Below are 113,819 nucleotides of genomic sequence, written 5' to 3'. Positions count from 1 at the left end.
GATCGGCGGGCCGGAGATTGGCGCCGCGTTGGCCGCCGATGCGCGGATCGCGGTGGTTTCAGCGACAGGCTCGACGCGGATGGGCCGGGCGGTCGGCCCGGTCGTGGCGGCGCGGTTCGGCAAGACGATCCTTGAGCTGGGCGGCAACAATGCCGGCGTTGTTTGTCCGTCTGCGGATCTTGACCTGGCAGTGCGGGCGATTGCCTTCTCGGCGCTGGGAACGGCGGGCCAGCGCTGCACGACGATGCGTCGGCTGTTCGTTCATGCCTCGATTGCGGACGCGCTGGTGCCTCGCCTCAAGTCGGCCTGGGCCTCGGCCAAGGTCGGCAATCCGCTGACGCCGGGCGTGCTGGTTGGCCCGCTGATCGACTCCGCTGCGGGCGAGGCGATGACGGCCGCGCTGGCCGAAGCAAAAGCCGCGGACGGCGAGGTGTTTGGCGGTGAAGCGGTAGAGGCCAATGGCGGGGTCTACCGCCGCCCGGCACTGGTGGTCATGCCGGGGCAGGTGGGGCCAGTCCTGCGCGAGACGTTTGCGCCGATCCTCTACGTGATGACGTACACGGAGCTTTCCGAAGCCATCGCGCTGAACAATGCCGTGGCAGCGGGGCTTTCCTCCTCGATCTTCACGACCGACCTGCGCGAGGCGGAGCGGTTCGTGGCGGCGTCCGGCTCGGACTGCGGGATCGCGAACGTCAATATCGGCACCTCCGGCGCCGAGATCGGCGGCGCGTTCGGCGGCGAAAAGGAAACCGGCGGCGGACGCGAGTCCGGTTCGGATTCCTGGAAGGCCTACATGCGCCGGGCGACCAATACGATCAACTATTCCAGCGCGCTGCCGCTGGCGCAGGGCATCCGTTTTGATACGGACTGACCTGCGGATCTAAAGCGTCTCGAGGAAGGCCGCCGCGCTGGCCCGGTAGGCCTGCTGCTTGTCGTCCGGCATGCGCGCCCAGGCGGCGTACATCTGGCGCATCCGGGGATTGTCCTTCAGGCGGGCTTCGTTGCGGGCGAGGAAGTCCCAGTACAATGAATTGAACGGGCAGGCGCCTTCGCCATATTTGCGGTTCACGTCATAGGCGCAGTTGCCGCAATGGTCGGACATGCGATTGATATAGGCGCCGCTGGCGGCATAGGGCTTCGAGCCGAGCTGGCCACCGTCCGCATACTGACTCATGCCGAGCGTGTTCGGCAGCTCGACCCATTCGAACGCATCGGCATAGACCGCAAGGTACCATTCGTGGACCTCGTGCGGATCGATGCCCGCGAGCAGCGCGAAGTTCCCGGTGACCATCAGCCGCTGGATATGGTGCGCGTAGGCTTCGCGCTTCGTCTGGCCAATGGCGGCGCGCATAGAGGCCATGTCCGTCTCGCCGGTCCAGTAGAGGGCGGGCAGGGGCCGGGTGGCCTGCAAGGCGTTCTGCTCGCGGTAAGCCGGCATTTTCAGCCAGTAGAGTCCGCGCACATATTCGCGCCATCCGATGATCTGGCGGATGAACCCTTCGGCGGCGTTCAGCGGGGCATGCCCTGAATAGTAGGCCGCCTCCACCTGGCGGCAGGCGTGCAGGGGATCGAGCAGGCCGGCATTGATGTAGAGCGACAGGACGGAGTGGTAGAGGAAGGGTTCGCCTTCCAGCATCGCGTCCTGGAAGTCGCCGAAGCGGGGCAGGGCCTCTGCGATGAAATCCTGCAGCGCCGCCTCGGCGCCTTCTGCCGTGACGGCGAACCAGAAGGGTTCAAGGTCTCCGAAATGCTCGCCGAAGCGGGTCGCGACGAGATCGAGCACGCCGCGTGTGATCGCGTCTGGCGCTGCCGGGCGCGGGCGGGGCATGAACAGGTCGGCTTTCGCGGGCTTGCGGTTCTCGGCGTCGTAATTCCATTGGCCGCCAGCGGGGGCGTCGCCGTTCATCAGGAGGCCGGTCGCCTTGCGCATCTCGCGGTAGAAATATTCCATCCGCAATTGCTTGCGGCCTGCGGCCCATTGCCGGAAGCGGGCCTGCGAGCAGAGGAAGCGGGTGTCCTCGAAGATGTCGACCGAACGGCCGAGCGCCGCCTGCCAGGTGTCCATGTCGGCACGCACCCGCCATTCGCCGGGCTCCAGCACGCAGATGCGTTCGGGACCGTGCTGCGCGGCGGCGCGCTCGACCTCGCCCCGGAACGAGCCGCGATTTGGGTCGTCATCCAGGCGGACATAGTCCACCGTCCAGCCGTCTTCGCGCAGCGCCGCGCAGAAATGGCGCATGGCCGAGAGGATGAAGGCGATCTTTTTCTTGTGATGGCGCACATAGGTGGTCTCTTCGGCCACCTCGACCATAAGGATCCGGTCGCGCGCGCGGTCGCCCGCCAAGAGGGCAGGGTTGCGCATGGACAGCTGGTCGCCCAGCACGAGGATGAGGTTCCGGATGGTCATCCGCAGGAACTAGGCCACGCGCCGGGCTTGTCGAGCGACCTCCTGTGGGTGGCGCTTAGAATCCGGCCTGATGCACCGTGACCGGATTAAACTCAGCGTCTATCATCACAGCAATTCTCGAGTTTAGCGGTGTGGCATCTAGTTCGATCCCGCACTTCATGGTGCCGCCTTCTACTTTCACTATTGCGGAAACGACTCATTTCGATTGCTATCCTGGATGAAGACATCGAAAATCGAGGCGTCGATGACCTATGTGTTTGTGTCGTATTTTCGCGAAGACGTTTCCAAAATTCGGCCGCTTTTGGACGCGTTGGATAAGCTTTCCATTGCCTACTGGATTGATGAGGTAGGGATGGAACTTGGCGAACAGTGGCGTGAAAAGGTCAAACGCAAAATTGATCAAGCAGGCGCGTTTCTTCTATGTGTTTCAGACCAATTCTATCTGCGTCCGACGTCCTATGTTCACGCCGAATTGGCGATTGCCATTGAACGCGCCAAAACACTCGCGCCTTCGGTACCTTGGCTGTTACCCATATGCCTTGATCAAACTAAACTGCCGGAAGTTTCAATAGATGAAACACGCAGTTTGACGGATCTCCATAGCATTCGTTTGGCAGATGGGGACTACAATGCGATTGAGCACACAGCATTGCGGTTAAATGCCATTTTGACCAACCCGTCGCTATCGCTGGCCAACATTGTAGTAACCTCACTAAAAATTGCTTTTCGTCCGACTATCATAGCAGGTGCGGAGCCTTTTCGAATTGAAAGCCTACTTTACTACCACGACCTGCATCCGTCCGGTGGAGACATTCTTCTCGCAGACGGTTCGTGGATGCCGTTTCCTGAGTACTGGAAGGCATATTCAGATTGGTTTTTCGACGATCTTCGACGCCGCGAGAACAAGCAAGGAGGTCGAGTTGATCGGCCCCACGAGCCCAAAGTCGTTGTGTCAAATAGTTCCTTGAGATTTCAAGTGCGCCCGGGCCGGATCCACCTCACTGCTGCAAGCTTTGAACATGAGCAGGTGATTGGGCAGTACGGCCAGAAGCAGGGAACTACCGTCTCCAAATGGCATTCAAACACGATTTCGTTTGATGTCGGCGCACGCGAAACAAAAATATTGTTGCTACGAGATACGCCAGCTTCTGGCTTTTTGTGGCGCAATCGTCCGACCAAATCTGATTACTACTTCACGGAAATTGGGTAGGGTTGGCTTCACTGGCGATCGCACAGCGAATGTGCTCGATCTTGAGTGAGGTCTGCGCACTGTTTGTCGCGTGCAATTTAATTCCGTAGGCGGAGGGTTCGGCCGGGGGAGTCTTCGACCGGGGTGGTCGGGGAGGCGGCCGGGGTTTCGGCGGGCGTGTTCAGGGCGGCGACGGCGGTCGGTTGCGGCGTGTCGGCGAGTGCGTCCCAGCTGCGGGCGGGCTGGATCAGCGCGCGCAGGAGCGCGACGTTCTGGTCGACGACCTGGTCCGGGGCGCTGGCTTCGCTCAGCGTCTTCATCTCGTCAAAGCGGCCCTGCAGGCCGAGGACGAGGGCGAGGTTCTCGGTGACGCGGGCGCCGGCGTCGGGATTGGCGGCGGCGGCGCGCAGCTTCGCTTCGGCGCCGGCAAGGTCGCCGGACAGGACGAGCGAGAGGCCGTAATTGGTCAGCGTGGTGGTGCGGTAGGGCTCGATCTCGAGCGCCTTCTGGTAGGCGGTCTGGGCGAGGCGGTGCTGGCCCTGACGGTCGTAGGTGGTGCCGAGGGCGGCCCAGGTTTCGGCGCGGGCCGGTGCGACCTCGACGGCGCGGTTGAAGGCGCGACCGGCACTGGGGATGTCGCCCTTGGCCATCTGGATTCGGCCCATCAGCATCAGCGCGTCCGCATCGTCCGGATGTACGATCAGCGCCTTGGCGAGCACGTCGATGGCGCGGTCATGGCTGCCGATCTCGCGCAGGGCGCGGGCGAATTCGAGGCTGACTTCGAGGTCTTCCTCGTTCTTGAGGTTTTCCTTGGCCCAGAAGTTGGCGCGGGTCAGCGGGTCGGCGCGATTGGCAGCGGCGCGTTCCTCGGCAGAGGCTGGCTGCATGGCCGCTTTCATGGCGCGTTCGGCATCCTTGTCGGCCTTCGGCGCCGTGGCGCAGGCGGACGTGGAGGCGGCGATGGCAAAGGCCAGGAGGGCCAGGGACGTTTTGGCGCTGGACATCTGGGGGCTCCATGTCTGGATCGGTCGCATCATCCCGGATATTGAACGGGCGGGGTCAAGGTTCGGTTAACGCCGCCGGGGCCGGCCTTAACCACCGCAAGCCGTCAGGAAAAAGCCATGCACAAGAGCTTCACGACCAAGCCGAAGCACGCCGCGCGTGTTTACCTCTACACTGCCCGCAGCTTTGCGGACCTGAAGGACGATCCGTTCCCGGGTGCGCGGGCGATCGCGGCGGCGCAGGGCTTTACCGGGGCGGCGGGGCAGACGGTGCTGGTGCCGGGCGAGGACGGTCGGGTCGCCGAGGTCGTGTTCGGGCTCGGCGCGGGCAAGGACGCGCTGGCGGTGGCGGCGCTGTCGGGTAAGTTGCCGCAGGGCGATTACGAGATTGCCGAGGACAGCGGCCAGCCGTTCGCGAACATCGCCTCGGCTTGGGCGGACGGGGCGTACCGTTTCGAGCGCTACAAGAAGGACAAGTCTTCGCCGCCGCGCCTGAAGGTGCCGGGCGGCAAGGAGGGCGAGCAGCTCGCCCGCGAGGCGGACGCGGCGGCGCACCTGCGCGACCTCGTCAACACGCCGGCGGCTGACATGACGCCGGCCGGGCTGGAAGCCGAGATGGCCGGGCTGGCGAAGGCGCATGGGGCGACGCTGAAGGCGGTCGTCGGCGATGACCTGCTGACCGAGAATTACCCGATGGTGCATGCGGTCGGCCGGGCGGCGGGGGTGGCGCCGCGGTTCCTGGAGCTGACCTGGGGCGATTCCTCGCATCCGAAGGTCGCGCTGGTGGGCAAGGGCATCACGTTCGACTCCGGCGGCCTGAACATCAAGGGCGGCGACGGCATGCGGATCATGAAGAAGGACATGGGCGGGGCGGCGCATGCGATCGCGCTGGCGGAGCTGGTGATGGGCGCGAAGCTGCCGGTGCACCTGAAGCTTTATGTGTCGGCGGCGGAGAATGCGATTTCGGGCAATTCCTTCCGGCCGGGGGATATCCTGTCCAGCCGCAAGGGGCTGACGGTGGAGATCGACAATACCGATGCCGAGGGGCGGCTGGTGCTTGGCGATGCGCTGGCGCGGGCGTGTGAGGAAGATCCGGACCTGCTGATGGATTTTGCCACGCTGACCGGCGCGGCGCGCGTGGCGCTGGGGGCGGACCTTGCCCCTCTGTATACGGATGATGAAGCGTTGGCGGCGGATGTGCTGGCGGCGTCGGCGCGGACGGGTGATCCGGTCTGGCGAATGCCGCTGTGGGACCCCTACCTTGCCGACCTGAAAAGTCCGGTTGCAGACCTGGTGAACTCCGGCGGCAGCTTTGGCGGCTCGATCACGGCGGCGGTGTTCCTGAAACAGTTCGTCACCGCGAAAAGCTGGGCGCATTTCGACATCTGGGCCTGGCGCAAGGCGAAGTATGGCCGCCCGGATGGCGGCGCGCCGTGCGGGCTGCGCGCGGTGTGGTCCATGCTGGAAGCGCGGTACGGGTGAGGGGTGTTGGGGTAGACGGCGTCGCCCCCTCCGTCAGTCCGCTGCGCGGCCTGCCACCTCCCCCGTAAACGGGGGAGGATGACGCAGCATCCGGAAGCACCCTTATCCTCCCCAGCGGTGCGGGGGAGGCGCTTTCGGCGGCAAGGCGCGCTGACGTCAGGACGTGTTGGCGAGGCGGGGCCAGGCGGCTTGCGTGGCCGCGTCGAGGTCGGCGAACAGGGACTTGATGCGCTCGGTGCGGGCGGCCTTGAGGCCGGGCGGCGGCGCGGTCCTGAGCGGCCGCGCCGCGGGCCGGGTGCGGGCGAGGCGGCGCAGCAGGCGCTGGGCGCAGCGGTCCGGATCGGCGCAGGCATTGCGCAGGGCGGCCAGGCGCATGACGAAACGCTGGTTGAAGGTGTCAGGGCTTACCGGCGGCGCCGGGCGGGCTGGCGGCGCGTCGCCGAAGATGGAAATGCGCGGCTGCGGGCCGCGGGGCCGCGACATGCGGACAGGTTCGGTGAGACGGAAGGCGGGCACGCGGGTGGCGCGCGGCTGAGGCGCGGCCGGGGGCATGGGCGGGTGTGTGCCGGGGCGCGGATGGGCGGCGCGGCGGGCCAGCGGCTTCATGCGGGCGGCGAGCAGCCAGATGGCGCGGCGGACCAGCGCCTCGCACGGTTTGATCACGGTACGGAGGAACGTGCGCAGGAGCGCGGGTGTCAACGCGGCCGCGGGGAGGTCGCGCAGCTGGTTGAACACGAAGGCGACGAGGCCGGCCGACAGCTCGCGCGCTTCGCCGATCAGGGCGGCGGCGGGATCAGGGAAGGTGGGGCGGGGCTCGGTCATGCAGGCAGTATAACCCGGCCCGGAGGGGGTCTGCATAAGTTTGCCGGATTATCTTGCAAGTGCTTGAAATCACGAGGGCTGAACCCCCGAATTTTGTTGCATAAGCCGGGGGTCAGTCGACCCGTTCGATCCCGCCATCGGCCTCGGCGAGGCGCATCGCTTCACGGACGCGGCCGCGCACCAGAAGGGTGTCGATATTCTTCGGATCGGCGGCCATGGCGGCTTCGACATCGCGCATCGCGAGGTCGTACTTCTTCTTGTTGAGGTTCACTTCGGCGCGCAGCTGGTAGGCCGGGCCGTGGCTGGGGGAATTGGCGATCGCGAGGTCGAGGTCGGACATCGCCTTGTCCCAGTCTTCGAGCATCATGTAGGCGCTGGCGCGGTCGAGCAGCAGGTCGAGCGTGCCGGGCGCGAATTTCAGGGCGTCGGAAAACGTGGTGACGGCGATGTCCGGCATGCCGGCCATGATCCAGGCCTGGCCCGCCTGCGAGAGGTAGACGGCGCGCTGTTCGGCGGTGCCGCCATCGGTGGAGGAGGCGAGCGATTGCAAGCGGTCGGCGCCGGTCTCGTAATTGCCGAGGGCGATCAGGGCGAGGGCGGTACACTGGCGGGCGCCGGGGCGGTTGCCCTCGAAGGTCCAGGCGAGGCCGTCCTCGTAGGCGTTTTCCGGATCGGTCTCGATCTTGGCGACGCAGGCCTCAAGGCGCTCCTGCTCCTTGACGGCGAGCTGGGCGCCGGTGGATTGCAGCATCAGCACGGTGCCGGCAGCGAGGGCGATCAGGGACATGGGCAGGCGACTCCGAAACGGCTATCCAAGCGCTTTAGGCTATGGCGTACCGGCTTAGGCAAATGACATCCCGGCAATCTCTGCTTTTTGTTTTCGGACTTGGCTATAGCGCCCTGCAGCTGGCCGGCCGGCTGCGGGCGGCGGGCTGGGCCGTGGCGGGGACCGTGCGGACGGCGGAGAAGGCGGCGCGGCTGCAGGCCGCCGGCATTGCGGCGCAGGGCTGGGACGGGACCGGGCCGGTGGAGGTGCCGGCGCGCGCGCACTGGCTGGTGACGCTGCCGCCGGGGGCGGAGGGGTGCCCGGCGGCGCTGGCGGCGGGGCTGCAGGCGGAGACGGCGGCTTCGGTGACCTATCTCTCGACGACCGGCGTTTACGGCGATCTCGATGGCGGCTGGGCCTTCGAATGGAGCGAGGTGGCGCCGGGATCGCGCCGCGCAGAGGCGCGGGTGACGGCGGAAGCGCAATGGCTGACGGTGAGCGAGGGGCGCGCGCGGATCGTGCGGCTGCCGGGGATCTACGGGCCGGGGCGCTCGGCCTTCGACCGGTTGCGGGACGGCACGGCGCAGCGGGTGGTGAAGCCGGGTCAGGTGTTCTCGCGGGTCCATGTGGACGACATCGCGGGCGGGCTGGCGGCGCTGCTGGCGAAGCCGGATGCGCGCGGCGTGTTCCACCTCTGCGACGACCTGCCGGCGCCGCCGCAGGATGTGACGGCAGAGGCGGCGCGTCTGCTGGGTGTGCCGGTTCCGCCGGAGGTGGATTTCGAAGCGGCGGGGCTCAGCGAGATGGGGCGCAGCTTCTATGCCGAGTGCAAGCGCGTCTCGAATGCGCGGGCGAAGGCGGCGCTCGGATGGCGGCCGGCGTATGCGACCTACCGCGAAGGGCTGGCGGCGATCCTGGCGGCGGAGACGGGCCCGGCCGGCACGCAATCTCCTTGATTATTCTTGCTTCCGCCGGATTCGCGCCCCGTTGGCGCCGCCCGGTTCCTGTGTAAGAGTTGAAGCAGAACCGGGAGGAGTCAGGTCAATGTCATTCATGGTACGCGGCCAATGGGGGGGCCTGCGCACGCTGGCCACAGCAGCACTTTTTGCACTGGCGGCCTGTGGGGGTTCCAACAATGTGAAGGACCCGGGTGACAACAGCGACGCGCAGGTGATGGTCGAGCGCTCGCCCGCCGACGAAGTCGCCGCCCGCAAGCGGGAAGAGGCGCGCCAGCGCGCTGCCGATGCTGCCAACCAGGAATTCTCCTACTTCCGCTACCGGATCGACACCTCCACCGAACAGCCGCTGGCCTGTTTCGTGTTCTCCGCCGCGCTTGATCCGAAAACGGACTATTCTCCCTATGTCGAGTTCAAGCCGGCCTTCCGGGCGGCCTATTCGGTGGAAGGGCGCGAGCTGTGCGTCGGCGGTCTGAGCTTCGGCACGACGCGCACGGCGACGATCCTCGCGGGCTTGCCGGCGGCAGACGGGCGGACGCTGAAACGCGCCGAGACGGTGCCGGTGGACTTTGCTGACCGGCCGCCGTTCGTCGGCTTCAAGGGCACGGGCGTGATCCTGCCGCGCGAGAATGCGGATGGCCTGCCGATCGAGACGGTGAACGTCGACAAGGTGCGCGTGGTGGTCAGCCGCATCAATGACCGCGCGCTGGTATTCAAGAACATCAATGCTGGCACCACCACGGGGCAAGGCCAGTGGTCGTGGATGTGGGGACCGGATTCGCCGGAGGATGTCGGCGAGGAGCTGTTCACCGGCACGATGGAGATTGCCAATACGGCGAATGCGCCGGTGGTGACGGTGTTCCCGCTGCAGGACGTGGTCGGGCCGATGAAGCCGGGCGCGTATTTCGTCAGCGTGACGGATGCGGCGGAGCTTTCGGATGCGGAAGGTCCGGCGGCCTCGTCGGGCCGGTGGATCCTGCTGACTGATCTGGCGCTGACGGCGTATCGCGGCGAGAACGGGCTGGACGTGACCGTGCGCTCGCTGAAGGACGGCAAGACGGTGAAGGGCGCGACGGTGCAGCTGATCGCGGCCAACAACGCGGTGCTGGCCGAGGGCAAGCCGAACGACCAGGGGCGGATCACGTTCGATGCGCCGCTGATGAACGGGCAGGGCAACATGGCCCCGCGCCTGGTGCTGGCGACGGCAGCGGACGGTGAACTGGCGGCGCTCGATCTTGCGCGCGCGCCAGTCGACCTGTCGGAAGATGACGTTGGCGGGCGCCAGACGCCGGGCCCGGTGGACGCCTATGTCTATACCGATCGCGGCATCTATCGGCCGGGCGAAAGCGTCGAGCTGACGGCGATGCTGCGCGACCGCGCGGGCCGGCAGGTGACCGGGCGCAACGGGCACCTTGTGGTCTACCGTCCGAACGGGCTGGTCGCCTCGAAGGTGCGGTTCACCGATCCGGCGCCGGGCGCCGTGCTGTCGACCTTCGCGCTGCCGAAGGGGGCTTCGCGCGGCGAGTGGCGCGCGACAATCGAGATTGACGGGATCACGGCGACGGCGGGCGAAGCGCGCTTCGCGGTCGAGGATTTCGTGCCGCAGCGGATTGCGGTGGATGTGAAGGCGGATGAGACGAAGCCGCTGAAGGCGGGCGGGGTGCGCGATGTCGAGATCGACTCGCGGTTCCTGTATGGCGCGCCGGGCGCGGGCCTGACGGTGAAAGCCGAGGCACGGCTGGAGGCCGATCCCGCGCCGTTCGCGGCGTTCAAGGGCTTCACCTATGGACGGCATGACCAGACCTTCGAGGAACAGATCCTCGAGTTCGATGACACGACGACGGACGGCGCCGGCAAGGCGGTGATCCGCCTGTCGCCGGGCACGGCGGGGTCGAATTCCGGCCTGCCGCTGCGCCTCAATACGGTGGTCAGCGTGCTGGAGCCGGGCGGGCGCGCGGTCGCCGAGAGCGTGCGCGTGCCTTACCGGCCTGAGGCGCTGTATGTCGGCGTGAAGCCGGCCTTCGAGTCGAGTGTCGAGGAAGGCGGCGAGGCGAAGTTCGAAGTCGTCTCGGTGAATGCGGACGGCGTGGCGGTGGCGCAACGGCTGAGCTGGAAAGTGCTGGCGATCGACTACCACTATGACTGGTACAAGGACGGCGACCAGTGGACCTGGCGACGGTCGCGCACGGTGACGAAGGTCAACGAGGGCGTGGTCAACACGCCGGCGGGCGGCACGGCCGAGATCAAGGCGCCGGGGCTCGAATGGGGCAGCCATGAGCTGATCGTCGAAGGCCAGGGCGCCAATGCGAGCGCCGGGGCGAGCAGCAGCTTCTATGTGGGCTGGGGCGGCTGGACCAGCGAGGACGGCACCGAAGCGCCGGACCGCGTGAAAGTGGTCGCCGCCGAGAAATCGCCGAAAGCCGGCCAGAATGCCGAGCTGACCATCGTGCCGCCGTATGACGGGCAGGCGCAGGTGGTGGTGGCGACCGACCGTGTGCTGACGGTGCAGAATGTGGCGGTCTCCGCCAAGGGCACCAAGATCACGCTGCCGGTGACAGCCGACTGGGGCGAGGGCGCCTATGTGATGGTGACGGTGTATTCGGGCCGCGACCCTGTGCTGCGGGCCAAGCCGCGCCGCGCGGTGGGCGTGGCGCATGTGCCGGTGGACATGGACTCGCGCACCTTCAAGGTGACGCTGGACGCACCGGCGATAGCCCGTCCGCGTACGGAGCAATCGGTCGAGGTGAAGGTGGAAGGCGGGCCGAAGGAGAAGGTCTACCTGACGCTGGCCGCCGTGGACGAAGGCATCCTGCAGCTGACGAAGTTCAAGTCGCCCGATCCGGTGGCCCATTATTTCGGCCGCAAGGCGCTGGGCGTGGAACTGCATGACGATTACGGCCGCCTGCTGGACCCGAACATGGGCCTGCCGGCGGAAGTGCGCGTCGGCGGTGACCAGCTGGGCGGCGAGGGCCTGACGGTGGTGCCGACGAAATCGGTGGTGATCTTCTCGGGCCTCGTGGAAGTCGGCCGCAACGGGCGGGCGAAGATCCCGCTGGCGCTGCCGGAGTTCAACGGCGAGCTGCGCCTGATGGCGGTGGCCTGGTCGGCGACCGGCCTTGGCCATGCCGAGCAGAAGATGAAGGTGCGGGACAAGGCGCCGGCGGACCTGGTGATGCCGCGCTTCCTGGCGCCGGGCGACGAGGCGGTGATCACCGCGTCGATCGACAACGTCGAGCTTGCGGCCGGCCAGTTCACGGCGAAAGTGTCGGGCGGCCAGCAGGTGACGGTGGCGGAAGCGGCGCTGATGCGCACGCTGGGCAAGGCGCAGCGCGCCGATGTGCCGGTGCGTGTGTCGGCGAAGGCGGAAGGCATTTCGCCGCTGCGCCTCGAAGTGACGGGCCCCGAGAAATATTCGGTGACCCGCAGCTACGAGATCCAGACGCGCTCGCCCTACCTGCCGGAATCGCGGGCCACGACGAAACTGATGCGCCCGGGCGAGACGTTCAGCGTCGCGCGCGACGTGCTCCGCGGGTACGTGCCGGGCTCGGTGGATGTGGCGGTCGGCTTCTCGCCGATCCCCGTCGATCCGGCGACGCTGTATGCTTCGCTCGACCGCTATCCCTATGGCTGCACCGAACAGCTGACGAGCCGCGCGCTGCCGCTGATCTATTCCGAGCAGCTGGTGGCGATGGGCGCGAAAGGCTCGCGCGACAATGCGCGGGACAAGGTGCAGGTGGCGCTCAACACCATCCTCAACCGTCAGGGGGCGGACGGTGCGTTCGGCCTGTGGCGTGAGGGCGACGGCTATGCCACGCCGTGGCTTGGCGCTTATGCGACCGACTTCGTCTACCGCGCCAAGCAGGCCGGCTATTCGGTGCCGGACGAGGCGCTGAGCCGGGCTTACGGCGCACTGCGCAGCGTGGCCACGGGCGATGCCTGGCGGGTGTATGGCTACGACACGGATGTGTACGAGGGCCAGTATTCGACCGACACGCAGCAGCAGATGATGTACCGGTCGTCCGCCTACGCCCTTTATGTGCTGGCAAAAGCCGGGCAGGCGGACATCTCTCGCCTGCGCTACCTGCATGACCGCGAGCTGGACAATATCGCCAGCCCGCTCGCCCGCGCGCATATCGGGGCCGGCCTCGCCTATCTGGGCGACCGGGCCCGGGCGGCCTCGGCGTTCAAGTCGGCGGAAGCCAAGCTCGGCTACAAGAATGACGGCGACTATTACCAGACGCCGCTGCGCGACCTCGCCGCGATGCTGGCGCTCGCCTCGGAAGCCGAACTACCTGATGTGGTGGACCGGCTGGCGACGAAGCTCAGCAAGGACGTGCCGGAAGCCTCCAGCCTGACGACGCAGGAGAAGTCCTACATGCTGCAGGCCGTCAACGCCCTGACCAAGGGCGAGGCCGGCGTGCAGGTCAGTGTGACCGGCCTTGGCAATGGCAATGACAACCAGCGTCAGTACATGCTGACCGAAGCGCAGGCTTCGGGCGGGGTGAGCTTCAAGCTGAATGCGAAGGCGCCGGTGTTCCGCACTGTGCTGGTGACCGGGGCGCCGTCGTCGCCGCCGCCGGCGGTGTCGTCGAAGCTGAAGGCCGAGAAGCAGTTCTACACGCTGCAGGGCTCGCCGGTGAAACTCGACCAGGTGCGGCAGGGCGACAAGTTCGTGGTCGGCCTGACGGTGACGCCGGACGAGCGCCGCCTGAACCCGGTGATCGTGGCGGACCTGTTGCCGGCCGGTTTCGAGATCGAGACGGTGCTGCGTCCGGCGGACGCCCGCGTGGTGGAGTATGACTGGTCGACCGGTGAGGACCGCGTCCGGGCGGGCGCGTTCGACTTCCTCGGCACGATTGCGCAGGCGCAGACGTCGCAGGCGCAGGACGACCGGTTCGTGGCGGCCATCAACGTCTATGATGACGCGGTGACGCTGGCCTACGTGGTGCGGGCGGTGACGCCGGGCACGTTCGCGCTGCCGGGGGTCGTGGCGGAGGACATGTACCGGCCGGAAGTGTTCGGCCGCTCGGCGCCGGGCCGCGTGACGATCCTCGCCGCGCAGGGTACGGCCGGCGGCAAGTAAGGGGGCGGCGTTGCAGTTCCCGGCCGCGTTTCTGGCCAAGTACGGGGCCAAGTTTGGGGCCAGGCTCAGATCCTTCGCGGGGTCTGACGCCTGGCCCCGGCGGCTTGTGGCGGGGCTGGTGGGCCTCGTGGCAGCGATGCTGTTGCTGGACGCGCTGTTTCCGCCGCCGCTGACGCGGGCGCACGTCAACTCGGTGCTGGTGACCGACCGGCACGGCAAGCCGCTGCGGGCATTTGCGGCGCCGGACGGGCGCTGGCGGTTTGCGGTGAGGCTGGAGGACGTGGACCCGGCTTTTCTCGACGCGCTGGTGCGGGTGGAGGACAAGCGGTTCTGGCGCCATCACGGGACGGACTGGTCCGGCATGGCGCGCGCGGTGATCGACAGCGCGGCGGCGGGGCGGATCGTGTCGGGCGGCTCGACCATCACGATGCAGACCGCGCGGATGCTGGAGCCGCGGCCGCGCAATATCGGCTCGAAGCTGGTGGAGCTGTGGCGGGCGAACCAGCTGGAGCGGCGGTTCAGCAAGGAGGAGATTCTTGAGCTCTACCTGACGCTGACGCCGTATGGCGGCAACCTGGAAGGGGTGCGGGCGGCGAGCTGGAGCTATTTCGGGCATGAGGCGGATCATCTGTCGTCGGATGAAATTGCGCTACTGATCGCGCTGCCGCAGTCGCCTGAGGTGCGCCGTCCGGACCGGCGGCCGGCGCAGGCGAAGAAGGCGCGCGACTGGGTGGCGGCGAAGCTGAGCACCTATGGCGTATTTGCGCCCGAAGAGGCCGAGGAGGTGGCGGCGCTGCCGGTGCCGGCGCGGCGGCTGGATTTTCCGGACCGGGCCTGGCACGGCGCGGATGCGGTGCTGGCGAGCGGGCGGCGCGAGGACGTGCGCTCGACGCTGGACGCCGGCCTGCAGGCGGAGCTTGAGCGGATCGCGCTGACGCGCGCCGAGGCGGAAGGCCCCGACGTGCAGGTCTCGGCGATCGTGGTGCATGTGCCGACGCGGGCAGTGCGCGCGCTGGTCGGCTCGGCCTCGCGTGACCGCGCGGGCGGGTGGATCGACCTGACCAACCGCTCGCGCTCGCCGGGCTCGACGCTGAAGCCGTTCATCTATGGCATGGCTTTCGACGACGGCATCGCCTCGGCGGATACGCGCGTGGAAGACCTGCCGCACCAGTTTGCGGGTTACCAGCCGGAGAATTTCGACCGGATGTTCCGGGGCGATGTGCGCGTGTCCGACGCGCTCCAGCATTCGCTGAATATACCGGCCGTGCTGATGCTCGACCGGATCGGGACGGAGCGGTTTTCGGCGCAGCTGGCGATGGCCGGTGCGCGGCCGCGTTATAGCGGCGCCTCCGGGCACAGCGCCGGCCTCGCGCTGGCCCTCGGCGGGGCGGGGCTGACCGAGCGGGAACTGGCGCTGCTCTATGCGGCGCTGGGCGATGGCGGCGTGGCCAAGCCGCTGGTGTTCCGCGCCGACGAGGAGCGCGCCAACTATGAGGCGCCGGGCCGGCGGCTGATGGGCGAGGCGAGCGCGGCGGAGATCATCCGTATCCTGCAGGGTTCGCCGGCGCCTGCGGGCCGCATGCCGGGCCGCCTGACACAGGGCGCGCCGCAGATCGCGTTCAAGACCGGCACGTCCTACGGCTTCCGGGATGCCTGGGCGGCGGCCGTGTCGGGCGACCATGTGATCGTGGTCTGGATCGGCCGTGCCGACGGCGCACCGCGCACCGGCGTGACCGGGCGGGACGGCGCGCTGCCGGTGCTGTTCGAGATGGCGGACAGGGTGTCGCACCATCTGCGCGATGACGGGGAGTCGCGGGCGCGCCTGACGACCGAGCCGATTAAAAAATCGAAAGGTGCGCAGCGCCAGCTGACCGCCGAGCGTCCGCCGGAAATCCTGTTCCCGCCGGAGGGCGCGCAGCTCTGGGCGGGTCCGGTCAACGGGCAGCCGGGGCGGCCGTTCGTGCTGGCCGGGCGCGGGCAGGGCGCGCTGAGCTGGTATGTGGACGGGACGCCGACCGAGCGCGACGACGCGGGCGCGCCGATCTGGCAGCCGCGCCAGCCGGGTTTCTACCAGGTTACCGCCGTCGACGCAGAGGGGCGTTCGGCCCGCGTAAGAGTCCGGGTACTGACTGAAAATCCGGCATAGCGCGTCGCATTTTGGTCACATGGCCGTGAGAATTGCGATTTCGCTGTCCATACAGTCTTCATTCACCCGGACTCCGCAACTATTTCCCAATCCGGGCATGATAGCCTCCCGTCCCTGAATGTGAGTTCCGAGTAGCCATGCAGCGTCCCGCCTTTGTCATTGCCATCACCGCCGGCGTCCTGGCCACCGGCCTTGCGTTCTTCTCGAGCGCCGGCGCGGAAGACCGCCGGTTCGACGACCCGCCGGCGCGCGTGGCGACGGCCGTGTTCGCGGGCGGGTGCTTCTGGTGCGTGGAAGCCGACTTCGACAAGGTCGACGGCGTGATCGAGACGATCTCGGGTTATACCGGCGGTCATGTCGACAACCCGACCTACAAGCAGGTCACGCGCGGCGACACCGGACATTACGAGGCCGTGAAGGTTACCTACGATCCGGCGAAGGTCTCTTACGACGAGCTGGCGCAGTATTTCGTGCGCCATATCGATCCGACCGACGCGAAAGGCCAGTTCTGCGACAAGGGCACGAGCTATCGCTCGGCGATCTTCGTGTCGGGACAAGGCGAGCGCGACTCGGCCGAGACCGTGCTGGATGATGCCGGCAAGGTGCTGAAGCGGGACGTGGTGACCGAGGTGCTGCCTGCCGGCGCGTTCTGGCCGGCCGAGGACTACCATCAGGATTACCACATCCGCAGCGCCGTGAAGTATGACTTCTATCGCAGCGCCTGTGGCCGCGATGCCCGGGTCGAGCAACTCTGGGGCAAGGCGCCGAAAGGCTCCTGAGGCCTAGTCCTTTGCCGGGCAGGGTGGCTCGGGAAATTCCTTCTGGTTCGCATAGAGCGCTTCCCACTCCGCGGTGCGGGCGGGGGGATTGTAGCCGGTTGCGATATAGAGCTGGAGCACGCGCGTGATCGGGCAGCCATTGCCGCGCGCGCCGAGGTCAATGCGGATCTGGCCGGCGGGCTCGAAACTTTCGAAATCACTGCGCAGCTTCGGACGCATGCCGGGATGCAGCGAGGCGACCAGGACGCGGCCGGTGTTCGTCTCGTCGAGCGGCTGGCGTTCGGAGAAGCTCTTGGGTCCCGGATAGCGCCGCCATGAGATCAGCGGAACGGTGCGGTCGCGGCCGTAGAAGTCGAGGCCGTGCCAGGCTTCGCGCTCGTCGACCAGCACGGCGGTGGCGCCGGTGCGTTCGGCTTCGGCGAACAGCTGTTCGGCGGCCATGTCCCAGCCGCGGGTGCGCTTGAGGGCATTGTCGATTCCGAGCGCGCGCGTCTGGGCGGGCGAAAGCTGCGGGACGACGAGGAAGATCACGGCCACGAGCGCGTTTACGGCGAGGCTTGCCCAGAGGACGGCCGGGCGGCGGGCAAACCAGCTGGCCAGCAGCAGGCCGGCGCCGGGATAGGCGGTGGCGGCCCAGTTGGCGTGGGCGCGCGACAGGACTGCCTGGCCGAGGATAAAGACTAGCACGGGCAATACGAAACAGAGGAGCCAGCGGCCGGGCGCCGCGTCGCTGCCGCCGTTCAGGCGCCAGCCCGCGAGGCCGGCGAGCAGGGCGAGGAAACTGACCGGGCCGAACACCCCCATCTGGTCGGCGAGGAAAGTCAGAGCGTTTTCAGGGTGGAAGAGGTCGCCGCCGAGATTGGCGTTGTCGACCGTGTGGCCGACGGTCTGGAAATCGTTGGCGGCGTTCCAGGCGAAGTGCGGCGCGACGACCACGGCCATCACGGCGAGGGCGGCGGCGCCGGCCCGGGAGAGCATGGCCCGGCGCATCGGCGCATCGACCGCGCAGGCGAGGGCGAGGCCGATGAGGAAATAGAGCATCGCGTATTTCGACAGGATGCCGAGGCCGAGGGCGAGGCCGAGGGGGGCGGCGGCCGCGAGGCCCGCGCCGCTGCGCAGGCGCCAGGCAAAATACAGGCCCGCACACCAGAAGGGCATCAGCACGCCGTCGGTCGACAGGACGCTCGAGGCGAGCGTGACGGCGGGCATCAGCGCGTACAGGAGTGCGGCGTAAACCCCTGTCTTTGCTGAAAACATCGCCCGTCCGGCGAGGAAGACGAAGCCGGCGGCAACTGTATGCAGGAAAGGCGCGGCGAGGCGCACCGACCATTCCGAATCGCCGAACAGCGCGGTCATCACATGGATGACCCAGGCGATCATCGGCGGCTTGGAATAGTAGCCCCAGGCGAGGTGCTGCGACCAGCGCCAGTACTGCGCTTCGTCCGCATACAGATCAAGCGGTGAGGTCAGCACGGCCGCAGCCCGCACCGCCAGGAGCAGGGCGAGTGACCCCAGCACCAGCCGGGCTTCGGGACTTCTTGGCAGGCGAAGTGCGGCTGGCATGATCGATTCGGGTTGAATTCCCCCTTATGGCGGATGCGCGCGGAAAATTACAACTCAGTTTGCGGCCCAACTGGCCAGTTCCTGCTCACAGGCGTGTCATTTTTGCATCGCAACGAAAAAACAACACGTCGTTTTGCACCCGCAGCAGAACCTTCAATTGTCTGTCACTTAACTGTCATGTAGCGGGGCTAAGGCCGAGCGGAAACCGGGGCGGCACGAGGGCGCACCGGTAGGGTCTACAACTTCGGGGAAGACACCATGATCAAGAACTTTTTCGTGCGCACCGCGTCCATTGCTGCCATCGCAGCGCTGGCACCTGTTGCGGCTGTCCATGCACAAGTCACCACGTCGTCTGCACGCGGTGTCGTCACCGACTCGGCCGGACAGGCCGTTGCCGGCGCAACCGTCACGATCGTCCACGAGCCGACCGGCACCGTGACGACCGCCACGACCGGCCTGAACGGCCAGTACACCGCGCAAAACCTGCGCATCGGCGGCCCGTTCAGCGTCACCGTCACCGGTGAAGGCGTCTCCGCCAGCCGCGTCGAGAACGTCTACACGAGCCTCGGCGACACGTCGGTTGTCAACATTGTCACCGCCGCGGCCGACGACACGGCACGCCTCGACACCGTCGTCGTGACCGGCGCCGCCCAGATCGCGCAAGTCGCGACCGGCCCGTCCTCCACCTTCAACCTCGCGACCCTTGAAAACTCGCCAGCGATCAACCGCGACGTCAAGGACATCATCCGCCTCGACCCGCGCGTCTACATCGACCCGAACGCTGGCGGCGCCGCCGGTTCGGACGGTATCCAGTGCGCCGGTGCGAGCACCCGCTACAACTCGCTGACCGTTGACGGCGTCCGCCTCAACGACAACTTCGGCCTGAACACCAACGGCTACCCGACCGAGCGCATCCCGTTCTCGTACGACGCCATCGAGCAGGTGTCGGTCGAACTGGCTCCGTTCGACGTGCTGTACGGTTCGTTCACCGCCTGTAACATCAACGCCGTCACCAAGGGCGGCACGAACGAGATCCACGGCGGTCTGTTCTACGACTATTCGAGCGACGCCCTGACCGGCGATAGCACGGACGGCATCGAGCGTGACCTCGGCGACTTCGACGAGAAACGCTACGGCATCCACGTCGGCGCCCCGATCATCAAGGACAAGCTGTTCATCTTCGGTGCCTACGAGAAATACGAAGGCGCCAACATCTTCGGCCAGACCTCGGAAGATGTCGGCATCTCGCAGGCGCTGTATGACAGCATCATCGCGACGGCCGTGAACCAGTATGGCTATGTCTCGGGCGGCCTGCCGACCTCGGCCGCGGTGGAAGACGAGAAGATCTTCGCGAAGATCGACTGGAACATCACCGACACCCAGCGCGCCGAGTTCACCTACACGCAGAACGAAGGCAACAACTTCTTCCCGTCGGACTCCAGCTCCTCGCAGATCGCTGACGGCAACCACTACTACCAGCGCACCTCGCAGCTGGAATCTTACACGGCGGCCCTGTTCTCTGACTGGACCCCGAACTTCAACACCGAGCTGCGCGCTTCGAAACTGCAGCTCGACAACAGCCAGGTTCCGGTTGCCGGTTACGACGCCTTCGGCGAAGTGCAGATCCGCGTCACGCGCGACCTGTTCCCGGGCACCACGACGATCTACCTCGGCGCTGACGACAGCCGTCACTCGAACAAGCTGAACTACGACCTGATGAACTACAAGGCCGCTGCCAACTGGCAGGTCGGTGACCACCTGCTGACCGCCGGTGTCGAGCGTGAAGAGTTCGAAGTGTTCAACCTGTTCGTCCAGCAGTCGCTGGGTGAATGGCGCTTCGCAAGCCAGGCGGCATTCGCAGCCGGCGACTACAACTTCTTCAACTACACCAACTCGGCCGGCACCAACGACCCCAACGACGCCGCTGCTTCGTTCGGCTACGAAATCACCACCGGTTACCTGCAGGACAACTGGCAGATCACCGACAATTTCGACATCACTGCCGGTATCCGTTACGACTACTATACCACCAGCGATTCCCCGGCCTACAACGCGGCTTTCGAGACGCGCTACGGCTTCCGCAACGATGAGACGCTGGACGGCGAAGGCATCATCCAGCCGCGCATCGGCTTCAACCTGGAAGTCAATCCGGACGTGAAGTTCCACGGCGGCGTGGGCCTGTTCTCTGGCGGCAACCCGAACGTCTGGCTGTCGAACAACTACTCCAACAACGGCGTCATCCTGGCCGACTACGTCATCACGTCGGGCAACGTGAACACGGATGTCTACCCGACCGGTGGCAGCCCGTTCTTCGACGTGCCGCAGACGGCCATCGACTTTGTCACCAACGCTTCGGGCGTCGGCAACGTCAACGCGCTCGACCCGGACTTCAAGATCCCGTCCGAGTGGAAGGTCGCCTTCGGCGGCGTGTTCAACGTCGACACCGGCCTGCCGCTGCTTGGCGATGACCTGCGCGTCCAGGCTGACATGCTGCTGTCGAAAACCAACGAATCCGCGATTGTCGTTCCGCTGGGCTATGTCCAGTCGGGCGTCGGCCCGGATGGCCGTCCGATCTACCGCGGCACCAGCAACACCAACGACTTCATGCTGACCAACGCCGAAAACAAAGGCAGCGCGAAAGTCTACTCGATCGCCGTGTCGAAAGACTATGACAACGGCTTCGACTGGTCGCTGGGCTATGCCTACACGGACGCCGTGGATACCAACCCGATGACCTCGTCGGTCGCGTTCTCGAACTTCTCGAACTTCGCTACCTTCGACGCCGTCAACATCCCGACCGCGACGACCGACTACGAAGTCGCTCACCGCTTCACCCTGAAACTGGACTACGAGCACGACTTCATCGGCGATTACACGTCGCGGATCTCGCTGTTCGGATCGGCCAACGAAGGCGCGCCTTACAGCTACACCTTCGCCCGCAACACGCTGTTCGAACCGAACTCGTTCGCCAACAGCCGCCAGCTGGCCTACATCCCGACCGGCGTGAACGACCCGCTGATCGCTGCGGCTTCCAACGCTGCCGCTGTCGCTGCGCTGAACGACTTCATCGCCAGCCACGACATCCTCAACGACTACCGTGGCCAGATCGCGCCGCGCAACATCGCTGCGGATGACTGGTGGACGACGTTCGACCTGCGCCTGTCGCAAGACCTTCCGGGCCTTCGCAAGGAAGACCACACGCAGGTCTACATGGTCATCGAGAACCTCGGTAACCTGATCAACGACGAGTGGGGCATCTCGCGCGAGCACGGCTTCCCGGGCAACGCAGAGCTCTACACGGCCACGATCAACGGCTCGAACCAGTACGTGATCAGCGCCTTCAACTCGGCCGTCGACAACGACGCCATCGTGGTTGACCCGTCGCTGTGGAAAATCCGCTTCGGCATCAAGTACAAGTTCTAAGCGGCAATTCCGCTCGGACACACCATATGAAGGGCGGCCTTTCGGGGCCGCCCTTTTCCTTTGGGTGAAGCTATGGCAAGGCGCAGCGCAACATGACCGGACCAAATCCCTTCCTCGCGCCCGAATGGGCGCCGCAGGCCGCCCTCTGGGCGGGCTGGCCGCGCCTTGCCGAAGAGTGGGGCGGCGACCTCACGGCGGCGCGCGCCGACATTGCGGCTTTCGTTCACGCGGCGGCGGCGCATGTGAAGGTGAAGCTGGCCATCGGCTCGGACGAGGCGATGGCCTCGGCGCTGGCGGCGACCGGCGCGGCGGCGGAGCGGGTAAGCCTGCCGACCGGCGACATCTGGCTGCGCGATACCGGCCCGATCATCACGGGGGCAGGGGCAAACCGGCAGGCGCAGGTGTTCCGGTTCAATGGCTGGGGCGGCAAGTACCTGATGGACGGCGACTCCGACACGGCGGCCGCGCTGGCGCTGCACGAGGGCCTCGGCGCGCATGTGCATGATTTCGTGCTGGAAGGCGGCGGCATCGATGTGGACGGCGAGGGCCGGCTGCTGACGACGCGCCAGTGCCTGCTGAACCCGAACCGCAATCCGAAGCTCAACGCCGACCAGATCGAGGGCCACCTGCGCGCGGCGCTGGGGGTGGAGGAGATCATCTGGCTCGGCGACGGGCTGGCGAACGATCATACCGACGGGCATGTCGACAATATCGCGCGGTTCATCGGACCGGGGCATGTATTGTGCCAGCACCCTGCGGACGAGGATGATCCGAACACGGACGTGCTGCGCGAGATCGAGCGCACGCTGGCGGCAGCAGGCCTGATGGTGTCGACCATCCCGTCGCCGGGGCGCGTGCATTTCGGAGACGGCGTGCCGGTGCCGGCGAGCCACATGAACTTCACGATCACCAATGGCGCCGTGCTGGTGCCGGTTTACGAGGACCGGTTCAGCGCGGTGGCGCTGGCCGAGCTCAAAGCGCTGTTCCCGGCGCGCGAGGTGATCGGTCTTTCCGCACGCGGCATCCTTGCCGGCGGCGGCAGTTTCCATTGCATGACCCGCGAAATCCCCGCCTGAAGGAGGCCTTTCCATGCCCCGCACGCTGACCCTCGCCGCCATCCAGTTCGCACCGTCCGATGACGTGCAGGACAATATCGACCGCGTTGCCGGCTTCGTCCGCGAAGCCGCGGCGAAGGGCGCAGACGTCGTGCTGCCGCCGGAACTCTTCTGCGGCGTGTATTTCTGCAAAACGCAGGAAGAGGAACACTTCGCCCGGGCAATGGAATGGCAGGAGCATCCGGCGGTTCGTCAGTTGGCTGAGCTTGCGGCCGAGCTGGGCGTGGTGATCCCGGTCTCGATCTACGAGAAGGACGGGCCGCACTATTTCAATTCGGTGGTGATGATCGATGCGGACGGCACGCCGCTCGGCGTCTATCGCAAGAGCCACATTCCGGATGGCCCCGGCTATCAGGAGAAGTATTACTTCCGGCCCGGCGACACTGGCTTCCGGACCTGGAGCACGCTGAAGGGGCGCATCGGCGTCGGCATCTGCTGGGACCAGTGGTTCCCGGAGGCGGCCCGCGCGATGGCCATGATGGGCGCCGACGCGCTGCTCTATCCGACCGCGATTGGCGCCGAGCCGCAGGATGCCGGCCTCGACACGGCCGCGCGCTGGCGCCGGGGCATGCAGGGGCATGCCGTCGCGAACGTCATCCCGGTCGTTGCCGCCAACCGGATTGGCGACGAAGGCGGTCAGGTGTTCTACGGCACGAGCTTCATCACCGATGAGACGGGCGAGATCGCTGCGGAGTTCGGGCGCAGCGAGCAGGGCGTGCTGGTGGCATCCTTTGATCTCGATCAGATCGATCAGGCGCGGGCGGCGTGGGGCTTCTTCCGCGACCGGCGGAGCGACCTCTACGACATCCTGATCTAGCGCCGGGCGCGCTCGTCACTCCCGTGGGTGTCATTGGCCGCTATCCGGCCGTGATCATTCGTCCGTGCAAAGAAGATACCGGCGGACGGCAGAAGCTTGAAGGGGCGATGTGGCCGGCGGCGTTCGGAGACGCGCTGGTCAGCGATGCGCACCATGCCGCGGCCCGCTTGCTTGACCGCGTAAAGCTCGACATCGGCCTGTTTCAGCATGGCAGCAAGGTCGCCGTGATCGGCGCGGAAGGCCACGCCGACGCTGGCATCAATGCGCAGCGTCACGTTCTCGAATGCAACCGGCTGGCGGTTTTCCTGCAGGTAGTCGCCGGCGAGCTGGATGATCTCCATGCGGCTGAGTGACTGGTAGCATAGGACCACGAATTCGTCGCCGCCAAGCCGGAAGACGTCGCCCTTGCCCTTGAACACGGCGCGCAGGCGCTCGCCGACCGCGGCGAGCACGGCGTCGCCGGCGGCGTGGCCGTGGCGGTCGTTGACCGGTTTGAAATCATCCAGGTCGATGGCAATGGCGGCGCCGTAGCGGCGGGAAGGTTCGCGGGCTTCAAGCTCCAGAACGGAGGTCAGCAGGCGACGATTGCCGAGACCGGTCAGCATGTCGTTGTTGGCCCAGAGTTCGGCCTGGCGCGCGCGCCCACCGAGGATGGCCGACAGGTGCGCGAGCGTGAACGCAAAGGAAAGCGGCACGACGAAATGATTGATCGGCAGGTAGGGCGTGATGTTGAACAGGCGCAGGTAGATCCACACCGTCGCAAGGAAGCAGGGCGTCCACGCGGCGAGCAGGTTGCGGGCGCCGGGCAGCCTGCGGAAGGTGAGCCAGCCGAGGCCCGCGATCAGGATGAGTGGGCCGAGACCTGTCGCGACGAGGTAGGCGAGGCGGGCGAGCCAGACGGGCAGGAGGGCGCTGAGGCCCGTGAGCGCGGCGACGCCGGCGAGGACGAGGAAGACGCCATTGATGCGCGGGGCGGCGCGGCGAAGGTCGAGGAAGCGGATGATGAACAGCGTGCCGAAGGCGATCAGCACGGCTTGCGCGGCGTAGACGAGGGCGTTCAGGTCCAGTCCAGCTGCGCCGCCGAAGATGGCGCGCATCAGGCCGGACGAGATGAGGATATAGGCCGCGGCCGAAAGGCTGAAGCAGAAATAGGCACGGTAGGCCGAGCGCGTCTGACCGAACGACATCGAGACGGCATAGAGCGCAAAGGCGAGCGCCGTGCCGGCGATCAGGCTCCAGATCAGGGCATCGCGGGTGATGGCGTGAGAGAAGTGGCTGGCCGAGACAATCCGCATCGGGAAGAACAGGACGGTATCGCTCCGGACACGGACGTAATAGTCGCGCGTCTCGCCGGGGCCGAGGAGCAGTTGGAAGGTGGGGTAGCCGGTCGCCACCGCGGCGCCGGAAATTGGGGCGGCGGCACCCGCGGTGCTGCGGGCGAGCAGGCCGCCGGGCAGGGGCTCGAACAGATCGACCTGTTCGAGATAGGGGAAGCTGATGACAAACATGCCGCTGCGCGGCGCGGGCGCAGAATTGGTGAGGCGGAAGCGGATCCAGACATCGCCGTCCGGCGATTTGACCTGTGGCACGGCGGCCGCAGGGCGGGTGAAGGCGAGCGGGGCGGCGCCGGAGACGACCGCCTCGGGCGGCAGGGCGCGGTCTGCGCCTGTCACGATCTCGGCGGGCAGGCTGAGGTCAGGCGCCCGGTCGAGCGCGGCGAGGTCCAGCGCCTGGGGGGCGGCGAGGGCTGTCGAGGCAAAGACCAGCCAGAGACCGGCGAGGCCCGCCGCAAGCCGCCAGCGGCGCGTCGGCGCAAGGTCCAAGGCTGTGGGCAGAAGGCGGCGCATGCCTTGGTATAGGGGATGGAAGTAAACTTCGGGTTGATCTGTCCGGCGGAAAAAAGCCAAGTCTGCTGACTCTGCAGCCTAAAGCACCCTTCCCGGCGACAGGTGGCTGGCGGCCGAGACGATGGCGTCCGCGTCGATCTGGAAGTGGCGGTAGAGGTCGCGGATCGTACCGGTCTGGCCGAAATGTTCGACGCCGAGGGGCGTGACGGCGTGGCCTTTGACGCCGCCGATCCAGGCGAGGGTAGCGGGGTGGCCATCGGTGACGGTGATCAGCTGGCAGTGCGGCGGCACGCCTTCCATCAGGCGCTCGATCTGGCTTTTCGCCTTGTGCTGGCCGCGCGCGCGGGCGCGGCGGGCGGCGGTCCATCCGGAATTCAGTCTGTCTGCGGAGGTTACGGCTAGCACGCCGATGTCGCGGCGGCCTTCGCCGATGCGGGCGGCAGCCTTGATCGCTTCCGGCGCGATGACGCCCTGGTAGGCAATGACGACTTCACAGTTCGGCCCGGGCTGGCGCAGCCAGTAGCCGCCGTCGATGACGCCTTGGCGGAAGGCGTCGTCGTCGCGCTTCCAGACGCGCACCTGTTCGAGCGGGCGGGTGGAGAGGCGCAGGTAGACCGAGCCGCCGGTCTCGTCGCGCAGCCAGGTGCGCTCGTCGGGGTCGCCTTCGCCGTCGCGCTGCAGGTAGTCGAACGACCAGTCCATGATGATCGAAAGCTCGTCTAGGAAGGCGGGCTCGAAGGAGACGAGGCCGTCCTGGCTCATGCCGATGAGCTGCGCGCCGATGGATTGGTGGGCGCCGCCTTCGGGGGCGAGCGTGACGCCGGAGGGCGTGCCCGCGATGATGAAGCGCGCGTCCTGGTAGCAGGCATAGTTCAGCGCATCGAGGCCGCGCGCAATGAAGGGATCGTAGACGGTGCCGATCGGGATGAGGCGCTCGCCGAAGAGGGAATGCGAGAGGCCGGCCGCGCCGAGCAGCAGGAAGAGGTTCATCTCGGCGATGCCGAGTTCGATGTGCTGGCCTTCGGGTGAGAAACTCCATTTCTGGGCGGAGGGAATTTTCTCGTCGCGGAATGTGTCGGCGACGTTTTCGCGGGCGAAGAGGCCGCGCCGGTTGACCCAGGGGCCGAGATTGGTGGAGACGGTGACGTCCGGCGAGGTCGTCAGTATGCGGCGGGACAGCTCGGTGTCGGTGCGGGCGAGCGCGTCGAGGATCTTTCCGAAGCCGGCCTGGCTCGATAGCATCTCGTCGTCGAGGAAGACCGGGCCGGGGGAGGGCACGGCGGGCGACGTGTAGCGGCGGGGGCCGGCCGCAAAGAAGGGAACATCCTTCAGGAAGTTCCTGATTTCGCCCGGGTTCTGCACGCCGGCGAGGGGCTCCCATTCGGCGCCTTCGGCAATGCCCATCATCTTCTGGAACTCGGCCATCTGGGCCTTGGTCATCAGGCCGGAATGGTTGTCCTTGTGGCCGGCGAGCGGCGTGCCCCAGCCCTTGATCGTGTAGGCGAGGAAGACGGTGGGCGTCTCGTCCGTCGCGCGGTCGAAAGCGTCGCAGAGGGTGGCGAGGCATTGTCCGCCGAGATTATTCATCAGGGTGCTGAGTTCTGCGTCGCTGCGCTTCTCGATCAGCGCGGTGACGGGGCCCTGGTCGCCGATATCGTCGAGCAGGCGTTTGCGCCAGGCGGCGCCGCCAAGATAGGTGAGCGCAGAGTAGAGCGAGTTCGGGCAGGCCTCGATCCAGTCCTTCAGCCGCTGGCCGCCGGGTTCCTCGAAGGCGGCGCGCTGCAGGGCGCCGAAGCGCAGCACTTCGACGCGCCAGCCAAACGCCTTGAAGATGGCTTCGACGCGCGCCCAGAGGCCTTCATGGACGACGCCGTCGAGGCTCTGGCGGTTATAGTCGATGATCCACCAGGTATTGCGAAGCCCGTGCTTCCAGCCTTCCTGCAGGCACTCATAGACGTTGCCTTCATCAAGCTCTGCGTCGCCGACAAGCGCGACCATCCGGCCGGCGGGGCGCCTGGAGGAGCCAAGATCCGTCCACGGACGAGCGATCAGGTAGTCCTGGATAAGCGAGGCGAAGGCGGTCTCCGCGACGCCAAGGCCGACCGAGCCGGTAGAGAAATCGACGTCGTCGATGTCCTTGGTGCGCGAGGGATAGGACTGCGCGCCGCCATAGGCGCGGAAGTTTTCAAGCTTCTCGCGCGTCTGGTTGCCCATCAGGTAGTGCATCGCGTGGAACACCGGCGCGGCATGCGGCTTGACGGCGACGCGGTCTTCCGGGCGCAGGACATGGAAATAAAGCGCGGTCAGGATCGACACCATCGACGCACAGCTCGCCTGGTGGCCGCCGACCTTGACGTCGTCGTCTTCCTTGTCGCGCAGGTGATTGGCGTTGTGCACGGTCCAGGCCGCCAGCCAGAGCAGGCGCTGTTCCAGTGTCTTCAATGTATCAAGGGGAAGGGTCATGCCCCGAGGTAAAGCAGGGCGCGGGCCAAGTCCATGGGGCCGGAATCAGTTCAGCCGCGGCGGGCCTTGTCGAACAGGTTGGTGAGCGTCGTGCCCGGCATCGCGTGCATCGTCTGCACCCAGGACGGCAGGCCCTGCAGGATGTCGGCTGTGTCCGACCAGCGGCGCACATTGGCATCGGCGGCGCGTTGGAAAGCTTCGCGCATGTAGTTCTCGTCCGAACCGTCGAAGCCGTCCGACAGGGTGATCGAGGACAGGCTCATCATGCCCTTCTGCATGGTCAGCAGATTGTCCAGCGAAGCCGCCGTGATCGTCGTGTAGGCCCGCCAGGAGCTCAGCCAGAAATCCATCATTTCGCGCTTTCCCATCCGTTGAGCCTCCGACGCTAACCCTCGATTGTGCGCTGCACAACAAGTTTTATGCCACCCGGCGCAGGCCGGCCGCGGTGTCGCCCCGATTGCGCCCCGCCGGAATGCGCCTAGATTCGCGCGAGCCATGAGTGAAACGATGCCCTTTACCTTCGAACCCTCGCCTGCACGCGGGCGCGTCCTGGTGTTTGATTCCGGGGTGGGCGGGCTGACAGTGGCCGGCGAAATCCGCGCGCTGGGACCGCGCCTGTCCGTTCACTACGCCGCCGATACCGGGTTTTTCCCATATGGGGACAAGTCGGACGAGGCCCTGAGGGCGCGGCTGCCGAGGGTGGCGAAGGCGCTGGTCGAGGCGGTCGAACCGGATGTGTTCGTGATTGCCTGCAATACGGCGAGCACGCTGGCGCTGGCGGAAGTGCGCGCGGCGCTGGACATCCCGGTGGTCGGCACGGTGCCGGCGATCAAGCCGGCGGCGCGGCTGACGGAGACCGGCACGATCGGCCTGCTGGCGACGCCGGGCACGATCCGGCGGGCCTACACGGCGCGGCTGATCGAGGAATTTGCCGCCGGCAAACGGGTGATCCTGCATGGCAGCCTCGAGCTGGTGAGGCTGGCCGAGGCGCATGCGCGGGGGGAGGATGTGCCGCCCGAGGCCTATGCGGCGGCGCAGGCGCCGTTGTTCGAGGCCGAGGGCGGCGAGGCGATCGACACGATCGTGCTGGCCTGCACGCACTTCCCGCTGGTGCGCGGCCAGTTGATCGCGACGGCGCCGCGGCCCGTTTCCTATATCGATTCAGGCGCCGCGATTGCGCGCCAGACGATCCGTGTACTGCCGGAGAATACTCATTCCGGCGGGCAGGGAGGCACAGCCAGCCTCACCAGCCCGCCGGATGAGACGGATGGCATCACGCGCGTCCTGAGACGCTACGGGTTTCCTGAGATTCAGTTCGTCGCTTTGGCGCCGAACGCGACGACTTCCGCACCAACCGAGCCGTAAAGCGTCGGCCAGGGCGCATCCTGCACAATGGCGGTGTCGGCTTCGCCGAAACCATTGAAGCGGGTCGCCATCGCGCGGCCATAGGCGCCGATGTTGCCGAATTCGATATAGTCGCCTTCGGTCAGGCCGGCGGGCAGCCAGACTTTCTCGGCGAGCATGTCGGTCGAGTCGCAGGTCGGGCCGTACACGGAGTATTCCACCATGCGGCCGAGCTTGCGGGCATCGCCGGCGATCGCGCGCACCGGGAAGTCCCAGCGTTCGTGCACCGCATCATATAGCGAGCCGTACGAGCCGTCGTTGATGTAGAGCGTGTTGCCCTTGGCAAGGTCGACGCGCACGAGAAGGCTCTCGGCTTCGGCGACCAGCGCGCGGCCCGGCTCGCACCAGAGTTCGGCGTTCTCGAGCACGAACATGTTCTCGAACGAGCGCATCACCATGGCGACATAGTCGTCCATTTCCGGCGGCGCCTTGTCGGCGTAGATCGCAGGGAAGCCGCCGCCGACATCGACGATGTCCACGGTCACGCCGGCATCGATGATGATGCGGCTGGCATCGGCCATGGCCTGGGCCCAGGCGGTGGGTTTCATCGCCTGGCTGCCGACATGGAAGGACACGCCGACTTCGTCCGCATGGCGGCGGGCGAGGCGGAGGATCTCAGCGGCTTCTTCCGGGCCGGCACCGAACTTGCCGGCGAGCGGCAGCGCCGAGCCTTCGCACGAGACAGCGATCCGCACGAGAATGGTCAGGTCTTTCGCGTGGCCGGTGGCTTCGACGATCTTGTTGAGCTCCGCCACCGTGTCGGTGACGAAGATGCGCACGCCGTAGTTTTCGTAGGCGCGCTTGATCGCGTGACGCGGTTTCACGGGGTGCAGGAACGCGATCCGCGCGCCGGGGAAGCGGCCGTGGATGAGCGCGATCTCTTTTTCCGAGGCGGCGTCAAAGCTGCGCACGCCGGCGTCCCAGAGGGCGTCGAGCACGTGCGGGGCCGGGTTGGCCTTGACGGCATAGAAGGGCTGGGCCGGGAATTTCTCGACGAACCAGCGCGCAGCCGCCGTCACGCGTTTCGGACGGAAGCAATAGACCGGCAGTTCCGGTTGTTCGGAACGCACAATATTATACGGGGTCGCGTAAGTGTGCATGACACCTAACCTCCAAAGGGCTTCAAACCAGCTTTGGGCGTTAGTACAGGGGGCCCCCCTTATCGGGTTAGCCCAGATGTCCGCCACATCAATTTCGAGGGGTCAAATAGGAGATAATTCCCGGAGTTGCAAGAAGAAATTTCGCCCCTGTCCGGACTGTCACAAAAGTATCGTTTTTCCTCTACAAGACCGTCATGCAACACGCGTATGGCGAAGGCCCGAATCCCCAGTTATTGCGGGCCAAACCAAGCGGAGACGACCCCATGTTCACGTCCTTTGTCAAAGCGGCCTTTCCGGCGGCGTTAATCATGGCGGCGGCCGCCTGCGGCCAGAGCGACCTGTCGAAACTGGAAGATGATTCGGCTGCTGCGCCCGTCGCTGCGGCCGCCGTCGACCAGAAGATCAAGATCGTCGGTTCCTCGACCGTTGCCCCGTTCTCGCGCACCATCGCCGAGCGTTTCGGCGCCACGACCTCCTTCGGCACGCCGATTGTCGAATCGACCGGCACGGGCGGCGGCTTCAAGGCATTCTGCGCGGGTGTCGGCCCGATGCAGCCGTCGATTTCCAACGCCTCGCGCCCGATCAAGGATTCCGAGCGCAACCTGTGCGTCGCGGCCGGCGTCACCAGCATCACCGAAATCCCGCTCGGCTATGACGGCATCGTCATCGGCAATGCCAAGGAAGGCCCGCAATTCGACCTGACCAAGCCGGAGCTCTATCTCGCGCTCGCCAAGGACATTCCGGACGGCGCCGGCGGCTTCAAGCCGAACCCCTACAAGACCTGGAACGAGGTTGCGCCGAACCTGCCCGCCAAGCCGATCCTCGTGCTCGGCCCGCCGCCGACCTCCGGCACGCGCGATGCCTTCGTCGAACTCGGCATGGAACTCGGCGCGCTGGAAGTGCCGGAACTCGCCGCGCTGAAGAAGTCGGATGAGGAAGCGTTCAAGGCCTACGCCCACACGATCCGCACGGACGGTGCCTGGGTCGATTTCGGTGAGAACGACACGGCCATCGTGCAGTCGCTCGTCAAGTCGCCGGACGCCATCGGCGTGCTCGGTTTCTCCTTCCTCGAGCAGAACGGCGACCGGGTGAAAGGCGCCCATCTCGGCGGCATCGAGCCGACCTTCGAGAACATCACCACCGGCCAGTACGGTCTCGCCCGCGTGATGTATTTCTACGTCAAGGACCAGAACATCCCGCTGGTGCCTGGCCTCGTCGAATTCGTCACCGAGTCGGTGAGCGACGGCGCTGCCGGCGAAGATGGCTACCTGATCGAGAAGGGCCTGATCCCTCTGCACCCGGATGAACTTGGCAAGGCGCAGGAAGCGGCTGCGACTTTGAAAGCGGCCGCAACCACCACGCCGTAACCGGCGCCAGAAGGCGAAGCCCGGGCGCTGTTGAGGCAGCTGCCCGGGCTTCTTCGTGTCTGGAGGTCAGGTCAGGCGACCGGCACGTCCGGTTTCGCCTTGCGGCGGCGGATACGGATCTTGTGCCAGAAACGGCGGCGCTGCGGTGGCGGCAGCGGCTGCAGGTTTTCGAGGAAGACTTCGGCGCAGGCCCGCCAGCTATAGGTTTCAGCGTGGGCGCGCGCCGCTTCACGGCTCAGCGACAGGCAGTCGAGGGCGCCCTTGGCGAGATCGCCGTCCAGCGGCGTGATCGTGCCGGCGCCGGATCCGGGGATGACATCGCGCGGGCCGGTGGCATCGAAAGCGGCGACCGGTGTGCCGGCGGCCATCGCTTCGAGCACGACAAGGCCGAACGTGTCGGTGAGGCTCGGGAAGACGAACACATCGGCGCTCGCATAGATGGTCGAGAGTTCGTCGCCGAACTTCGCACCCATGAAGACGGCGTCCTTGTACTCGGCCTTCAACTCTTCCAGCGACGGACCGTCGCCGACGATCACCTTGGTGCCCGGCAGGTTGAGCCCGACGAAGGCTTCGATATTTTTCTCGACCGCCACACGGCCGACATACAGGAAGATCGGGCGCGCGAGCCCCGCGAAGGGATCGCCGGGCTGGCCTTCCTCGACGCGCTTGAGCGGCGTGAAGGTTTCGGTGTCGACGCCCCGGCTCCAGGCGACAAGGTTCGAAAAGCCGTGACCTTCCAGCTCGGCCATCAGCGACGGCGTCGCGACCATGACCTTGCCGGAATACTTGTGGAACCAGCGCACGAAGGAATAGCCCCAGCTCACCGGTACCGGCAGGCGCGCGGAAACATATTCGGGAAAGCGCGTGTGATAGGCGGTCGAGAAAGGGTGTTTCTCGGTCAGGCAGACCGCGCGGGCGGCCATGCCGAGCGTGCCTTCGGTGGCGATGTGCACCGCGTCGGGCTCGAACTCGTGGAAGATGCTGCTGATGCGCGGACGGCCCCAGAGGCCCATCTTGATTTCGGGATAAGTCGGCAGCGGCATGGTCATGAAGCCGGCGCCCGGATGCACGATCTCCCAGACATGGCCCATCGCCTCGGTCTCGGCGATGATGCGCTTCATCGTGCGCACGACGCCATTGACCTGCGGGTCCCAGGCGTCGGTGACGAGCATAATTCGCATCAGGGCTCCATCCTGGCCGCGAGGCCGATCGCAACATGGCGGGCTTGAATTGGGCCGTAAAGGCCTAGCTACCCCAACCCCCGTCAAGGACCCACCCGTCCCGGCGGTATAAGCGCGCCCTTCCGGCCTGTGAAGCGCCCAGCGGCAGGCCGGCGCGTCTCAGCCTTTCCTTAAGCAATATCGTGCATTCTGCAGAATATGATACAGGCGCGCGCCCTCATGAAGCTTGACTGGTCTGCGCAAGGCCGCGCGCGGGTCTACGCGCTGATGGCCGTCGGCACGCTGGTCTGCATCGGGGTCGCGTTTGCGGTCGACAGCTATGACGTGGCCGCGGGCGGCTGGCGCTGGGGCGCCGACCCGGTGAACAATGTCGTGATACCGCTGGTGCTGGCGCCGCCGTTTTTCTTCCTGTTGCTCGACAAGATGCGCCAGCTGGCGATCGCCCACAAGGAACTGATGACGGTCGCGGCGACCGACAGCCTGACCTCGCTGCTCAACCGGCGCGCCTTCACCGAACTGGTCGATGGCTACCTCAAGCGGGTCGAGGAATCCGACCGCCGGGGCGGTGGCGCGCTGCTCGTGATTGACGTCGACCACTTCAAGGCGGTGAACGACCATTTCGGCCACCAGAAGGGCGACGAGGCCCTGAAGCTCATCGCGAAGACGATTCGCGAAACGGTACGCGATACCGACCTCGTCGGCCGGGTGGGCGGTGAGGAATTCTGCGTGTTCATGCCGGGCCAGGCGCCCGACAGCGCCGCCGATGTGGCCGAACGTATCCGCCAGGCGGTGGCGCGGGCGGACTTCACGCCGGACGGCGCGCGCCATGCCTTGTCGATCAGCGTAGGCGGGGTCGCCTTCGACCAGCCGTTCGCTTTCAGCGACCTCTATCGCAGCGCCGACGAGCGCCTGTATGCGGCCAAGCACAATGGGCGCAACCGGGTCGAGTTCCGCGTGCAGGCCCCCGGCGGCTTCCAGGCGACGCTGCACTAGCGCGCCCGGAAAACCAATCGCCGCCAAATTCCTCTCGCTCATCAAGGCGCGCGCGGGTATTCTTGCGCCAAGCCTGCGTCGCAGGCGCAAGACTTTGCCTCTTTCCTAGTGAGCCCGCCTGTTCCCATGCCTGATACACTTGCCTCGCTCCCGGTCGACTGGGATGCGCTCGACGCCCTGAAATTTGCTGATGAGGAGGCGCTCCTCGAGGGCTTGCTCAAAAAGGGCGTGCTGCCCGGACCCGTGCGCGAGGGCGCCGTGCGCCGGGGCCGCGAGCTGGTGACGCTGGCGCGGGCCAAAGGGCGGCGCAAGGGCATGATGGAGAGCTTCCTCGAGGAATTCGGCCTGACCAATTCCGAAGGTCTCGCGCTGATGTGCCTTGCCGAAGCGTTGCTGCGTGTGCCGGATGCGGCGACGCGCGATGACCTGATCGCGGAGAAGATCCGTTCCGGCAACTGGGGCGCCCATCAGGGACAATCTGACAGCTGGCTCGTCAACGCGTCCACCTGGGGCCTGATGCTGACCGGCCGTGTCATCGGCGCGCCGGAAAGCGCGAAGAAAGGGCCATCGGCCTTCGTCGGCGGCCTGATCCGCCAGAGCGGCGAGCCGGTGATCCGTGCGGCGATGATGCAGGCGATGCGCATCATGGGCGAACAGTTCGTCCTTGGGCGGACGGTTGAGGAAGCGCTGAAGCGCGGCCGGCGGATGGTGAAGTCGGGCGATGCGGCGCACTTCTCGTTCGACATGCTGGGCGAGGGTGCGCGCACCGCGTCAGACGCGGCGCGCTATTTCAAGGCCTACGAGAACGCCATCGCGGCCGTCGCGGCCGACAAGGACCCGGCGCTGCTGCCGGAACATGCCAATGGCGTGTCGGTCAAGCTCTCGGCGCTGCATCCGCGCTACCTTGCGGTCAAGGAAGCGCGCGTGATGGCCGAGATGTATCCGAAGGTGCTGAAGCTCTGCGAGCAGGCCAAGGCGGCGAATATCGGCCTCTGCCTCGACGCGGAAGAGGCGCACCGGCTGGTCATCAGCCTGAAGATCTTCGAGAAGCTGGCACGGGAGCCGTCGCTGGACGGCTGGACGGGACTGGGGCTTGCGGTGCAGGCCTACCAGAAGCGGGCGCTGGCGGTGATCGAGCGGCTTTCAACGCTGGCCGAGGTGACCGGGCGCCGGTTCATGGTGCGGCTCGTGAAGGGCGCCTATTGGGACTCCGAAATCAAGAACGCGCAGGTCGAAGGCTATTCGAACTTCCCGGTGTTCACCACCAAGCAGGGCACCGATGTGCACTACCTCGCCTGCGCGAAGGCGATGCTGGCCGCTTCGCCGGCGATCTATCCCTGCTTTGCGACGCACAATGCGCACACGCTGGCGGCGGTTGACCTGCTGGCGGGCGCAGCCGGCGTGTCTGCGTTCGAATTCCAGCGCCTGCACGGCATGGGCGAGCCGCTCTATGAGGCGGCCGATGCGGGCGGGCGCGTGCGCGTCTACGCCCCGGTCGGCGCGCATGAAGACCTGCTGCCTTACCTCGTCCGCCGTCTGCTGGAGAACGGCGCGAACACGAGCTTCGTGCATTCCTTCCTGGATGAGGCGGTGCCGCCCGAGCAGGTCGTGACTGACCCTGTGGCCAAGGTGGAAGTTGGCCCGCGCCGGCATCCGCGCATTCCCACGCCGCCGCGCCTTTATGGCAGTGGACGGAGGAATTCGATGGGGCACGATCTCAGCCAGGCCGGGGTGCGCGCCGGGTTTGCGGCAGCCGTGAAGGCGCTGGATGACGGTCCGGCGCTGGCCGCGGGCGCGCTCGTGTCGGGACAGGCCGTCAGCGGCGGAGGCGACATGGTGCGTGCGCCGGCCGATACGTCGCGCGTTATTGGCGCGGCGCTGGAAGCCGACGCCGCTACAATCGATCGTGCGCTTGATGCGGCCGTGGCGGCGCAGCCGGCCTGGGATGCGCTGGGCGGCGCAAAGCGCGCCGAATACCTGCATGCAATGGCCGATGCGATGGAGGCCGAAGCGCCGCGCCTGATCGCCATCATGTCGCGCGAAGCCGGCAAGACCTTGCCGGACGGCATTGCCGAAGTGCGCGAGGCGGTGGATTTCTGCCGCTACTATGCGCAGCAGGCGGCCTCTGACTTCGCAGCGCCCGTGCGCCTGCCGGGGCCGACGGGCGAAACCAACCATCTGTCCTTGCACGGACGAGGTGTGTTCTGCTGCATCAGTCCGTGGAATTTCCCGCTCGCCATCTTCACCGGCCAGATCGCTGCGGCGCTGGCGGCCGGCAATACGGTCGTGGCGAAGCCCGCCGAGCAGACGCCGCTGATTGCCTTCGAGGCGGTGCGCCTGTTCCACAAAGCCGGCCTGCCGGTGGACTCGCTGCACCTCCTGCCGGGGCGCGGCGAGACAGTCGGCGCGAAACTGACAGCGGACCTGCGCGTGTCAGGCGTCTGTTTCACCGGCGGCACGTCCACCGCGCGCCTGATCAACCGAACGCTCGCGCACCGCGACGGGCCGATCATTCCGCTGATCGCCGAGACCGGCGGGCTGAACGGCCTGTTCGTCGACACCACGGCGCTGCGCGAACAAGTGATCGACGACATGATCGTGTCAGCCTTCGGCTCGGCCGGCCAGCGCTGTTCGGCGCTGCGCATCGCCTTCCTGCCGAACGCCACCGCCGACACGCTGATCGAAGGCCTGAAGGGCGCGATGAACGAGTTGAAGATGGGCGATCCGGCCTTGCCCGACACCGATACCGGTCCGGTGATCGATGCCGAAGCGCGCGGGCTGCTCGAGAAGCATCTGGCGCGCATGGCGACGGAGGCGAAAGTCCTGCACCAGATCGACCCGGGCGCGATGGGCGCCGGCGGCTGCGGCTTCGGCCCGGCGCTGGTCGAGCTCAAGTCGCTCGACCAGATCACCGAGGAGACCTTCGGGCCGGTGCTGCATGTGCTGCGCTATGATCCCGACAATATTGCGGCCACCGGGGCAGCGCTGCACGCGAAAGGCTACGGGCTGACGCTGGGCATCCACTCGCGGCTGGAAAGCTTCCATGCCGCCGTGAAGGCCGCGATGCCGGCGGGCAATACCTATGTGAACCGCTCAATGATCGGGGCCGTGGTCGGCGTGCAGCCATTCGGGGGCGAGGGCCTTTCGGGCACCGGACCCAAGGCAGGCGGACCGCATTATCTCCATCGTTTTGCCACCGAGCGGGTGGTAAGTGTGAACATCACGGCGCAGGGCGGCGACGCCGAACTGCTCAGCCTCTGAAGGGAAATAACTCGCATGTTTCGACTGATTGCGGCCTCAACCCTGGCGGCGTTCCTGCTGGCCGCGTGTGCGCCCGAGGCGGAAGACGCCGCAACCGACGCCGCCGCAAGTGAAGCGGCGGTGACGCCCGAATCGGCCGGTGAGGCGGCTGCGCCGGCCGTGCCCGAGGGCTTCCAGCTGTCCACCACGCTGGAGAGCGAGAACTACACCGCCACCGCCGAGATCGATCCGGATATCCTCACGTTCGACCCGCCGCTCGCCTGGCGGCTGTGGACGGCGGCGCGTGACCAGATCGATGAATTCGCCGCCTCGGCTGATGCCGACCGCAAGAGTGCAGACGAGGACGCCGCCGTGACGGGCGAGCAACCCTGGTTCATGGGCTACACGCTCGACATCACCCATAAGGTAACTGGCGTATTTGATGACGTGATCTCGGTCAGCGACTATGTCGGCACCTTTACCGGCGGCGCGCATCCGAACTACTTCCTCGGCGGCGGCATCTATCGCCGGGGCGAGAGCGCGGCCTTGCCGCTGTCGGCCTTCATCGCCGACAAGGCGGCTTTCCATGAACTGGCGGTCAAGGCACTGGTGGCGGAGAAGCTGGAGCGCGGACACGCGGCGGAGGACGCTGCAGAAGTCGAGGCGAGCCTGCGCGAAACGCTGGCGCCGTCGCCCGAGATTCCGGACATCTACGAAGGCCGCTTCGTGTTCGAACCGTCAACGGAGACCGGCAAGGTGGGCGGCATCAGCCTGTTGTTCTCGCCCTACGACATTGGCGCCTATGCCGAGGGCTCCTTCTACGCAACCCTGCCGGCCGCTGATCTCGCGCCGATCCTGACGGACGACTGGCGCGGCCGCTTCGGTGGAGCGCCGGTGGTGGAAGAAGACGATCCGGGCTCGGACGACTAGGCCGGCGCCCGGCCGGTCAGCACTTGCGGAATTCCCAGGTGACGGCGCGGGCACCGTTGGTCAGCGAGATCGTTGCCGTCATCCGGCTGCCCTTGCGGGTGTAGGTCACCCGCTGCGGATAGTCGTGCGAGGCGTTCGAGAAGGTGATGGTGTTCTTGCCGCGGCTTTCCTCGGTGAACTCGGTCGGGCCGAAGCCGTTCGGATAGGCGTTGAACACGGCCGGGGCGCCGCCATCGATGCGGCTCTGCTCGAAATAGGCAAGCGTGCCGGTCTCGTCATACGTCATCGAGTAGCCGAACAGGTATCCGGCGTCCGGCTTGGTCCATACTTCCTTGTAAGACTGGTCCTGGGTGCGCCAGCAGCCGCTCATCCATTTCAGCCCTTCGTCGGCGTGGGCAGCGGGCGCGGTGGCGCAGCCGCCAGCGAAGGTGGCAGCGAAAGCAAGCGCGAGGACAGGGAGTTTCATGTGTTCACCAAGGATCAGCCGGTTCGGGTTGGAAAGAGGATAGCACGCCGGGGCCGAGCGTGAAGGGTCTGCGGCAGCCGGACGCGATCAGTCGGACGCGACCATGAAATGCGCCATCAGGGCCGTGACCGGCTCGGCGCGGTTCTCCTGCCAGGCTTCGGCGCGCACCGAAACGAGCCGGCGGCCCATCTTGAGCAGATAGGCGCGGGCGTAGAGATCCTTCGCATGACCCTGGCGCAGGTAATCGATGGTCAGGTTCACCGGGCGCGGCGGGCGGGGCATGTCGGACACCAGGAACACCTGCAGCATCGCCGTCAGCTCGAGGAAGGAGGCGATCGCCCCGCCATGCAGCGCGCGGATGGCGATGTTGCCGATCAGCTTTTCCTGGAATGGCAGGATGGCGGTCATCTCGTCGCCCAGCACTTCGCAGCGCATGCCGAGCGTGCGGGCAAAGGGCATCTTCTCGAGGATGGCGTCGATTTCATCCGCGCGCGGATTGGTCAGCTGCGGGTTCATGACTTGTCCTTGCTCCGGCCGCTGCCGAGGCGGGGCTTGTTGATGGCGAAGGTGCCGGCTGCCGTCGCGATCAGCTTGTCGCGGGTCTCGTGATAGGCCCAGGCGCGCGTGAAACAGACCGTGCGGGTGATGTGGTAGCACTCCGCTTCGCCGATGATTTCCCGGCGCGCTTCGGCCGGGCGCATGTAGTCGATGCGCAGGTCGATGGTGGCGACAAAGCGCATCTCGGTCATGGCGGCGGTGCAGGCCATGCCGCACAGGTTGTCGAGGAAGGTGGTGATCACCCCACCATGAATGACGCCGGTCTCGGGATCGCCCACCAGCTTCTCATGCCACGGCTGGCGGCCCCAGACATGGCCTCGCTCGATCTTGGAGACACTGAAATTGACCTCATTCCCCCACGGCACCACTTGGCTCATCACATGCGCGCTCTGCATCATCAGGGCCGCCATGTCAGGCACTTCCGGCTTATCATCGCTCATGCAGTGCGGCCCGCTTTCGTGTTTGACGCCCAATTGAAGCCGGATAACATCGCAGCGGACTCATGGAAACGGGTTCGCGCAAGGTAAGGAGAGACCATCATGGCCTTTGACGCGGCGGCAAAGCCGAAAACCTGCATCATCGGGGCAGGATGCTCCGGATTCACGATGGCCAAGCGCCTGAAGGATCTCGGCCTGCCGTATGACTGTTTCGAGAAGTCGGACAATATCGGCGGCAACTGGTACTACAACAACCCGAACGGGGTCTCGTCCTGCTACCAGTCGCTGCACATCGACACGTCGAAGTGGCGCCTGGCGTTTGAGGACTATCCGGTGCCGGAAGACTGGCCGGATTTCCCCCATCACGCCCAGCTGCTGCAATATTTCCACGACTATGTGGATCATTTCGGCCTGCGCGAGACGATCACTTTCAATACCGCGGTGGAAGATGTGACCGACCTGCCGGGCGGGCGCTACCGGGTGAAGCTGTCGACCGGGGAGCTGCGCGAGTATGACGCCGTGTGCGTCGCCAACGGCCATCACTGGGACGCGCGGATGCCGACCTATCCCGGCACGTTCAACGGCTACCAGGTCCACTCGCACCACTACCGCGACCCGTTCGACCCCTACGATTTCCGCGGCAAGCGCGTGATGATCGTCGGCGCTGGCAATTCGGCGATGGATATCTCCTCCGAGCTTTCCCAGCGCCCGCTGGCGGAGCGGCTGTTCATCTCGATGCGGCGCGGCGTCTGGGTGCTGCCGAAATACATGAACGGCAAGCCGGCCGACAAGGCCGCGCTGCCCGGCTGGATGCCGACGAAGCTTGGCCGCTCGCTGGCCAAGGCGACGATCCGCAAGACGATCGGCAACATGGAAGACTACGGCCTGCCGAAGCCGGACCATGACCCGCTGGACGGGCACCCTTCCGTATCCGGAGAATTCCTGACCCGGGTAGGGTGTGGCGACATCATCCCGAAACCGGGTATCGAACGGCTGGACGGCGACCTCGTGGTGTTCACCGATGGCACGCGCGAGAAGGTCGATGCGATCATCTGGGCGACCGGCTATTCGACCACGTTCCCGTTCTTCCGGCAGGACGAACTGACGCCGAAAGACAACGTGTTCCCGCTCTACAAACGGATGGTGAAGCCGGGCCGGGAGACGCTGTTCTTCCTCGGGCTCGCCCAGCCGCTGCCGACGCTGGTGAACTTTGCAGAGCAGCAGTCGAAACTAGTGGCTGCGGTTCTCACCGGCAAGTATGCCTTTCCGCCTGCGGACGAAATGGACCGTATCACCAAGGCCGATGAGGAACAGCATCTCGGTCACTTCTATGACAGCCCGCGCCACCGGATGCAGGTCGACTTCAACGTCTATTGCAAGGACCTGCTGAAGGAAATCGAGCGCGGCGCGAAGCGGGCGAAGGTCACGGCGTGAACTTGCGCCCCTGGGGACTCGTCCTTGCGTTCCTGTTCCTGGGGGCCTGCGCCTCGCAGCCCGCGCCGATCATCGTGTACGGACCGCCGGTGGATTATGGTCCGCCCGGCGACGTCCGCAATCCGCCGCAGGGGCCGTTCCAGCCGAATGCTTTCCTGAAGCTCTGCACGGGCATGGGGGTCTCGAATGCGCCGATGGCGGATGCCGAGCGCTGGATCCTGGACTACAAGCCGGTAATCGTGGTGGGGCAGGTCGTCGTCGTCACGGCGCCTGTCAATGATGTCTGCCTCGCGTCCGGCTTCGGCGACCGGAACGGACGCCTGCACGCCGGTATCGACCTGACGAGCCGCCCACCTGGCACCATTTATTCGGCGGCGCCCGGACGCATCATCGAAGCGCGCTTTTCCTCCGGCTACGGAAATCAGATCCTGCTCGATCACGGCCACGGCGTCTACACGCGCTATGCCCACCTCGACAGTTTCGATCCGACCATCGTGCTCGGGGAATCCATCGGGTACGGCCAGCCGGTGGGGCAGATGGGCGCCACCGGCAATGCCGAAGGCCCGCACCTGCATTTCGAGATCCTGACCGGCAACTACGACAATCCGAACGGGTCCAAGGGCCTTGCGCCCCATGATCCTTTCAGCTTCCCAGCCTATGATTTTCTGGGCTATTGAGGCGCCGGGAGGAATTTCTGATGGTTCGCCACGTCATGAGCGCCGCAATGCGCCGCCTGTTTCTTGCGGCGGCAGGTAGCCTTCTCCTGTCGGCCTGCGCGTGCTGGCCGGGCGCTGCGCCCGCGCTGCCGCCCGCGCCGTCGGCGGAGCAGGTGCAGACCTTCGGGCCGCTTACGAAGCTCGCGGGCAAGACCTGGCGCAGCGAACCGGCCGACGAGAGCCAGTCCGGCCCGGCCGACGTGTCGGCCTGGAGCTGGGACCTGGGCGGCACCGTGCTGGTCAACCGCCACGCGCTCGAAGACGGCTCGTATGGCGGCATCACCTATATCTATGAGAACAGCCAGACCGGCAGCCTCGAGTACGTCTACGTGACCAGCGCCGGTTTCCACACAACGGGTACGTTCGTGCTCGGCGATGATGGCAGCTGGACGGCGGAGGAAGAAGTGACGGGGCACGACACGATCACGCGCGTGCGCTCCACCGGACGCTTCACCGACCAGGGCGCAATGGCGATGACGTCGGAATATTTCGCCAATGGCGAATGGTCGCCCGGCCGCAATGTTGTCTACACGCCGGCCAAGGTCGACCTGCCGAAGATCGTGCCCAAGCCGGCGGAATGACCGGCCGTTTCTTCGACCCGTCCGAGATTGCGCGCGCTTACAGGGATCCCCTGTCCTGGGTCAGTTTCGGCGTCGACCTGTTGCCGGTGATTGCAGTGTTCGCGTTCGGCTGGGGCGCCGTGCCGCTGGTCGCGCTCTACTGGCTCGAAAACCTGGTCATCGGCGTGTTCACCATCCTGCGTATGCTGGGCACGGTCGCGGCGAATGCGGCCAACATTTTCGGCGCCTTGTTCATGGTGCCGTTCTTCACCGTCCACTATGGCGGCTTCTGCTACGGACACGGCGTGTTCCTTGCGGTCTTTGCCGGGAAGGATGATTTTCCGTCCCCGGACGGTCTGGTGCGCTGGGCGTTGACGACAGCGCCGGAGATGGGCTGGTTCGTGGCGGCCATCGCGGGTGTCAGCCTGCTCTACTACATCTTCGATTTCTTCGGCCGCGGTGAGTATCGCCGCACCAGCCTCGATGCGGAAATGGCGGCGCCGTATGGCCGCATCGTCACGCTGCACGTCGCCATCATCCTCGGCGCCGGGATCGCCTTCGGCCTCGGCCAACCGCTGCTCGGCGTGCTGCTGCTGATCGTCATACGCGTCGTGTTCGGCATTGTGTTCACCGTGCTCCGCCGCCGCCGCCGCGATGCGCTGATTGCGGCGAAGGCGAGCGTCGTCGATGACGATGCGTGAGAGCCGCTCACTTCGCGCGCATCTGCGACAGGCCGGTCGAGACCAGCCATGAGGACAGGATCAGGAAGCCGCCCACGGTGAACCACGAGAACAGGTCGCCCGGCTTGCCAAGCGCCAGCATCAGGCCTTCGCCGGTGCCCAGCGTGATCGCCAGCGCGCTCGCGAGACCCAGCGCGCCCGTGAAGCGGCGGCCCTCCAGCCATTGAACAGTGCCAAGCAGCCCGGCGAACAATGCCAGCAGGAGCTGTCCGAGATGTTCGCCGATGGCGACGCCGCCATAAGCGTTCAGCAGGTCGAACATCGGCGCCGCGGTTGGATCGCCCGCGGCGTGTGCGGCTGCGACACCGGGTATCACGAACACCCAGCGCGCAAGGCCGACCGCCTGCAGCGCGCCGGACAAGGCGCCCGCCAGGGCGGCGCCTACCGCCAGGCCCGGGGCTGAGGCCATCCGGTCGCGATTGATCGCAAGGGCTGCCGCGAGCGGCACGAACAGCAGCGCCGCCCAGAAGAAGGCATACCAGGTGAGGATGAGCGCCGGCCCGCCGGCCGTGAAGGCAGCCAGCACCTCGCCTGCCGGTTCCCGCAGGATCGCCGGATAGCCGAAGCTTGAGGCCAGCAGCACGTAAGGCACGTTGAAGGCGACGGCGAAGGTAACGCTGGCGAAGGCGAGGATGGGGCGCGGCATGGATCTTGTCTCCGAGTGGTGACAAACGTATTATCACTGCTTGGTGACATCTGCAATGCGCCATATCACCGGTCGGAGACAATTTTCGGAGCCGCGCATGAAAGCGACTGCAGGAGCGACAGGTTCAGGGCGCAGCCGGGACCGGGAAGGCACCGAGCGGGCCATCCTGGAGGCGGCCCAGCGGCTGGTCGCGCGCGAAGGGTATGCGGCCTTCGGCGTCAACGCGGTGGCGCGCGAGGCGGGCTGCGACAAGCAGCTGATCTACCGCTATTTCGGCGGCACGGACGGCCTGATCGCCGCCATCGGCGAAGCGGCGGCCGAGTGGGCCGAGCAGGCGCTGGCCGATGTGCGCGCCCCGCCGGGTGCGCCTTATGGCAAGGTGGTCGCCGCCTTCCTTGACGCGCTGCTCGACGCGCTGCGCGGCGACGCGCTGATGCGCCAGCTGATCGGCTGGGAGATGACCGGCACGGGCGAGGCGGTGCACAAGATGGCCGCTGCGCGTTCGGCAGCGATGACGCGCCGGATCATTCCCTTGCTGCGCGCGGCTGCGCCGCCGCCTGCCGGCACTGACGCACCGGCGATCAATGCGCTGCTGATCGGCGCGGTGCAGCAGGCTGCGATGTCGGGCGCCGCGCTCGGCGGCTTTTCGGGCCTGCCGCTGGCGTCTGCGGCGGATTGGGACCGGCTGAAGGCGGCCTTGCGGGCCATGGTCGAGGCGCTCTATCCCGAAAGGCCGCAGCCATGAATCCGATCCTTGTCCTCGATTATGCCGGCATCGCGCTGTTCGCGGCGACTGGCGCACTGGCGGCGTCACGCAAGGAACTGGACGTCATCGGCTTCCTGTTCTTTGCCGGCATGACGGCGGTCGGCGGCGGCACGGTGCGCGACCTGATCCTCGGCGTGCCGGTCTTCTGGGTGGCCAACCCTGCCTATCTCGTGGTCTGCGCAGCGACCGCCGTGGTCGTCTATTTCACCGCGCACCTGTTCGAGTCGCGCTACAAGCTCCTGCTCTGGCTCGATGCCGTCGGGCTGGCGGCCTATTGCGTGTTCGGTGCCTGGAAGGGTCTGGACGTCACCGGCTCGCCGGTCGTGGCGATCGTCATGGGTGTGTTGACGGCGACCTTTGGCGGCGTGCTGCGCGACCAGCTGGCGGGCGAGCCTTCGGTGCTGTTGCAGCGGGAAATCTATGTCACCTGCGCGCTCGTCGGGGCTGCCGCCTATGTCGGCCTCGATCTCGCCGGCCTGCCGATGATGTGGGCGGCGGTGCCGGCGGCCGTCGCGGCCTTCGCCATCCGGGGCGGCGCGCTGAAGTTCGGCTGGTCGTTTCCGCCGTACAAGGCCCGGCCGGGGCGAAAGCCGGAAGACATCCCCTGAGGGAACAAAGTTGACGCCACATGACGCCTCGTGCAGGGTGTGAGGCGGAGAGAGTACAGGGCAGTTTTCATGGCAGATATCGGCACGGACGCGCGCGCGAGTGGCAAGCGGGCCAACACCAAGGCAGCCAACCGGCGGGCGATCCTGTCAGCGGCGCGGCGCGTGTTCGCGCTCATCGGCTATGAAGCAACCACCGTGCGCGACATCATCCGCGAGACCGAACTCGCCTCCGGCACCTTCTACAATTACTTCAAGTCGAAGGAAGAAGTGTTCCAGGCGATTGCCGAGGACTCGACCCACCGGTTCCGGGCGCACCTGTCGGAGGTGCGCGCCCGCACGACCTCGCTGGAAGACTATATCGAGCATGCCTTCCGGGCCTATTTCAGCTTCATCGCCCGTGAAAACGAGGAAGCCATCAAGGCCGGCGCGCCGCACCTGGCGCTGATGGGGGTGCGGGTCGATACACCCGAAATGCTGGCAGTCGCCGAAGAGATCCGCACCGACCTGGAAGTCGCCCTGTCCGGCGGCGCTGCAGCCGGGCTCGACCTTGAATACCTCACCGCCGCCGCCATCGGCATTGCGCGCGAGATGGGCGACTACATGCTGCAACGCCGCCCGGTCGATGTCGAAGGCGCAACGCGGTTCGCGTCCAGCCTTGTGCTCGCGGGTTCGCGCGCGATGATCCAGCGTTAACCACGCGGCGCCGGCGGCAGCGTTCTCTCACCCGGCGATACCCCTTGGCGCCGCCGCCAAAGCGGACCATCATCGCCCGGCAAAACAGAAGGACGTCCCGCCATGAGCAACCTGCAGCGCGTCATTGCCAAGGTGTTTTCGAGCCTCCCGGGAAACCTCATCGTCAAGATGACCGGCGGCGAGCCGATCACCGTCGAGGGGCGCACGCTTGAGCCGCAATTGCAGATGATGGCCTGGAACGGGCGCGCCGCGCCGCCGCTGTCGTCGCTGCCGGCGGAGGTCGTCCAGCAGGCCGTGAAGACGCAGCTCGCCCTGCTGGCGGATGTGCCGAGCAACGGCGCCGATATCAGCGAACTGACGATCCCTGGCCCTGACGGAAATGAAATTCCGGCGCGCCTCTACCGTCCCGCCTCGCAGGACCCGCGCCATCCGCTGATCGTCTACTTCCACATGGGCGGCGGGGTGATCGGCGACATGGACACCTGCCATGCCTGGTGCGCGATGCTCGCGCAGGGCGCGCAGGCGCCTGTCCTGTCGGTCGACTATCGCCTGGCGCCGCAGCACATTTTCCCCGCCGGTCTCAAGGATTGCATCGCGGCCTACAAGTGGGGCGTTGCGAATGCGCAGAAGTTCGGCGCGCCGGCGGGCAAGGCGGCCGTGGGCGGCGACTCGATGGGCGGGAACTTCTCCGCCATCATCAGCCAGCTGATGAAGCGCGAGGGCGGCCCGATGCCAGCCTTGCAGCTGCTGATCTATCCCGCCATCGACATCTCGAAACACTACCCGTCGAAAACGGCCTTCGCGAATACCTTCTCGCTGAGTCAGGACACGATGGACTGGTTCATGCAGCAATACCTGCCGGAAAACTTCGACTACAAGGACCTGCTCGTCTCGCCCGGCCAGGAAAGCGACCTTACCGGCCTGCCACCGGCCGTGGTGGTGACGGCGGGCCATGACCCGCTGGTCGACGAGGGCGATGAGTATGCAGCGCGCCTGAAGGCCGCCGGCGTGCCGGTGATGCACAAGCGCTACGATTCCCTCGCGCATGCCTTCACGGCCTTCACCTTCATCTCGCCCGGCTCGCGCAAGGCGTGCCAGGAAACCGCCGAGATGGTGCACGACACGTTCGCGAAGGCCGCGCGCGTGCCGGCATGAAGGCGCTCGTCTGCCGGGCGCTGGAGCCCGACTATGGCGGGGTTGCCCTCGAAGACCGCGATGTTCCGGCGCCCGCTGCCGGAGAAGTCCGGGTGCGGATCAAGGCCGCGAGCCTGAACTTCCCCGACCTCCTGATGACCGAAGGCAAATACCAGCTGAAGCCGGACCTGCCCTTCGTGCTGGGCATGGAATTTGCCGGCATCGTGGATGCGGTCGGCGAAGGCGTCACGGCTCTGGCGCCCGGCGATGCAGTCGCCGGCGGCAACCGGGTCGGGGCCTTTTGCGAATACATCTGCGTGCCGCAATCTGCCGTGCGTCACAAACCGGAAGCGATCAGCTTCGCGGCGGCGGCGTCCTACGGCGCCGCCTATCTCACTGCCTACGTGGCGTTGGTGAGGCGGGGCAACCTGCAACCGGGCGAGACGCTGCTGGTGCACGGCGCGAGCGGCGGCGTCGGCCTCGCGGCGGTCGATGTCGGCAAGCTGCTCGGCGCAAAAGTCATCGCGACCTCCGGCTCCGAAGCGAAACGCGCGATCCTGAAGGACTACGGCGCCGATCTCGTGCTGCCGGACTCCGGTTTCCGCGAGGAGGTCAAGGCGTTCACCGGCGGGCGCGGCGCGGACGTCATCTACGATCCGGTCGGCGGCGACGTCTTCGATGAGAGCGTGCGCTGCATCGCGTTTGACGGCCGCCTGCTGATCATCGGTTTCACTTCTGGCCGCATACCGTCCGTCAACGTCAACATGCCGCTGATCAAGGGATTCTCCGTGGTTGGCGTGCGGGCCGGCGAGTATGGCCGGCAATTTCCGGACCGCGGAAAGGAAAACCTGGCGGCGATCTGGAAATTGGCGGAGGAAGGCAAGGTGCGCCCGCGCATCTACGCTGAAGTGCCGCTGGCCGACTGGCGCCGCGCCTTCGAAATGATGCGCGACCGCTCGATTGTCGGCAAGGTCGCGATTGTGATGTGATCAGAGCCGGTAGTTGATCGACTTCGACGCGTCGCAGAATTCCTCAAGCTCGCCCAGAGCAATCCGCTCCATCTGCGGCACCGCGACGTCCAGCGTTGCCCCATGCTCGATGCGCCGCTCGACCTCGGCAATGTCTTCGCGGTAGCGCACAAAGCGCGCGGCGGACGGCTCGGTCAGCGAAGCGCTGTCGAGCACGGTCTTCGAGATCGAGAGGACGAAGGCGGAGATGGCGAGGAAATCGACCCAGGCGCTGATCGTCACGCCCGGCACTGTCTTGGCGACCAGCGACAGCAGCACCAGCACGGCGCCGGAGAAATACAGGATGTCGGCTGCCGAGTGGAACGCGCGGCGGTTCTCGCGCAGCCGGTGGAGCTCGGCGGCCGCATACCGGTCCTGGTAGAGCAGGCGCAGTTCGCGGAACGCGGTAATGGCTTCGCTGACGATGTCCGGGTTCGACGGTCCCGGCCCGGGCTCGGGCACCGCCACGCACTTTTCCGGCACGAAGGCTTCGAAGATCGAGATGCCCATGTTGAGCTCGCTCTCGAGCTTGGCGATCTCGGTCGCGGTCAGCTTGCGCGCGCGCAGGTCCAGTTCGGCCTCGTCCCGCGCCGTCGCCGCAAGCGCATAGGCCTGAAACTTGATCGAGCGCAGCCGCTCACAGGCGAAGCGGTTGACGAGCCATTTGCTCTTCAGCTGGGCCACGAGCGAATAGATCTGCGCGGCAATGCCGACGGCGGCGGCGATTGCGGCCGTGAGGCTGACCACCTGGTTGCTGGCGCCCTTGAACAACAGCGCCTCTGCAATGGTGTAGATGGCGCTCCCGCCGATCAGGACCATCGAGACGAGGCCCAGCCGGTGGAACATCTTCTTGGCGCGCACCGAGATGACCTCGTGGCGCATGAAGGCCGTCTCGACGGCTTCGTTCTTCAGGAGCGGTGTGATGTTGGCAAAGCGCGCGAGCATCGCCGGGGTGGGAAAGATGTCCCGGTTCGCCTGCTGCATGCCTTGTCCCCGTTCAGCGTGATGCCGGCGCGCCCCGCGGCGCCGGCATCCACCTGACTACACGGTCCGTTTCGCCTTGTCCTGCGCGTTTGTGGCCTCGATGGCCGCGCGGGCTGCGGCCCATTGCTCGTCGCCCCAGGCCGTGAGCATGGAGAAGTTGCCGCCGGACGCGTTGTACATCGCGCCGTCGATGGCGATGGTCTGGCCGTTGATATACTCGGCGCCGGGCGCCATCAGCAGCACGGCCAGGTTGACCAGCTCGTGCATCTCGCCGACCCGGCCCATCGGATTGGCAACGCCCCGCTCCATGCGCTCCGCGCCATCGGCATCCGGCGACAGGCGCTTGGACATGCCTTCAGTCGGGAACGGTCCCGGCGCAATCGCATTGAAGCGCAGGTCATAACGGCCCCATTCGATGGCCAGCGACTGGGTCATCACGTTGACGGCGGCTTTCGACATGGCCGAGGGCACGACGAACGGGCCACCGTTCCACACCCAGGTGGTCAGGATCGAGCAGACGTTGCCGCGCGTCTTGCCCTTGATCCAGCGTTTGCCGATGTCCTGCGTCATGTAGAAGGTGCCACGGAACACGATGTTGGAAATGGCGTCGAAGCCGCGGATCGAGAGATCCTCGGTGCGGCTGATGAAGTTGCCCGCGGCATTGTTGATGAGGCCGGTCAGGGGCCCGTGCTTGGCCCAGATCTCGTCGTTCATATCGGTGATCGCTTCGGCCACGCGGATGTCGCAGGCGTGTGGCACCACCTTCCCGCCATGCTTGCCCATGAGTTCCTTGGCGGTTTCCTCGCAGACGCCGCCGCGCCGGCCGCAGATGTGCACTTCAGCGCCGAGCTTCAGGAAACCTTCGGCCATTTCCTTGCCGAGGCCTGTGCCGCCTCCGGTGACGAGGATGCGCTCATCCTTCATCAGCCCGTCCTTGAACATGAGTTTGGATGTATCCATGGCCGTATCCTCCGAATGTGTTGGGTCCAGTATAGGCCGCCCGGGCGACTTGTGGAGACTGACGCCGGGTCAGATCACGCCTTGGGGAAAGCCGACCGGATCAGCCGCCAGATTGCCCAGAGCGGCAGGACCACGACACCGCCCGCAAGGGCAGGCTTCCAGAAACTCTCCAGCGCCCAGCCAATGGCGGTCAGGGCGCGGTGGACGATGGCTGTGAAGGCGCCGCCGACATCGAACGTCGTGCCGTCCGGCGCATAGTTGAAGGCCAGCACGAAGAAGCCGACGAAGGTGCTGAGGAAGAGCAGGCGCAGCGCCTGGCCGATCGACAGGCTGAACGTGCGCTTGAGGAACGGCTTGCGGGCGGGCTTTGCCGCAGCTGCTGGCGCGGGCGCCGGCGGAGGCGCGGGGGCGGCCGGAGGCGATGCGGGGTCGTCCGGCGCTGCGGCCATGTCAGTCGTCCGAGCCGTCATCGTCCGGCACGTCTGCCGACACTTCACGCGACGGCGCTGGCTTCTCGGCCGCGCGCAGGCCGAGTTCCTTCTGGCGCTGTTCGGCGCGGCGCTTCATGCTGCCCGGATCGTCGACCTGCACCTGGTGCGGGTACGGAATCGAGATGCCTTCCTTGTCGAAGGTCTGCTTCACGGTTTTGTTGAGGTCGGCGCGGATCTGCAGGAAATCCGAGGTCGCGACCCAGGCGCGCAGCCGCAGCTGCACGCTGGATTCGGCGAGCGCGTGCACACCTGCCCAGGTCGTGGATTTCTGGAGGACATGCGGGTGGTCGTTGGCAATGCCCATCAGCACCGACAGCGCATGATCGATATCGTCATTGTACGAAATGTCGAAGAACAGGTCGAGGCGGCGCTGCGGCTCGGCCGTGAAGTTGATCAGCGGATCGCCCCATACCTTGTCATTGGTGATCGAGATGATCTTGTTGTCGATCTGGCGCAGTGAGGTGGTGAACGGTGTGATGTTGGTCACGGTGCCTTCGAGGTTCGCCACGCCGACATAGTCGCCGATGCGGAACGGGCGGAAGATCGCGAGCATCACGCCGGCTGCGACCGCTTTCAGCGTGTCCTGAAGCGCCAGGCCGATCGCGAGGCCAGCCGCACCGAGCACGGCCGCAAGCGAGGCCGCCGGAAAGCCGAGCTGCGACAGCGCCAGCACCAGCGCGATCGCGAAGATGATGTATTTCACCAGCGAGGCCGAGAAGGCGATCAGCGTGTCGTCCGCGCCGGAATGGGCGTGTGCCCGCGCACCGAAGCGGCGCAGGGAGCTCGCGATCTGGTTGGCAGCGACGACGGCGACGCCCATCACGACGATGGCGCCGAAAACGCCGGGCCCGTACTTGTCGATCAGTCCGCGCCAGTCATAGCCCGCCAGGCCGAGCGGCAAGGGCAGAAGTACGATGAAGGACAGGACGCGGCCGGCTGAGCCCGCCAGCGCCCAGGACGAGTTCTCGAACTCCTCCTTGTTCTTGGTCAGCCGGTGGCCGACGAACAGGATGATCTGGCGCACGAGCGCGGACACGATCCAGATTAGCGCGACCGCTGCGAGCACGAGGCCCCATTTCACGGCATTCGGCCAGATGGCGACGGCCCAGGCCGGCCAGGCGGACGTATCGATGGCAAGCAGGAGTTTTTCAGGCGAAGGAACAGTGAAAGTCGTCATGCACCCGGTTTAGAGCGCTTTGCCCCGCGCGTCACCCGCAGCAGCAGGATTGTCGCAGTTGCGACCACCGCCATGATGGCGATCCAGTGCAGGCCGGTGCGAAGCCAGTTGTTGAGCGCGATGCCTACGAGGCCCCAGCTGAGCGCCACGAAGAACCACGGTGTTCGGCTGATGCGCACCGCAAACACCAAGGCGGCGAGCCCGGCGCAGGCGATGGTCGTCCAGAACATCGGCCAGGGAAAATCGGTCGGGCCCAGCGTCGTCAGGCTTCGGAGGGTGAGCGGCGTTGAAACGGCGACGGCCGCGACGATCCATCCCGACAGGAGGCCGGACGCGAGGTCGGCGAGGCGCCAGGTGACCTTCGGTTCGGACGGCGGAATGTCGTCGAGCAGCGCTGCGGCGCGCCAGGAGGCGATCAGGATCGGGAACAGCAACAGGTAGTCGAGCGGTTGCAGCGCGATCAGCTGGGCGCTCACCATCCAGACGATATTGAGCGCGCCGGCAATGAGCAGCGGCCGGGCCACCTGTGCATACCAGGCCGCCGGGCGTAGCAGGCCGGCGACGCCGAACGCGCCGGAGGCGAGGAAGATCACACCCCAGATCGAGAAGAAGGCCGGCAACGGCTGTTCGGGCGCATCGATGTTCCGGCTCGCCTCGCCGATCGTCGTACCAAGCCCCGTCAGCGCAGCAAAGGCGGCAGACAGCGGTTGCAGGACAGCGAGGAGAATGAGCAGCCAGGGCAAGGCGCGGGTCATGGATGCTCTTCGGTCAGGTCAGGTGCAGGCGTCTGGCGTGGATTCGCACAGCGCGATCACCGAATCGATCCAGCCGGTATAGCCCTGCAGGTTGGTATAGCGCCCGCCATAGTCGCCGGCGCAGAACTGCCCCGTGGCCTTGTTCTGCTCGACCACCGACAGGATGCCGATGACGGTCTTGGAGCCGTCTTCCTCGGTCACATAGAGCGGGCCGCCGGAATCTCCGATGCACGGGCCGGCGCCGCCATGGCTCGACACGGCAATGGCGGCGGGGCCGACCGCCTTGATGTCCAGCGCTGTATAGAGCAGGTCGTTCGACAGCTGGCCGCCGAAACGGGTGAGGCCCCAGCCTGCCATCTCGGCCAGCGGATAGTTGACCGGCGCGAGCGGCCGGAGCGTGGCGCCGATGCGCGCCACGGGCACGTTGACGAGCGCGGCGGCCTGCTCGGGTGACAGGCGGATCAGGGCGATGTCGTTCGAATAGGCATTGTCCGTACCCAGATAACCGCCATGGCAGATCGTGGTGGTGGCGCTGGTCATGCGGGCGGCCGGGCTGCGCAGGTTTGCGGCATCGCCGATCATCCGGATTTCGTCATAGGGCTGGTCGACGCAGTGCGCTGCCGTGACGAACCAGTTGGCGCGGATGCGCACGGCGCTGCAATGGCCGCTCGTCACCAGCCCGGTCGGGTCGGCCCGGCGCGGCTCGATTTTCACGATGCCGGGGTAGGCGGCCAGCGTGGCCGCGAGGGCGTTCACGGCCTCGGCGCCGGCGACGGGTTCCTCAAGCTGCGTCGCGCCGGCCACGGAAGCGACGGTCGGGGTGGGCGCGGCGCCGACCGGCAGGCCGCATGCGGCCGCGTTCAGGACGGTGAGCGGATCGACGGCCGGCAGCGCTGCGGATGCGGTTTCCGCATCGGCCTCGTCAGGCGCGATATCCGGACCCGCATCGTCGCGGTCGACCGTCGGCGTTTCCAGCTCGCCGGGGTCGATCTCGACAGTGCTCGTTTCGACCTGGGTATCGGCCAGCACGGCGTCGCCGGACGCAGCGGCCGGCTCGGCGCTGGCAGGCTTGTCCGCGGCAATGTCTTCGCCGGCGCCCGGCAGCCTGACCTGGTCGCAGCCAGCCAGCAGGGCGGCGAACGCGGCGGCGGCCAGCAATTGAGCGGGTTTCATGGACGGCCTCCCTTCTGAAAGTCAGCCGCATTAACGCTGGCGCCCCATCCGGGGTCAAGGACGGCGTTGGAAACTGCCGCCGCAGGGTTGCCCCCACGTGAGCGCCGCCTATTCTGCGCCCAAACTCCCGGAGACCTGACACGATGCGCACCCTTCGCTCGGCCGCCGCTGCCCTCATTCTTGCCGCCCCCGCCCTGTTCGCCGCTGCCCAGGAAGGCGGTACAACCGAGGCCACCGAAGCGGCGCAGGCGGCTGGCTGGAAAGCCGCCTTCATCTGCTCGGGCACCTTCGTCGCCGGCCAGACCCTGGCGGAAATCGAGCGCAACGAACTCTCCGGCATCTATCCGGACTTCCAGCGCGAATACGACCGGCTGCCACCCGCCAACATCGACCTCGCCCGCCAGCTCGTCTCGGTTACCTATTCGCCCGATATGCCGCCCCGCATCTCCGCCTACCGGCCAGGCTTCGGCTGCACCCAGCTGCCCACCGGCGCGACGGACGCCGCGCTCGGCTTCCTGCCGCGCTTCGCCTCATGGCCCGCGCCGCCGGCACAGGACCGGGGCAGTGCGATCGGCTCGAATGTCAAGATCGAGCTGAAGATCGAGGAGGCCGAGCGGCTCGACGCCCCCGTCTCCGCCGCGTTTGACGAAATGAGTTACGGCGCCGGCACCCGCACCGCCTCGGTGGTGGTCGTGCGCGACGGGCAGGTCGTGGCCGAGCGCTATGATCGGGGCATCGACCACGAGACGCCGGTGCGCACCTGGTCGGCGGCCAAGTCGCTCACCGCCACGCTGATCGGGGCGGCGCGCCGCAAGGGTATGATCGACATCGACTACCCGGCCGTGATCGCCGCTTGGAACAGCGGCGCCGACCCGCGCCGCGCGATCACGCTGCGCAACCTCCTGCACATGGCCAGCGGCCTCGACAGCGGCGACAACGGATCGCGCACCGACAAGCTGTATTTCGGCGGCGCCCGCGTCATCGACACGGCTGCCGCGGCCTCGCTCGAGGCGAAGCCGGGCTCGCGCTTCAAGTATGCCAACAATGACACGCTGATCGCGATGCATGCCCTGCGCGAGGCGATGAAGGACGACAACCTCTTCCACCGCTTCCCGTATGAAAGCGTCCTGCACAAGATCGGCGCGATGCACACGACGATGGAGATCGACTGGAATGGCGACTTCATTTCGTCGAGCCAGGTCTGGGCCACGGCGCGCGATCTGGCGCGCATCGGCCAGCTCTACCTGCAGAACGGCATGTGGGGCACCGAGCGCCTGCTGCCGGAGGACTGGGTGAAATTCGTCAGCACACCCGCACCGGCCCAGCCGGGCGATGGCCGTGGATACGGCGCGCAGTTCTGGCTGATGAACAACGTGTCCGGCGTGCCCGCCGATACGTACTACGCCGCCGGCAACCGGGGCCAGTATGTCGTCATCATCCCGTCGCTGAATGCCGTCATCGTGCGCCAGGGTTTCGACGTGATCGGCGGCGCCCAGTTCGACATCGAACGTTTCACGGCTGACCTCGTCACGGCGCTGCAGGCGGCAGATGCCGTGCGGGCGAGCGAGCGCGCGTCGGCAGAGGCCGCCTCGGCTGCCGAGGCCGCCGACGCCGAAGCCCGCAAGGCGCCGCGCCGGGTTGTCGGCAAGCCGCCGACCTGATCGCCCGTATCAGGGTTTCGGCGGCGGGGTATGCGTGACCGTGATGCCCAGCAGGTCGACGATCTCGGCATTGCTCGGGGATTCGACCATGCCGGCATCCGGGCCAGCGCCGGTGAAGTCTTCCAGCTTGAGCGGCTTTTTCGGCGCCGCGACGAATTCGAACGTGCCCCCATCGGTGACGAACTTCGACAAGCTGCTGATCCAGGCATTCGCCTGCGGCACTTCCGAAGACACGGCGCCGCCCCCGAACAGCAACATGCCGGACGCAAAGGCGCGCAGGCCCTCCGGCGTTGATTCCGCAAAGTTTGCCATCGACGGATCGGCGCCGGGCAGCTTGGCGATTTCGATGATCAGGGATGAGATCGCGTTCAGGCCGCCAAGGTCGGTGATCGAATAGCGGGCGCCCGCAAACGCGGTCTGCTGCTCGAACAGATCGGCCATGGCGCCCTCCTTCGGCGTGACGCCGTCGGCTTCGAAGGCGGGCACCAGGCTGGCATAGGCGGGCAACACGAAGTCGAACCGCGTCACGCCGTCGAAGAGGTTGTCTGTGACGCCCTTGGATTCCAGCACCGAAGCGCCGGTCTTGCTGTCCCAGGTCAGCGCAAACGATCCGTCCCCGGAAAGCTTGCCCAGTCCCGTGCGCTCAAGCACGCCGATGATGTCGGCAATCGACGGCTCGCCTTCGGCTTGCGGCGCGTCGCCTCCAAGGGATTCTGCAAACTTCAGGAAGCCCGTGAAATCAACCGAGGCGTCCTCGTGCGAGGCGGTGATCCGCCCCGGGATGAACCAGGTGAACCCGTCCATCGCATAGTCGACGCGGCCGACATCGAACAGCGACTGGCCGCCGATAGCGAGGTTCATGTCGAGCAGCGTGCCGCCGCCGAGGTTCATCAGGTCGCGCTCTGTGATCGGCGGCAGTTGGCCTTTCTCGCCCCAGGCCAGCAGGTTTGCGAGTTCCAGTCCCGACCAGGAGGAATAGCCGTATCCGCCGGACATCTCGATCGTCTGCATTGCCAGCGGCGCGGCGCCCTCTACGGCCTCCGCGTCGACATCCGGCACCGGGATCGTGCCGGTGAACGTCGTGCCCGTAGTCACCAGGGCGGCGATGTTGCCCCGGTCATAGCCGTGCACGATGTTGCGCGCGTAAGCCGTGTCGACGCGGCCCTCGATTCCGTCTTCGGAAATCTGCTGGTTCACGACGGCATCCAGGAACACCATGTCTTCGAGCGACACGCTGCGCAGGAGCGCCGAGATGAGGCGGATTGCCTCGACGCCGTCATCGCCGTCTTCGTTGGGCGCAAACGTCCAGGGGTGCAGCGTCATCGCGCCGAAGATCACCCGGTCCACCTTCATGGTGGAGCCGTCATAGGCCACAAGTGCCACGTCGCTGTCCGGCAAGGCTTCCGCCGCCGCCGATTCGACCGCGTTCATGTAGTCCGACAGGTCGAACTCCACCCCGGACATCTCGATCCGGTCGAACAGTTTCAGCGTCTCGCCGAGGCGTTTGCCTGCAAGGCGGTCTTCGACGGCGCCGAGATCGGCGTTCCAGAGCAGCACTTCATTGGCCGTGAGGAAAGTGTACGGCGTCTCGCCAAGGATCTCCATGCGAACGTCCGAGAGCTTGTAGGCACCGCTGGCCTTGTCCGGGCCGGCGGCCGACCAGGTGATGGCCGCGCTGTCACCGGCGAAGGCCTTCAGCTTCTCCGCATCGAACGCCGCAGACGCAGCGGCGGGCCGTTCCAGCGCATCGGCGAACATCGCCTCGGTCGCCGCTTCCAGCGACAGGGGTTCGGCCGTGCCGCCGGTTGACGGCGTCGTGCAGCTGGCGGCGAGCAGGGCCGCCGAGCAGGCCGCGGCGCGGAATTTCAGGAATAGCGACATGACAGCGTCCCCCAGTTTGGATCCGTTCCGTTTAAGGCGGCGGAACCCTCTGGTTCAAGCTGTGAATTGGCAAATGTGAACAGGGCCTGACCGGCTCCCCGCTCCCCGGTCCTTCAGGCGGCCGGCTTGAGGTTGGTGATCCGGCGGGTCTCGGACCGGTCGAGCGATTTCATCAGGGCGGAGCCCTTCAGGTCGAAATCGAACGAGTCGGCATAGGTCCGCCCGTCCGGCGCCGGCTTGCAGGCGACCTTCAGCGTCAGCTTGTCGACCTTCGCCACCGGCAAGGGCTTGAAGGCCTTCGGCGCCGCCATCTCATAGGAGAGGATCGCGCCTGTCACCTTGTCGATCGTGGCGCTGGCTTTCAAGTACTTGTAGGCCTTCGCCACGTCGCCTTTCTGGGTGCCCGGCAGCGGCGTGAAGCTGTAGGTCGCGCTGGACGCGCTCTCGGCAATCCGGCGCGCGTCGGCGGGAATGTTCTCGGCAAAGCTGCTGCACCAGATGTCGCCGGCCGTGCGCTTGACGAGATTGTCCGCTTTCTTGGCCGACGCGCCCTTCAGCGAGTCGACCGAGGGGCTGAACTTCACCACGCGCTGGCCGTTCGGCCGGCTCTGGTCAACGGTCATCAGGAACTGGTCCACGCCGTCATTGAAATGCACATCGAACACATAGGCCGGTCCGGCCTTCGACACGGCCCTGGCCTTTTCCAGCACGGCGTCGGCCGAGGCGGGCAGGGAAACGGCGAGGGCGGCCAGGGCGATGAGGGCGAAGCGGCGCATGCGGGGTTCCGGCGATGAGGGTGTCTGGAAGGTACGTGTTCGCGGCGCCGCAAAAAGGGAAGAGGCAGGCCGCGCGTCTTGCGGTAGTTTAATCAAGTCCATGGCCGATACACTGCCGCCTTCCTTTCGTTTGCCGCCCGCCTTCGACGGGTGGTTCGCCGCCCGTGGCTGGTCGCCGCGGCCGCACCAGCTGGCGCTGACCGAAACGACGCTGGCGGGCGACAGCGCCCTCCTGATTGCGCCCACCGGCGGCGGCAAGACCCTTGCGGGATTTCTGGGCAGTCTAATCGAGCTGTCTGAACGCGGCGCAACCAATTCGGGCGTGCCTGCCCTCCACACCCTCTACATATCGCCGCTCAAGGCGCTGGCAGCGGATGTTCAACGGAATGTGATGACGCCGGTCAGCGAACTCGGCCTCGACATCCGCATCGAGACGCGCACCGGCGACACGCCCACCCATGTCCGCCAGCGCCAGCGCAAGACCCCGCCTGACATCCTGCTGACGACGCCCGAACAGCTCGCCCTACTGATCGCCTCCGACCATGCGGCCAGTTTCTTTGCCGACCTGCGCTGCGTCATCATCGACGAGATCCACGCGCTCGCGCCGTCGAAGCGAGGCGACCTCCTGTCGCTCGGCCTCGCCACCCTCGCGACCTGGGCGCCCCGCTGCCGCTTCGTGGGTCTCTCCGCCACGGTGCGCGAGCCGCAGGCGCTCGCCCGCTGGCTGGCGCCGTCGGCGCGTGTCATCACGGCCGAAGGCGGGGTCAAGGCGGATGTGGATACCCTGATCTCGCGGGAGCGCATTCCCTGGTCCGGCCATTCCGGCCGCTTCGCCGTCCGGGAAGTCTATGAAGCGATCGGGCGGGCGAAGATGTCGCTCGTCTTCGTCAACACGCGCAGCCAGGCCGAGCTCCTGTTCCAGGAACTCTGGTCCGCCAACGAGGACGGTTACGCCATCGCGCTGCATCACGGGTCGCTGGCCCGCGAGCAGCGCCAGCGGGTCGAGGCGGCGATGGCGGCCGGCCAGCTGAAGGCGGTCGTCTGCACCTCCACGCTCGATCTCGGCATCGACTGGGGCGAGGTCGACCTCGTCATCCAGATGGGTGCGCCGAAGGGGGCTGCCCGCCTGATCCAGCGGATCGGCCGCGCCAATCACCGGATGGACGAAGCCAGCAAGGCGATCCTTGTACCGACGAACCGGTTCGAAGTGCTGGAATGCCGCGCCGCTGAAGCAGCCGTCGAGGCAGGCGAGATCGACGGCGAGGGCGCGCGCCTCGGCGCGCTCGACATTCTCGCCCAGCACATCATGGGCCGCGCCTGCGGCGAGGGCTTTCGGCTGGACGAACTGCACGACGAGATCCGCCGCGCCGCGCCGTATGCGGAGCTCGACTGGGAGACCTATGAGCGGATTGTCGATTTCGTCGCCACCGGCGGCTACGCCCTGAAGACCTATGACCGCTTCCACCGCATCGTGCGGCGCAGCGATGGCCTCTGGGCGGCGCGCACGCCGCGCGACAAGCAGGCCCACCGGATGAATGTCGGCGCCATCGTCGAGGCGCCGATGCTATCCGTGCGGCTTGCGAGTTTCATGGGTAAGGCGGGCCAGCCGGGCAGCGAAAAGCGCGCCATGAGGGCAGGCCGCAAGCTCGGTGAGATGGAGGAATATTTCCTCAGTCTGCTGACACCGGGCGACACCTTCCTGTTCGCCGGCGAGGTGCTGCGCCTCGTCGACATCATCGGCACCGACGCGATGGTGGTGCGCGCCCAGTCCGACTCCCCGGCGATCCCGACCTACAATGGCGGCAAGTTTCCGCTGACGACCTTCCTCGCCGACCGCGTGCGCAAGATGATCCACGATCCGGAGCAGTGGCGCGGCCTGCCGGATCCCGTGCGCGAATGGTTCGAGATCCAGGCCCTGCGCTCGGCCATTCCGCCTGCGGATCACCTGCTGGTCGAAACCTTCCCGCGCGGCGACCGGCATTATCTCGTCTCCTATCCCTTCGAGGGCCGCCTTGCCCACCAGACGCTCGGCATGCTGGTGACGCGCCGTCTCGAACGCATGGGCGCACGACCCAGCGGCTTCGTCGCCAGCGAATACGCGATGGCGGTCTGGGGCCTGGAAGACATGCGCGGTCTCGACATGGACGCCGTGTTCCATCCCGACATGCTCGGCGACGAGCTGGAGGAGTGGCTGGCCGAGAGCGCCCTGATGAAGCGCACCTTCGGTCATTGCGCGATCATTTCCGGCCTGATCCACCGCAACCTTCCGGGCACGGAGAAGAACTCCCGGCAGGTGATGTTCTCCACCGACCTGATCTACGATGTGCTGCGCAGCCACGAGGCCGACCACATCTTGCTGCAGGCGGCCCGGCAGGATGCAGCCACCGGCCTGCTGGACGTGCGCCGCCTGGCCGACATGCTGGTGCGCGTCGAGGGGCGCATCGTCCACCAGCGGCTCGACCGGATCAGCCCGTTCGCCGTGCCGGTCATGCTGGAAGTCGGCCGCGAGCCCGTCTTCGGCGCCTCTGCCATGGAAGCGGTGCTGCGCGAGGCGGAGGAAGACCTCGTGCGCGACGCGATGGGCTGAACGGATTGACCGGCGCCCCGCATGCCGCCATCAGATTCCGATGACCGCTGCTGCCGCCCGGCCCTCCGAAACCTTCCTGCACCTCGCCGGCGAGCTCTTGAGCCCCCTGGCCGAAGGCGGCCTCTGGTGGCAGGCGCAGCGCCTGCTCGTCGTCTCCGACCTGCACCTGGAGAAGGGCTCGAACTACGCCTCGTCCGGCCAGATGCTGCCGCCTTACGATACCGGGGCGACCCTGGCGCGGGTGGAGTCCCTGTGCGCGGCGCTGCGGCCGGACATCGTCATCTCCCTCGGCGACAGTTTCCACGACCGCCGCTCGGAGGCGCGCCTGCCCGCACCCTACGCTGAACGCATCCGGGCGCTGACCGCCGCGCATGACTGGGTCTGGGTCGAAGGCAACCACGATCCCGACCCGCCCGCACATCTCGGCGGGCGCGCCGCGAAAGTGCTGCGTCTCGGCCCGCTCGTGTTCCGCCACGAGCCGGAAGGCGAGGCCGGCGAAGTCTCCGGCCACCTTCACCCGGTGGCCAAGGTCGCAGGCCGCGGCCGCACCGTGCGCCGGCGCTGCTTTGCCTCGGATGGTGCCCGTCTCGTGATGCCCGCGATGGGCGCCTTCGCAGGCGGCCTCAATGTGCTCGACGCCGCCTTCCGGCCCGTCTTCCCGGAAGGCTGCATGGCCTTCGCGATGGGCGGCGAGCGCGTCTACGGCGTGCCCCACCGTAACCTTCTGCCCGACGGCGGCCAGGGCGGCGGCGGAGTCTGGCGCCGCTAGACCGCTGTGCGCATTCCCGATTTCCGAGATTTTGCCTGCATGTTATTTCTGGCGGCGGGGGCACGGAGACGCATTGTGAAACCCACCCGGAAAATTGCCCTCGCTGTCCTCCTGGCCGGTTGCCTGTCGCTCGGCGGCTGCGCAACCCTCGCCCAGGACCTGATCGCCGGCCTCGCCGCCGACTCCTCCTGCCGCAGCCACGATACAGGCCCGGACGGCCGGTCCTACTACGACTCCGCCTGCCTCTCCGATATCGACCAGTGGCAGGACGACAACCCGATGTAATCCTGCGAGCCCGTGTCACATCGCGGCGCGGCGTCCTTAAGCCTATCAATGGCCCAAGGACAGGATGCCGGCTCGAAGCCCCGGCCCGCTGGCGCCCGTGAAACCGAAGCTGCTGACCACGTTGCAGACCTACACCTGGCCGCTCTTCGCAGCGGACGTGTTTGCCGGTGTGACGGTCGCGATGGTAGCCCTCCCGCTCAGCCTTGCGATTGCGATTGCGTCAGGCGCGAGTCCGGCGACCGGACTGGTGACCTCCATCGTTGCGGGATTCCTGATTTCCCTGCTCGGGGGCAGCCGCGTGCAGATCGGCGGGCCGACCGGCGCGTTCATCGTCGTGGTCTACGGCGTCATCGCCCATCACGGCTATGACGGCCTCGTGCTGGCAACCCTGATGGCCGGAATCATCCTGCTGGTTGCCGGCTTCTTTCGCGCCGGCAACCTCATCCAGTTCATCCCTGAAGCCGTCGTCAACGGATTCACGATCGGCATTGCCGTGATCATCGCGACCAGCCAGCTGAAGGACCTGTTCGGTCTTGATATCGCGAACCTGCCCGCTGACTTCCTGCACAAGCTGCCGGCCCTGTGGGACGCGCGCGGCACATTGAACCTGGCGGCGCTGGGCATCGGGGTCGCGACGATTGTGCTGATCGTCCTGTTCCGGCGGCTCGCGCCCAGGTGGCCCGGCCTGATCGTGGCGGTCAGCCTCACATCGGCGGCCGTGGCCGTTCTGGCGCTGCCGGCGGAAACGATCACCGACCGGTTCGGCGCATTGCCGGCCCACTTGCCCCTGCCGCAAGTCCCGGTCTTCACGCTTGAACGCCTGATCGACCTGTTGCCATCAGCGCTCGTCATCGCCTTCCTCGCCGGCGTCGAATCGCTGCTGTCGGCGATGGTGGCTGACCGGATGATCGAAGGCCACCATCGTCCGAATGCGGAGCTGATTGCGCAGGGCGCTGCGAATATCGGCTCGGGTCTCATGGGCGGCCTGCCGGCCACCGGCGCCATCGCGCGCACTGCGACCAACGTGAAGGCCGGAGGACGCACCCCGGTCGCCGGCCTCATCCATGCTGTCACCATCCTCGCGATGATGATGCTCGCCGCGCCGCTGGTCGGCGCGCTGGCGTTGCCTGCACTCGCCGGCCTGCTGATGCTGACCGCCTGGAACATGAGCGAACCCCAGAAGTGGCGCGCCTACGCCGCCCTGCGGACCGAAGACCGCGTCTTGCTGGTGCTGACGCTGGTGCTGACCGTTATGGCTGACCTGACGGTTGCCATCGGGGTCGGTGTCGGACTTGGCCTGGCGCTGCGTCTGCGCCGCCGGGCTGTCCCGCCGGCAGACTGGGAAACGCCGGAGCGTTGACGCTAGGCTATAATTCCTAGTATAGGAATATTTCCACAACATCTTGGGCCGGCCGCATGCAGCACAAGGATATCTGGCGGGGGCTAGACCTGCTCGCCGCGCATCACGGGCTCTCGGCGTCCGGGCTCGCCCGGCGGGCCGGGCTCGATCCCACAAGCTTCAATCCGTCGAAGCGCGAAGGTCCGGACGGGCGGCCCCGCTGGCCGACCACCGAGAGCCTCGCGCGCGTGCTCGATGCTGTCGGCGCCGGATTCGACGATTTCGCCGCACTCGTCGAAGGCCGCCGCGGCGGCTCGGCGCCGCTGATCGGTTTCGCGCAGGCCGGCCAGGATGGCTTCTTCGACGATGCCGGCTTCCCGGTCGGCGCGGGCTGGGAGGAGGTGCGCTTCCCCGGCCTTGGCACCGAGACAGTCTATGCCCTGCAGATTTCCGGCGACTCGATGGAGCCGGCCTACCGCGCGGGCGACCGGATCATCGTGGCGCCCGGCGCCGAGGTGAAAGCCGGCGACCGCGTTGTCGCCAAGACGGCCGAAGGCGAAGTCATGGCCAAGGTGCTCGCACGGCGCAACACGCGCCTCATCGAGCTTGCGTCGCTGAACCCCGACTATCCGGCCCGCGAATTCAAGCCCTCCGAGATTGCCTGGATCGCGCGCATCCTCTGGGCCAGCCAGTAACCCCCAACGCCAAGGTTCCTCCGATGGCAGACGATCCCGATACCGGCCTCGACCCCGCCGACTGGCCGGCCTTTCGCACTGAGGCGCATGCCTTGCTGGATGCCGCGCTCGACAAGATGCAGCAAGCCCGGGAGGGCCGCGTGTGGACGCCGCTGCCGGACACGATCAAGGCCGCGTTCAACCAGCCGCTCCCGGAAACCGGCCTGCCGCCGGAAGCCCTGTCCGCAGCGCTTGCGGCGCTCTTGCCCTATGGCGCAGGCAATACCCATCCGCGCTTTTTCGGCTGGGTCCACGGGGCCGGCACGCCGCAGAACATCCTCGCGGAGATCGCCTCGTCCGCCATCAATGCCAATGCCGGCGGGCGCGACCACGGCGCCATCTATGTCGAGCGCCAGGTGATCCGCTGGTGCCGCGACCTGTTCGGCTTTCCGGAGACGGCCAGCGGCCTGATCGTCTCGGGCACTTCACTGGCAACCATCGTCGCGCTGAAAGTGGCGCGCGATGCCCGGCTGTCCTTCGCCAGTCGCAAGGCGGGTGTCGGCACCTCGCGGCTGGTCGGCTATGCCTCGGCCGAGGCGCATGCCTGCAATCCGCGCGCCTTCGACATCCTCGGCCTCGGCGCAGACGCCTTGCGCCGCATCCCGGTCAACGCCGCCTTCGAGATGGACCCCGAATCGCTGCGCCGCGCCATCGCGGCGGATCTCGCCGGCGGGCTCCAGCCATTCGTCATCATCGCCACCGCAGGCACGGTGAATACCGGCGCAACCGATCCGTTGGCGGAGCTTGCGGCCATCGCCGCCGAGACCGGGCTCTGGCTGCATGTCGACGGGGCGTTCGGCGCGCTCGGCCGCCTTGCGCCGTCGCTCGCACCCCGCTTCGACGCCATCTCGCGCGCCGATTCCGTCGCCTTCGACTTCCACAAATGGATGCACGTCAACTACGACGCCGGCTGCGTCCTGGTGCGCGACGAGGCCCTCCACCGGCACGCCTTCTCTGACCGCCCGGACTATCTCAAAGGCCATACGCGGGGCCTCGCCGCCGGCAATCCCTGGCCGGTGGAATACGGCCCCGAACTGTCGCGCGGCTTCCGCGCGCTGAAGGTCTGGTCGCAGATCGCCGGTTTCGGCACCCGGCGCCTCGGCGAGGTGATCGAGACCAACTGCCGTCAGGCCGCCTGGCTGGCCGGGCAGGTTGCAGCCGATCCGCGGTTCGAGCTGATGGCGCCGGTCACGCTGAACATCTGCTGCTTCCGCTACCGTGAGGCGGGCCTGTCCGAGGCCGCGCTCGACGCGCTCAACGACGAGATCGTCATCCGCCTGCAGGAAACCGGCCTCGCCGCGCCCTCGACGACGCGGCTGCACGGGCGCCTCGCCATTCGCGTCAACCTGACGAATCACCGGACCCGGCTGGACGACCTCAACCGCCTGCTGGAAAACGTCGCCGCCCTTGGCGCTGATGGCGAGACCCGCCGGATGGCCGGGATTTGCTAGGCTTGCCCGGCAGAGTTTGCGCCGTCCCTTGCGGCCCGACTCGGCGCCGTGCCACAAGATGGCATGGATTGGGGAAAGCTCAGATCGTTCCACGCCGCCGCTGAAGCGGGCAGCCTGACGCTCGCCGGCGAGCGCCTCGGCATTTCGCAATCGGCCGTCTCGCGTCAGATCGCCTCGCTGGAAGAGCAGCTCGGCGTCTCCCTGTTCCAGCGCCATGCCCGCGGCCTCGTGCTGACCGACAGCGGCCACACGCTCTACCGGTCGACCATCGACATGGCCGCCGCGGCCCTGTCGGCCAACACCGCCTTGAAAGACCAGCAGGAAACCCCGCAGGGCGAACTCATCGTCTCGGCGCCGGTCGCCTTCGGATCGGTCTGGCTGGTGCCGCGCCTCGGCGGCTTCGTCCGGCGCCACCCGGACCTCCACCTCGACCTGCGCCTCGACGACCAGCACGAGTACGACCTGCTGAAGCTCGAGGCCGAATGCGCGATCCGTCTGTGGGCGGCGGAGAAGGCCGACCTGATCCAGCGCAAGCTCGGATCGGTCTTCACCAACCTCTATGCCTCGCCCGAATACCTGAAGGCGCACGGGGTGCCCCGCACCCCGCAGGATCTCGATAACCACCGCATCATCGCCTATGGCGACGAGACGACGCCGCTGCAGGAAATGAGCTTTGCCTGCCGGGTAGGGCGCGATGACGCACCCCCGCGTCCGGCCACCCTCAAGGTGAATAACGTTTTCGCGATGATGCGCGCCGTGGATGCGGGGCTCGGCATCGCCGACCTGCCGGACTACATGGCCAATGCCCTGCCGCGCCTGGTCCGTGTCCTGCCTGAGATCACAGGCCCCACTTTCGACCTTTATTTCATATATCCCAGTGACTTGCGCCGTTCCAAACGGGTTGCGGCCTTCCGCGATTTCCTGACGACGGAGACCGAACCGCTGCGCAAGATGTCCATGCGTTAACGTTTGTGACAATTCGGTAAGTCATGCAAAATAGCATGCGTGGCCTGCCGTGCCGCATGTTGCATTGCAGCGTAAAACCCCTATCTAGGGTTCATGCCAAGGGTCCTGGGCATAACCCGATCATTCCTCCGATTGGGCGTTTCCTCCCCCCTAACAGGACCCCACTTCAGCCCGGCGCGTCGCAAGATGCAGCCGGGCTTTTCTTTTCCCGGGGCAGGCCTCAGCGCCGGAAGCTGTTCACCACCCGCCAGGCCACATAGCCGATCAGGGCGGCCGTGAAGAGGCCGGAGAGGTAGAAGGTCGCCCCGGCGATCAACTCGGACACGCTCGACCAGTCGAGGCCGGGCAGGTGTACGAAGGGCGGCATCCAGTCAAAGTTGGGCTCGGCCGAAACCACCCCCGCCTGCGGGCTCAGCGTGGTCGACCACTGGAAAGTCAGCTGGAAGAACCCGAACAGACCGAGAGCGCCGAGCAGCAGGCTCATCGCATTCTCGTCCTGCTTGTTGATCCGCGCCTCGCGGTCGCGCGTCTGGCTTTCCATGTTCGAGATCAGCCGCTCGATATACTCGTTGCGTCGCCCGATGCCGCGCAGCTGGGTCATCTTGTCGAACACTTCGCTTTCGGTGTCGTACCGGAACACGTTCATGTACCGGTCGCGGTAATAGGCGGCGTAGTCGCCGGTGCGGAAGGCGTAGAACGCTTCGGCCGCTTCCTTCAGCCGGCCCCGGTTTCCGAGGTCTTCGACCTTGCCGATGACGTCGAAGGCGGAAGCCTCATATTCCCGTGTCATGAACTCATTGTGCATCGAGACCACGTGGATCATGAACGCATACGGGCAGGTGCCGATGAAATCGTTCGCCGCCTCGAGGCTGCGGGCCTTTTCCACATAGGTGATCAGCGCGCGCGGATTGGCGAAGCGCACAAACTTGCGCTCGGCGGCCTGGTCTTCGTTGGCCGGATAGATCGGATCGGTCGAGTCGAGGATCTCGGACGGATCCTGGTTCATGAAGTCGATGATGTTCTGGTTGAAGCCGGCGACGAACAGGTATTGCAGGCAATCCTGCCGCCGCCGGTCGTCCATTGCCGGGATCGTCTTGCGGGCGGCCTCGATCTGCGCGTCGGTGAACTGGTCATAGTCCGGCCGGTTGATCACCCAGTCCCAGTATTCGCCGCCCATGCGCACTTCCGGCACATCCACCTTCGTCTTCGGGTTCAGGCCCTCCAGCTTCTGCTGGTAAGGCAGGTAGCAATTGTTCTGCACCATCAGAGTGCGGGGCACAGGCTGCCCGGTGGCCGGATCGGGTTCCGGCAGCAGGCGGCGGAAGAAGGTCTCGTCCTCGAAGAAGAACATCAGGCGCGATGCCGGCATCTCCAGTCCGGGCACTTCGATGAAGGGCGCAAACGAGATCAGGTTGTCGAAGGTCGGCGCCAGCGCCTGGCCGGCCTTGCCCCCGTGGCGCGCCGCTTTCAGCGCCGTGAACAGGTCGCCCGCGTCGGCGTCGAAGGCGCGCTGCACATAGCGCCAGAAGCTGGTCTCCGGTCCGGTGTCGCCCTTCACGCGGATCCGGTCCAGTGGCGCAATGCCCGTCACCTCATCCGTCGGGCGGATCGGCGGGCTGCCGTCCGGCCGGGCAGGCGCGGCAAATTCCTTCGGCGCCGCCAGCTTCTGGATCAGCGACAGGAAATAGAAGTCGCCGGGCGTATGATCATAGTTGTACCGGAAGGACAGGTGATAGCTGACCGCACCATTGGCATGCGTGTACCAGAACCGCCGTACACGGATCAGGCGCGACTTGCCGAGCCCCGGCGGCGTGGCAATGAAGCGGCGCCCCTCCGTCGCCCATTCGATTTCCGCTGGTGCGATGATCTCGATGAACTCGCCGGCTTGCGGACAGGTCGTGTCCAGCAGGAAGTCGTCCACCGCGCCCAGCCGTTCCCGGTCCGCGATGTCATTGAACAGCGGCTCCACCGCCTCGCGCAACCGCTTGCTGCCCCGGTAGCCCGGCTGAAACTTGCGCAGCGCAGCCGGCGTCAGGCGCTCGCCCAGCGCGGCCGTGATCTTGCGGTCGGAAATATAGAGCGACAGGGTGAAATAGAGCGAGCGGTCTTCGCATTCCTCGAACCCGTCGCGGTCGCTGCCCGTGTCTGCCATGCGCTCGTCCCCCGTCATCCCCGCCGGCGTCACGCCGGCGCCGCTCGGTCCCGCCGCACGCGGGCGGCCTCTGCAAAGATCTGCTCAAACCCTTTCAGCCCCACGCGCTCGCCGCGCTGGCAGGCCGCACTCAAGCGCGCCAGCTGCGCCGCCGCAACCGGCGAGGTTTCGGGATCGGCGCCTTTCAGCACCGTCACCCCGAAGAAGCGGCGCATGTGCGCATGCATCAGGCAGGCATCGAGACTTTCGCCCTCGGCGCCAAGCACGCCCAGCAGCAGTTCGGCGTCCGACGCCTGCTGCGCCGACAACGGCGGCTGGCGATACGCCACGTCCACGATCCGGGCGCCCCGGTTCTGCCAGATCTTCAGCCGGTCCACCTGGTCGAGGCCGGAATGCGCGCTGTCCAGCGCATAGTCAGCCGCGTCCATCTGCACCGGGTCATTCATCTCGATGAAGATCAGCGGCGCCGGCGCCGCGCCCGGCCAGGCAAACGCCTCCACCGCCTCGGCGCGCACCAGCCCCATCAGCCGCGAGAAATACCCGCGCTGGCGCTGCGCCGCGTCGACGAAGATATAGCTCAGCGACACCGTCGGCTGCTGCCCGTCACCCGCGAAGGCAATGAAGTTCGCCGCGCCCAGCACCGGTCCCGTTTCGCCGGCCGTCAGCAGGATCACGATTTCGCGGTAGGCGCCGTACAGCGCTGAAAGGCGCGCATAGGCTTCGCCCTCGTTGAGGTCGAGGCACGCCTTGAAGCCGCCCAGGCTTTCCTTTTCGTCCGGCAGCACGAAGGCCGCATCATAGGCTGCGAAGAACCGATCAAGGCGGGGATCATCACTGCGGGTGAACACATGCGCAAACACCCCGTCGCCAAGGTCTTGCGTGCGGTCGCGTCCGGGCAGGGCAGTTGCTGTCATCGGCGCGATCTCGTGACAGGAGACGCGCCTCTGTCAACCGGGATTGTCGCGCCTGCCGCCCCGCCGTCAGGCCGAGGCGCGCAGCATCCAGGCCGTCTTCTCGGCGATCTGGGCCCGCTGGGTGAACAGGTCCACCGAGACCGGGTCGTTGTTCTTCTCGCCGATCTTGATGCCGGCCTTCGCCGCCTTGCTGACCGCCTCGTGCCCGGCCGCAAGGTTCTTCACCATGTCCGAGGCCTCCGGCACGCCCTTGTCCGGCTTGATCGTGGCATGTTCCAGCATTTCGCCCGACGAGCCCGGCGCGAAATGGCCCAGCGCCCGGATGCGCTCGGCAATCAGGTCCAGCGCCAGCCAGAGTTCGTTATACTGCGTCATGAACATGCCGTGCAGCTCGTTGAAGCGCGGCCCGGTCACGTTCCAGTGGTAGCCGTGCGTCTTGTTATACAGCGCATAGGTTTCGCCCAGCAGAACCTTCAGCGCGTCTGCCGACGATTTGCGGGCGGCGTCGCTCAGTCCGATATCGATGGCCATGGTCTTTCTCCTGTCGGCAACAATTGTGTTGCAGCCGATATGGTCATGCCTTTCCGGCATTCCAATTCATACTATCCGAAAGTGCTATAGACCGGGCCTATGTCAGGCTGGCACAGAAGCGCTGGATGCGGACCAGCGCCTCCTTCAGGATGGCGTCCGAGGTGGCATAGGAAATCCGGAACGTATCCGGCAGGCCGAACGCCTCGCCGAATACCAGCGCCACCTTCTCGCTCTCCAGCAGTTCGCTGGCGAACGTCTTGTCATTGTCGATCACCACGCCGCCCGGCGTCTTCTTGCCGATCAGCCCGGCGCAGGACGGATAGACATAGAACGCGCCTTCCGGTTTCGGGCAGATGATGCCGGCGGCCTTGTTGAGGCCCTCGACCATCAGGTTGCGGCGCGCCTGGTAGGCGGCGCGGAAACCCGGAAGGAAGTCCTGCGTGCCGTTCAGCGCCTCCACGCTTGCCCACTGGCTGACAGAGCAGGGGTTCGACGTCGACTGGTCCATCACCTTGCGCATCGCGCCGATCAGCTTCTCGGGGCCCGCCGCATAGCCGATCCGCCAGCCGGTCATCGCATAGGCCTTCGAGACGCCGTTCATCGTCAGTGTACGGTCATACAGCGACGGCTCCACCTGCGCGATCGTCGAATACTCGAACCCGTCATAGACAAGGTGCTCGTACATGTCGTCGGTCAGCACCCAGACCTGCGGATGGCGCACCAGCACGTCCGCCAGCGCCTTCAGCTCGGCGCGCGTATAGGCAGCGCCCGTAGGGTTCGACGGCGAGTTCAGCACCAGCCATTTCGTCTTCGGCGTGATCGCCGCTTCCAGCTGCTCCGCCGTCAGCTTGTATTGCGAGTTCGGCCCGCAGCTCACCGTGACCGGCGTGCCGCCCGCCAGCAGAACCATCTCCGGATAGCTCACCCAGTAGGGCGCCGGGATCACCACTTCGTCGCCGGCATTCAGCGTCGCCATGAAGGCATTGAACAGCACGGCCTTGCCGCCCGGCGACACGTTCACCTGCGCGGGCGTATAGCTGAGGCCGTTCTCGCGCTTGAACTTGCCGCAGATCGCTTCCTTCAGCTCCGGAATGCCGTCCGAGGGCGTGTACTTCGTCTTGCCCTCGCGGATCGCGCGGATCGCCGCTTCCTTGATGTTCTCCGGCGTGTCGAAATCCGGCTCGCCGGCGCCGAGGCCGATCACGTCGAGGCCCTGACGCTTCATCTCGTTCGCCTTCGTCGTCACCGCGATCGTGGCGGACGGCTTCACGCGGGAGATGGCATCGGAAAGCTTCAGGTCGGCGGCCATGGCGGGACGTTTCCTTTCTCGGGGGCGGGCGGCGCACGCATACCGGGGCGCCCCCCGATCCGCAAGGCATCCGGGCGCCCGCGCGGCGAATGGGTCTGGTTTACCCCCGATTGCGGCGGTTAGGTAAAATTTGATCGAAAAATTCGCCCATCCGTAAAATAAAGCGGCCAATATATTCACACGGGCAGCGAACTTCAGGCCGCGAGGCTGGCCCGGAGGTTAGGAAATGAGTGATGTCATGTGGAAAGCGCGGGTCGAGTCCGCGCTCTCGGGTGTTGGACGTGACGTGAATGAATTGGCCCGCCAGGCGAAGGCATACCTCGCCGGGCTGGATACGACCGAGCGCCTGGTCCTGCTGGGCCTCGTCGCCATCGGCCTGTTCTATTTCGTGCTCGTTTATTTCCAGCGCCGTGAGGACGAGGAAAAGGCGGGCGGCCACTTCATGGGCCTGATGTTCGTGCTGGTCGCCCTGGCGGCCGGGGCAGGCTGGACGATCTCAGGCCTTTCAGCATAGCGCCCTTCCGGTGCCCGCCCGGCGGGGCTATCTGTGGGCGCATGGACAAGAATCAGGCCGGCGCCGCCCCGATCAGCGGCGTCGATGTCATCAGGGACAATCTCACCCGGCTGCCGTCGAAGCCGGGCGTCTACCGCATGTTCGGCGACCTCGACGAGGTCCTGTATGTCGGCAAGGCGCGCGACCTGAAGGCCCGCGTGTCGAATTATACCCGCATGGGCGGCCACACCCAGCGCATCGCCCGGATGATCTCGCAGACAAGGCGGATGGAATTCGTCGTCACCGAAAGCGAGACCGAAGCGCTCCTCCTGGAAGCCAGCCTCGTCAAATCGCTGAAGCCCCGCTTCAACGTCCTGCTGCGCGATGACAAGTCGTTCCCCTACATCCTGATCCGCCGCAATCACGAAGCCCCGCAGATCAAGAAGTATCGCGGCTCCAAGCAGGACGAAGGCGACTATTTCGGCCCCTTCGCCAGCGCCGGCGCCGTCATGCGCACGCTCGACACCTTGCAGAAGGCCTTCCTGCTGCGCACCTGCGAGGACAGCGTCTACTCCGCCCGCACGCGGCCCTGCATGCTGCACCAGATCAAGCGCTGCGCCGCGCCCTGCGTCGGGCTCATTTCGCCGGCGGACTATTCCGAGCTCGCCGACGAAGCCGCCGACTTCCTGCGCGGCAAGGGCGCCGGTCTGCAGAAACGCCTCGCCGCGGAAATGGACGCTGCGTCCGAAGCGATGGATTTCGAAAAGGCGGCCCAGCTGCGTGACCGCATCCGCGCGCTTGCGCACGTCCTCTCGACGCAGGACGTCAACCCCGATGGCATCGAGGAAGCCGACGTCTTCGCCATTGCGATGGACGGCGGTGTCTCCTGCGTGCAGGTCTTCTTCATCCGCGCCGGCCAGAACTGGGGCGCCACCGTCCACTTCCCGCGCCATGAGCGTGATCAGACGGCGGACGAAATCCTCGCGGCCTTCCTCGTCCAGTTCTACGACAAGCGCCCGCCGCCGCGCCTGATCCTCGTCAACGAGAAGCCGGAGCAGGCGGACCTGATCGCCGAAGCGCTGGAACTGAAAGCCGGCCGCAAGATCGAGCTACGCCGCCCGGAGCGCGGCGCCAAGCGCGACCTGCTCACGCAGGCTGAGCGCAACGCCGCCGAGGCGCTCACCCGTAAGCTCGCCGAATCCGCCAGCCAGGAACGCCTGCTGCTCGAAGTCCAGAAAGTCTTCGAACTGCCTGAAGTGCCCAGCCGGATCGAGATCTACGACAACTCCCACATCCAGGGCACCAACGCCGTCGGCGGCATGGTCGTTGCCGGCCCCGAAGGCTTCCGCAAGTCCGCCTACCGCAAGTTCAACATCAAGGACGCGGACCTCGTGCCAGGCGACGATTTCGGCATGATGCGCGAAGTCATGCGCCGCCGATTCTCGCGCGCCTTGAAGGAACGCGAGGCGGGCGACACCGACAGCTGGCCAGACCTCGTCCTCATCGATGGCGGCCTCGGCCAACTCAACGCCACGATCGAGGCGCTCGCCGAAATCGGTCTGTCCCCGGATGATGTCACCCTCGTCTCGATTGCCAAGGGCGTCGACCGCAATGCCGGCCGCGAACAATTCTTCCGGCCGGGCAGGGCGCCGTTCAAGCTGCCGGAAACCGCCCCCGTCCTCTACTACCTCCAGCGCCTGCGCGACGAAGCCCACCGCTGGGCCATCGGCGCCCACCGCGCCAAACGTTCGGCCGACATCATCAAGTCCCCGCTTGACGAGATCGAAGGCATCGGCCCGACGCGCAAGAAGGCGCTGCTCCACCATTTCGGCTCCGCCCGCGGCGTCTCCCGCGCCAAGGTCGCCGACCTGATGCAGGTCGACGGCGTCAACGAAGCCCTCGCCATCCGCATCCACGGCCACTTCAACGGCGGGTGAGGGCAAGGGCCACCCCACCGCCCCGAAGGCTCATCCTGAGCGGAGTCGAAGGATAGAGCCGGGCATGATACGGGCTCGGCTTGGCCCATCCTTCGACTCTCAACCTGAGCCTGCCGAAGGACGGTCAGGATGAGCGGCAGCTTTCGGGGCAGCCAGTCTTAACCCTTTCAGGGCTTACAACCCCCGCCCTTATCCCCTATATTGTTTCTGTCTTCGGACTATGGCGATAAACGCGCGTGCAATAAGCGGCTCGGACCCGGGGGCGGTACCCGGCAGCTCCACCAAAAGACGGCTCAGCGGCCGTTTCCTGATGGGGCTGAAATAGTGTCGACGGACGTGTAAAGACGAGGCTTTCGCTCGCTTGAGCTGCGTTAGAAGCTCAAAAGCAAATAGTTGCAAACGACAACTTTGCTGAGGGCGAACTGCTCGCCGCGTAAGCGGTGCTCGGTTTTTCCGACTTAACTCCTAGGGTTTCAGACCCCTAGGCGGGGCCCGGGGGCGCCTGGCAACAGAAGCCCCCATTTATCCTCCAAAAATCCTTGCGGCGCGGTCAGATCCGTTCCTAATCCCAGCGGGGATGTTCAATGTCCCGATGTCTTGAACAAGGTGGGGCCGATGGCCAACAGCACGCTGACAATCTTCGTCAAGGAAGCCCTCGAGAAAGGTGAGGCGCGCAGCGGCATTCGAGCTGCGCTGGTCTCCGCCGGTTGGCGCGAAAGTGAGGTCGAGGATGCGCTTGCCACATTCGCTGATATGGTTTTTCCAGTCGCGGTCCCGAAACCCCTGGCATACCTCTCGGCCCGTGAAGCCTTCTTCTACCTTCTCTTCTTCATCCTGCTCGGCGTGGTCTCATACAATCTCGGCTCGCTGCTCTTCGCGCTGGTCGACTCCGCCATCAAGGACGACATCGAGAACAGGAATTACAGCTATTTCCCCCTCGACCAGCACATACGCGGCGCCATTTCCGGCTTGGTCGTCGGCACACCAATCTTCCTGTGGCTTGCGCGCATCCTGCTAAAGGCCCGCAAAGAAAATCCTGCGCTCCAGCGCTCGCGCATCCGAAAATGGCTCATCTATGTAAGCCTCGTCATTGCGGGCATGGTTCTCGTCGGCGACGCCATTTCGGTCGTTTACAATTTCCTCAGCGGCGAGCTGACCCTGCGGTTCGTATTGAAGGCTATCATCGTTGCCGCGATCGCAGGCGCCATCTTCGGCTATTTCATCCACAATGCCGAACGCGACGAAGCTAATGGCATTTGATCGTCATGCCATCTTCGCCAGCGCCCTCGTCGCGATCGTCGTCGCCGCGATTGTCGGAGGCCTCACGATAACCGGTGGCCCCGGCGAGGCGCGCCTTCGCAAGGAAGACAATGCCCGCCTCGCTGCACTGTCAGAAACCGTCATCGCTCTTGCCTGCTACGCGCAGGCCAAGGGTGACATTCCGGAAGACCTGAGCTTGGTAGAGGCCGAATTCGAAGACATCGTTTCGGACGCCCGCCTGGCCTCAAAGTGCCAGCGCGCCGAGATTCAGCTAGACCCGGTGACCGACAGCCATTTCGTACTCCGCCGTGAGAGGGGCAAGGTCACTCACATCTGCGCCGAGTTTGCTACCGCCTCAAACGCCGAGACTGAGGTCGGCTATTACTACAGAAACAATACCAGTGGCATCGCGGACCTGTCGGAAATCCGGGTGTCGGCCGGCGAGCATTGTTTCAAACTCGTGCTTACGGCCAACTTGAGCAACGACGAGATTCTGGACGCACCCTGATCAACCGAGCCTAAAGCAATATCGTCCCTTTCCCGTCCTTCTCCATCGCGCGGATGTAGGAGGGATATTCCCGCATCTGTTTCAGGAACCGGTGGCCGTTCGGGAAGCGCTCCGCGTCCATGCCGGCGCGGTGGGCGGCGAGTTCCATCGAATAGCCCATCACGATGTCGGCCGCGGTCAGGCTGTCGCCGGCAAACCATTTCGACTGGCCGAGCGCCTTTTCGATCTCGCCCATCAGCGCGTTGAGGCGCGGCGCAAAGAAGCCCGCATCAAGCGCGCCAACCAGCGACTTCGCTACCGGCCGCACCAGGAACGGCGCCCGCGTCGTCAGCGCCATCATCACGAACTTGTTCGTCAGCAGCGGCTGCAGGCTGCCCTGCGCCGTGTGGAACCAGAAGAGATACTTTGCCCGCATCGCGCTGCCGGGGGCAGGGCGCAGCCGTCCCGCCGGGTCGTTCTGGTCGAGGATATAGTCGACGATCGCATTCGTCTCCGCCAGCGTCACGTCCCCGTCCGTGATGACGGGGGCGGTGCCGAGCGGGGAGACGGCCTTGTAGGCCGCCGGCGCCAGCCGCGTCTGCGGGTCGCGGTCATACAGCTTGATCTCGTACGGCACCCCCAGTTCCTCCAGCAGCCAGAGGATGCGGATGGACTGGGATTTCTCGAGGTGGTGCAGCGTGATCATGGTCGTGCCTTCCCGGGCCTTGTCTGGAGTGTAAGCTAGGTCGCCGCGCCGCAGCGGCCAGAGCGTGCGGCCCGTGTCAGTCCAGTCCCAGCACCTCCTGCAGGAACAGTGTCTCGGCCTCGCGCTGGGCTTCGCGGTTGCCCTTCTTGCGGAAGCCATGGCCTTCGTCGGCGGCCATCATGAACCAGGTCTTCACCCCGTTCGCCTTCACCGCCGCCAGCATCTGCTCGGCCTCGGTATAGGGCACGCGCGGGTCATTGTATCCCTGGATCACGAACAGAGGCTTCGTGATCTTGCCGGCGTTTGCCAGCGGCGAGATCTCCGCAAAGAAGTCGGCCACGGCCGGGTCGCGCTCGTCGCCATATTCCTCGCGCCGCAGGTCTACACGGTAGCCTTCGGTATTCTCCAGGAAGGTCCGGAAGTCCGAGATGCCGACGATGTCGACCCCCGCCGCCAGACGGTCGGCATAGTCGATCATCGAGGCGAGCACCATATAGCCGCCATACGAGCCGCCATGCACCACGACCTTCGCCGCGTCGAGGTCCGGCTGCGCACCGATCCAGTCGAGCAGCGCGCCAATATCCTCAACGGACTTCTTGCGGTTCAAGCCATTGTCCATCGCCACATAGGTCTTTCCGTACCCGGACGATCCGCGCACATTCGGCACGATGACCGTCAGGCCGAGTTCCTTCGCCCAGTACTGGTAGGTGGACGAGAAACCGGGTCGCGCCTGGCTTTCCGGTCCGCCATGGATCGAGATGATCACGGGATGCGGGCCCGGCCCGTCGGCGCGGTAGATGAAGGCCGGGATGTCCATGCCGTCGGCATTCGGGAAGGTGATCATTTCAGGCGTGATGAAGGCATCCGAATCCAGCCCGCCGGTCTCTGCCTCCGTCCAGCGTGTCAGGTTCAGCGTCGCCACATCGAACGACCAGGCATCGGCCGGGCTCGTTGCGCCGTTGAACGTGAAGCCAACCTGGTTGCCGCCCGGCGAGAACACCAGCCCGCTCGCAATGCCCACCGGCAGCGTCGGGCCGGGGCGCACCTGGCCGCTCGCCACATCCAGCAGCCGTATCGTGCCCAGCCCGCCCTCGTTGACCGTGAACACGACTGTCGTCTCGTCCGGCGACAGGGCCCAGTCGGACACGTCCCATTCGATGGCGCTGGTATAGTTGGTCATCGTGCCTTCCGGCGCGATCCGCACGAGGTTCTGGAACTCGCTGTCCTTGTCCGTCACCGTCAGGATCGAGCCGTCGTCCAGCAGCGCGGCGCCGGAATAGGCGACATCGTCATCCGGATTGAACTCGGTGAGCGTGCCGCTCTCGACATCGAGACGGTAGAGATGGCTCTTGGCGATCGACTTGTAGCGCTGCAGCACCAGCGTCTTGCCGTCGGACGACCAGTCGACCGGGCCGATCGCGCCTTCGCCTTCCAGCGCGACGCGCAGGCTTGCCTTGTCACCCGGGTTGGCGATCAGGATGTCATTGTCGGGGTCGCCGGCCGTCGTGCGCGCCCAGGCCACCACGCTGCCATCGTCTGACCACAGCGCGCTGCCATTGCGCGAGCCCGGCTCCGAATAGACCGACGTGTCGCCGCTCGACAGGTCGAACAGGTAGGACTGGTAGTACTCGTCGCCGCCCCGGTCCTTGCCGAACACGAACGCGCCGCCCTTGGGGCTCACATCGGCCGAGTTCACCGCATCATCATAGAAGGTCAGCTGCCGGCGCGCGCCGCCGGGAAAGCGCACTTCGTGGATCTGGTTCACATCCGCAAACCGCGTCGACACCAGGATGCCGCCATCGCCCGTCCAGTCCTGGAAGCCGTGGCTGCGCACATTCTCGTAGCGCTCCAGCCGCGCCTTCAGCGAGGGCGGCGCATCGGGAATGTTCTCCAGCACCAGCGTGCCGCGGGTCGTGCGCACGGTCTCCGGCGCTGCCGTCAGCGCCGCCTCGGGCGATGCGCCGGTCTGCGCGCAGGCTGCCAGCGCCGCCAGCGACACGCCAAGGATCATCGAGCGGAAGGAATGGGCGCGCGGCATGGGACATCTCCTCGTGATTTTTTCTGAACGTGGAGGGTTTTTTAGAGTGTTTGCCCGGTCCGTCACCCTTTTTTCCAGCCTGCGGCTTCACAGGACCGTGTCATTCGGCGTCTAAGGAGCGAACAGGATTCGCGAGACCCGAGGGGAATGCCATGTTGATGAAGCGCGCACTGATCGCCGCCGCCGCCGGACTCTGGCTGCTGGCAGGCTGCAAGAGCCCGGCCCCCGCGCCCGAAGCGCCCGTCGCCGCTGCCGAAGAAGTTGCCGCGCCCGCGCCGGCCCCGGCCCAGACCGTGCTGATGATCGGTCTCGACGGCCTCAACCCCGCCCTCCTGAAGGACTGGGACGCGCCCAACCTGAAAGCCCTCGCCGCGCGCGGCGTGCAGGCCGAGGCTATGTACCCCGTCATGCCGAGCCTCACCTTCGTGAACTTCTACTCGCTCGCCACCGGCCTCTATCCCGAACACCACGGCATGGTGACCAACTATCCCTACGACCCCACCACCGGCGAAATCTTCGATGTCGCCACCGGCCCGCAGCAGGAAAAATGGTGGCAGGGCGAGCCGATCTGGATCACCGCCGAGAAGCAGGGCCTGCCCACCGCCATCATGTTCTGGCTCGGCTCCGAAGTGCCGCATGACGGCGTGCGCCCCACCGTCTGGACGCCCTACCAGCACACCAAGCCCTACCAGGAACGCGTCGACGAAGTCCTCGCCTGGTTCGACAAGCCGGAGGCCGAGCGCCCCCGCTTCGCCGCCGTCTATTTCGACCGCGTCGACACCGCCGGCCACTATACCGGCCCGCGTTCCGACAAGACGAAGGAAGCCCTCCTCGAAGTCGACGGCTATGTCGGCCAGCTCGTCGACGGCCTCAAGTCACGCGGCCTGCTCGACACCACCAACATCATCATCGTCTCCGATCACGGCATGGCCTGGATCGAGCAGGAAAAGGTCATCGAAGTCGGCCAGTTCATTGACCTGAAAAAGCTGGTCGTCCCGCAATTCACCGGCAAGTATGGCGGCTCCGCGCAAACCTTTATCCAGATCTACGGGCAGGGCGACACCGAAGCGCTGGACGCCGCTTACGAAGGCCTCAGCACCGTCAACGAACACATCCACGTCTACCGCAAGGGCGCCATGCCCGCCCACTACCACATGGACCACCCGACCCGCGGCCCCGACCTCCTCGCCGTCGCCGACCCCGGCTGGACCATGCGCACCCTCGATGTCGGCGGCTGGTCCACCCCCATCCCCGGCAACCACGGCTACGACAACCACGACCCCACCATGAACGCCACCTTCATCGCCGCAGGGCCTATCTTCCCCGAAGGCGTCACGGTGGCACCGTTCGAAAACGTCAACGTCTACAGCATGATCGCCTGCGCCCTAGGAATCGTCCCTGCACAGACGGACGGTGATGCGGAGGTTGTGGCGGAAGTAACGGGCGGGAAGTGTGCGGCGCCCAACTAAACGCAACGCTCATCCTGAGCGAAGCATGCCCGGCGAAGGCCGGGTTCGAACGACGGGCCAAACAGAACCGGTCGCACCTCGTCCGCCCGGCACCCTTCCGATGAGCTTCCAGCTCTGCTAGAAATCTCTCCGGGAAGAGAGCGCCAAAGGGCGAGTATGAAGGGGACGGACATGGGCGGCAAACAACGCTTCAGCTGGGGGCTGGTTCTGGGCGTCGCGGTCGGTATGCTGCTCTACAAGGTCGTCTTCGGTTAGCGTTGCTTTTGCAGATTCTGCGATCAACTCCGCTCGTCTGCCGGAGCAGAGGCCTCGGGTGCGGGGCGCGTGACACCTCTTGAGAGCGCTGCTACCATCGCCCGGCTGAGCGGGGGCAGGGCATGGCTGACGTATTCATTTCCTACAAGCGCGAAGAGCGCGGACTCGTTGAAAAGCTTGCAGGCGCCTTGAGCGGGCTCGGATTGACGGTCTGGTTCGATGCCAGCCTGAGTGCGGGCGAAACGTTTTCGGATCAGATCGACCGAGAGGCGCGGGAAGCTCAAGTAATTTTGGTTTGCTGGTCTCCCAACGCAAAGGACAGCCGTTGGGTAAAAGCTGAAGCCCTGATCGGCATCGAAAGAAACGTGTTGGCAGCTTGCTACGTCGCTGGCCCTGACGGGTTCTCCCCGCAAGTTCCGTTTAATGGGACGCACACGGAAGACCTGAGGGGTTGGCTGGAAGGTGGAACGGCGACAGACGCGCGTTGGCGTTCGCTGCTGCGGAGAATCGGCACGCTAACGAGCCGTGCCGATATCGAGTCTTTTGGAGATATCAGCGAAAGTTCGGATATTATCAGTCTTGGGCGCTGGCTCGACACTCATAAGAACAGTCCGCTTTTCTTAGCGGTCGAGAGCATTTACCGCGCCCGTCTCGCGGAAGAGGAGGCCCGGGAAAGCAGGGAAAGAGAGGCAAAGGCGCGCTTCGAAGCTGAACAGGCGCAGCGCCTTGCGCGGGAAGAAGCGGCGCGGCGCGAAGCCGAACGCCTGCGGTTGGAGCAGGAAGAGAAAAAGAGGCTGGCAGCGGAGGAGGCGCTGAAGAAAGCCGAAGAGGCGCGCAAGGCCGAAAAAGCCCGAGCGGACCGTGCTGAGGCCGAAGCGCGCAAGCACCGCGCAACGGCCAACCTCAGTGTCGAGGAATATACACGACTTGAGTACCCTGATCCATTTTCACACATCACAAAATTGTTCTCGGTAACTGCGTCAAGGCGCTGCCCGCGTCGACGTTCTTCGCGGCTTTCGCCGTGATGATCTATTACGGAATCCGTGGCCAGCTGTCTGATCAGAGCGACCTCGACCATCTGCGCTTTCTGAACAGCCTATACCAAATCGGTGGCACCTTTCCCGGAGGTGGCAAAGGCTGGTTTGCCGGTGTCAGTAATGTGGAGTGGTCTGCCATACTGTTCTTCGGTCAGATTATATTCTTTATGGTTGCCGTCGGCCCAATGATCCTGGTTCGAAAGTACTATTCCAACCTCGCCGCGAGTTTCTTCATGGCCTTGGCGATGGCAGCGATTTTCGGCGTAATGGCGTTTCTGGCCTGCATTGTACTTCCGGACGGCTTCGCGTCGTTCGTGGGAGGAATGGCGATGTTGGGGTTTGTGTTCGGCGGCCTTTATGTATGCTTGCGTTGCTTGGTCACCGGAGAATTTGATGACATGTCCGGTTCGCCGGCGTACATCAGGTGGAATGCCGTCTCTTGGCTGCTCGCGATTCCCTTCGGCCTTTTGGTGCTTCAGACTTTTGCTGTCATGTTCTGAAGCTGCGAGCAGCCCCCCTCAACTATACCGCGCCTCAACCTTCTCCGCCGTCACGCCCGCCTTCACATCCGCCAGCGCCGCGTCCAGATCCGCAAGGTACGCGTCCGCCACCTCCGCATGCTTCGGCGATAGCATCAGGTGCAGGCTCTGCGGCTCCGCCGTGAATGACGTGAACCACCCGCGCGCGCGCATCGCGGCGTAGAGCGCCAGCGTGTCCGCCTCCGGATGCCGGAACGCCATCAGCCCGAGCATTGGCCGCCCGAGAACTTCAAAGCCGAGCGCCTTCACGCCCGTCTCGATTTTCTCCCGCGTTGCGCAAACGAGGCCCTGCTTCTCGCGGTAGCCCGCCACGCCGAGCACGTTCATCACCGCCCAGGCCGCCGAGATCGCGCCGCCCGGCCGCGTGCCCGCCAGCGTCGGCGTCTTCATCGGCGCGCCGCTCCAGTCACGCATGTTGAACGGCATGTGCCTGTAGAGCTCCTCCGAGCGGAACAGCACGGTCGAGGCGCCCTTGGCGCAATAGCCATACTTGTGCAGGTCGGCGCTCATCGAGTGCACCGCCGGCACTTCGAAATCGAACGCCGGCACCGGCACCCCGTTCATCCGCGCGAACGGCGCAAAGTATCCGCCCACGCACGCATCCACATGCAGCCACACGCCCTTCGCCGCCGCGACCTCTCCCAGCGCCGCAATCGGATCAATGATGCCGTGCGGAAAGTTCGGCGCCGAGCCGACCATCATGATCGTCGCCTCGTCCACCGCCGCCGCCATCGCGGCGGGGTCGGCCTCATAGCTGCCATCGGTCTTCAGCGGCACGCTGCGCACTTCGATGTCCATCAGGTGCGCCGCCTTGTGAAAGGCGAGGTGGCCGGAGCGGGGGATCACGAGATTGTGCCCGCTCGTCGGCCCGCCCTTCGCACGTGCGAAGTCGCGCGCCGTCTTCAGCGCCATGGTGATCGAATCGGTGCCGCCCGAGGTCATAGCGCCCGCCGCGCCGTCCGGCCCGTGCAGCAGGCCGAGCGCCATCTCGATCACCTCCTTCTCCATCTGCGCGAGCGACGGAAAGGCGAGGGGGCCGAGCCCGTTCTCCGACATGTACAGCGCATAGGCTTCCTGCTGCACATGGTGAACATCATCCCCAGCGTTGAAAACGTAGACCGCCGTTCGCCCGCTGCGCCAGTCCACATCGCCGCCGCCGCGCGCGCGCATCTCGGCGCGCACCTCGTCCCAGTCGCGTCCCTCGGCCGGCATCTGCATGGCGTCGCTCCCTGTCCGTGCCGCTGCAGCCTAGGCCGCGGGGCGGCCTCTGGCCAGCCGCACTGCACAATGCGGCGCGAGATGAAAATAAATGCTCGCGTGTTGCGCTAAGGCCGTTGCGGGGTTTGCGCGCTCCGCATAATTTACGTTTCGATAACCTTTCACCTCCGGAAAAAAGAGCAGCGCGCAAGATGACGGATTACATCGGATACGAAGCGCTCACCCAGGCCGCGATGCGCGGTGTCGTGCGCGAGGCCCTGCGCCGCGCCCGCACGAATGGCGGCATGCCGGGTGACCACCACTTCTACGTTTCGTTCCTGACCCGCGCGCCCGGCGTGAAGATCGCCGACCACCTGGTCCAGCGCTTCCCGGAAGAGATGACCATCGTCATCCAGCACCAGTTCTGGGACCTCGAAGTCCACGAAGGCCATTTCGAGATCGTGCTGAAATTCTCCGGCGTGCCCCAGCACCTGTCGATCCCGCTCGCCGCCATCACCCGCTTCGTCGACCCGTCGGTCAATTTCGGCCTCACCTTCGAAACCCGTGGCCGCGATGCCGGCGTCATCGCCCCCGCGAAGGACGTGACCGCCGAATCCGCCCCGAAGGCGCCGGCCGAAACGGTCGTCAATCTCGACGCCTATCGCCGCAAGTAAGGCGCTTCGGCCGTTGACCGAAGAAGCAAAGCCCCGCGTCTCCGACGCCGACATGCTGGCGCGTTTCCAGAACTCGAAGAAACGCCCGCCCTGTTCGGACACGCTCGGCATGCGCCTCGCCGCGCTCTCCCAGGACGAGCAATGGGTGCGCATGGACTTTGACGTCCCCCAGATGTTCGCCAATCCCACCGGCGCGGTCCAGGGCGGCTTCATCGCCGCGATGATGGACGAGGCCATGAGCACCGCCGTCATCATCGCCTCCAATGTCACGATGACCGCCCCGACGCTGGAAATGAAAACCAGCTACCTGAAACGTCTGATGCCCGGCCCCGCCAGCGTCACCGCCCGCATCCTCAAGCTCGGCAAGTCCGCCGCCTTCATGGAAGCCGACTGCTTCGACGACAAGGGCGACCTCGTCGCCCGCGCCACCGCCACCGCCATCCCAATGCCCTTCAAACGGCTTTAGGCTGCCAAACCCCCTCCGTCTCGCTTCGCTCGCCACCTCCCCTGTAAACGGGGGAGGATAAGGTTGCACCCGGACGTCCCCTGATCCTCCCCTGCGACGCGGGGGAGGTGGCAGGCCGCGAAGCGGTCTGTCGTAGGGGGGGCACTTTGCTTTCCCAAAATCCCCCGCGCGCCCGCCCGGAAAATCGGCTATACGCATGCCATAATAAAAACGCCCGGGAGGAGACCCTCATGGCCGACGATCCGAAAACGCCGCCCGCAATTCCCCAGTCCATTCTCGAGCTGTCGGCCTTCAACCCCGCCGCGCGCGACAACCCCCATCCGATGATGGCGGCGCTGCAGGCCGGCTGTCCGGTCATGCGCGACGAAGTGGCGAAAGTCTGGGTGCTCAGCCGCTACAAGGACATCCGCGACACCGTCAACGACCGCTCCTTCGTGCGCCATCCCCTCAACGCCGACCCCGAGTCGATCACCGCCCGCCTCGTCGACGACACCAGCGACCGCCGCACCAGCATCCTCTTCCTCGACGATCCGGACCATGCCCGCATCCGCCAGCCGCTCGCCAAGGCCTTCTATGCCCGCATCAACAAGATGCGCCCCGAAATCGAGGCGATGATCGACAAGGTCATCGACGCGGCCCCCGCCAGCGGCGCCTTCGACCTGATGGAGACGGTCGCCGTGCCGGTGCCCGTCCTCGTCATCGCGCGCATCCTCGGCGTCGACGAATCCCGGCTGGCAGATTTCCGTCAGTGGTCGGAAGATGTCATCCTCGGCCTAAATCCCGTCCGCACGCCGGAGGAAACCGCCCGCGTCGTCTCCGGGGGCGCGGCGCTGGATGCCTATTTCGGCGAGCTCATGCAGGCCCGCCGCAAGGCGCCGCAGGAGGATCTCGTCACCGACATGGTGCAGCTGCAGGCGAGGGGGGAGGCGAAAGTCAGCGATGATGAAGTCTGCCTCAACCTGCAGGCCCTCCTCGTCGGCGGCAACCTGACCACCACCGATCTCATCGGCAACGGCATCTGGCTGCTGCTCACCCATCCGGAGCAGGCCGCCGCCCTGCGCGCCGATCCCGGCCTTGCCGCCCAGGCGGTCGAGGAAGTCCTGCGCTACGAGGCGCCGGTGCAGGTCACTTCCCGGATTGTCGAGGCTGATCGCACCGTCGCCGGCTGCCCGATGCAGAAGAGCCAGCCGGTCTTCATGTCGCTCGCCGCCGCCAACCGCGACCCCGAGGTCTTCTCCGCGCCGCAGGATTTCGACATCACCCAGAAGCGGGCCAGCCACATCGCCTTCGGCGGCGGGCCCCACATCTGCATCGGCGCCCCGCTCGCCCGCATCGAGGCGCGCCATGTCTACCTGAAGCTGCTGGAGAAATATCCGGGCCTCAGCCTGCCGGAACAGGATCTTGTCTGGCGCACGCTGCCATTCTTCCGCGGGCTCGAGAAACTCATCGTCCAGGCCTGACAGAACGTCCGTCTGCGGAAGACTTATGCCTGCTAATTTGCGAAGCCGGCCGTAATGAAAACAAGGCCGTGCAAGAAATATCGGCAAACTTACGCAACACCTTCCAACCCATGCCTATAATCACGGCATGGACCAGACGCTGCCCCCGGAAGACGATGTGCCGAACGGCCCGCTGATCGATGCGGGCGCCGGCTTTGCGATGGGGCTGGTGCGGCGCCTGCGCGCCCAGCTCGCCCATCCGCCGTCCGCGTTCGGCGCCGCTTTCCTGCGCCGGCTGGTGCGCCAGTTCCTGCTGCCCGCCGAAGCCGCGCTGCGCCGCGCGCTCTACCTCATCGCCGATACGCTGGCGCCCGAGCCAGCCCGCGCGCCGCTGAGCCCCGCAACCGCGCCCGCCCGTCCGGCAGGTCCGCGCCCTCCGGCGCCGCCGCGCACACCCGGCTTCCGCCTCACCGAGACGCCCCCGCGCGTGCCCGTCCGCCGCCTGCCACCGAACGCTGGTCCGCGCATTTCCATCGCCGGCCTCGCGCCGCCGCCTCCGCCGCCGCGTCCGCGCCGCCCGGTCGATCCCGTGGCGCTGGAAGACCGGCTGCATCGCCGCCTTGCCGCGTTCGAGGCGGCCTTCACCGATCCGCTCCGCGCCGCCCGCCGGCTCCTGCGCCTGCTTGCCCGCCGCGCCTCGCCGCGCCCGGTCCTCTCGCTCGTGCGCGTGCCCGGCCTCGATGCCAAACCGCTCGACCCCGCAGAGCGCCGCCTGCTTGCAGACCTCAACACCGCCGTCATCGCCGCCTTCGCCCGCGTGCCAAACACGTCCTGACAGTTCCCCCTCCGTCTGCGGTGCAGACACCTCCCCCGCCAGCGGGGGAGGATAAGGGTGCTTCCGGATGCGGCGTCATCCTCCCCTGCGAAGCGGGGGAGGTGGCTCGCTGTGCAACAGCGAGACGGAGGGGGCGCTAGCCCATCGCCTCCGCCAGCATCCAGATCCCGTCGCGCTCGGCGCTACGCCGCTCCACCAGCAGCCGCGCCACCTGATGGTCGTCCTCGAACACATGTCCGCACATTGAATCGAGCAGCGCCTTCGCGAGGTTGTCGAGATCCATCCAAGGCGCCTCGCCGAGATGCTCCATAACGATATGCACGCTGTAGTCGCCATACCCCGGCCGCAGCGGCGGGAAGTCCTTTCGGAAGAACTCCTTCAGCAGCGTCTTGTAATACTTCGTCTGCGTCGTCAGGCCGGTACAGGTCACCTCCAGCGCCCCCGCCTCGGTGATGCGCGCGCGCACCTTGCCGGCGCTGGTCCAGTCCGTCCCCGTCACGCATGTCTCCAGTCTGGGATTCGCCGGAAAACTATCTCAGGCTTTGTCCCTAGGGCAATCCGTTGGGTCATGGATTGTCGCTCCGCCCCCCGCTGTTAGCGTGATCGAAAACTCGACGAACGGGGAGGACTATTGTGACAGAGACGTTCTCTGACGATCCCGCAAAAGCTTGGGATGCGTTGACCAAAAACCTGGCCGCCGCCGGCGCGCGCATGGCGGCCGCCACCGAAACCTTGTCGGCTGAGGAACGTGCCGACGGTTTCCGCGCGCTCGCCCGCGCCCTTGCCAACCAGCTCGGCCGTCTCGAAGCCGATGACGCCGCCCCCGAACTCGCGCCGTTCAATCTCTGGCGCCAGAAATTCTACATGGACAATCCGGACTGCCTCTACTGGGTCGCCGAGATTGCGAAGGGCGGCGCTTACCGCATCCGGGGCACCGCCCTGAATGCCGTCTTCACCTCCGTCAATGTCTATGCCGGCTCGAGCCTCGAGACGCAGACCGTTGCGCGCATCACGTCGGACGATCTCGTCCTCGATCCCGAAGGGCGCTTCACGCTGACGCTCGGCGGCGATCCGGCCTCGGCCGAAGGCCAGTGGCTCGCCATTCCCGAAGGCGCCAACATGATCTGGGTACGGCAGTTCTATGACGACCCCGCCGCGATGGACGGCGCCTGCGCCATCGAACGCCTCGACACCGTCGCCCCCCCGCCGGTCATCCAGCCCGCCCGGTTCAGCCGCCGCCTCGCCGGCATGGGCACCACGCTGGAGACCGCCTCGCGCGTCATGGTCCGCGCGGGCTCCGACAAGGACACCGAGCCGCGCAACGGCGTGCGCGAATGGTCCGAGATGCAGGGCGGCGCGGTCTATACCGAGCCCGGCATCCACTACCAGCGCGGCGCCTGGCAACTCGCCCCCGGCGAAGCCCTCGTTCTCGACGGCAGCATGGTCGAGGCCCGCCATCTCAGCGTGCTGCTCTACAGCCGCTTCCTCAACTCGCTCGACTACCGCAACCGCACCGTCTCGCTGACACGCCCGCGCATGACGGTCGGCCCGGACGGCGCCTTCCGGATTGTCATCGCCGGCGAAGACTCCGGCGTGCCCAACTGGCTCGACACCGAAGGCCGCCCCTTCGGCCTGTTCGTCATCCGCTGGCTGCAGCCTGCGGCGACACCAAAGCTGCCCACCGCGAAGGTCGTGCGCCTCGCAGAGCGTGGGGGCGCCTGATGTGGACCCCGCCGCCCCGCAGCGCCGAAGCGCGCGCCCTCTATTCCGCCGCCGAGTCCGAGCGCGCCTGCCGGCCGGAGCTCTTTGTGCTCGGTGCACAGACGATCCTCGCCGCCGCCTTTGCAAGGTCGCAGTTGCCGGCCGGCGATGACGGCGACTGGAAGGCCGGCTTCCACGCCTATATCGACTCGGCCCGCGAGGAGGGCCGCCTCAACGCCCTCGGCATGCGCAGCATGGTCGGCACGGCCGTCGCCAAGCTGCAGGCTCGCGCAAAAATCTCCACCACGCTCGCCGAGAACCCTCAAGTCCGCACACGGACCATCGACCGGCCCATCTTCATCATCGGCGGCTGGCGCACCGGCACCACGCTGCTGCAGCGCCTGCTGGACGGCGTGCCGGGCCTGCGCGGCGCGATGCCGTCCGAGCTCTCGGTGCCCTGGCGCTTCCTCGATCTGGAAGCCGGCGCCCGCGCAACGCTGATCGTCGCGGGGGAGGGCGCCCATCAGCGCCTGCACGCCCTCAATCCGCAGATGCAGCAGGTCCACCCCTCCGGCGGCCGCCTCGCCGAGGAATGCGTGCTCGCGATGGGCAGTGATTTCCGCAACTGGGGCTTCACCTCCACGCTGCGCTGCCCGTCCTATGCGAACTGGCTGCTGACCCAGGACATGGCCCCGAGCTACCGCACCTATGCCGACATCCTCCGTATGCTGCAGGATGCCAGCGGCCGCCGCTGGGTGCTGAAGGCCCCGGCCCACACAGCGGCGCTGCCGGCGCTCTGGGCCGCCTTTCCGGATGCCATCGTGCTGCACCTGCACCGCGACGTCGTGGAAACCGTCACCTCCGGCGCGAGCCTCTTCGCCGTGTTCCGCTCAACCTATAGCGACGCCGTCGATCCCGCCGAAGTCGGCCGCTACCAGCTGGACATGACCGCCGAATGGTTCCGCCGCGCCATGGCCGCCCGCGAGGCCCACCCCGGTCAGAAGGTCATCGACATCGCCTTCCGCGACCTCGTCGCCGACCCGGTGGGGCTCGTCCGCAAGCTCTGCGCCGCCTGCGACGTGGCGTGGGACGAGGCCTCCGAGACCGCCGCCGAGGACCGCCTCGCCAGCCTCAACCGCCAGCACGGCCCCCACAAGTACGCCCCGGAAGATTTCGGCCTCGAGCCGGGGGAAATCCGCGAACGCCTCGCTGGCTACGCCTCTGCCTTCGGATTGGGTTGATCTCCCGTCTGCGGAGAGGGAGGCGCGCGTCACTCGCTTTTCTGTCGCCCTCGTCGCCCCTTGATGCTCTCCCGCCGCCTCGCTAGACCGCGCGGGCAGACCGAGACCCCAGCCCGATCAGGAGCCCTCCATGGCCAAGAAACCCGACACCCGCACCGAGACCGACACTTTCGGCCCCATCGAGGTGGAATCGGACAAGTACTGGGGCGCGCAGGCCCAGCGCTCGCTCGGCAACTTCAAGATCGGCTGGGAGAAGCAGCCGCAGCCGATCATCCGCGCCCTCGGCATCGTCAAGAAGGCCGCCGCCGAAGTGAACATGTCGCTGGAGAAGATGGACCGCCTCGTCGGCCGGGCCATCGTTCAGGCAGCCGATGAAGTCATCGAAGGCAAGCTCGACGCGCATTTCCCGCTGGTCGTCTGGCAGACGGGGTCGGGCACCCAGTCGAACATGAACGCCAACGAGGTAATCTCCAACCGCGCCATCGAAATCCTGAACGGCAAGGTCGGCTCCAAGGCGCCGGTCCACCCGAACGACCATGTCAACATGAGCCAGTCGTCCAACGACACGTTCCCGACCGCCATGCACATCGCCTGCGCCGAGCAGGTCGTGCACAAGCTGGTGCCGGCGCTGCAACAGCTGCAGAACGCGCTGAACGACAAGGCGCAGGCCTGGAAACACATCATCAAGATCGGCCGCACGCATACCCAGGACGCAACGCCGGTCACGCTCGGCCAGGAATTCTCCGGCTATGCCAAGCAGATCGAGAACGGCATCAAACGGATCGAGATGACCCTCCCTATGCTGATGGAACTGGCGCAGGGCGGCACAGCCGTCGGCACCGGCCTCGCCTCGCCGGAAGGCTTCGCCGAACTGGTGGCCGACAAGATCGCCCAGATCACAGGCCTGAAATTCACGTCCGCCCCGAACAAGTTCGAAGCCCTCGCCGCGCATGACGCGATGGTGATGACCCACGGCGCCATCAACACGGTGGCCATGAGCTGTTTCAAGATCGCCAACGACATCCGCTTCCTCGGTTCGGGCCCGCGCTCAGGCCTCGGCGAACTCGCCCTGCCGGAAAACGAGCCCGGCTCCTCGATCATGCCGGGCAAGGTGAACCCCACCCAGTGCGAAGCGCTGACGCAGGTTTGCGCCCATATCCACGGCAACAACGCCGCCATCGGCTTTGCCGGCTCGCAGGGCCATTTCGAGCTGAACGTGTTCAACCCGATGATGGCCTACAACTTCCTCCAGTCCGTGAAACTGCTCTCGGACGCCGCCGTCTCGTTCACCGAGAACTGCGTCGTCGGCATCGAACCGCGCCTCGACAATATCCAGCGCGGCCTCGAGAACTCGCTGATGCTGGTGACGCCGCTGAAGGAAAAATACGGCTACGACCTCGCGGCCAAAGTGGCGAAGACCGCGCACAAGAACGGCACGACGCTGAAGGTCGAAGCGCTGAAACTCGGCATCTCCGAAGCCGACTTCGACGCCATCGTGCGCCCTGAGAAGATGATCGGGCCGGATCCGGTCTGATCGTTCCGACAGAGCGTGACATCCCGGCGAAAGCCGGGACCCAGCCCCATTCGAGCAACTTCTCCGCAGATACCTGCGAAGGCAGGTATCCAGTACTTTGGTGAAAGTCTGGACCCCTGCTTTCGCAGGGGTCTGCGATGAGGGAGCGCAAGCAAGATGGGTCCCGGCTTTCGACGGAATGACCGGGATTGAGACCGGCTCCCGTCGACCTGGCCCTCAAAAATTTTCCCTTGCCGGCCGATGACCCCTGCCGCACTACCGGCGAAAGGGCAGTCGTCAGGGAAGGGAACTGGCCATGGATTTCAGCAACCTCTATTCGGTCAAGGGCAAGACGGTCGTCATTACCGGTGGCTCGCGCGGGATTGGCGAGATGATTGCCGCCGGCTTCCTGGCCAATGGCGCCAAGGTCATCATTTCCTCGCGCAAGGAAGCGGCTTGCTACGAAACGGTCGACCGGCTGAAGAAAGAGTTCGGCGGCGAGATCTATGCGATCCCGTCTGATGTCGGCCAGATGGACGGTATCCTCCACCTCGCCGGCGAGATCGCCAAGCGCGAGGACAAGGTCGACGTGCTGATCAACAATGCCGGGGTCGCCTGGGGCGCCTCGCTCGACGAGTTTCCCGAGAAGGGCTGGGACAAGGTGATGGATGTCAACGTGAAAGGCATCTTCTTCCTGACCCAGAAACTGATGCCGCTGCTGCGCAAGGCGGCGAGCGCCGAGAACCCGGCGCGGGTCATCAACATCGCCTCGATCGACGGCATGCACACTTCGCCGATGAGCGGCTATGCCTATGGCACGTCGAAGGCGGCGGTGATCCACCTGACCCGCTTCATGGGTGGCAGCCTTGCGGGCGACCATATCCTCGTAAACGGCATCGCGCCGGGCCCGTTCCCGACCTACATGCTGTCGACCGGCGTCGGCTTCAAAGGCGAGACGGAGGGGGTCGACTGGGGCATGGTCGCCAGCCGCAACCCGTCCGGCCGCGTCGGTTCGCCGGAAGATATCGCGGGCCTCGCGATGTTCCTGTCCTCGCGCGCCTCGGCCTATATCACCGGCCACACGATCCCCTGCGATGGCGGCATAATCTCGGCGAGCTGACCCGGGGGGCGCCATGGCAGAGATCCTCCGCGTCGGGACAGCCCTGCCGGCGGGAATGACCCGGCTCGCCGAAGCGGCAGCCGCTGAAGGCGTGCGCAACATGCAGAAGCTGGTCGCCGACTGGCAGAGCGGCGCGCAGCGCTTCGACGCTGGCGGCGCCGCGCTGTTTGCAGCGATCGAACAGGGCGACCTCGCCGGGGTCGGCGGCGTGAAGCCTGAAACCGGTGCCGGTGAGTCTGCGATGCGGATGCACCGGTTCTACGTCCATCCGTCATACCGGCGGCTGGGTATCGGAAAGCGGATTGCGCACGCCGCGATGAGCCATGCACTGATGCATGCGCCGCTGCTCACCTGTAATGCGCGCGCCAGTGAGGCGGCCGCGCCTTTCTGGATGGCATTGGGATTTGCACCGGTGGACGCAGCCGGCTATACACATATATTCCGTATCGGGACGAATAAGTCTGCATGGCAGCCATGCTGAATTTCCCATAACAATTCCGATTGACAATTCAACGGTTGTTGAGAAACTCGTGTCCAAGGGGGACGATGGTCGTCTTCCGTGAGGACGCAAATTCCAATGTCTGGGTCATCTGATACTCCACGGGGCTGGGAAGCCGGGGGGGCGGGGACCAACAAGCGGCGGCGCAAGCCGGCAGCTTCTGCAACACCAAAGGCGGCGCGCCGCCGCAAGACCAAAAAAGCTCAGGATACGCACAATCCGGTCCTCGAGGCCGGTGACAAGCTGTTGATCGGCTGGCGCATGGACGAAGGCGCCATACCACTGGGTTTTCGCGATACGGCCGCGCCGCAGGCCAAGGCGGACACGCCGATCTGGCTCGAAGGCGAAGGCCACATGATCACGATTGCGCCGACCGGGCGCGGAAAGGGGCGCGGCGCCCTGATCCCCAACCTCCTGACCTATCAGGGGCCGGTGATCGTGATCGATCCGAAAGGCGAAGCCTGCCAGATCACCGCGCGCCGGCGCCGGGAGATGGGCCAGAAGGTCCACGTGATCGATCCGTTCAAGGTGATTTCGGAAGAGACCGACAGTCTCAACCCGATGGATGCCTTCAACATTCCGGGTGTCGATGCGTCGGCGCTGGCGATGGATATTGCCAAGTTGCTTTCGGGCGGCGGCAAGATCGCCAAGGATCCGTTCTGGGACATCCGCGGCCATGACCTGTCGGCGGGCGTGATCGCGGCGATTGCGGCGACGGCCGAGCCCGAGCATCGCAACCTGATCCGGGTACGGAGCCTCCTGAAGAAGGACGATTCGACCTACAACCTGGCGGTGCTGCTCGACACCTGCGGCGGCAAGCTGTCCGCCTTCGCGCATGAGGAAATCTCGAGCTACCTGCAGACGACGGAAGTGACCCGTTCGGGCATCCATGCCACCGCCTGCAGCTATTTCTCGGTGATCGCCTCGGAAGCGGCGCAGCGCACGGTGGCCAAGTCGACCATTGATCTCGATGCGGTGCGGCGCGGGGATCCGATGACGATCTACCTCGTCGTGCCGCCCACCAAGCTGGAGAGCCATGCGCCCCTGTTCCGTCTGTGGACGGCGGCGCTGATGTCGGCCGTCCTCTCGCGGTCGGGCCCGCTGCCTGAATACCGGACGCTGTTCGCCATCGACGAATGCGCCCAGCTCGGCGACTTCGGCACCTTGCCGATGGTCTACACGCTGGCCCGGTCCTACGGCATGCGGGTCTGGACCTTCTTCCAGGACGTGGCCCAGATCCAGGCGAAGTTGCCTGAAGCCTGGTCGACGGTGATTTCCAACACCGCCGCCCTGCAGGCCTTCGGATTGCCGAACCTGCTCGCCGCGCGCCAGATGGCGCAGGTGCTGGGCGACTTCTCGGAGGATGCGCTCTTGCAACTCGACCCGGCGAACCTCGTGCTGCAGGTGTCCGGCCAGCGCGGCCATCTGGCCCGGCGTCTGGACTATCTGACAGACCCGGCCTTTGCCGGCCTGTTCGATCCGCACCCGATGCTCGGCGGGCGGCCGCCGGGCGGCAAGGCGAGGCCGGCGCCGGAACTCTGACTGCCTGTTCATCTCCCGTTGGGCGCCGGATGTGCTAGCGTGGCTGCGCACATCCGGAGGCTCCCATGAAAAATCCATTGAAAGCCCTTCTCGCTGCGGCCGCGCTGGCGGCCGCTGGCGGCGCGCCCGCCCTCGCGCATGGCAGCGACGATGACAGCGCGCCGCGGTCGCGGTTCGAAGTGTCGGAGTCCGAGGCGCTCGAAATTGCGGCGGCGGCAGGCATGACCGACGTGCGCGAGGTGAAGGCCCGCCGGGGCGTCTGGAAGATCGAGGGCATCGACAGCGACGGCGTGAAGCTGGAGATCGAGATCGACGGCGACTCGGGCGAGATCGTCAAAAGCGAACGCTACGGGATGCCGGCGCAGGGCCAATAGGCGCGGTTGCGGGCACGCACGATGCGCATTATATATGCGCATCAGCCGCACGTAGCCGGAGCGCGCCCATGGCCTCGAAAGTCCGCGTCAACCTGAGCATCGATGAAGCGCTTGTGGCGAAGGCCAAGGCCGCCGGCGTCAACCTGTCTGCGGTCGCCGAAGAGGCGATCCGCTTCCAGACCCGCGCGGAAGAAATGCGGATCTGGCAGGAAGCCAACCGTGAAGCGCTGGAGGCGAAGGCCAGACTGGTTGAAGAGCAGGGCCTGTGGTCCGACGGCCTGCGGCAGTTCTGACCGATGAACCGGCTCGCGGTGTTCTCGTTGAGGCAGGCGCCGGACCAGCTCGTTCTTGTGCTGAGTGACCCGCAGATCGCGTTGGCCGGCACCGTCGTCGCCGCGCCTCTGAAGGATGCGGCGACATTCCCTGTGGCCGAAGGCCTCAACCCCCGAATTGCAATCGGCGACTCAGCCATGGTGCTGGCAACCGAGCAACTGGCTGCGATCCCGGTCAAGTCGCTCGGCCGGCAGTTGCAGGACTGCATCGAACACGAATACGCCATCGCCAATGCGATCAACCGGCTTTTCTTCGGCATCTGACAGGCAGGCTGACGCCGGAGGACCGGGCGGCTAGAGTGCGCCGACAGAATCACTTCCCGCCCAGAAAGGCCCGCCCATGTCGAAGTCTCCCGTCGGCTCGAAATCCAACCCGTCGCAATTTGATGTCCTGTCGAAACTGGCCGATGACGAGCCCTATTTCGTCATCCGCGCCCATGACCCGCTGTCTTCGGCGCTGGTCGAGCTGCATGCCTATATCGGGGCCGGGCAGGCGGGCGCCGCGCACAACAAGCTAGCCGAAATCATGGCGCTGACCTCGCAGAAGCCGCCGCGTCCGGCGTCCAGCCCGAAATACCGGGAGACCTTCGCCATCTCGCTGGCGATGGAGCAATGGCGCGACGCCAACAAGGACTGAGCCGCCATGAAGCTGGCGCCGGTCGTCCTCGAGAATGCGCATGTGCGCCTGCGCGCCTTCGTGCCGGAGACGGACGGGCCTGAGCTGCACGCCCTGGCCGCGCGGGCGCCGGAGATCTTCCGGCTCTGGTCGCACCGTGGCCCCGGCGACTGGGTGGGCGAATGGGTCGAGACCATCCGTAAACGGACGGCTGACGGCACGATGATCGCCTTCGCCGTCACGCGGCCGGAAGACGGCGCCTTCCTCGGCATCACCAGCTGGCTGGATCCCAGCGAGGTCAACAAGTCCGTCGAGATCGGCATGACCTGTTATGCGCCGGAAGCGCAGGGCACGCCGGTCAACCCGTCGTGCAAGCTGCTGCTGATGACGCACGTGTTCGAGGCCTGGGGCGCGCGGCGGGTGCAATACCAGGTAGACAACCGGAATGAGCGCTCGAAGGCGGCGGTGCTGAAACTCGGCGCCCAGCTGGAAGGCGTGCTGCGCAACCATCGCACCCTGCCGGACGGGTTCGTGCGGGACACGGCCTTCTTTTCCATCCTCGACCGGGAATGGCCGGGCGTGAAGGTCCGGCTGGAAGTGCGGACAACGGCGGCTGTCTAAGCAGGTGACAGGGCGCGCCGTCGAAGCATCGTGTCAACTGCGCAGCAATCGGCACCGCGCACAAACACGAAGGCGAGCGCGGCAAGTATCGCGACGTTCTTGAACAGTGGCCCGGTATGGCCGGGCGCCATATGAATTACGAAGGTAATTGGCACGAGTGTCACGAACAGGGCCAGTGCGGCGAGGCGGGTCGAGTAGCCAACCGCCAGCGCAAGACCGGCGGCGATGAACACGGCGCCGCTGAGGTGCAGGAGGAGCAGCGGATCAGCGATGCTGCTTGCAAGCGCTGCCCAAGGTGATTCATCGATGCGGGCCAGCATGTCATCAGCCTGAAGAAAATGGCCGAGCCCGCCAATGATGAAGATCAGGGATGTCCCGATACGGAAGATCAGGTCGGATAATCCATGCAGAGGCGCGAGGCGTGCGGCGAGCCAGTTTTCGAACATGTGTTTCCTCCCGATTCAATATTAGAGAAATCTAATATATCGCGATCCGGCTTGCACCCCCTGCCAGAGATCAACTTTTCTTGAGCAGCGTCTGGACCCGGACTGTATCTTGAGTCACGCAAGAGCGATGACCACACCGATCAACCTCAACAAAGCCCGCAAGGCGAAGGCGAAGGCGGCGAAGGAACAGCAGGCGAAAGAGAACCGCGCGAAGTTCGGACGCACGAAACTGGACCGCGAGATCGAGGCGGCCCGCGCCGAAAAGCAGGCGAAGCTGACCGAGGCACACCGCCGCGATAAGCCGCCGCCGGAAGACGGTTAAAAAAGCGTTGACACGCGGCCCCCGCTTTGCACTTCGTCTTCTGCGTTGTGCCAGTGTGGGAGTGCGGTCATGGCCCGGAATATCTTCAACAAGACCGTGTTCAGCTTCGCGGCTTTCGCTGCCGGAATCGTGTGGGGCATCGCCGCCGAAGCGAGCGCCGCCGGCCTGCCGCTGATCGGCGTTTTCCAGGGCTGAAGCCCGCGCGTTTCTGCACAATTCTTCTGATGGTACCCTCGCCGTAGATGCCTGCGCAGGCAGGCATCCAGTGCGGAGCTCCTGCGTCTGGACCCCTGCCTCCGCAGGGGTCTGCGGAGAAGCGCTGCGGTGTGTGGCCCATCCTTCGACTTCGCTCAGGATGAGCGTTGTTTTTGCGTCGGGTATCAGCTGCCGCCTGGATCGGCCGCCTGTTCGATCAGGTTGTCTTCGTAGCGTCCGCGGTTGACGCGCTGCAGCGCGTCGAAGATGGCCTTGGCGTCCTTGTCCTTCAGCAGCGGTACGCCGCGCGCGAGTTCGGCGGCGCGGGCATATTGCGAATGGGCTTCGGCGAGGTCGCCGCGCGCTTCGGCACAGGCGCCCCAGTTGTGCTGGATGGCGGGGGCGGCGGGGTAGGCGGCGGCGAGTTCCTCCCACTGCGCGCAGGCGCCAATCAGGTTGCCCTGCTTGGTCGCCTTCACGGCGGCGGCAAAGCGCGGCTCGCCGGCTTCCTCGCCAATGAGGGGCTTGGTGACGATTTCGGCGCGGAAGGTGGCGATGTAGGGCGCGATGTCGGTGCGGAACTGGGCAACCGCTGCCGGGACGGTCTGGCGGATCATGCCATAGGGCGCATCGCCCGGATTGTAGGTTTCGTAGATGACCGAGCCGACCTGGCCGGTCGGCCGGTCCGTGTACGGATATTCGGCGATGTCGTGGCAATCCTCCCGCTCGGTCGTGGCGCTGCGGGCCGAGGCGAAGACCGGACGGCGGACGGCGAGGTCGATCAGGCGCGCCTGCACCTCGACATCGACGATCTCCTTGAAACATTCCCTTTCGACCGTGGCGCGGCGCTCGCAGTCGAACGGGCCATCATATTCCACGCAGCGTGTTTCGGTCTCGCGGCGGATTTCGCCGCGGTAGCCGGTGACGCCGACATCGCCTTCATAGGCGCCTTGGGGGCGGTCGGGGTCGAGCACGATGAACCAGGGCCGGCCTTCCAGTTCGGTGCCGGCGATCAGGTCCTCGAAAGCGGCCTCGGCATCGTTGCCGGCCGGACCATCGAATCGGCCGACCACCACATCGGTATAGTCAAGCGCCTGCGGGAAATTGGGGGCGGTGCGGGCGGCATAGTCGTACCCGGGCGTCTGGCATGCCGCTAGCAGCCCGGCCAGGGCGAGCATCAGGAAGCGCTTCATGTTTACCCCCACTAAAGCGACGGTGTAGACCTGCCGCCGAGGCGGCGCGGCGTCAATGGTTGACGCGGCGGGCCCGCTAACCCACTTCTCGCCCAGCTTTCAAAGGAACCCCTCATGGCCCGCACCCTGTTCACGCCGTTCAAGCTGAAAAACCTGGAACTCAAGAACCGCGTCGTGATGGCGCCGATGACGCGCTCGCGCTCGCCGGGCGGCGTGCCGGGCGAGGACGTGGCGGACTATTATGCCCGCCGCGCCGCCGCAGACGTGGGCCTGCTTGTGACGGAGGGTACGACCGTGCGCCGGGGCGGCTCGTCGAATGATCCGAACGTGCCGAACTTCTACAAGGCCGATGCGCTGGAAGGCTGGGGCAAGGTGGTCGCGAAAGTGCACGCCAATGGCGGGGCGATTGCGCCGCAGATCTGGCACCAGGGTATGGTGCGCAAGCAGGGCACGGGCCCGAACCCTGACGCGCCGACCGACAGCCCTTCGGGCCTCACCCATACCGGCAAGCAGGTGCTGCCCGAGCCGACCACCGCCGAGGTGGACGACATGGTGCTCGCCTATGCGGACGCCGCCGCCGATGCCAAGCGGCTTGGCTTCGACACGCTGGAGATCCACGGCGCGCATGGCTACCTGATCGACCAGTTCTTCTGGGATGCCATGAACAAGCGCTCCGACCGCTATGGCGGCGGGCTTGTGGAACGCGCCAGCTTCGGCGGCGACATCATCCGCGAGATCCGCAAGAAGGTCGGCCCGGATTTCCCGATCATCCTGCGCTATTCGCAGTGGAAGCAGCAGGACTATACCGCCCGTCTTGCGCCGACGCCGAAAGAGCTGGAAGCCTTCCTCAAGGTGTTTGCGGACGCGGGCGTGGACGCGCTGCATGTCTCGCAGCGCCGCTACTGGGAGCCGGAATTCCCGGAAGTGGACGGCCCGAACGGCCTCAACGGCGCCGGCTGGGCGAAGAAGCTGACCGGCCTGCCGACAATCACTGTCGGCTCGGTCGGCCTCAACGGTGACTTCGAGAAATCCTTCGCCGGGGAGGGCGCGCCGCAGCGTTCGCTCGATGACCTGGAAGCGCGCCTCGACAAGGGCGAGTTCGACCTCGTCGCCGTCGGCCGCGCGATCCTTCAGGACCCGGAATGGGCGAAGAAGGTAAAAGAAGGCCGCTTCGCCGACCTGCGCGACTATGACGGCAAGTCGCTCGCGACGCTTTACTAGGCCGACATTGAGTCATCCGGTGCGGGCCCGGCTGCGTATCATGCCTCGAGTGTGATTGCAGACCGGAGCCCCGCCGATGAAACGAACCTCACTTGCCGCCCCCGTTCTGGTCGCCGCTGCGGCGCTGACCAGCTGTGCCTCCGGCACCTCGCTCGAGCAGTTCGAAGCCGCGCCGCGCCAGCTGGTGCTGGAGGAATATTTCGCGGGCAAGACGACCGCCTACGGATTGTTCGAGGACCGGTTCCACAAGGTGCGCCGGCAGTTCAAGGTGGACATCACCGGCGAGGTCGAGGGCGACCGGCTGACCCTGACGGAGAAGTTCGTCTATGATGACGGCGAGCGTGACACGCGCGTCTGGGAAATCGATATCCTGGGCAATGGCCAGTATCGCGGCACGGCCGGCGATGTGCCGGTGCCGGCGGTGGGGCAGGCGAGCGGCAATGCCTTCAACTGGAAATACAAGGTCGACTTGAAGGTCGGCGACTCTGTCTGGAATGTCGGCTTCAATGACTGGATGTTCCTGATGGAGGACGGGGTGCTGCTGAACCGCGCCTATGTCACCCGCTACGGCATCGAGATCGGCCAGGTCACGATAGCGTTCCGGAAAGACTGACGAAAAGCAGCACGGCCCCGAACACGGCGGCCGGGATCAGGTTGGTCAGCGCGAGGCGCAGGTGGAGGGCGCGGGCTTCGGCCGGGCTCGTGGCGCTGTCGGCGCCTTCCGGCCAGGGCGGGCGCGAGGTGCCCCAGAGCGTCAGGAAACCGCCGCTGCCGCGCGCGATCGACAGGCGCTTCACCGGCACGCCGGCCTGGCGGGCGAGGGCTTCGGCGGCCTCGCCGGCGATCGTGGTCCACTCCGAGGTCTTCGGGATGGGGCGGTCTTCGCCGAGCAGGATCAGCTGGCCGGATTTGAGACGCGCGGCATAGACGCGGTTGATGGTGACCATGCCGAGGCTGGTGATCGCCTCCTCGCGCCATTCGACCTGGCGGATGTCGGCATAGGCGAGAGAGCGGTGGACTGGCGGGGCACGGCCGAACAGGAGGCGGCCGGAGGGCAGGCTGAGCCAGGCCTCGGTGCCGACCAGCAGGATGCGCCAGCCCCATTTCATCCGGCAATCGCGCGCCACGATGTTGGCGAGCTGCAGGAAGAATACGACGCTGAAGGCGAGTACCAGCGCGGCCTCGGGCTCGCCTGTGGTCAGCGTGAGGGCAGCGCCGCCGGCCATGCCCAGCAGCAACAGCCAGAGGAGAAGGGTGCAGAGGGCGAGTCCCAGCCGGGCGCCGAGGCCGAAGCGGAAATCAAGGTCGTTGGCGATAGGCTGGGACATGGCGGGCTCCGGTTCCTGCCCTTAAAGGCGCAGTCCGGAGGGCCAGCGGGTCAGGCCATGCTGGTTCAGGCGAGGCCGTAGGCGGCCTTCAGCCAGGCCTTGACCTCGGCATCGAGGTCGGCGGGCGCTTCGAGTTTCACCTTGTGTGTGCACATCGAGCCCGGCTTCTCGGCGAGCAGGCGGGCGGTGGGCGCGGCGCCCTTCAGGTTGAGGCCGAGATCGATGCGCGTCTTCGAGGCCGGCGTGACGACGGCGAAGTTCTTCGAGCGGCGGAAGGCGACGCTGGTTTTCTTCGGCGAGATCTCGACATCCTTGCCGAGCGTGCGGGCGTAGGCTTCGAGGGCGGCATAGACGGGCTTCAGGCTTTCGCGTCCGGCATACTGGCCGGCCAGCAGGTCGTCTTCGGGCACGTCCATGGCGCCCTTGGCGGTCTGGCAGATGAGGTTGGCATAGCCGTGGCCGAGGCCGTGGGTGTCCTTCAGCAGCGTCATCTGGTCGCCGTGCTTCGCCAGCCCGCTCTTGCGGACAAGGTCAGCCCACTGATCAATCGACTTGCCGGTATTCTTCAGCAGGTTCGCCTTCATGGCGTCCATCGGATCGGCTTTCTCGGGCATGGTTTCCTCCCCCGTTTACTGGTAGCGGCCGGGCGGCCAGTTTTCGATGCGGCACGCTTTCGGCACCGTGAAATTCAGCATCGGGCCGAGGGCGATGATCATGCGGCCGGCGAATTTCGGCTTGCCGGTTTCGACGAGAGCCTTGAGGTTTTCGGTGATGAAGACGCCGCCGGGCACCATCGACTTCTCGGTTTTCGTGCCTGCGGGGACGCCTTCGGTGATCAACGTGAATTCGGTGCCGCCCTCGATTTCCTTCAGTTCATAGATGACCGTACACGGCGCATCCGGATACTGGGTGAACTTCATCGTATGGGCGTAGCGGTGGGGCGGGGAGAAATCGAGCACTTCGCCAACCACAATGGCGAACTTGCGGTCGGCCGAGACCATCCGCATCGGCTTGCCGGGCGCGAGGCCTTCCTTCGCGTCGCAGACGGCGCCGAAGAAGAAGGGGAGCACCGTGTCTGTCTTCACCAGCGTGTCCCAGACGACGCGGATCGGCGCCTCAATGGTGACGCGGTAGACCGCGCGGTCAGCGAGAGCGGGCTTGGCGGACGGCTCGGTCATGTCTCGTCTTGCTCCTTGCGGGCGGCGGCTTCGGCTGCGAACTTGAGGCCGGTGATGCGGCGGGCGAAATGCTCAGTATGCTGATCGAGCCAGCGGTCCTGGATCATCTGCAGCGGCGCGGCATTGAGCCAGAGCCGGCGCAGGCGGCCCTGCTTCTCGCTGACGACGAGGCCGGCCTGCTCAAGTACGGCGAGATGGTTCATCACCGCGATCCGGCTGACATCGAAGCGGCGCGCCAGTTCGCCCACCGGCAGGCCGGGCTCGGCTTTCAGGATGTCGAGCACCTGCCGCCGGCTCTCATGGGAGAGGGCATTGAAGACGGCGGACATGTCCTGATCGGTAATCATGTAATTACCTAATTACATGTTTTGCTGCGAGTCAACCGGCGCCGGCGCAGCTGGAAAGGTGTCAGCCCGGCTGGTCGCTGCTATACGTTCACCATGAGTTCCAATCCGAATCGACTGCCGATCAGCCAGATGGCCGCCGCGCGCGCGGCGCCGCCGCCGGCGGAGGGCGCGCCTTACCTGAAGGGGCTGAACCCGGAGCAGCGCGAAGCCGTGCTGCATACCGAGGGGCCGCTGCTGGTGCTGGCGGGGGCAGGCACCGGCAAGACGCGCGTGCTGACCGCGCGCCTCGCGCACATCATCGGCACGCGGCTCGCCTATCCGTCGCAGACGTTGACGGTGACGTTCACGAACAAGGCCGCGCGGGAGATGCGCGAGCGCGCGCTGCACCTGATCGGGGAAGCGGGCGAGGGGCTGCAATGGCTCGGCACGTTCCACTCGATCTCGGCGAAGATCCTGCGGCGGCATCCGGAACTGGTCGGGCTGAAATCCACCTTCACGATCCTCGACACCGACGACCAGGTGCGGCTGTGCCGGCAGATCGTGCAGGCGGAAGACCTCGATCCGAAACGCTGGACGCCGCGCAACCTTGCCGGGCTGATCGATGGCTGGAAGAACCGTGCGCTGACGCCGGACAGGGTGCCGCATGAAGAGGCGGAGCTGTTCGGCAACGGCAAGGGCATCAAGTGTTACGAGATCTACCAGGCGCGGCTGAAAGTGCTGAATGCCTGCGATTTCGGCGACCTGCTGATCCACAACATCACGATCTTCCAGCAGAACCCGGATGTGCTGCGCGACTACCACGCGAAGTTCCGCTACATCCTCGTGGACGAGTACCAGGACACGAACGTGGCGCAGTACTTGTGGCTGCGGCTGCTGGCGCAGGGTTCGAAGAACATCTGCTGCGTGGGCGATGACGACCAGTCGATCTATGGCTGGCGGGGCGCCGAGGTCGACAACATCCTGCGCTTCGAGAAAGACTTTCCGGGCGCCAAGGTCGTGCGGCTGGAGCGCAATTACCGCTCGACGAAACACATCCTGGCCGCCGCCTCCTCGGTGATCGCGCACAACAAGGGCCGTCTCGGCAAGACGTTGTTCGTGGGCGATGACAGCGCTGCGGCGGATGATCCGGATGCGCACAAGGTGAAGGTGCGCGGCCTGTGGGACGGCGAGGCGGAAAGTCGCCTGATCGCGGACGATATCGAGAGATGGGTGCGGGCCGGGCACCGGCATGATGACTGCGCCGTGCTGGTGCGGGCCTCGTGGCAGATGCGCGCCTTCGAGGAGCGGTTCATTCTCCTGGGGATTCCGTACCGCGTGATCGGCGGCCCGCGCTTCTTCGAGCGTGCCGAAATCCGCGACGCGATGGCCTACCTGCGCCTGGTGCGCTCGCCGGACGACGACCTCGCGTTCGAGCGGGTCGTCAACGAGCCAAAGCGGGGCGTGGGGGATACGACGCTGGCGAAGCTGCAATCCTACGCGCGGGCGGACGGGCGGAGCCTGTTCACGCTGACGCCGATGGTTCTGCAGACCGACGAGATCAAAGGCGGGGCAAAGCGGGGGCTGACCCTGTTCATCGACCAGATCAACCTCTGGCGCGGCAAGCTGGCGAACGGCATGCCGCATACCGAACTCGCCGAGATGATCCTGGAAGAGTCCGGCTATACCGACATGCTGCAGAAGGACCGCAGCCCGCAGGCTCAGGGACGGCTCGACAACCTCAAGGAGCTGGTCCGCGCGATGGGCGAGTTCGACTCGCTCGCGGGTTTCCTCGAGCACGTCGAGCTGGTGATGGACGCGGCCACCGGAAATGGCAGCGAGGACCAGGTGCAGATCCTGACGCTGCACGCCGCCAAGGGGCTGGAATGGCCGGTCGTGTTCCTGCCGGGCTGGGAGGAGGAGGTGTTCCCCTCGCGCCGGTCGCTTGACGAGAGCGGCCTCAAGGGCCTCGAGGAGGAGCGGCGTCTCGCTTATGTCGGCATCACGCGGGCGCGGGCGCGGGCCTATATTTCCTTTGTGGCCAACCGGCAGATCTACGGGCGCTGGCAGTCCGTGCTGCCGAGCCGGTTTGTCGATGAGCTGCCGCATGAACATGTCGATGCGGTCTCGGAGACGGGGTATTCCGGCATGCCGGGTGCCGAAAGTGCCTTCGTCGGCACGGTCGAGGACCTCGGCGACCGTTCGGACTATCAGAGCCCCGGATGGAAGCGGCTGAAGGAGAATGCCGGCCGGCCCAGCGGCGCGCCGCCGCGAGATGCCGCGGACCTGACGGCCACTGCGTCCGGCCCGTCAGCCTTCCGGGTGGGCGCGCGGGTGTTCCACGACAAGTTCGGCTACGGGAAAGTCGCGTTCACGGAAGGCAACAAGCTGACCGTGGATTTCGACAAGACGGGCCGCAAAAAGGTCATCGCGACGTTCGTGACGGCGGCCTGAAGAAAATCGCAACGCCGGGAAAGTGGACCCGCCTGAGGGGGAGGGTGGCAGGTCCTGTTCGCGCCGGCTCGGGGGAGGAGGTTTCAGGGAGCGATCTCTCTCCGGCGTTGCAGGTGAAGATTGGCATGCCGGCGCCAAATCAAATCCGAACGAGGCGTTCATCTTCCGCTCACCCTCTTCATCCGGGGCGCATTTCCGCCCGGCGACGGGGGCTGCAAGTGTTAACGCTGAACAAGGGTTTGTTAACTAAATCGGAACGAATCGTTCCGTGATCCCTGTTGGCACTGCAGGCCTCCATTGCGGAGTCGGAGCAGAATCAAGGGATTCAGAGTGTCGGAACGAAACGTTCCACTAAACTGTTACCTTCTCCTTGCTTTAAAGCGGCGTTAACGGCACATGGTGTATGGGGCTGTGATCGAATCTGCGCACGGGGTCGGACGGAACGGTTCGGACCGTAAAGAAAAGAGCACGTATACCATGATCGGTAGTCTTCTCGGCCTGTTGTCCACGGACATGGCCATCGACCTCGGCACCGCCAACACGCTCGTCTATGTGAAGGGCCAGGGCGTCCAGCTCGATGAGCCTTCGGTTGTCGCCTACATGACACAGGGCGGCCGGAAGATTGTCTACGCGGTCGGCGAGCAGGCGAAGAACATGCTCGGCAAGACCCCGGTCAACATGGAGGCGATCCGCCCCATGCGCGACGGCGTGATCGCGGACTTCGAAGTCGCCGAGGAAATGATCAAGCACTTCATCCGGAAGGTTCACAACCGCCGGGCGTTCGTGTCTCCCCTCATCATCATCTGCGTGCCGAGCTCCGCCACCAGCGTCGAGCGCCGCGCCATCCACCAGTCGGCCCTGGCGGCCGGTGCCCGTCATGTCGAGCTGATCGAGGAGCCGATGGCGGCGGCGATCGGCGCTGGCCTGCCGATCGATGATCCGGCCGGCTCGATGGTGGTCGATATCGGCGGCGGCACCTCGGAAGTGGCCGTCCTGTCCCTCGGCGGCATCGTCTATTCGCGCTCGGTGCGCGTCGGCGGCGACAAGATGGACCAGGCGATCGTCAACTACCTGCGCCGCGAGCAGAAGATCCTGATCGGCGAAATGTCGGCCGAGCGGATCAAGAAGGAAATCGGCACCGCGATGCCGCCGGAAAACGGCACCGGCATGGCGCTGACCGTGCGCGGCCGCGGCACGCTGGACGGCGTTCCGAAGGAAACCGAGATCACCGAGGCGATGATCGCCGAGGCGCTGAAGGAACCGGTTACCGACATCATCGATGCCGTGAAGATCGCCCTCGAAGCGATGCCGCCGGAACTGGCGGCCGACATCGTCGACCGCGGCATCGTGCTGACGGGCGGCGGCGCGCTGCTGCGCAACCTCGACACGGTGATCCGCAACCAGGCGCAACTGCCGGTGATGATCGCAGACGATCCGCTGAAATGTGTGGTCAACGGCTGTGGACAGGTCCTCGAGAACTATTCCAAGATGAAGAGTGTTCTCTGCCCGGAAGTCTGACGCACGGGCAACATGAGGGAGCCTGAGGCATGGCACGTTCCGGCCGTTCCAACCAGAAATCAGGCGCACGGCGGGTCTCGCTGGGTATCCTGATCTTTGGCGCGCTGGCGCTGATCGTGGCGCAGTCGGCGCCGCAGATCAGCAATTTCTTCGTGCCCGCCCGCACCACGATCAGCGACCGCATCGGTGCGCCGTCGGACACCAGCCTGTGGGCGCAGATCAGCGGCCAGGCTGACCGCGACCAGCGCATCCGCGAACTCGAGAACGAAGTGCGCGATCTCGCGCGCTACAAGGCCGCCGCCATTTCGATGGCCGAGCGGATGGAAGCCTACGAGAACATCCTGAACCTGATGGGCGAGCCGCCGGAGCGCGGCGTGACGGCGCGCATCACGACCGTCGTGGACGGCCCGTTTGCACAGACGGTGCTGGCCAATGCCGGCGCGCTGCAGGGCGTCGACCCCGGCGCGGTGGCGCTGAATGAAGGCGGGCTTGTCGGCCGGGTGATCCAGCTGGGTCAGCGCTCCTCGCGCATCCTGCTGATCAGCAACTACCAGAGCCAGCTGCCCATCCTCGGCGAAGTCAGCGGCGTGCGCGCGATCATGCAGGGCAAGGACCGCGACCGCGGCGTGCTGAAGGACCTGCCGGAAGCTGCCGATTTCATCGAAGGCGAACGCATCCTCAGCTCCGGCGAAGGCGGCGCGTATCCGCGCGGCCTGGTGGTCGGCACGGTGACGCGGCAGGGATCGGACTGGCTCGTGAAGCTTGCGATGCGCGACCATGCGAGCGGCTATGTGCGGATGATTGCGCCGCCCGAGATCGTCGAGCCGCTGCCGGAATCCGAACTGGTCGAGCCGGTGCCGGAAGACCCGGCGGCGAGTGCCTCGCAGGGAGCGCGCTGACCGATGGCAAGCTCCCGGTTCAATCGCAAGCAGCGCACGCTCTGGAGCCAGTCGGGACCCAGTCCGCGGCTGATTTTCGGCGCGGCGATCATCGCCATCGTCGGTGTGCTGGGCATGACGCCGAAGGAAATCTTCGGCATCCCGCTGGCCTGGCCATTTGCGGCGCTTTGGGGCGCGATCGGCTGGGGCCGCGTCGGCCTCGCGCTGCGCCCGATGGTGCTGCTGATGATCTTCGGCCTGATGCAGGACATTGTCTCCAATGCGCCGCTCGGCTGTTTCGCGATGATCAACCTGTTGGTGTACGGAATGAGTGCCGGCATTGCCGACCAGACGGACGGCATGCGCGATACGCTGGTGGCCGTGGTCGGGCCGGCGGTGTTGCTGGTGGTGGCTTTCCTGCTGGTGTGGGGCTTTGCCAGCATCACGGGCGACCATCTCGTGCGCACCTGGCCGCTGATGGCCAACTTCATCATCACGGGACTGATCTATTCCTTCGCCAGCCGGATGTTTGACCTGGGCCGACGCCCGGGAGAATCGCCGGGAGGCAACTGATGGCACGGCGACTGAGCCCTGAAGCGGATTTCGACCGGCGCCTGCTGATCATGATGGGCGTCGGCGGAACGGTGTTCGCCACGCTGGTGGCGCGCCTGACGCAGCTGCAATTCCTGGAAGCCGACTATTACCAAGAACTCGCCGACCAGAACCATATCCGCCTCGTGCTGTCGCCGCCGGAGCGGGGCGAGATCCTCGACCGGTTTGCCCGCCCGCTCGCTTCGCAGCGCCAGGCCGGCCGCGTCTCGGTGATTCCGGAGCGGCTTTCCGATCCCGCCGCCACGCTCGCCCAGCTCGGCAAGTTCATCGACCTGCCGGACGCGCGCGTGGCGCGGGTGCTGGAAGAGATCAAGGGCAACCGGATGCGCCGGGCCGGTTTCGTGCCGGTCACCGTGGTGCAGGAACTCAGCTATGAGGAATTCGCGCGCCTGAGGGTGCGCGCGGTTGAGATGGACGGCGTGGACGTGCAGATGGCGTCGACGCGGTCGTATCCGCGCGGGCGCGACTTTGCCCACGTGCTCGGCTATGTCGCGCGCGCCAGCGCCGACGACATGGAGCGCATGAGCGAGGGGCGCACGGGAGACGACCTGCGCACCTTCCATGAATTGCTGCGCCATCCCGACATCCGCGTCGGCCGTCAGGGCATGGAGCGATTTGCGGAAGATTGGCTGCGCGGCCGGCCGGGACGGCGCCGCGTGGTGACCAACGCCCACGGCCGCCCGATGCAGGAGCTCGAACAGGACCCGGCGCACGCGGCGCTGCCCGGCAAGGACCTCTACGTCACCATCGACGCTGAACTTCAGCGCGTGGCGATCGAGCGGTTTGCCGGCGAGAGCGGCGCGGCGGTGGTGGTCGAGGTGGCCACCGGCGACGTGCTGGCCATGGTGTCGACGCCGGCGTTTGATCCGAATTCGTTCGTGAACGGAATTTCCGGCAAGGACTATGCCGAGCTGCGCGACAACCCGATGGCGCCGCTGTATCCGCGCGCGCATGGCGGCGTCTATCCGCCGGGGTCGACCTTCAAGATGGTGGTTGCCACGGCCGCGCTGGAATCCGGCGCGGTGAAGACGTCCGACACGGTGCGCTGCGGCGGGTCATACCGCTTCGGCAACCGCACCTGGCACTGCTGGAAAAAAGGCGGCCACGGCACGATGAACATGCACGACGGCATCAAGCATTCGTGCGACGTGTACTTCTACGAAATTGCCCGGCGCACGGGCGTCAACAAGATTGCCGAAGTGGCGCACAAGTTCGGCTTCGGCGAGACCTTCGTGCTGGGCATGACCGGCGCGCGCAGCGGCCTGGTACCTGACCCGGCCTGGAAGCAGGCGAACCGCGGCGAGCCCTGGTTCGAAGGCGAGACGCTGAACTTCGGTATCGGGCAGGGACAGCTGGGCGTGACGCCGCTGCAGCTGGCGCTGATGACGGCGCGCATCGCCTCCGACGGCAAGCCGCTCAAGCCGCGCGTGGTGGGCTTTGGTCCGGAGGCGGACGATACGCCGACCCTCGACGCGCCGCTCGATGGCGCCATCATCGATGTGATGAAGTCCGGCATGTTCGGCGTGACGTCCGAGCCGGGCGGCACTGGCTATCGCTCCGGCGACCTGGGTCTCGGCGGGCCGCGCATGGCAGGCAAATCCGGCACGGCGCAGGTGCGCCGCATCACGCAGGCCGAGCGCGACCAGGGCATCCGCAAGGGCCTCAACATCGAGCGCGAACTGCGCGACCATGCGCTGTTCGTCGCCTACGCGCCGGCGGACAATCCGAAATATGCTGTCTCGGTGGTTGTCGAGCACGGTGAGAGCGGTTCGGGCGCCGCTGCGCCCGTCGCACGTGACATCCTCGCTGCGGCGATGAAGATGGACAGTGCGCGCACGCCGACCTACCAGAAGCGCGCCGCTGTCGAAACGCCGTCCACGGACGGACCGGCCAAGGGGGATCCCGCATGAGCCGCGACGGCTATACCGGTTTCACCCGCGGCGAAGCGCGCGTCTCGACGGCGCGGTCGCTGAACTTTTCCGGCGCCGGCTTGCTCGGCCAGGTCGCCCGCCTGCCGTGGAGCATCATCCTCCTGATTGTCGCGGTCGGACTGACCGGCGTGGCGATGCTGTTCTCGGTCGGCTGGGACCCGGTAGCGCAGGCGCCGTCGCCGGACGAGGCCGACCTCTGGCGCGACCAGATCACGCGGCTCGGCGTCGGCTTCGTGCTGATGATCACGCTGGCCATGCTGCCGCTCGGCGTCTGGTCGAAGCTGGCCCTGCCGGCCTATGCGGGGGTGCTGGTGCTGCTGGTGCTGGTCGACTTCTTCGGCGTGATGGGCGGCGGCGCGGCGCGCTGGCTGAAAGTTGGCCCGATCATCCTGCAGCCGTCGGAGCCGGCAAAGCTGGCGGTGACGATGGCGCTGGCAAGCTATTATCAGCGGATGATGCCGACCAACGGGCAGTCCCCGCCGCTGGTGGTGCATCTGGGCGCGATCCTGATCCTGCTGATCCCGGCCGGGCTGGTATTCAAGCAGCCGAACCTTTCGACGGCGCTGGCGCTGGCCGCGTCGGGGTTCATGATCATCTTCTTCGCCGGCATCGCGATGCGATATGTGCTGGGCGCGATCGTGGCGGGGTTGGCGGCGGTACCCGCCATCTACACCTTCGTGCTTGAGCCCTACCAGCGCGAGCGGGTCGACACGCTGATTGCCGGGATCACGGGCAAGGCGACCAACGGCCTCGGCGAGAGCTACCAGATCGAGCAGGCGAAGATCGCGATCGGGGCGGGCGGGCTGAGCGGACGCGGCTACCTGCAGGGTATCCAGTCGCAGCAGGAATACGTGCCCGAGCAGCAGACCGACTTCATCCTGACGGTGATCGCCGAGGAATTCGGCTTCATCGGCGCGGTTGGCCTGCTGCTGGTGTTCGCCTTCCTGTTTGTCTGGTCGTTCCGGGTGGCAGCGCGCAACAAGAGCTGGTTCGGGCGCCTCGCCACGGTCGGGGCGACGTCCACGATCGCCTTCTTCGCCATCTTCAACAGCGGCATGGTGCTGGGCCTCCTGCCAGTGCTCGGCATGCCGCTGCCGCTGATCTCGTATGGCGGCACGGCGCTGATCACCGTGATGTGCTGCTTCGGCCTGATCCTGTCGGCGCACCTGCACCAGGACGAGAAACTCTCGGCCCGCGGACTGTTCTAGACCACTCTGTGGCGATCCTCGTTGATTTTTGACCCCGCATGGCTAGGGTCCGGCCAAACATTGCCTCGGGGAGCATGATTCATGGCACAAATTGGCCGCAAGACTGAAAGCTTCAGCTCAAGGTTCGCCTTCATCATGGCGGCGGTGGGCTCGTCTGTCGGCCTCGGCAATTTCTGGCGCTTCCCCTACACCGCCGGCGAGAATGGCGGCGGAGCCTTCATCATAATCTACATCCTGTGCGCCACGCTGATCGCGCTGCCGCTGCTGATGGCGGAATACGCGATGGGCCGGAAATCCGGCATGTCGGCCATCGAGGGCGTGCAGTCGCTGGCGCGGGCCGAATCGAAATCGCAATACTGGGGCATTGTCGGCTGGGTCGGCGGGCTGACTGCCTTCTTCATCCTGACCTTCTACATGGTCATCTCGGCCTGGCTGATGGCCTACGTGATCCAGGCCATCGGCGGCAACCTGCACGGCGCCGACGCGGCGGTGTCCGCCCAGAACTTCAGCGACACGATCGGGGCGGGCGTCCATCCGATGCAGTCGAGATGGTATATCCTGGCGCTGCTGGCGGTGTTCATTGCGGCGAACGTGATTGTCGTCGGGCGCGGCGTGAAGGGCGGGCTGGAGACGGCCGCCACCATCCTGATGCCGGCCTTCTTCGTGATGCTTCTGGTCGTGCTCGGCTTCTCGCTGATGAACGGCGATGTGGGGCGCACGGTGGACTTCATCCTGAAACCGGACTTCAGCAAGGTCGGCTTCGGCACGTTCCTCTCGGCGCTCGGCCAGGCCTTCTTCTCCATCGGCGTCGGCGTCGGCCTGATGCTGACCTATGGCGCCTATCTCGACCGGGGCACCAACATCCCGCGCGCCTCGACCATCGTGGCGGGCTCGGACACGCTGGTGGCGATCATCGCCGGCTTCACTATCTTCCCGATCGTGTTTGCCGCCGGGCTGCCGGAAGCCTCCGGCCCCAGCCTGTTCTTCATCTCGATGCCGGTGGCGTTCGAGGCGATTCCTTACGGCTCCGTGTTCGCGGTCGTGTTCTTCGCGCTGGCGCTGTTCGCCGCGTTCACTTCATCGATCTCGCTGATGGAAGTCGGCGTGTCCTGGTTCGAGGAACGCCAGGGCGTGACCCGCCTCGGCGCTTCGATCGGGGTCGGCTTCGTATTGTGGATGGTCGGCGCCGGCTATGTGTTCGGCGGCGAATATCTCGACTTCATGGACTTCATGACCGAGGGCCTGCTGCTACCGCTCGGCGGCCTGCTCTGCGCCGTGTTCGCTGGCTGGATCCTCAGCCGTGACATGCTGGTTTCCGAGCTCGGCGAAGGCATGGTGATGAATGTCTGGCGGTTCCTGATCCGCTGGTTCGTGCCGCCCTTCATCGCGCTGATCCTGGTCTTCGGCTTCATGGACAAGATCCAGGACCAGTACCATGTGCAGCTGCCGGGCATGTTCGAAGCGCTGCTGGGGCCGAACTGGGTTGCTCCGCCGGCGGAGTAAGACATTGGTCTGCGCTTCGGACGGCTCATTCTGAGCGAAGTCGAAGAACGAGCCGGGGCTGGCGTGGGTTCGGCTTGGCGCATCCTTCGACTTCGCTCAGGATGAGTGTGGGGTGTCTGGCGAGCGGTCGAACTATACCTTCGACTTCACGCTCAGCTTGTCGGCGAAATCGTCCGTGGCCTGAACGAGGCGGTCGATGATGCCGGGCTCCATCGACGAGTGGCCGGCGTCGGGCACGATGTGGAGCTCCGCTTTCGGCCAGGCCTTCGAGAGTTCCCACGCGGTCGAGAGCGGGGTGACGACGTCGTAGCGGCCGTGCACCATCACACCGGGCGTGTTCTGGAGTTTCAGGCGGGCCTGATCGAGCAGCCAGTTGTCGGTTTCGAAGAAGCCTTCATTGACGAAATAGTGGCACTCGATGCGGGCGAAGGCGTCGACGAAATCGTCTTCGTTGAAGCGCGGCGGCGTGGTGACAGGGCCCTTGATCGACAGGGTCTGGCCTTCCCAGCGGGCCCAGGCGCGGGCGGCGTCGAGGCGGGCCTGCTGGTCGGCGCCGGTGAGGCGCTTGTAGAAGGCGGTGACGAGGTCGCCGCGCTCGGCCTGCGGGATGGGGGCGATGTAGCGGTCGAACGCGTCCGGGAACAGGCGGCTGGCACCGGACTGGTAGAACCACTGGATCTCGGATTTCGACACCAGGAAGATGCCGCGCAGCACGAGGCCGAGGACGTGCGAGGTGTGGGTGACGGCATAGGCAAGGGCGAGGGTGGAGCCCCACGAGCCGCCGAAGACGAGCCAGCTGGAGACGCCGGCGTGTTTGCGCAGGGCCTCGATGTCGGCCACCAGGTCCCAGGTCGTGTTGCCTTCCAGTTCCGAATGCGGGGTCGAGCGGCCGCAGCCGCGCTGGTCGAACAGGAAGATGCGGTAACGGTCCGGGTCGAAGAACCGGCGCATTTCCGGGCTGGAGCCGCCGCCGGGCCCGCCATGCAGGGCGACGACGGGGATTCCTTTCGGGTTTCCTGATTCTTCCCAGTAAATTTCATGCAAATCCGACACGCGCAGGCGGCCGGAGGCATAAGGTTCGTGCCTGTGGTAGAGAATCCGGCGACTTTGGCGTCTGTTCATGCGCTCTTCACTTATATTCAGCTAGCTTTTGCCCAATGACTGGACTTCCTTACCCCACACCCATACTGTTTTTGGAGTGTTGGGCCATAGCTGCTGGCGGGTGGCGAATTGATGCGTAGCGTTTTTCTGGGTGTATCCCTATGCGTTCTGGCGGGATGCGCAACCGTTTCGGTTGTGCCCGGCGAGGCAACGGTCGAGACATCCCTTACCAGGAGCCAATCCGAGCTGCGCCTCGCGTCCAACGCGTATTGTGACGAAGTTGTCTCCGCCGGCTGGGTCGAGGAAGCTGACGGCCTTGCGTCGCTCGCCGACACGCTGATGCATGGCAAGACCGAGATCGCGGGCGCTGCCGGTTACTATGCCACGCGCGTCGGCGCAGAGACCAAGGCGCCGGCGCTCGTGCTGGCGCGTATCGTGTCCGACAGCCAGGACGCCCGGCGCGGGCTTGCGGATGTCACCGTCGAGGCCGAGACCGTGCTCAAGAGCCGGGACAAGAACGCCTCCAACCGCGGGGACGTGATGAGCTATGAGCGCGCGCTCGTCCGTGCACAGATGGCTTATCGCGGGTTCCAGGAAGCGCTGGACCTTGTGTCGGCACGCGCCGACATGGATGTCCAGCCGGTGGTGTCGGAAGTCGAATCCTTCGCCCTGATGATCGACGATGCCCGGCTGATTGCCGACCGCTTGGCCGACCGCTATGTCGGCGACGGGTCTGCCGGGTCCTGATCCCGGCCCGCGGCGCCCAGCGCCAGCATCAGCCAGCCTGCCAGCATCGAAAGCCCGCCCAGCGGCGTGACCGCGCCCAGCACACGCGGGCCGCCGAGGGCCATCGCATAGAGGCTGGCTGCGAAGATCACCGCGCCGCATACCAGCAGCCAGCCGCCAAGGCGTATCCGGCTCGACCGCGCTGCGAGCCCGGCCGCGAGGGCGGCGGCGGCGTGCGGCAGGGCGTAGGTCGTGGCGGTGGTCCACCAGCCGCGTGCCTCATCGGTCAGCTGGCCATCCAGTGCGTGCGCGCCGAACGCGCCGAAGGCGACGCCGCAAAAGCCGGTCAGCGCGGCGGCGGCCACCAGCCGGTTCATGCGCGGGCTTCCTTGCGCGGCAAGGCGTAGGTGACGATCGCATGGCTCGCCGGCTTGTCCGCGCCTTCGATGCGGATGTCGACGTCGATCACGGCGAGCGCCTGTCCCATCTTCATGATCCTGCCTTCGGCCAGAACGACCGGCCCGATGCAAGGCCGCAGGAAATTGATGTTGAGGTTG

At 66.1% G+C, this 113,819-nt stretch carries 104 protein-coding genes (2 of these 104 cut by a window edge); 65 read left to right on the top strand and 39 right to left on the bottom strand.

Annotated features, from left to right (window positions below):
• Nucleotides 1-871 carry the 3' portion of an aldehyde dehydrogenase family protein gene (locus IPK75_02810; protein MBK8197276.1) on the top strand. 632 nt of this gene lie to the left of the window's left edge, so only the last 871 of its 1,503 coding nucleotides appear in the window; the start codon falls outside the window, past its left edge; it ends in the stop codon at nt 869-871.
• A gap of 9 nt (nt 872-880) precedes the next feature.
• Here IPK75_02810 and IPK75_02805 read toward each other — a convergent pair whose 3' ends face one another.
• Complete coding sequence (locus IPK75_02805) at nt 881-2,407, bottom strand: cryptochrome/photolyase family protein (protein MBK8197275.1); 1,527 nt, start codon at nt 2,405-2,407, stop codon at nt 881-883.
• A gap of 217 nt (nt 2,408-2,624) precedes the next feature.
• Here IPK75_02805 and IPK75_02800 point away from each other — a divergent pair, with 217 nt between their 5' ends.
• On the top strand, nt 2,625-3,617 hold the full coding sequence (locus IPK75_02800) for a toll/interleukin-1 receptor domain-containing protein (GenBank protein ID MBK8197274.1): 993 nt from the start codon (nt 2,625-2,627) through the stop codon (nt 3,615-3,617).
• Nucleotides 3,618-3,694: 77 nt separating this feature from the next.
• Here the strand turns inward: IPK75_02800 and IPK75_02795 are convergent, their stop codons facing one another.
• Nucleotides 3,695-4,600 (bottom strand): tetratricopeptide repeat protein, encoded by a 906-nt coding sequence (locus IPK75_02795; GenBank protein ID MBK8197273.1) that lies wholly within the window; start codon nt 4,598-4,600, stop codon nt 3,695-3,697.
• A 117-nt stretch (nt 4,601-4,717) separates the two neighbouring features.
• Between IPK75_02795 and IPK75_02790 the strand changes: the two genes are divergently transcribed.
• On the top strand, nt 4,718-6,079 hold the full coding sequence (locus tag IPK75_02790; protein ID MBK8197272.1) for a leucyl aminopeptidase family protein: 1,362 nt from the start codon (nt 4,718-4,720) through the stop codon (nt 6,077-6,079).
• 156 nt (nt 6,080-6,235) lie between these two features.
• Here the strand turns inward: IPK75_02790 and IPK75_02785 are convergent, their stop codons facing one another.
• Together IPK75_02785 and IPK75_02780 are read right to left on the bottom strand one after the other, a co-directional pair.
• Complete coding sequence (locus IPK75_02785) at nt 6,236-6,901, bottom strand: hypothetical protein (GenBank protein ID MBK8197271.1); 666 nt, start codon at nt 6,899-6,901, stop codon at nt 6,236-6,238.
• 112 nt (nt 6,902-7,013) lie between these two features.
• Nucleotides 7,014-7,688, bottom strand: coding sequence for a hypothetical protein (locus tag IPK75_02780; protein MBK8197270.1), 675 nt, complete (start codon nt 7,686-7,688; stop codon nt 7,014-7,016).
• Nucleotides 7,689-7,750: 62 nt separating this feature from the next.
• Here IPK75_02780 and IPK75_02775 point away from each other — a divergent pair, with 62 nt between their 5' ends.
• The 4 genes from IPK75_02775 to msrA all read left to right on the top strand — a co-directional run bounded on the left by IPK75_02775 (nt 7,751) and on the right by msrA (nt 16,631).
• Nucleotides 7,751-8,623, top strand: a complete 873-nt coding sequence (locus tag IPK75_02775; protein ID MBK8197269.1) for an SDR family oxidoreductase — start codon at nt 7,751-7,753, stop codon at nt 8,621-8,623.
• 88 nt (nt 8,624-8,711) lie between these two features.
• Entirely contained in the window at nt 8,712-13,706 is a 4,995-nt protein-coding gene (locus IPK75_02770; GenBank protein MBK8197268.1) for an alpha-2-macroglobulin family protein, read from the top strand.
• Nucleotides 13,707-13,842: 136 nt separating this feature from the next.
• Complete coding sequence (pbpC, locus tag IPK75_02765) at nt 13,843-15,852, top strand: penicillin-binding protein 1C (GenBank protein MBK8197267.1); 2,010 nt, start codon at nt 13,843-13,845, stop codon at nt 15,850-15,852.
• 137 nt (nt 15,853-15,989) lie between these two features.
• Entirely contained in the window at nt 15,990-16,631 is a 642-nt protein-coding gene (gene msrA, locus IPK75_02760) for a peptide-methionine (S)-S-oxide reductase MsrA (protein ID MBK8197266.1), read from the top strand.
• A gap of 3 nt (nt 16,632-16,634) precedes the next feature.
• On the opposite strand, the gene IPK75_02755 is transcribed toward msrA, so the two are convergent.
• The gene (locus IPK75_02755) at nt 16,635-18,194 is read right to left on the bottom strand and encodes a glycosyltransferase family 39 protein (protein ID MBK8197265.1); all 1,560 of its coding nucleotides are present in this window, start codon (nt 18,192-18,194) and stop codon (nt 16,635-16,637) included.
• Nucleotides 18,195-18,452: 258 nt separating this feature from the next.
• On the opposite strand from IPK75_02755, the gene IPK75_02750 reads away from it, so the two are divergent.
• The 3 genes from IPK75_02750 to aguB all read left to right on the top strand — a co-directional run bounded on the left by IPK75_02750 (nt 18,453) and on the right by aguB (nt 23,549).
• The gene (locus IPK75_02750; GenBank protein ID MBK8197264.1) at nt 18,453-21,617 is read left to right on the top strand and encodes a TonB-dependent receptor; all 3,165 of its coding nucleotides are present in this window, start codon (nt 18,453-18,455) and stop codon (nt 21,615-21,617) included.
• 92 nt (nt 21,618-21,709) lie between these two features.
• Nucleotides 21,710-22,693: an agmatine deiminase family protein gene (locus IPK75_02745; protein MBK8197263.1), complete on the top strand. Its 984-nt coding sequence runs from the start codon at nt 21,710-21,712 to the stop codon at nt 22,691-22,693.
• 13 nt (nt 22,694-22,706) lie between these two features.
• Complete coding sequence (gene aguB, locus IPK75_02740; protein ID MBK8197262.1) at nt 22,707-23,549, top strand: N-carbamoylputrescine amidase; 843 nt, start codon at nt 22,707-22,709, stop codon at nt 23,547-23,549.
• Here the strand turns inward: aguB and IPK75_02735 are convergent.
• From IPK75_02735 to IPK75_02725, 3 genes are all read right to left on the bottom strand, one after another.
• Entirely contained in the window at nt 23,546-25,396 is a 1,851-nt protein-coding gene (locus IPK75_02735; protein ID MBK8197261.1) for a GGDEF domain-containing protein, read from the bottom strand. The genes aguB and IPK75_02735 overlap by 4 nt on opposite strands.
• 78 nt (nt 25,397-25,474) lie before the next feature.
• Nucleotides 25,475-27,859 (bottom strand): transketolase, encoded by a 2,385-nt coding sequence (locus tag IPK75_02730; protein ID MBK8197260.1) that lies wholly within the window; start codon nt 27,857-27,859, stop codon nt 25,475-25,477.
• A gap of 50 nt (nt 27,860-27,909) precedes the next feature.
• The gene (locus tag IPK75_02725; GenBank protein MBK8197259.1) at nt 27,910-28,227 is read right to left on the bottom strand and encodes a hypothetical protein; all 318 of its coding nucleotides are present in this window, start codon (nt 28,225-28,227) and stop codon (nt 27,910-27,912) included.
• A gap of 127 nt (nt 28,228-28,354) precedes the next feature.
• Here IPK75_02725 and IPK75_02720 point away from each other — a divergent pair, with 127 nt between their 5' ends.
• Nucleotides 28,355-29,224, top strand: a complete 870-nt coding sequence (locus tag IPK75_02720) for a glutamate racemase (GenBank protein MBK8197258.1) — start codon at nt 28,355-28,357, stop codon at nt 29,222-29,224.
• On the opposite strand, the gene IPK75_02715 is transcribed toward IPK75_02720, so the two are convergent.
• On the bottom strand, nt 29,170-30,363 hold the full coding sequence (locus IPK75_02715; protein ID MBK8197257.1) for a type III PLP-dependent enzyme: 1,194 nt from the start codon (nt 30,361-30,363) through the stop codon (nt 29,170-29,172). The genes IPK75_02720 and IPK75_02715 overlap by 55 nt on opposite strands.
• 263 nt (nt 30,364-30,626) lie before the next feature.
• Here IPK75_02715 and IPK75_02710 point away from each other — a divergent pair, with 263 nt between their 5' ends.
• Nucleotides 30,627-31,730 carry a substrate-binding domain-containing protein gene (locus IPK75_02710; GenBank protein MBK8197256.1) on the top strand — a complete coding sequence of 368 codons (1,104 nt, stop codon included), beginning with the start codon at nt 30,627-30,629 and terminating at the stop codon, nt 31,728-31,730.
• A 71-nt stretch (nt 31,731-31,801) separates the two neighbouring features.
• Here IPK75_02710 and IPK75_02705 read toward each other — a convergent pair whose 3' ends face one another.
• Nucleotides 31,802-32,914 (bottom strand): glycosyltransferase family 1 protein, encoded by a 1,113-nt coding sequence (locus IPK75_02705; protein MBK8197255.1) that lies wholly within the window; start codon nt 32,912-32,914, stop codon nt 31,802-31,804.
• A 195-nt stretch (nt 32,915-33,109) separates the two neighbouring features.
• Here IPK75_02705 and IPK75_02700 point away from each other — a divergent pair, with 195 nt between their 5' ends.
• The 3 genes from IPK75_02700 to IPK75_02690 all read left to right on the top strand — a co-directional run bounded on the left by IPK75_02700 (nt 33,110) and on the right by IPK75_02690 (nt 38,074).
• Nucleotides 33,110-33,904: a GGDEF domain-containing protein gene (locus IPK75_02700; protein ID MBK8197254.1), complete on the top strand. Its 795-nt coding sequence runs from the start codon at nt 33,110-33,112 to the stop codon at nt 33,902-33,904.
• Nucleotides 33,905-34,030: 126 nt separating this feature from the next.
• Nucleotides 34,031-37,165 (top strand): bifunctional proline dehydrogenase/L-glutamate gamma-semialdehyde dehydrogenase PutA, encoded by a 3,135-nt coding sequence (gene putA, locus IPK75_02695; GenBank protein MBK8197253.1) that lies wholly within the window; start codon nt 34,031-34,033, stop codon nt 37,163-37,165.
• A 15-nt stretch (nt 37,166-37,180) separates the two neighbouring features.
• Nucleotides 37,181-38,074: a hypothetical protein gene (locus IPK75_02690; GenBank protein ID MBK8197252.1), complete on the top strand. Its 894-nt coding sequence runs from the start codon at nt 37,181-37,183 to the stop codon at nt 38,072-38,074.
• Nucleotides 38,075-38,090: 16 nt separating this feature from the next.
• On the opposite strand, the gene IPK75_02685 is transcribed toward IPK75_02690, so the two are convergent.
• The 3 genes from IPK75_02685 to IPK75_02675 form a co-directional block, all read right to left on the bottom strand.
• A complete protein-coding gene (locus tag IPK75_02685) occupies nt 38,091-38,540 on the bottom strand; it encodes a hypothetical protein (protein ID MBK8197251.1) in 450 nt (149 codons plus the stop codon).
• Nucleotides 38,541-38,627: 87 nt separating this feature from the next.
• Nucleotides 38,628-39,056 carry a PaaI family thioesterase gene (locus IPK75_02680; protein MBK8197250.1) on the bottom strand — a complete coding sequence of 143 codons (429 nt, stop codon included), beginning with the start codon at nt 39,054-39,056 and terminating at the stop codon, nt 38,628-38,630.
• Nucleotides 39,053-39,538: a PaaI family thioesterase gene (locus tag IPK75_02675; protein MBK8197249.1), complete on the bottom strand. Its 486-nt coding sequence runs from the start codon at nt 39,536-39,538 to the stop codon at nt 39,053-39,055. Before IPK75_02675 ends, IPK75_02680 begins: the two co-directional genes overlap by 4 nt.
• Nucleotides 39,539-39,637: 99 nt before the next feature.
• Here IPK75_02675 and IPK75_02670 point away from each other — a divergent pair, with 99 nt between their 5' ends.
• The 4 genes from IPK75_02670 to IPK75_02655 are packed head-to-tail and all read left to right on the top strand — an operon-like array spanning nt 39,638 to nt 42,946.
• A complete protein-coding gene (locus IPK75_02670; GenBank protein MBK8197248.1) occupies nt 39,638-40,969 on the top strand; it encodes an NAD(P)-binding domain-containing protein in 1,332 nt (443 codons plus the stop codon).
• Nucleotides 40,966-41,646: a M23 family metallopeptidase gene (locus tag IPK75_02665; GenBank protein MBK8197247.1), complete on the top strand. Its 681-nt coding sequence runs from the start codon at nt 40,966-40,968 to the stop codon at nt 41,644-41,646. The genes IPK75_02670 and IPK75_02665 overlap by 4 nt, the downstream gene beginning before the upstream one ends.
• 20 nt (nt 41,647-41,666) lie before the next feature.
• A complete protein-coding gene (locus tag IPK75_02660; protein MBK8197246.1) occupies nt 41,667-42,266 on the top strand; it encodes a hypothetical protein in 600 nt (199 codons plus the stop codon).
• Complete coding sequence (locus IPK75_02655; GenBank protein MBK8197245.1) at nt 42,263-42,946, top strand: hypothetical protein; 684 nt, start codon at nt 42,263-42,265, stop codon at nt 42,944-42,946. The genes IPK75_02660 and IPK75_02655 overlap by 4 nt, the downstream gene beginning before the upstream one ends.
• Before the next feature lie 7 nt (nt 42,947-42,953).
• Here the strand turns inward: IPK75_02655 and IPK75_02650 are convergent, their stop codons facing one another.
• The gene (locus tag IPK75_02650; protein MBK8197244.1) at nt 42,954-43,631 is read right to left on the bottom strand and encodes a DUF4386 family protein; all 678 of its coding nucleotides are present in this window, start codon (nt 43,629-43,631) and stop codon (nt 42,954-42,956) included.
• Between the two features lie 97 nt (nt 43,632-43,728).
• Between IPK75_02650 and IPK75_02645 the strand changes: the two genes are divergently transcribed.
• The 5 genes from IPK75_02645 (at nt 43,729) to IPK75_02625 (ending at nt 47,821) form a co-directional block, all read left to right on the top strand.
• On the top strand, nt 43,729-44,376 hold the full coding sequence (locus tag IPK75_02645) for a TetR/AcrR family transcriptional regulator (GenBank protein MBK8197243.1): 648 nt from the start codon (nt 43,729-43,731) through the stop codon (nt 44,374-44,376).
• Nucleotides 44,373-45,005, top strand: coding sequence for a trimeric intracellular cation channel family protein (locus tag IPK75_02640; protein ID MBK8197242.1), 633 nt, complete (start codon nt 44,373-44,375; stop codon nt 45,003-45,005). Before IPK75_02645 ends, IPK75_02640 begins: the two co-directional genes overlap by 4 nt.
• A gap of 69 nt (nt 45,006-45,074) precedes the next feature.
• Complete coding sequence (locus IPK75_02635; protein MBK8197241.1) at nt 45,075-45,698, top strand: TetR/AcrR family transcriptional regulator; 624 nt, start codon at nt 45,075-45,077, stop codon at nt 45,696-45,698.
• Nucleotides 45,699-45,800: 102 nt separating this feature from the next.
• A complete protein-coding gene (locus tag IPK75_02630; protein ID MBK8197240.1) occupies nt 45,801-46,853 on the top strand; it encodes an alpha/beta hydrolase fold domain-containing protein in 1,053 nt (350 codons plus the stop codon).
• Nucleotides 46,850-47,821: an NADPH:quinone oxidoreductase family protein gene (locus tag IPK75_02625; protein MBK8197239.1), complete on the top strand. Its 972-nt coding sequence runs from the start codon at nt 46,850-46,852 to the stop codon at nt 47,819-47,821. The genes IPK75_02630 and IPK75_02625 overlap by 4 nt, the downstream gene beginning before the upstream one ends.
• Here the strand turns inward: IPK75_02625 and IPK75_02620 are convergent, their stop codons facing one another.
• The 6 genes from IPK75_02620 to IPK75_02595 all read right to left on the bottom strand — a co-directional run bounded on the left by IPK75_02620 (nt 47,822) and on the right by IPK75_02595 (nt 53,379).
• A complete protein-coding gene (locus tag IPK75_02620; protein ID MBK8197238.1) occupies nt 47,822-48,823 on the bottom strand; it encodes a hypothetical protein in 1,002 nt (333 codons plus the stop codon).
• Between the two features lie 57 nt (nt 48,824-48,880).
• Nucleotides 48,881-49,783 carry an SDR family oxidoreductase gene (locus IPK75_02615; GenBank protein ID MBK8197237.1) on the bottom strand — a complete coding sequence of 301 codons (903 nt, stop codon included), beginning with the start codon at nt 49,781-49,783 and terminating at the stop codon, nt 48,881-48,883.
• Between the two features lie 74 nt (nt 49,784-49,857).
• Complete coding sequence (locus tag IPK75_02610; GenBank protein MBK8197236.1) at nt 49,858-50,232, bottom strand: hypothetical protein; 375 nt, start codon at nt 50,230-50,232, stop codon at nt 49,858-49,860.
• A gap of 1 nt (nt 50,233) precedes the next feature.
• Nucleotides 50,234-51,451, bottom strand: a complete 1,218-nt coding sequence (locus IPK75_02605; GenBank protein MBK8197235.1) for a mechanosensitive ion channel — start codon at nt 51,449-51,451, stop codon at nt 50,234-50,236.
• Nucleotides 51,448-52,206 (bottom strand): hypothetical protein, encoded by a 759-nt coding sequence (locus IPK75_02600; protein ID MBK8197234.1) that lies wholly within the window; start codon nt 52,204-52,206, stop codon nt 51,448-51,450. The genes IPK75_02605 and IPK75_02600 overlap by 4 nt, the downstream gene beginning before the upstream one ends.
• A gap of 18 nt (nt 52,207-52,224) precedes the next feature.
• A complete protein-coding gene (locus IPK75_02595; protein MBK8197233.1) occupies nt 52,225-53,379 on the bottom strand; it encodes a trypsin-like serine protease in 1,155 nt (384 codons plus the stop codon).
• A 143-nt stretch (nt 53,380-53,522) separates the two neighbouring features.
• Between IPK75_02595 and IPK75_02590 the strand changes: the two genes are divergently transcribed.
• Nucleotides 53,523-55,040: a serine hydrolase gene (locus IPK75_02590; GenBank protein ID MBK8197232.1), complete on the top strand. Its 1,518-nt coding sequence runs from the start codon at nt 53,523-53,525 to the stop codon at nt 55,038-55,040.
• A gap of 9 nt (nt 55,041-55,049) precedes the next feature.
• On the opposite strand, the gene IPK75_02585 is transcribed toward IPK75_02590, so the two are convergent.
• Together IPK75_02585 and IPK75_02580 are read right to left on the bottom strand one after the other, a co-directional pair.
• Nucleotides 55,050-56,921 (bottom strand): hypothetical protein, encoded by a 1,872-nt coding sequence (locus IPK75_02585; GenBank protein ID MBK8197231.1) that lies wholly within the window; start codon nt 56,919-56,921, stop codon nt 55,050-55,052.
• A 113-nt stretch (nt 56,922-57,034) separates the two neighbouring features.
• Nucleotides 57,035-57,697 (bottom strand): hypothetical protein, encoded by a 663-nt coding sequence (locus IPK75_02580; protein ID MBK8197230.1) that lies wholly within the window; start codon nt 57,695-57,697, stop codon nt 57,035-57,037.
• A 100-nt stretch (nt 57,698-57,797) separates the two neighbouring features.
• On the opposite strand from IPK75_02580, the gene IPK75_02575 reads away from it, so the two are divergent.
• The 7 genes from IPK75_02575 (at nt 57,798) to IPK75_02545 (ending at nt 65,828) form a co-directional block, all read left to right on the top strand.
• Nucleotides 57,798-60,284 carry a ligase-associated DNA damage response DEXH box helicase gene (locus IPK75_02575; GenBank protein MBK8197229.1) on the top strand — a complete coding sequence of 829 codons (2,487 nt, stop codon included), beginning with the start codon at nt 57,798-57,800 and terminating at the stop codon, nt 60,282-60,284.
• Nucleotides 60,285-60,324: 40 nt separating this feature from the next.
• Entirely contained in the window at nt 60,325-61,053 is a 729-nt protein-coding gene (gene pdeM / locus IPK75_02570; GenBank protein MBK8197228.1) for a ligase-associated DNA damage response endonuclease PdeM, read from the top strand.
• 75 nt (nt 61,054-61,128) lie between these two features.
• The gene (locus tag IPK75_02565) at nt 61,129-61,338 is read left to right on the top strand and encodes a hypothetical protein (GenBank protein ID MBK8197227.1); all 210 of its coding nucleotides are present in this window, start codon (nt 61,129-61,131) and stop codon (nt 61,336-61,338) included.
• Nucleotides 61,339-61,435: 97 nt separating this feature from the next.
• Nucleotides 61,436-62,698 carry a SulP family inorganic anion transporter gene (locus tag IPK75_02560; protein ID MBK8197226.1) on the top strand — a complete coding sequence of 421 codons (1,263 nt, stop codon included), beginning with the start codon at nt 61,436-61,438 and terminating at the stop codon, nt 62,696-62,698.
• Nucleotides 62,699-62,754: 56 nt separating this feature from the next.
• Nucleotides 62,755-63,372, top strand: coding sequence for a helix-turn-helix transcriptional regulator (locus IPK75_02555; protein ID MBK8197225.1), 618 nt, complete (start codon nt 62,755-62,757; stop codon nt 63,370-63,372).
• Nucleotides 63,373-63,395: 23 nt separating this feature from the next.
• Complete coding sequence (locus IPK75_02550) at nt 63,396-64,862, top strand: cytochrome D ubiquinol oxidase subunit I (protein MBK8197224.1); 1,467 nt, start codon at nt 63,396-63,398, stop codon at nt 64,860-64,862.
• A 63-nt stretch (nt 64,863-64,925) separates the two neighbouring features.
• Nucleotides 64,926-65,828, top strand: a complete 903-nt coding sequence (locus tag IPK75_02545) for a LysR family transcriptional regulator (protein MBK8197223.1) — start codon at nt 64,926-64,928, stop codon at nt 65,826-65,828.
• Nucleotides 65,829-66,048: 220 nt separating this feature from the next.
• Here IPK75_02545 and IPK75_02540 read toward each other — a convergent pair whose 3' ends face one another.
• The 4 genes from IPK75_02540 to IPK75_02525 all read right to left on the bottom strand — a co-directional run bounded on the left by IPK75_02540 (nt 66,049) and on the right by IPK75_02525 (nt 70,734).
• Nucleotides 66,049-67,980, bottom strand: coding sequence for a hypothetical protein (locus IPK75_02540; protein ID MBK8197222.1), 1,932 nt, complete (start codon nt 67,978-67,980; stop codon nt 66,049-66,051).
• A 29-nt stretch (nt 67,981-68,009) separates the two neighbouring features.
• Nucleotides 68,010-68,894: a hypothetical protein gene (locus IPK75_02535; GenBank protein ID MBK8197221.1), complete on the bottom strand. Its 885-nt coding sequence runs from the start codon at nt 68,892-68,894 to the stop codon at nt 68,010-68,012.
• Between the two features lie 66 nt (nt 68,895-68,960).
• Entirely contained in the window at nt 68,961-69,425 is a 465-nt protein-coding gene (locus IPK75_02530; protein MBK8197220.1) for a DNA starvation/stationary phase protection protein, read from the bottom strand.
• A 97-nt stretch (nt 69,426-69,522) separates the two neighbouring features.
• On the bottom strand, nt 69,523-70,734 hold the full coding sequence (locus tag IPK75_02525) for a pyridoxal phosphate-dependent aminotransferase (GenBank protein MBK8197219.1): 1,212 nt from the start codon (nt 70,732-70,734) through the stop codon (nt 69,523-69,525).
• A 226-nt stretch (nt 70,735-70,960) separates the two neighbouring features.
• Here IPK75_02525 and IPK75_02520 point away from each other — a divergent pair, with 226 nt between their 5' ends.
• The 4 genes from IPK75_02520 (at nt 70,961) to IPK75_02505 (ending at nt 74,932) form a co-directional block, all read left to right on the top strand.
• Nucleotides 70,961-71,248 (top strand): hypothetical protein, encoded by a 288-nt coding sequence (locus tag IPK75_02520; protein MBK8197218.1) that lies wholly within the window; start codon nt 70,961-70,963, stop codon nt 71,246-71,248.
• Between the two features lie 41 nt (nt 71,249-71,289).
• Complete coding sequence (gene uvrC / locus IPK75_02515) at nt 71,290-73,164, top strand: excinuclease ABC subunit UvrC (GenBank protein MBK8197217.1); 1,875 nt, start codon at nt 71,290-71,292, stop codon at nt 73,162-73,164.
• 615 nt (nt 73,165-73,779) lie between these two features.
• Nucleotides 73,780-74,424, top strand: coding sequence for a hypothetical protein (locus tag IPK75_02510; GenBank protein ID MBK8197216.1), 645 nt, complete (start codon nt 73,780-73,782; stop codon nt 74,422-74,424).
• A complete protein-coding gene (locus IPK75_02505) occupies nt 74,393-74,932 on the top strand; it encodes a hypothetical protein (protein MBK8197215.1) in 540 nt (179 codons plus the stop codon). The genes IPK75_02510 and IPK75_02505 overlap by 32 nt, the downstream gene beginning before the upstream one ends.
• Before the next feature lie 10 nt (nt 74,933-74,942).
• Here the strand turns inward: IPK75_02505 and IPK75_02500 are convergent, their stop codons facing one another.
• Both IPK75_02500 and IPK75_02495 read right to left on the bottom strand, forming a co-directional pair.
• Nucleotides 74,943-75,617 (bottom strand): glutathione S-transferase, encoded by a 675-nt coding sequence (locus IPK75_02500; protein MBK8197214.1) that lies wholly within the window; start codon nt 75,615-75,617, stop codon nt 74,943-74,945.
• A gap of 76 nt (nt 75,618-75,693) precedes the next feature.
• The gene (locus tag IPK75_02495; GenBank protein ID MBK8197213.1) at nt 75,694-77,628 is read right to left on the bottom strand and encodes a S9 family peptidase; all 1,935 of its coding nucleotides are present in this window, start codon (nt 77,626-77,628) and stop codon (nt 75,694-75,696) included.
• A 179-nt stretch (nt 77,629-77,807) separates the two neighbouring features.
• Between IPK75_02495 and IPK75_02490 the strand changes: the two genes are divergently transcribed.
• The 3 genes from IPK75_02490 (at nt 77,808) to IPK75_02480 (ending at nt 80,916) form a co-directional block, all read left to right on the top strand.
• Nucleotides 77,808-79,124, top strand: a complete 1,317-nt coding sequence (locus IPK75_02490; GenBank protein MBK8197212.1) for an alkaline phosphatase family protein — start codon at nt 77,808-77,810, stop codon at nt 79,122-79,124.
• Nucleotides 79,125-79,501: 377 nt separating this feature from the next.
• Nucleotides 79,502-80,404: a toll/interleukin-1 receptor domain-containing protein gene (locus IPK75_02485; protein ID MBK8197211.1), complete on the top strand. Its 903-nt coding sequence runs from the start codon at nt 79,502-79,504 to the stop codon at nt 80,402-80,404.
• Nucleotides 80,401-80,916 (top strand): hypothetical protein, encoded by a 516-nt coding sequence (locus IPK75_02480; protein ID MBK8197210.1) that lies wholly within the window; start codon nt 80,401-80,403, stop codon nt 80,914-80,916. The genes IPK75_02485 and IPK75_02480 overlap by 4 nt, the downstream gene beginning before the upstream one ends.
• 18 nt (nt 80,917-80,934) lie before the next feature.
• On the opposite strand, the gene IPK75_02475 is transcribed toward IPK75_02480, so the two are convergent.
• A complete protein-coding gene (locus IPK75_02475; GenBank protein MBK8197209.1) occupies nt 80,935-82,173 on the bottom strand; it encodes an aspartate aminotransferase family protein in 1,239 nt (412 codons plus the stop codon).
• 191 nt (nt 82,174-82,364) lie between these two features.
• On the opposite strand from IPK75_02475, the gene IPK75_02470 reads away from it, so the two are divergent.
• The 4 genes from IPK75_02470 (at nt 82,365) to IPK75_02455 (ending at nt 85,566) form a co-directional block, all read left to right on the top strand.
• A complete protein-coding gene (locus tag IPK75_02470) occupies nt 82,365-82,826 on the top strand; it encodes a stringent starvation protein B (GenBank protein ID MBK8197208.1) in 462 nt (153 codons plus the stop codon).
• A gap of 13 nt (nt 82,827-82,839) precedes the next feature.
• The gene (locus IPK75_02465) at nt 82,840-83,292 is read left to right on the top strand and encodes a PaaI family thioesterase (GenBank protein ID MBK8197207.1); all 453 of its coding nucleotides are present in this window, start codon (nt 82,840-82,842) and stop codon (nt 83,290-83,292) included.
• Between the two features lie 230 nt (nt 83,293-83,522).
• Nucleotides 83,523-84,752: a cytochrome P450 gene (locus IPK75_02460; GenBank protein ID MBK8197206.1), complete on the top strand. Its 1,230-nt coding sequence runs from the start codon at nt 83,523-83,525 to the stop codon at nt 84,750-84,752.
• A 127-nt stretch (nt 84,753-84,879) separates the two neighbouring features.
• Nucleotides 84,880-85,566: a hypothetical protein gene (locus IPK75_02455; protein MBK8197205.1), complete on the top strand. Its 687-nt coding sequence runs from the start codon at nt 84,880-84,882 to the stop codon at nt 85,564-85,566.
• Nucleotides 85,567-85,702: 136 nt separating this feature from the next.
• Here the strand turns inward: IPK75_02455 and IPK75_02450 are convergent, their stop codons facing one another.
• On the bottom strand, nt 85,703-86,065 hold the full coding sequence (locus tag IPK75_02450; protein ID MBK8197204.1) for a RusA family crossover junction endodeoxyribonuclease: 363 nt from the start codon (nt 86,063-86,065) through the stop codon (nt 85,703-85,705).
• A gap of 191 nt (nt 86,066-86,256) precedes the next feature.
• Here IPK75_02450 and IPK75_02445 point away from each other — a divergent pair, with 191 nt between their 5' ends.
• The 11 genes from IPK75_02445 (at nt 86,257) to IPK75_02395 (ending at nt 95,125) form a co-directional block, all read left to right on the top strand.
• Complete coding sequence (locus tag IPK75_02445) at nt 86,257-87,288, top strand: DUF1214 domain-containing protein (protein ID MBK8197203.1); 1,032 nt, start codon at nt 86,257-86,259, stop codon at nt 87,286-87,288.
• Entirely contained in the window at nt 87,288-88,508 is a 1,221-nt protein-coding gene (locus IPK75_02440) for a sulfotransferase (protein MBK8197202.1), read from the top strand. The genes IPK75_02445 and IPK75_02440 overlap by 1 nt, the downstream gene beginning before the upstream one ends.
• A gap of 130 nt (nt 88,509-88,638) precedes the next feature.
• Nucleotides 88,639-90,042, top strand: a complete 1,404-nt coding sequence (fumC, locus tag IPK75_02435) for a class II fumarate hydratase (protein MBK8197201.1) — start codon at nt 88,639-88,641, stop codon at nt 90,040-90,042.
• A 295-nt stretch (nt 90,043-90,337) separates the two neighbouring features.
• Nucleotides 90,338-91,141, top strand: coding sequence for an SDR family oxidoreductase (locus IPK75_02430; protein ID MBK8197200.1), 804 nt, complete (start codon nt 90,338-90,340; stop codon nt 91,139-91,141).
• A 13-nt stretch (nt 91,142-91,154) separates the two neighbouring features.
• Nucleotides 91,155-91,622, top strand: coding sequence for a GNAT family N-acetyltransferase (locus IPK75_02425; protein ID MBK8197199.1), 468 nt, complete (start codon nt 91,155-91,157; stop codon nt 91,620-91,622).
• Nucleotides 91,623-91,718: 96 nt separating this feature from the next.
• Nucleotides 91,719-93,182, top strand: a complete 1,464-nt coding sequence (locus tag IPK75_02420; GenBank protein ID MBK8197198.1) for a type IV secretory system conjugative DNA transfer family protein — start codon at nt 91,719-91,721, stop codon at nt 93,180-93,182.
• Between the two features lie 65 nt (nt 93,183-93,247).
• Nucleotides 93,248-93,556, top strand: coding sequence for a PepSY domain-containing protein (locus IPK75_02415; GenBank protein ID MBK8197197.1), 309 nt, complete (start codon nt 93,248-93,250; stop codon nt 93,554-93,556).
• 68 nt (nt 93,557-93,624) lie between these two features.
• Nucleotides 93,625-93,849, top strand: coding sequence for a type II toxin-antitoxin system CcdA family antitoxin (locus tag IPK75_02410; protein ID MBK8197196.1), 225 nt, complete (start codon nt 93,625-93,627; stop codon nt 93,847-93,849).
• Nucleotides 93,850-93,852: 3 nt separating this feature from the next.
• Entirely contained in the window at nt 93,853-94,152 is a 300-nt protein-coding gene (locus IPK75_02405) for a CcdB family protein (protein ID MBK8197195.1), read from the top strand.
• Between the two features lie 76 nt (nt 94,153-94,228).
• On the top strand, nt 94,229-94,525 hold the full coding sequence (locus tag IPK75_02400; protein ID MBK8197194.1) for an aspartate decarboxylase: 297 nt from the start codon (nt 94,229-94,231) through the stop codon (nt 94,523-94,525).
• Nucleotides 94,526-94,531: 6 nt separating this feature from the next.
• Complete coding sequence (locus IPK75_02395; protein MBK8197193.1) at nt 94,532-95,125, top strand: GNAT family N-acetyltransferase; 594 nt, start codon at nt 94,532-94,534, stop codon at nt 95,123-95,125.
• On the opposite strand, the gene IPK75_02390 is transcribed toward IPK75_02395, so the two are convergent.
• On the bottom strand, nt 95,122-95,571 hold the full coding sequence (locus tag IPK75_02390; protein MBK8197192.1) for a DoxX family protein: 450 nt from the start codon (nt 95,569-95,571) through the stop codon (nt 95,122-95,124). The two genes, IPK75_02395 and IPK75_02390, sit on opposite strands and share 4 nt — an antisense overlap.
• Before the next feature lie 127 nt (nt 95,572-95,698).
• Here IPK75_02390 and IPK75_02385 point away from each other — a divergent pair, with 127 nt between their 5' ends.
• Nucleotides 95,699-95,893, top strand: coding sequence for a DUF4169 family protein (locus IPK75_02385; protein MBK8197191.1), 195 nt, complete (start codon nt 95,699-95,701; stop codon nt 95,891-95,893).
• A 380-nt stretch (nt 95,894-96,273) separates the two neighbouring features.
• Here the strand turns inward: IPK75_02385 and IPK75_02380 are convergent, their stop codons facing one another.
• Nucleotides 96,274-97,281, bottom strand: a complete 1,008-nt coding sequence (locus IPK75_02380) for a hypothetical protein (protein ID MBK8197190.1) — start codon at nt 97,279-97,281, stop codon at nt 96,274-96,276.
• Between the two features lie 114 nt (nt 97,282-97,395).
• Here IPK75_02380 and IPK75_02375 point away from each other — a divergent pair, with 114 nt between their 5' ends.
• Together IPK75_02375 and IPK75_02370 are read left to right on the top strand one after the other, a co-directional pair.
• A complete protein-coding gene (locus tag IPK75_02375; protein MBK8197189.1) occupies nt 97,396-98,502 on the top strand; it encodes an NADH:flavin oxidoreductase in 1,107 nt (368 codons plus the stop codon).
• Between the two features lie 76 nt (nt 98,503-98,578).
• On the top strand, nt 98,579-99,115 hold the full coding sequence (locus tag IPK75_02370; GenBank protein ID MBK8197188.1) for a DUF3833 domain-containing protein: 537 nt from the start codon (nt 98,579-98,581) through the stop codon (nt 99,113-99,115).
• Here IPK75_02370 and IPK75_02365 read toward each other — a convergent pair.
• The 4 genes from IPK75_02365 to IPK75_02350 all read right to left on the bottom strand — a co-directional run bounded on the left by IPK75_02365 (nt 99,090) and on the right by IPK75_02350 (nt 101,352).
• Nucleotides 99,090-99,830, bottom strand: a complete 741-nt coding sequence (locus IPK75_02365; GenBank protein MBK8197187.1) for a hypothetical protein — start codon at nt 99,828-99,830, stop codon at nt 99,090-99,092. The genes IPK75_02370 and IPK75_02365 overlap by 26 nt on opposite strands.
• A gap of 65 nt (nt 99,831-99,895) precedes the next feature.
• Nucleotides 99,896-100,423, bottom strand: a complete 528-nt coding sequence (locus IPK75_02360) for a DUF4287 domain-containing protein (protein ID MBK8197186.1) — start codon at nt 100,421-100,423, stop codon at nt 99,896-99,898.
• 36 nt (nt 100,424-100,459) lie between these two features.
• Nucleotides 100,460-101,008, bottom strand: a complete 549-nt coding sequence (locus tag IPK75_02355) for an SRPBCC domain-containing protein (protein MBK8197185.1) — start codon at nt 101,006-101,008, stop codon at nt 100,460-100,462.
• Nucleotides 101,005-101,352 carry a helix-turn-helix transcriptional regulator gene (locus IPK75_02350; GenBank protein ID MBK8197184.1) on the bottom strand — a complete coding sequence of 116 codons (348 nt, stop codon included), beginning with the start codon at nt 101,350-101,352 and terminating at the stop codon, nt 101,005-101,007. Before IPK75_02350 ends, IPK75_02355 begins: the two co-directional genes overlap by 4 nt.
• Nucleotides 101,353-101,448: 96 nt before the next feature.
• On the opposite strand from IPK75_02350, the gene IPK75_02345 reads away from it, so the two are divergent.
• From IPK75_02345 to IPK75_02315, 7 genes are all read left to right on the top strand, one after another.
• Complete coding sequence (locus tag IPK75_02345) at nt 101,449-103,785, top strand: UvrD-helicase domain-containing protein (protein ID MBK8197183.1); 2,337 nt, start codon at nt 101,449-101,451, stop codon at nt 103,783-103,785.
• A gap of 477 nt (nt 103,786-104,262) precedes the next feature.
• Nucleotides 104,263-105,303 (top strand): rod shape-determining protein, encoded by a 1,041-nt coding sequence (locus tag IPK75_02340; GenBank protein ID MBK8197182.1) that lies wholly within the window; start codon nt 104,263-104,265, stop codon nt 105,301-105,303.
• Nucleotides 105,304-105,332: 29 nt separating this feature from the next.
• Complete coding sequence (locus IPK75_02335; GenBank protein MBK8197181.1) at nt 105,333-106,202, top strand: rod shape-determining protein MreC; 870 nt, start codon at nt 105,333-105,335, stop codon at nt 106,200-106,202.
• A gap of 3 nt (nt 106,203-106,205) precedes the next feature.
• Nucleotides 106,206-106,754 (top strand): hypothetical protein, encoded by a 549-nt coding sequence (locus IPK75_02330; GenBank protein ID MBK8197180.1) that lies wholly within the window; start codon nt 106,206-106,208, stop codon nt 106,752-106,754.
• Complete coding sequence (gene mrdA / locus IPK75_02325) at nt 106,754-108,703, top strand: penicillin-binding protein 2 (GenBank protein MBK8197179.1); 1,950 nt, start codon at nt 106,754-106,756, stop codon at nt 108,701-108,703. The genes IPK75_02330 and mrdA overlap by 1 nt, the downstream gene beginning before the upstream one ends.
• Before the next feature lie 101 nt (nt 108,704-108,804).
• Complete coding sequence (rodA, locus tag IPK75_02320) at nt 108,805-109,932, top strand: rod shape-determining protein RodA (protein ID MBK8197178.1); 1,128 nt, start codon at nt 108,805-108,807, stop codon at nt 109,930-109,932.
• An 81-nt stretch (nt 109,933-110,013) separates the two neighbouring features.
• Nucleotides 110,014-111,435: a sodium-dependent transporter gene (locus tag IPK75_02315; protein MBK8197177.1), complete on the top strand. Its 1,422-nt coding sequence runs from the start codon at nt 110,014-110,016 to the stop codon at nt 111,433-111,435.
• Nucleotides 111,436-111,567: 132 nt separating this feature from the next.
• Here the strand turns inward: IPK75_02315 and pip are convergent, their stop codons facing one another.
• The gene (gene pip, locus IPK75_02310) at nt 111,568-112,557 is read right to left on the bottom strand and encodes a prolyl aminopeptidase (GenBank protein ID MBK8197176.1); all 990 of its coding nucleotides are present in this window, start codon (nt 112,555-112,557) and stop codon (nt 111,568-111,570) included.
• A 111-nt stretch (nt 112,558-112,668) separates the two neighbouring features.
• Here pip and IPK75_02305 point away from each other — a divergent pair, with 111 nt between their 5' ends.
• Nucleotides 112,669-113,283 carry a hypothetical protein gene (locus IPK75_02305; GenBank protein MBK8197175.1) on the top strand — a complete coding sequence of 205 codons (615 nt, stop codon included), beginning with the start codon at nt 112,669-112,671 and terminating at the stop codon, nt 113,281-113,283.
• On the opposite strand, the gene IPK75_02300 is transcribed toward IPK75_02305, so the two are convergent.
• Both IPK75_02300 and IPK75_02295 read right to left on the bottom strand, forming a co-directional pair.
• Nucleotides 113,253-113,639, bottom strand: a complete 387-nt coding sequence (locus tag IPK75_02300) for a DUF423 domain-containing protein (protein MBK8197174.1) — start codon at nt 113,637-113,639, stop codon at nt 113,253-113,255. The genes IPK75_02305 and IPK75_02300 overlap by 31 nt on opposite strands.
• A protein-coding gene (locus IPK75_02295; protein ID MBK8197173.1) for a PaaI family thioesterase crosses the window boundary here: on the bottom strand, nt 113,636-113,819 show its 3' end. The gene runs 242 nt beyond the window's last position; the window shows 184 of its 426 coding nt (coding positions 243-426); its start codon lies off the right edge, out of view; the stop codon is at nt 113,636-113,638. Before IPK75_02295 ends, IPK75_02300 begins: the two co-directional genes overlap by 4 nt.

This window comes from Acidobacteriota bacterium (genome assembly GCA_016712445.1).
GTDB lineage: Bacteria > Pseudomonadota > Alphaproteobacteria > Caulobacterales > Hyphomonadaceae > Hyphomonas.
The sequence above is the reverse complement of the archived record's forward strand: the minus strand, read 5'-3'. Positions and strand labels throughout refer to the sequence as shown.

Coding starts and splice junctions, on each gene's coding strand:
- IPK75_02690 (MBK8197252.1), top strand. CDS start 37,181: ATGTTTCGACTGATTGCGGCCTCAACCCTGGCGGCGTTCCTGCTGGCC.
- IPK75_02495 (MBK8197213.1), bottom strand. CDS start 77,628: ATGATCCTTGGCGTGTCGCTGGCGGCGCTGGCAGCCTGCGCGCAGACC.
- IPK75_02710 (MBK8197256.1), top strand. CDS start 30,627: ATGTTCACGTCCTTTGTCAAAGCGGCCTTTCCGGCGGCGTTAATCATG.
- IPK75_02660 (MBK8197246.1), top strand. CDS start 41,667: ATGGTTCGCCACGTCATGAGCGCCGCAATGCGCCGCCTGTTTCTTGCG.
- IPK75_02540 (MBK8197222.1), bottom strand. CDS start 67,980: ATGGCAGACACGGGCAGCGACCGCGACGGGTTCGAGGAATGCGAAGAC.
- IPK75_02595 (MBK8197233.1), bottom strand. CDS start 53,379: ATGAAACCCGCTCAATTGCTGGCCGCCGCCGCGTTCGCCGCCCTGCTG.
- IPK75_02420 (MBK8197198.1), top strand. CDS start 91,719: ATGTCTGGGTCATCTGATACTCCACGGGGCTGGGAAGCCGGGGGGGCG.
- IPK75_02580 (MBK8197230.1), bottom strand. CDS start 57,697: ATGCGCCGCTTCGCCCTCATCGCCCTGGCCGCCCTCGCCGTTTCCCTG.
- pip (MBK8197176.1), bottom strand. CDS start 112,557: ATGAACAGACGCCAAAGTCGCCGGATTCTCTACCACAGGCACGAACCT.
- putA (MBK8197253.1), top strand. CDS start 34,031: ATGCCTGATACACTTGCCTCGCTCCCGGTCGACTGGGATGCGCTCGAC.
- IPK75_02365 (MBK8197187.1), bottom strand. CDS start 99,830: ATGTCCCAGCCTATCGCCAACGACCTTGATTTCCGCTTCGGCCTCGGC.
- IPK75_02490 (MBK8197212.1), top strand. CDS start 77,808: ATGTTGATGAAGCGCGCACTGATCGCCGCCGCCGCCGGACTCTGGCTG.
- IPK75_02575 (MBK8197229.1), top strand. CDS start 57,798: ATGGCCGATACACTGCCGCCTTCCTTTCGTTTGCCGCCCGCCTTCGAC.
- IPK75_02430 (MBK8197200.1), top strand. CDS start 90,338: ATGGATTTCAGCAACCTCTATTCGGTCAAGGGCAAGACGGTCGTCATT.
- IPK75_02590 (MBK8197232.1), top strand. CDS start 53,523: ATGCGCACCCTTCGCTCGGCCGCCGCTGCCCTCATTCTTGCCGCCCCC.
- IPK75_02640 (MBK8197242.1), top strand. CDS start 44,373: ATGAATCCGATCCTTGTCCTCGATTATGCCGGCATCGCGCTGTTCGCG.
- IPK75_02630 (MBK8197240.1), top strand. CDS start 45,801: ATGAGCAACCTGCAGCGCGTCATTGCCAAGGTGTTTTCGAGCCTCCCG.
- IPK75_02385 (MBK8197191.1), top strand. CDS start 95,699: ATGACCACACCGATCAACCTCAACAAAGCCCGCAAGGCGAAGGCGAAG.
- IPK75_02790 (MBK8197272.1), top strand. CDS start 4,718: ATGCACAAGAGCTTCACGACCAAGCCGAAGCACGCCGCGCGTGTTTAC.
- IPK75_02750 (MBK8197264.1), top strand. CDS start 18,453: ATGATCAAGAACTTTTTCGTGCGCACCGCGTCCATTGCTGCCATCGCA.
- IPK75_02625 (MBK8197239.1), top strand. CDS start 46,850: ATGAAGGCGCTCGTCTGCCGGGCGCTGGAGCCCGACTATGGCGGGGTT.
- IPK75_02600 (MBK8197234.1), bottom strand. CDS start 52,206: ATGACCCGCGCCTTGCCCTGGCTGCTCATTCTCCTCGCTGTCCTGCAA.
- IPK75_02530 (MBK8197220.1), bottom strand. CDS start 69,425: ATGGCCATCGATATCGGACTGAGCGACGCCGCCCGCAAATCGTCGGCA.
- IPK75_02800 (MBK8197274.1), top strand. CDS start 2,625: ATGAAGACATCGAAAATCGAGGCGTCGATGACCTATGTGTTTGTGTCG.
- IPK75_02330 (MBK8197180.1), top strand. CDS start 106,206: ATGGCAAGCTCCCGGTTCAATCGCAAGCAGCGCACGCTCTGGAGCCAG.
- IPK75_02315 (MBK8197177.1), top strand. CDS start 110,014: ATGGCACAAATTGGCCGCAAGACTGAAAGCTTCAGCTCAAGGTTCGCC.
- IPK75_02780 (MBK8197270.1), bottom strand. CDS start 7,688: ATGTCCCTGATCGCCCTCGCTGCCGGCACCGTGCTGATGCTGCAATCC.
- IPK75_02605 (MBK8197235.1), bottom strand. CDS start 51,451: ATGACGACTTTCACTGTTCCTTCGCCTGAAAAACTCCTGCTTGCCATC.
- IPK75_02485 (MBK8197211.1), top strand. CDS start 79,502: ATGGCTGACGTATTCATTTCCTACAAGCGCGAAGAGCGCGGACTCGTT.
- IPK75_02785 (MBK8197271.1), bottom strand. CDS start 6,901: ATGACCGAGCCCCGCCCCACCTTCCCTGATCCCGCCGCCGCCCTGATC.
- aguB (MBK8197262.1), top strand. CDS start 22,707: ATGCCCCGCACGCTGACCCTCGCCGCCATCCAGTTCGCACCGTCCGAT.
- IPK75_02355 (MBK8197185.1), bottom strand. CDS start 101,008: ATGACCGAGCCGTCCGCCAAGCCCGCTCTCGCTGACCGCGCGGTCTAC.
- pbpC (MBK8197267.1), top strand. CDS start 13,843: ATGCTGTTGCTGGACGCGCTGTTTCCGCCGCCGCTGACGCGGGCGCAC.
- IPK75_02675 (MBK8197249.1), bottom strand. CDS start 39,538: ATGAGCGATGATAAGCCGGAAGTGCCTGACATGGCGGCCCTGATGATG.
- IPK75_02635 (MBK8197241.1), top strand. CDS start 45,075: ATGGCAGATATCGGCACGGACGCGCGCGCGAGTGGCAAGCGGGCCAAC.
- IPK75_02730 (MBK8197260.1), bottom strand. CDS start 27,859: ATGACCCTTCCCCTTGATACATTGAAGACACTGGAACAGCGCCTGCTC.
- IPK75_02725 (MBK8197259.1), bottom strand. CDS start 28,227: ATGGGAAAGCGCGAAATGATGGATTTCTGGCTGAGCTCCTGGCGGGCC.
- uvrC (MBK8197217.1), top strand. CDS start 71,290: ATGGACAAGAATCAGGCCGGCGCCGCCCCGATCAGCGGCGTCGATGTC.
- IPK75_02795 (MBK8197273.1), bottom strand. CDS start 4,600: ATGTCCAGCGCCAAAACGTCCCTGGCCCTCCTGGCCTTTGCCATCGCC.
- IPK75_02395 (MBK8197193.1), top strand. CDS start 94,532: ATGAAGCTGGCGCCGGTCGTCCTCGAGAATGCGCATGTGCGCCTGCGC.
- IPK75_02500 (MBK8197214.1), bottom strand. CDS start 75,617: ATGATCACGCTGCACCACCTCGAGAAATCCCAGTCCATCCGCATCCTC.
- IPK75_02400 (MBK8197194.1), top strand. CDS start 94,229: ATGTCGAAGTCTCCCGTCGGCTCGAAATCCAACCCGTCGCAATTTGAT.
- IPK75_02380 (MBK8197190.1), bottom strand. CDS start 97,281: ATGAAGCGCTTCCTGATGCTCGCCCTGGCCGGGCTGCTAGCGGCATGC.
- IPK75_02735 (MBK8197261.1), bottom strand. CDS start 25,396: ATGCGCCGCCTTCTGCCCACAGCCTTGGACCTTGCGCCGACGCGCCGC.
- IPK75_02535 (MBK8197221.1), bottom strand. CDS start 68,894: ATGACAGCAACTGCCCTGCCCGGACGCGACCGCACGCAAGACCTTGGC.
- fumC (MBK8197201.1), top strand. CDS start 88,639: ATGGCCAAGAAACCCGACACCCGCACCGAGACCGACACTTTCGGCCCC.
- IPK75_02545 (MBK8197223.1), top strand. CDS start 64,926: ATGGATTGGGGAAAGCTCAGATCGTTCCACGCCGCCGCTGAAGCGGGC.
- IPK75_02415 (MBK8197197.1), top strand. CDS start 93,248: ATGAAAAATCCATTGAAAGCCCTTCTCGCTGCGGCCGCGCTGGCGGCC.
- IPK75_02645 (MBK8197243.1), top strand. CDS start 43,729: ATGAAAGCGACTGCAGGAGCGACAGGTTCAGGGCGCAGCCGGGACCGG.
- IPK75_02615 (MBK8197237.1), bottom strand. CDS start 49,783: ATGGATACATCCAAACTCATGTTCAAGGACGGGCTGATGAAGGATGAG.
- IPK75_02370 (MBK8197188.1), top strand. CDS start 98,579: ATGAAACGAACCTCACTTGCCGCCCCCGTTCTGGTCGCCGCTGCGGCG.
- msrA (MBK8197266.1), top strand. CDS start 15,990: ATGCAGCGTCCCGCCTTTGTCATTGCCATCACCGCCGGCGTCCTGGCC.
- IPK75_02390 (MBK8197192.1), bottom strand. CDS start 95,571: ATGTTCGAAAACTGGCTCGCCGCACGCCTCGCGCCTCTGCATGGATTA.
- mrdA (MBK8197179.1), top strand. CDS start 106,754: ATGGCACGGCGACTGAGCCCTGAAGCGGATTTCGACCGGCGCCTGCTG.
- IPK75_02620 (MBK8197238.1), bottom strand. CDS start 48,823: ATGCAGCAGGCGAACCGGGACATCTTTCCCACCCCGGCGATGCTCGCG.
- IPK75_02510 (MBK8197216.1), top strand. CDS start 73,780: ATGGCCAACAGCACGCTGACAATCTTCGTCAAGGAAGCCCTCGAGAAA.
- IPK75_02715 (MBK8197257.1), bottom strand. CDS start 30,363: ATGCACACTTACGCGACCCCGTATAATATTGTGCGTTCCGAACAACCG.
- IPK75_02360 (MBK8197186.1), bottom strand. CDS start 100,423: ATGGACGCCATGAAGGCGAACCTGCTGAAGAATACCGGCAAGTCGATT.
- IPK75_02475 (MBK8197209.1), bottom strand. CDS start 82,173: ATGCAGATGCCGGCCGAGGGACGCGACTGGGACGAGGTGCGCGCCGAG.
- IPK75_02655 (MBK8197245.1), top strand. CDS start 42,263: ATGACCGGCCGTTTCTTCGACCCGTCCGAGATTGCGCGCGCTTACAGG.
- IPK75_02610 (MBK8197236.1), bottom strand. CDS start 50,232: ATGGCCGCAGCGCCGGACGACCCCGCATCGCCTCCGGCCGCCCCCGCG.
- IPK75_02585 (MBK8197231.1), bottom strand. CDS start 56,921: ATGTCGCTATTCCTGAAATTCCGCGCCGCGGCCTGCTCGGCGGCCCTG.
- IPK75_02405 (MBK8197195.1), top strand. CDS start 93,853: ATGAACCGGCTCGCGGTGTTCTCGTTGAGGCAGGCGCCGGACCAGCTC.
- IPK75_02685 (MBK8197251.1), bottom strand. CDS start 38,540: ATGAAACTCCCTGTCCTCGCGCTTGCTTTCGCTGCCACCTTCGCTGGC.
- IPK75_02720 (MBK8197258.1), top strand. CDS start 28,355: ATGAGTGAAACGATGCCCTTTACCTTCGAACCCTCGCCTGCACGCGGG.
- IPK75_02345 (MBK8197183.1), top strand. CDS start 101,449: ATGAGTTCCAATCCGAATCGACTGCCGATCAGCCAGATGGCCGCCGCG.
- IPK75_02775 (MBK8197269.1), top strand. CDS start 7,751: ATGACATCCCGGCAATCTCTGCTTTTTGTTTTCGGACTTGGCTATAGC.
- IPK75_02680 (MBK8197250.1), bottom strand. CDS start 39,056: ATGAACCCGCAGCTGACCAATCCGCGCGCGGATGAAATCGACGCCATC.
- IPK75_02440 (MBK8197202.1), top strand. CDS start 87,288: ATGTGGACCCCGCCGCCCCGCAGCGCCGAAGCGCGCGCCCTCTATTCC.
- IPK75_02505 (MBK8197215.1), top strand. CDS start 74,393: ATGCCGAACGCGACGAAGCTAATGGCATTTGATCGTCATGCCATCTTC.
- IPK75_02770 (MBK8197268.1), top strand. CDS start 8,712: ATGTCATTCATGGTACGCGGCCAATGGGGGGGCCTGCGCACGCTGGCC.
- IPK75_02340 (MBK8197182.1), top strand. CDS start 104,263: ATGATCGGTAGTCTTCTCGGCCTGTTGTCCACGGACATGGCCATCGAC.
- IPK75_02550 (MBK8197224.1), top strand. CDS start 63,396: ATGGCAGACGATCCCGATACCGGCCTCGACCCCGCCGACTGGCCGGCC.
- IPK75_02650 (MBK8197244.1), bottom strand. CDS start 43,631: ATGCCGCGCCCCATCCTCGCCTTCGCCAGCGTTACCTTCGCCGTCGCC.
- IPK75_02455 (MBK8197205.1), top strand. CDS start 84,880: ATGGACCAGACGCTGCCCCCGGAAGACGATGTGCCGAACGGCCCGCTG.
- IPK75_02375 (MBK8197189.1), top strand. CDS start 97,396: ATGGCCCGCACCCTGTTCACGCCGTTCAAGCTGAAAAACCTGGAACTC.
- IPK75_02805 (MBK8197275.1), bottom strand. CDS start 2,407: ATGACCATCCGGAACCTCATCCTCGTGCTGGGCGACCAGCTGTCCATG.
- IPK75_02335 (MBK8197181.1), top strand. CDS start 105,333: ATGGCACGTTCCGGCCGTTCCAACCAGAAATCAGGCGCACGGCGGGTC.
- IPK75_02525 (MBK8197219.1), bottom strand. CDS start 70,734: ATGGCCGCCGACCTGAAGCTTTCCGATGCCATCTCCCGCGTGAAGCCG.
- IPK75_02745 (MBK8197263.1), top strand. CDS start 21,710: ATGACCGGACCAAATCCCTTCCTCGCGCCCGAATGGGCGCCGCAGGCC.
- IPK75_02555 (MBK8197225.1), top strand. CDS start 62,755: ATGCAGCACAAGGATATCTGGCGGGGGCTAGACCTGCTCGCCGCGCAT.
- IPK75_02700 (MBK8197254.1), top strand. CDS start 33,110: ATGATACAGGCGCGCGCCCTCATGAAGCTTGACTGGTCTGCGCAAGGC.
- IPK75_02305 (MBK8197175.1), top strand. CDS start 112,669: ATGCGTAGCGTTTTTCTGGGTGTATCCCTATGCGTTCTGGCGGGATGC.
- IPK75_02670 (MBK8197248.1), top strand. CDS start 39,638: ATGGCCTTTGACGCGGCGGCAAAGCCGAAAACCTGCATCATCGGGGCA.
- IPK75_02410 (MBK8197196.1), top strand. CDS start 93,625: ATGGCCTCGAAAGTCCGCGTCAACCTGAGCATCGATGAAGCGCTTGTG.
- IPK75_02300 (MBK8197174.1), bottom strand. CDS start 113,639: ATGAACCGGCTGGTGGCCGCCGCCGCGCTGACCGGCTTTTGCGGCGTC.
- IPK75_02755 (MBK8197265.1), bottom strand. CDS start 18,194: ATGCCAGCCGCACTTCGCCTGCCAAGAAGTCCCGAAGCCCGGCTGGTG.
- IPK75_02470 (MBK8197208.1), top strand. CDS start 82,365: ATGACGGATTACATCGGATACGAAGCGCTCACCCAGGCCGCGATGCGC.
- IPK75_02520 (MBK8197218.1), top strand. CDS start 70,961: ATGAGTGATGTCATGTGGAAAGCGCGGGTCGAGTCCGCGCTCTCGGGT.
- pdeM (MBK8197228.1), top strand. CDS start 60,325: ATGACCGCTGCTGCCGCCCGGCCCTCCGAAACCTTCCTGCACCTCGCC.
- IPK75_02425 (MBK8197199.1), top strand. CDS start 91,155: ATGGCAGAGATCCTCCGCGTCGGGACAGCCCTGCCGGCGGGAATGACC.
- IPK75_02460 (MBK8197206.1), top strand. CDS start 83,523: ATGGCCGACGATCCGAAAACGCCGCCCGCAATTCCCCAGTCCATTCTC.